Annotated in this window: 110 protein-coding genes, 6 tRNA genes and 3 pseudogenes; 68 read left to right on the forward strand and 51 right to left on the reverse strand. The window is 60.1% G+C overall.

What is annotated here, in order from left to right; all coding sequences use genetic code 11:
- Positions 1–141 precede the first annotated feature (141 nt).
- Positions 142–603 carry a three-Cys-motif partner protein TcmP gene (gene tcmP, locus BKP54_RS25475; protein ID WP_084815085.1) on the reverse strand — a complete coding sequence of 154 codons (462 nt, stop codon included), beginning with the start codon at positions 601–603 and terminating at the stop codon, positions 142–144.
- Between the two features lie 463 nt (positions 604–1,066).
- Positions 1,067–1,519, reverse strand: coding sequence for a helix-turn-helix transcriptional regulator (locus BKP54_RS35365; RefSeq protein WP_128090491.1), 453 nt, complete (start codon positions 1,517–1,519; stop codon positions 1,067–1,069).
- Positions 1,520–1,820: 301 nt separating this feature from the next.
- Between BKP54_RS35365 and BKP54_RS25490 the strand changes: the two genes are divergently transcribed.
- The 3 genes and pseudogenes from BKP54_RS25490 to BKP54_RS25505 all read left to right on the forward strand — a co-directional run bounded on the left by BKP54_RS25490 (position 1,821) and on the right by BKP54_RS25505 (position 3,528).
- On the forward strand, positions 1,821–2,066 hold the full coding sequence (locus BKP54_RS25490; protein ID WP_084815088.1) for a hypothetical protein: 246 nt from the start codon (positions 1,821–1,823) through the stop codon (positions 2,064–2,066).
- 9 nt (positions 2,067–2,075) lie between these two features.
- Positions 2,076–2,315, forward strand: a pseudogene (locus BKP54_RS25495) (DUF2312 domain-containing protein); the annotation flags it as partial.
- 877 nt (positions 2,316–3,192) lie between these two features.
- The gene (locus BKP54_RS25505; RefSeq protein ID WP_084815090.1) at positions 3,193–3,528 is read left to right on the forward strand and encodes a hypothetical protein; all 336 of its coding nucleotides are present in this window, start codon (positions 3,193–3,195) and stop codon (positions 3,526–3,528) included.
- A 141-nt stretch (positions 3,529–3,669) separates the two neighbouring features.
- On the opposite strand, the gene BKP54_RS36750 is transcribed toward BKP54_RS25505, so the two are convergent.
- Positions 3,670–3,921 (reverse strand): hypothetical protein, encoded by a 252-nt coding sequence (locus tag BKP54_RS36750; protein ID WP_084815091.1) that lies wholly within the window; start codon positions 3,919–3,921, stop codon positions 3,670–3,672.
- Between the two features lie 50 nt (positions 3,922–3,971).
- Between BKP54_RS36750 and BKP54_RS25515 the strand changes: the two genes are divergently transcribed.
- From BKP54_RS25515 to BKP54_RS25525, 3 genes are all read left to right on the forward strand, one after another.
- Positions 3,972–4,376: a hypothetical protein gene (locus BKP54_RS25515; protein WP_084815092.1), complete on the forward strand. Its 405-nt coding sequence runs from the start codon at positions 3,972–3,974 to the stop codon at positions 4,374–4,376.
- Between the two features lie 622 nt (positions 4,377–4,998).
- Positions 4,999–5,727, forward strand: a complete 729-nt coding sequence (locus tag BKP54_RS36755; protein ID WP_245317899.1) for a hypothetical protein — start codon at positions 4,999–5,001, stop codon at positions 5,725–5,727.
- Positions 5,728–5,737: 10 nt separating this feature from the next.
- A complete protein-coding gene (locus BKP54_RS25525; RefSeq protein ID WP_084815094.1) occupies positions 5,738–5,938 on the forward strand; it encodes a hypothetical protein in 201 nt (66 codons plus the stop codon).
- Positions 5,939–5,973: 35 nt separating this feature from the next.
- Here the strand turns inward: BKP54_RS25525 and BKP54_RS25530 are convergent, their stop codons facing one another.
- Together BKP54_RS25530 and BKP54_RS37175 are read right to left on the reverse strand one after the other, a co-directional pair.
- The gene (locus BKP54_RS25530; protein ID WP_084815095.1) at positions 5,974–6,207 is read right to left on the reverse strand and encodes a DUF982 domain-containing protein; all 234 of its coding nucleotides are present in this window, start codon (positions 6,205–6,207) and stop codon (positions 5,974–5,976) included.
- 87 nt (positions 6,208–6,294) lie between these two features.
- The gene (locus BKP54_RS37175) at positions 6,295–6,426 is read right to left on the reverse strand and encodes a hypothetical protein (protein ID WP_280951681.1); all 132 of its coding nucleotides are present in this window, start codon (positions 6,424–6,426) and stop codon (positions 6,295–6,297) included.
- Between the two features lie 240 nt (positions 6,427–6,666).
- Between BKP54_RS37175 and BKP54_RS25540 the strand changes: the two genes are divergently transcribed.
- From BKP54_RS25540 to BKP54_RS25560, 4 genes are all read left to right on the forward strand, one after another.
- Positions 6,667–7,341 (forward strand): hypothetical protein, encoded by a 675-nt coding sequence (locus BKP54_RS25540; RefSeq protein ID WP_084815096.1) that lies wholly within the window; start codon positions 6,667–6,669, stop codon positions 7,339–7,341.
- On the forward strand, positions 7,277–7,927 hold the full coding sequence (locus BKP54_RS25545; RefSeq protein ID WP_245317900.1) for a hypothetical protein: 651 nt from the start codon (positions 7,277–7,279) through the stop codon (positions 7,925–7,927). The genes BKP54_RS25540 and BKP54_RS25545 overlap by 65 nt, the downstream gene beginning before the upstream one ends.
- Positions 7,917–8,141 (forward strand): hypothetical protein, encoded by a 225-nt coding sequence (locus BKP54_RS25550; protein ID WP_084815097.1) that lies wholly within the window; start codon positions 7,917–7,919, stop codon positions 8,139–8,141. The genes BKP54_RS25545 and BKP54_RS25550 overlap by 11 nt, the downstream gene beginning before the upstream one ends.
- A 191-nt stretch (positions 8,142–8,332) precedes the next feature.
- Positions 8,333–8,923, forward strand: coding sequence for a transcription termination/antitermination NusG family protein (locus tag BKP54_RS25560; protein WP_084815099.1), 591 nt, complete (start codon positions 8,333–8,335; stop codon positions 8,921–8,923).
- A gap of 573 nt (positions 8,924–9,496) precedes the next feature.
- Here the strand turns inward: BKP54_RS25560 and BKP54_RS25570 are convergent.
- A complete protein-coding gene (locus BKP54_RS25570; RefSeq protein ID WP_084815101.1) occupies positions 9,497–9,736 on the reverse strand; it encodes a hypothetical protein in 240 nt (79 codons plus the stop codon).
- 510 nt (positions 9,737–10,246) lie between these two features.
- On the opposite strand from BKP54_RS25570, the gene BKP54_RS25580 reads away from it, so the two are divergent.
- A tRNA-Met gene (locus BKP54_RS25580) sits at positions 10,247–10,321 on the forward strand.
- A 16-nt stretch (positions 10,322–10,337) separates the two neighbouring features.
- Here BKP54_RS25580 and BKP54_RS25585 read toward each other — a convergent pair.
- Positions 10,338–10,685, reverse strand: a complete 348-nt coding sequence (locus tag BKP54_RS25585) for an Imm8 family immunity protein (RefSeq protein WP_084815103.1) — start codon at positions 10,683–10,685, stop codon at positions 10,338–10,340.
- Positions 10,686–10,879: 194 nt separating this feature from the next.
- A complete protein-coding gene (locus tag BKP54_RS25590) occupies positions 10,880–11,209 on the reverse strand; it encodes a hypothetical protein (protein ID WP_128090493.1) in 330 nt (109 codons plus the stop codon).
- Positions 11,210–11,277: 68 nt separating this feature from the next.
- Here BKP54_RS25590 and BKP54_RS25595 point away from each other — a divergent pair.
- A tRNA-Met gene (locus BKP54_RS25595) sits at positions 11,278–11,355 on the forward strand.
- 232 nt (positions 11,356–11,587) lie between these two features.
- On the forward strand, positions 11,588–11,839 hold the full coding sequence (locus BKP54_RS25600) for a hypothetical protein (RefSeq protein WP_084815105.1): 252 nt from the start codon (positions 11,588–11,590) through the stop codon (positions 11,837–11,839).
- Between the two features lie 52 nt (positions 11,840–11,891).
- On the opposite strand, the gene BKP54_RS25605 is transcribed toward BKP54_RS25600, so the two are convergent.
- Complete coding sequence (locus BKP54_RS25605) at positions 11,892–12,062, reverse strand: DUF2158 domain-containing protein (RefSeq protein WP_084815106.1); 171 nt, start codon at positions 12,060–12,062, stop codon at positions 11,892–11,894.
- Positions 12,063–12,164: 102 nt separating this feature from the next.
- Between BKP54_RS25605 and BKP54_RS25610 the strand changes: the two genes are divergently transcribed.
- From BKP54_RS25610 to BKP54_RS25630, 5 genes and pseudogenes are all read left to right on the forward strand, one after another.
- Positions 12,165–12,785 carry a putative metallopeptidase gene (locus BKP54_RS25610; RefSeq protein ID WP_084815107.1) on the forward strand — a complete coding sequence of 207 codons (621 nt, stop codon included), beginning with the start codon at positions 12,165–12,167 and terminating at the stop codon, positions 12,783–12,785.
- Between the two features lie 218 nt (positions 12,786–13,003).
- Positions 13,004–13,468, forward strand: coding sequence for a DUF2280 domain-containing protein (locus BKP54_RS25615; protein ID WP_084815108.1), 465 nt, complete (start codon positions 13,004–13,006; stop codon positions 13,466–13,468).
- The gene (terL, locus tag BKP54_RS25620; protein ID WP_084815109.1) at positions 13,455–14,840 is read left to right on the forward strand and encodes a phage terminase large subunit; all 1,386 of its coding nucleotides are present in this window, start codon (positions 13,455–13,457) and stop codon (positions 14,838–14,840) included. The genes BKP54_RS25615 and terL overlap by 14 nt, the downstream gene beginning before the upstream one ends.
- An 8-nt stretch (positions 14,841–14,848) precedes the next feature.
- Positions 14,849–16,227 (forward strand): annotated as a pseudogene (locus BKP54_RS25625) (phage portal protein).
- A 64-nt stretch (positions 16,228–16,291) separates the two neighbouring features.
- Positions 16,292–16,993, forward strand: a complete 702-nt coding sequence (locus BKP54_RS25630; RefSeq protein WP_084815110.1) for a hypothetical protein — start codon at positions 16,292–16,294, stop codon at positions 16,991–16,993.
- 28 nt (positions 16,994–17,021) lie between these two features.
- Here BKP54_RS25630 and BKP54_RS25635 read toward each other — a convergent pair whose 3' ends face one another.
- Positions 17,022–17,840: a putative phage abortive infection protein gene (locus BKP54_RS25635; RefSeq protein ID WP_084815111.1), complete on the reverse strand. Its 819-nt coding sequence runs from the start codon at positions 17,838–17,840 to the stop codon at positions 17,022–17,024.
- A gap of 79 nt (positions 17,841–17,919) precedes the next feature.
- Between BKP54_RS25635 and BKP54_RS25640 the strand changes: the two genes are divergently transcribed.
- The 5 genes from BKP54_RS25640 to BKP54_RS25660 are packed head-to-tail and all read left to right on the forward strand — an operon-like array spanning position 17,920 to position 21,381.
- Complete coding sequence (locus BKP54_RS25640) at positions 17,920–19,068, forward strand: DUF2213 domain-containing protein (protein ID WP_084815112.1); 1,149 nt, start codon at positions 17,920–17,922, stop codon at positions 19,066–19,068.
- The gene (locus tag BKP54_RS25645) at positions 19,068–19,532 is read left to right on the forward strand and encodes a DUF2190 family protein (RefSeq protein ID WP_084815113.1); all 465 of its coding nucleotides are present in this window, start codon (positions 19,068–19,070) and stop codon (positions 19,530–19,532) included. Before BKP54_RS25640 ends, BKP54_RS25645 begins: the two co-directional genes overlap by 1 nt.
- A gap of 11 nt (positions 19,533–19,543) precedes the next feature.
- On the forward strand, positions 19,544–20,482 hold the full coding sequence (locus tag BKP54_RS25650) for a DUF2184 domain-containing protein (RefSeq protein WP_077505711.1): 939 nt from the start codon (positions 19,544–19,546) through the stop codon (positions 20,480–20,482).
- A gap of 12 nt (positions 20,483–20,494) precedes the next feature.
- Positions 20,495–20,857, forward strand: coding sequence for a hypothetical protein (locus BKP54_RS25655; protein ID WP_084815114.1), 363 nt, complete (start codon positions 20,495–20,497; stop codon positions 20,855–20,857).
- Positions 20,858–20,886: 29 nt separating this feature from the next.
- The gene (locus BKP54_RS25660) at positions 20,887–21,381 is read left to right on the forward strand and encodes a DnaT-like ssDNA-binding protein (RefSeq protein WP_084815115.1); all 495 of its coding nucleotides are present in this window, start codon (positions 20,887–20,889) and stop codon (positions 21,379–21,381) included.
- A gap of 9 nt (positions 21,382–21,390) precedes the next feature.
- On the opposite strand, the gene BKP54_RS35370 is transcribed toward BKP54_RS25660, so the two are convergent.
- Complete coding sequence (locus BKP54_RS35370; protein WP_128090494.1) at positions 21,391–21,552, reverse strand: Thivi_2564 family membrane protein; 162 nt, start codon at positions 21,550–21,552, stop codon at positions 21,391–21,393.
- A gap of 77 nt (positions 21,553–21,629) precedes the next feature.
- Here BKP54_RS35370 and BKP54_RS25665 point away from each other — a divergent pair, with 77 nt between their 5' ends.
- Positions 21,630–21,995: a hypothetical protein gene (locus BKP54_RS25665; protein WP_084815116.1), complete on the forward strand. Its 366-nt coding sequence runs from the start codon at positions 21,630–21,632 to the stop codon at positions 21,993–21,995.
- Here the strand turns inward: BKP54_RS25665 and BKP54_RS25670 are convergent.
- Entirely contained in the window at positions 21,992–22,234 is a 243-nt protein-coding gene (locus tag BKP54_RS25670) for a hypothetical protein (protein ID WP_128090495.1), read from the reverse strand. The genes BKP54_RS25665 and BKP54_RS25670 overlap by 4 nt on opposite strands.
- A 33-nt stretch (positions 22,235–22,267) precedes the next feature.
- On the opposite strand from BKP54_RS25670, the gene BKP54_RS25675 reads away from it, so the two are divergent.
- On the forward strand, positions 22,268–23,305 hold the full coding sequence (locus BKP54_RS25675; RefSeq protein ID WP_084815118.1) for a phage minor head protein: 1,038 nt from the start codon (positions 22,268–22,270) through the stop codon (positions 23,303–23,305).
- The gene (locus BKP54_RS25680; protein ID WP_084815119.1) at positions 23,305–23,760 is read left to right on the forward strand and encodes a hypothetical protein; all 456 of its coding nucleotides are present in this window, start codon (positions 23,305–23,307) and stop codon (positions 23,758–23,760) included. Before BKP54_RS25675 ends, BKP54_RS25680 begins: the two co-directional genes overlap by 1 nt.
- Here BKP54_RS25680 and BKP54_RS35375 read toward each other — a convergent pair.
- Positions 23,711–23,968 (reverse strand): hypothetical protein, encoded by a 258-nt coding sequence (locus BKP54_RS35375; RefSeq protein ID WP_128090496.1) that lies wholly within the window; start codon positions 23,966–23,968, stop codon positions 23,711–23,713. The genes BKP54_RS25680 and BKP54_RS35375 overlap by 50 nt on opposite strands.
- Here BKP54_RS35375 and BKP54_RS25685 point away from each other — a divergent pair.
- From BKP54_RS25685 to BKP54_RS25695, 3 genes are read left to right on the forward strand one after another with little or no spacing between them, the layout of a single operon-like run.
- Positions 23,967–24,392 carry a phage tail terminator-like protein gene (locus BKP54_RS25685; RefSeq protein ID WP_084815120.1) on the forward strand — a complete coding sequence of 142 codons (426 nt, stop codon included), beginning with the start codon at positions 23,967–23,969 and terminating at the stop codon, positions 24,390–24,392. The two genes, BKP54_RS35375 and BKP54_RS25685, sit on opposite strands and share 2 nt — an antisense overlap.
- Position 24,393: 1 nt before the next feature.
- Positions 24,394–24,879, forward strand: a complete 486-nt coding sequence (locus BKP54_RS25690; RefSeq protein WP_057204848.1) for a hypothetical protein — start codon at positions 24,394–24,396, stop codon at positions 24,877–24,879.
- A gap of 14 nt (positions 24,880–24,893) precedes the next feature.
- A complete protein-coding gene (locus BKP54_RS25695) occupies positions 24,894–25,277 on the forward strand; it encodes a hypothetical protein (protein WP_084815121.1) in 384 nt (127 codons plus the stop codon).
- 444 nt (positions 25,278–25,721) lie between these two features.
- On the opposite strand, the gene BKP54_RS25705 is transcribed toward BKP54_RS25695, so the two are convergent.
- The 4 genes from BKP54_RS25705 to BKP54_RS25720 form a co-directional block, all read right to left on the reverse strand.
- On the reverse strand, positions 25,722–26,156 hold the full coding sequence (locus tag BKP54_RS25705) for a hypothetical protein (RefSeq protein ID WP_084815123.1): 435 nt from the start codon (positions 26,154–26,156) through the stop codon (positions 25,722–25,724).
- A 384-nt stretch (positions 26,157–26,540) separates the two neighbouring features.
- On the reverse strand, positions 26,541–27,056 hold the full coding sequence (locus BKP54_RS35380; RefSeq protein ID WP_128090497.1) for a hypothetical protein: 516 nt from the start codon (positions 27,054–27,056) through the stop codon (positions 26,541–26,543).
- A 350-nt stretch (positions 27,057–27,406) separates the two neighbouring features.
- The gene (locus BKP54_RS25715) at positions 27,407–27,664 is read right to left on the reverse strand and encodes a hypothetical protein (RefSeq protein WP_084815125.1); all 258 of its coding nucleotides are present in this window, start codon (positions 27,662–27,664) and stop codon (positions 27,407–27,409) included.
- A 50-nt stretch (positions 27,665–27,714) separates the two neighbouring features.
- Complete coding sequence (locus BKP54_RS25720) at positions 27,715–28,113, reverse strand: hypothetical protein (RefSeq protein ID WP_084815126.1); 399 nt, start codon at positions 28,111–28,113, stop codon at positions 27,715–27,717.
- Positions 28,114–28,172: 59 nt separating this feature from the next.
- Here BKP54_RS25720 and BKP54_RS25725 point away from each other — a divergent pair, with 59 nt between their 5' ends.
- From BKP54_RS25725 to BKP54_RS25740, 4 genes and pseudogenes are all read left to right on the forward strand, one after another.
- On the forward strand, positions 28,173–30,299 hold the full coding sequence (locus tag BKP54_RS25725) for a phage tail length tape measure family protein (protein ID WP_084815127.1): 2,127 nt from the start codon (positions 28,173–28,175) through the stop codon (positions 30,297–30,299).
- Positions 30,292–30,945: a hypothetical protein gene (locus BKP54_RS25730; RefSeq protein WP_084815128.1), complete on the forward strand. Its 654-nt coding sequence runs from the start codon at positions 30,292–30,294 to the stop codon at positions 30,943–30,945. Before BKP54_RS25725 ends, BKP54_RS25730 begins: the two co-directional genes overlap by 8 nt.
- Positions 30,942–31,539: pseudogene (locus BKP54_RS25735) on the forward strand (DUF2163 domain-containing protein). The gene BKP54_RS25730 and the pseudogene BKP54_RS25735 overlap by 4 nt, the downstream one beginning before the upstream one ends.
- A 2-nt stretch (positions 31,540–31,541) precedes the next feature.
- The gene (locus tag BKP54_RS25740; RefSeq protein ID WP_084815129.1) at positions 31,542–31,946 is read left to right on the forward strand and encodes a hypothetical protein; all 405 of its coding nucleotides are present in this window, start codon (positions 31,542–31,544) and stop codon (positions 31,944–31,946) included.
- Between the two features lie 47 nt (positions 31,947–31,993).
- Here BKP54_RS25740 and BKP54_RS36760 read toward each other — a convergent pair whose 3' ends face one another.
- Positions 31,994–32,527, reverse strand: coding sequence for a hypothetical protein (locus tag BKP54_RS36760; protein ID WP_245317902.1), 534 nt, complete (start codon positions 32,525–32,527; stop codon positions 31,994–31,996).
- A gap of 48 nt (positions 32,528–32,575) precedes the next feature.
- Here BKP54_RS36760 and BKP54_RS36765 point away from each other — a divergent pair, with 48 nt between their 5' ends.
- From BKP54_RS36765 to BKP54_RS25785, 8 genes are all read left to right on the forward strand, one after another.
- Complete coding sequence (locus tag BKP54_RS36765) at positions 32,576–36,583, forward strand: hypothetical protein (RefSeq protein WP_245317903.1); 4,008 nt, start codon at positions 32,576–32,578, stop codon at positions 36,581–36,583.
- A complete protein-coding gene (locus BKP54_RS25750) occupies positions 36,583–38,106 on the forward strand; it encodes a hypothetical protein (RefSeq protein WP_084815130.1) in 1,524 nt (507 codons plus the stop codon). Before BKP54_RS36765 ends, BKP54_RS25750 begins: the two co-directional genes overlap by 1 nt.
- Before the next feature lie 19 nt (positions 38,107–38,125).
- Complete coding sequence (locus BKP54_RS25755) at positions 38,126–38,812, forward strand: hypothetical protein (protein WP_084815131.1); 687 nt, start codon at positions 38,126–38,128, stop codon at positions 38,810–38,812.
- A 2-nt stretch (positions 38,813–38,814) separates the two neighbouring features.
- The gene (locus tag BKP54_RS25760; RefSeq protein ID WP_084815132.1) at positions 38,815–39,069 is read left to right on the forward strand and encodes a hypothetical protein; all 255 of its coding nucleotides are present in this window, start codon (positions 38,815–38,817) and stop codon (positions 39,067–39,069) included.
- Between the two features lie 556 nt (positions 39,070–39,625).
- On the forward strand, positions 39,626–40,279 hold the full coding sequence (locus tag BKP54_RS25770; RefSeq protein ID WP_084815151.1) for a lysozyme: 654 nt from the start codon (positions 39,626–39,628) through the stop codon (positions 40,277–40,279).
- Entirely contained in the window at positions 40,276–40,512 is a 237-nt protein-coding gene (locus BKP54_RS25775) for a hypothetical protein (protein ID WP_128090498.1), read from the forward strand. The genes BKP54_RS25770 and BKP54_RS25775 overlap by 4 nt, the downstream gene beginning before the upstream one ends.
- The gene (locus BKP54_RS36770; RefSeq protein WP_084815152.1) at positions 40,397–40,636 is read left to right on the forward strand and encodes a hypothetical protein; all 240 of its coding nucleotides are present in this window, start codon (positions 40,397–40,399) and stop codon (positions 40,634–40,636) included. Before BKP54_RS25775 ends, BKP54_RS36770 begins: the two co-directional genes overlap by 116 nt.
- Positions 40,636–41,010, forward strand: a complete 375-nt coding sequence (locus BKP54_RS25785) for a DUF1515 family protein (protein ID WP_244496112.1) — start codon at positions 40,636–40,638, stop codon at positions 41,008–41,010. The genes BKP54_RS36770 and BKP54_RS25785 overlap by 1 nt, the downstream gene beginning before the upstream one ends.
- Positions 41,011–41,202: 192 nt before the next feature.
- Here the strand turns inward: BKP54_RS25785 and BKP54_RS25790 are convergent, their stop codons facing one another.
- Positions 41,203–41,373: a hypothetical protein gene (locus BKP54_RS25790; protein ID WP_245317904.1), complete on the reverse strand. Its 171-nt coding sequence runs from the start codon at positions 41,371–41,373 to the stop codon at positions 41,203–41,205.
- 374 nt (positions 41,374–41,747) lie between these two features.
- Positions 41,748–42,017: a hypothetical protein gene (locus tag BKP54_RS25795; protein WP_084815136.1), complete on the reverse strand. Its 270-nt coding sequence runs from the start codon at positions 42,015–42,017 to the stop codon at positions 41,748–41,750.
- Positions 42,018–42,307: 290 nt separating this feature from the next.
- On the opposite strand from BKP54_RS25795, the gene BKP54_RS37180 reads away from it, so the two are divergent.
- Complete coding sequence (locus BKP54_RS37180; protein ID WP_280951682.1) at positions 42,308–42,436, forward strand: hypothetical protein; 129 nt, start codon at positions 42,308–42,310, stop codon at positions 42,434–42,436.
- Between the two features lie 142 nt (positions 42,437–42,578).
- Here the strand turns inward: BKP54_RS37180 and BKP54_RS35385 are convergent, their stop codons facing one another.
- Complete coding sequence (locus tag BKP54_RS35385) at positions 42,579–42,875, reverse strand: hypothetical protein (protein ID WP_128090499.1); 297 nt, start codon at positions 42,873–42,875, stop codon at positions 42,579–42,581.
- A 306-nt stretch (positions 42,876–43,181) separates the two neighbouring features.
- Positions 43,182–43,343, reverse strand: coding sequence for a hypothetical protein (locus BKP54_RS37360; RefSeq protein WP_348626764.1), 162 nt, complete (start codon positions 43,341–43,343; stop codon positions 43,182–43,184).
- On the opposite strand from BKP54_RS37360, the gene ligD reads away from it, so the two are divergent.
- Complete coding sequence (ligD, locus tag BKP54_RS25810) at positions 43,269–44,123, forward strand: non-homologous end-joining DNA ligase (RefSeq protein WP_348626763.1); 855 nt, start codon at positions 43,269–43,271, stop codon at positions 44,121–44,123. The two genes, BKP54_RS37360 and ligD, sit on opposite strands and share 75 nt — an antisense overlap.
- 73 nt (positions 44,124–44,196) lie before the next feature.
- Here ligD and BKP54_RS25815 read toward each other — a convergent pair whose 3' ends face one another.
- The 6 genes from BKP54_RS25815 to BKP54_RS25835 all read right to left on the reverse strand — a co-directional run bounded on the left by BKP54_RS25815 (position 44,197) and on the right by BKP54_RS25835 (position 46,045).
- The gene (locus tag BKP54_RS25815) at positions 44,197–44,532 is read right to left on the reverse strand and encodes a helix-turn-helix transcriptional regulator (protein WP_084815140.1); all 336 of its coding nucleotides are present in this window, start codon (positions 44,530–44,532) and stop codon (positions 44,197–44,199) included.
- A gap of 90 nt (positions 44,533–44,622) precedes the next feature.
- Positions 44,623–44,871 carry a hypothetical protein gene (locus tag BKP54_RS25820; protein WP_084815141.1) on the reverse strand — a complete coding sequence of 83 codons (249 nt, stop codon included), beginning with the start codon at positions 44,869–44,871 and terminating at the stop codon, positions 44,623–44,625.
- Positions 44,872–44,940: 69 nt separating this feature from the next.
- Positions 44,941–45,114, reverse strand: coding sequence for a hypothetical protein (locus BKP54_RS37365; protein ID WP_348626762.1), 174 nt, complete (start codon positions 45,112–45,114; stop codon positions 44,941–44,943).
- 99 nt (positions 45,115–45,213) lie between these two features.
- Entirely contained in the window at positions 45,214–45,447 is a 234-nt protein-coding gene (locus tag BKP54_RS25825; RefSeq protein WP_245317906.1) for a hypothetical protein, read from the reverse strand.
- A 102-nt stretch (positions 45,448–45,549) separates the two neighbouring features.
- The gene (locus BKP54_RS25830) at positions 45,550–45,792 is read right to left on the reverse strand and encodes a hypothetical protein (RefSeq protein WP_025430737.1); all 243 of its coding nucleotides are present in this window, start codon (positions 45,790–45,792) and stop codon (positions 45,550–45,552) included.
- Between the two features lie 55 nt (positions 45,793–45,847).
- Positions 45,848–46,045: a hypothetical protein gene (locus BKP54_RS25835; protein WP_084815143.1), complete on the reverse strand. Its 198-nt coding sequence runs from the start codon at positions 46,043–46,045 to the stop codon at positions 45,848–45,850.
- Positions 46,046–46,343: 298 nt separating this feature from the next.
- Here BKP54_RS25835 and BKP54_RS25840 point away from each other — a divergent pair, with 298 nt between their 5' ends.
- Positions 46,344–46,910: a hypothetical protein gene (locus BKP54_RS25840; protein ID WP_128090500.1), complete on the forward strand. Its 567-nt coding sequence runs from the start codon at positions 46,344–46,346 to the stop codon at positions 46,908–46,910.
- Between the two features lie 211 nt (positions 46,911–47,121).
- On the opposite strand, the gene BKP54_RS25845 is transcribed toward BKP54_RS25840, so the two are convergent.
- The 3 genes from BKP54_RS25845 to BKP54_RS25855 form a co-directional block, all read right to left on the reverse strand.
- Positions 47,122–47,198 (reverse strand) — tRNA-Arg (locus BKP54_RS25845).
- Between the two features lie 34 nt (positions 47,199–47,232).
- On the reverse strand, positions 47,233–47,538 hold the full coding sequence (locus tag BKP54_RS25850; protein ID WP_025426983.1) for an ETC complex I subunit: 306 nt from the start codon (positions 47,536–47,538) through the stop codon (positions 47,233–47,235).
- Between the two features lie 282 nt (positions 47,539–47,820).
- Positions 47,821–47,897 (reverse strand) — tRNA-Pro (locus BKP54_RS25855).
- Between the two features lie 219 nt (positions 47,898–48,116).
- On the opposite strand from BKP54_RS25855, the gene BKP54_RS25860 reads away from it, so the two are divergent.
- Positions 48,117–49,298 (forward strand): GGDEF domain-containing protein, encoded by a 1,182-nt coding sequence (locus tag BKP54_RS25860; protein WP_084815145.1) that lies wholly within the window; start codon positions 48,117–48,119, stop codon positions 49,296–49,298.
- A 278-nt stretch (positions 49,299–49,576) separates the two neighbouring features.
- Entirely contained in the window at positions 49,577–50,581 is a 1,005-nt protein-coding gene (locus tag BKP54_RS25865) for a GlxA family transcriptional regulator (protein ID WP_025426984.1), read from the forward strand.
- Between the two features lie 75 nt (positions 50,582–50,656).
- Here BKP54_RS25865 and BKP54_RS25870 read toward each other — a convergent pair whose 3' ends face one another.
- Both BKP54_RS25870 and BKP54_RS25875 read right to left on the reverse strand, forming a co-directional pair.
- Positions 50,657–50,911 (reverse strand): YMGG-like glycine zipper-containing protein, encoded by a 255-nt coding sequence (locus BKP54_RS25870; protein ID WP_025426985.1) that lies wholly within the window; start codon positions 50,909–50,911, stop codon positions 50,657–50,659.
- Positions 50,912–51,411: 500 nt separating this feature from the next.
- Positions 51,412–51,487: transfer RNA gene (locus BKP54_RS25875), tRNA-Lys, on the reverse strand.
- A gap of 191 nt (positions 51,488–51,678) precedes the next feature.
- On the opposite strand from BKP54_RS25875, the gene BKP54_RS25880 reads away from it, so the two are divergent.
- Together BKP54_RS25880 and BKP54_RS25885 are read left to right on the forward strand one after the other, a co-directional pair.
- On the forward strand, positions 51,679–52,425 hold the full coding sequence (locus tag BKP54_RS25880) for a cytochrome c biogenesis CcdA family protein (protein WP_025426986.1): 747 nt from the start codon (positions 51,679–51,681) through the stop codon (positions 52,423–52,425).
- 213 nt (positions 52,426–52,638) lie between these two features.
- Positions 52,639–53,601 carry an AEC family transporter gene (locus tag BKP54_RS25885; protein WP_025426987.1) on the forward strand — a complete coding sequence of 321 codons (963 nt, stop codon included), beginning with the start codon at positions 52,639–52,641 and terminating at the stop codon, positions 53,599–53,601.
- On the opposite strand, the gene BKP54_RS25890 is transcribed toward BKP54_RS25885, so the two are convergent.
- Entirely contained in the window at positions 53,569–54,780 is a 1,212-nt protein-coding gene (locus BKP54_RS25890) for a UbiH/UbiF family hydroxylase (protein WP_025426988.1), read from the reverse strand. The two genes, BKP54_RS25885 and BKP54_RS25890, sit on opposite strands and share 33 nt — an antisense overlap.
- A gap of 279 nt (positions 54,781–55,059) precedes the next feature.
- On the opposite strand from BKP54_RS25890, the gene pcsA reads away from it, so the two are divergent.
- The 8 genes from pcsA (at position 55,060) to BKP54_RS25930 (ending at position 64,055) form a co-directional block, all read left to right on the forward strand.
- Complete coding sequence (gene pcsA, locus BKP54_RS25895; protein ID WP_025426989.1) at positions 55,060–55,785, forward strand: phosphatidylcholine synthase; 726 nt, start codon at positions 55,060–55,062, stop codon at positions 55,783–55,785.
- Between the two features lie 10 nt (positions 55,786–55,795).
- Positions 55,796–56,773, forward strand: coding sequence for a quinone oxidoreductase (locus BKP54_RS25900; protein ID WP_025426990.1), 978 nt, complete (start codon positions 55,796–55,798; stop codon positions 56,771–56,773).
- Between the two features lie 49 nt (positions 56,774–56,822).
- Positions 56,823–58,397, forward strand: coding sequence for an ABC transporter ATP-binding protein (locus tag BKP54_RS25905; protein ID WP_057209410.1), 1,575 nt, complete (start codon positions 56,823–56,825; stop codon positions 58,395–58,397).
- Positions 58,387–59,481, forward strand: a complete 1,095-nt coding sequence (locus BKP54_RS25910; protein WP_057209407.1) for an ABC transporter permease — start codon at positions 58,387–58,389, stop codon at positions 59,479–59,481. Before BKP54_RS25905 ends, BKP54_RS25910 begins: the two co-directional genes overlap by 11 nt.
- Entirely contained in the window at positions 59,481–60,401 is a 921-nt protein-coding gene (locus tag BKP54_RS25915) for an ABC transporter permease (protein WP_025426993.1), read from the forward strand. Before BKP54_RS25910 ends, BKP54_RS25915 begins: the two co-directional genes overlap by 1 nt.
- 48 nt (positions 60,402–60,449) lie before the next feature.
- The gene (locus tag BKP54_RS25920) at positions 60,450–61,520 is read left to right on the forward strand and encodes a BMP family ABC transporter substrate-binding protein (protein WP_025426994.1); all 1,071 of its coding nucleotides are present in this window, start codon (positions 60,450–60,452) and stop codon (positions 61,518–61,520) included.
- Positions 61,521–61,838: 318 nt separating this feature from the next.
- A complete protein-coding gene (locus tag BKP54_RS25925; RefSeq protein WP_025426995.1) occupies positions 61,839–62,585 on the forward strand; it encodes a FadR/GntR family transcriptional regulator in 747 nt (248 codons plus the stop codon).
- A gap of 177 nt (positions 62,586–62,762) precedes the next feature.
- Positions 62,763–64,055, forward strand: a complete 1,293-nt coding sequence (locus tag BKP54_RS25930; RefSeq protein WP_025426996.1) for a hemolysin family protein — start codon at positions 62,763–62,765, stop codon at positions 64,053–64,055.
- A gap of 428 nt (positions 64,056–64,483) precedes the next feature.
- Here the strand turns inward: BKP54_RS25930 and glp are convergent, their stop codons facing one another.
- Genes glp through BKP54_RS35390 form a run of 6 tightly spaced genes read right to left on the reverse strand, consistent with a single transcriptional unit; the run spans position 64,484 to position 70,312 of the window.
- Positions 64,484–65,695, reverse strand: a complete 1,212-nt coding sequence (gene glp, locus BKP54_RS25935) for a gephyrin-like molybdotransferase Glp (protein ID WP_057209404.1) — start codon at positions 65,693–65,695, stop codon at positions 64,484–64,486.
- A 6-nt stretch (positions 65,696–65,701) separates the two neighbouring features.
- Positions 65,702–66,190, reverse strand: coding sequence for a cyclic pyranopterin monophosphate synthase MoaC (gene moaC / locus BKP54_RS25940; RefSeq protein WP_025426997.1), 489 nt, complete (start codon positions 66,188–66,190; stop codon positions 65,702–65,704).
- A complete protein-coding gene (gene trpC, locus BKP54_RS25945; RefSeq protein WP_025426998.1) occupies positions 66,190–67,005 on the reverse strand; it encodes an indole-3-glycerol phosphate synthase TrpC in 816 nt (271 codons plus the stop codon). The genes moaC and trpC overlap by 1 nt, the downstream gene beginning before the upstream one ends.
- Before the next feature lie 31 nt (positions 67,006–67,036).
- A complete protein-coding gene (gene trpD, locus BKP54_RS25950; RefSeq protein WP_025426999.1) occupies positions 67,037–68,050 on the reverse strand; it encodes an anthranilate phosphoribosyltransferase in 1,014 nt (337 codons plus the stop codon).
- 19 nt (positions 68,051–68,069) lie between these two features.
- Positions 68,070–69,962, reverse strand: a complete 1,893-nt coding sequence (locus BKP54_RS25955) for a peptidylprolyl isomerase (protein WP_025427000.1) — start codon at positions 69,960–69,962, stop codon at positions 68,070–68,072.
- Between the two features lie 53 nt (positions 69,963–70,015).
- The gene (locus BKP54_RS35390; protein ID WP_057209401.1) at positions 70,016–70,312 is read right to left on the reverse strand and encodes a hypothetical protein; all 297 of its coding nucleotides are present in this window, start codon (positions 70,310–70,312) and stop codon (positions 70,016–70,018) included.
- Positions 70,313–70,335: 23 nt separating this feature from the next.
- On the opposite strand from BKP54_RS35390, the gene BKP54_RS25965 reads away from it, so the two are divergent.
- Positions 70,336–71,982, forward strand: a complete 1,647-nt coding sequence (locus BKP54_RS25965) for a Na/Pi cotransporter family protein (protein WP_025427002.1) — start codon at positions 70,336–70,338, stop codon at positions 71,980–71,982.
- A 68-nt stretch (positions 71,983–72,050) separates the two neighbouring features.
- Here BKP54_RS25965 and BKP54_RS25970 read toward each other — a convergent pair whose 3' ends face one another.
- The gene (locus BKP54_RS25970; protein WP_245317907.1) at positions 72,051–73,748 is read right to left on the reverse strand and encodes a hypothetical protein; all 1,698 of its coding nucleotides are present in this window, start codon (positions 73,746–73,748) and stop codon (positions 72,051–72,053) included.
- 205 nt (positions 73,749–73,953) lie between these two features.
- On the opposite strand from BKP54_RS25970, the gene glmU reads away from it, so the two are divergent.
- From glmU to BKP54_RS25990, 4 genes are all read left to right on the forward strand, one after another.
- A complete protein-coding gene (gene glmU, locus BKP54_RS25975) occupies positions 73,954–75,324 on the forward strand; it encodes a bifunctional UDP-N-acetylglucosamine diphosphorylase/glucosamine-1-phosphate N-acetyltransferase GlmU (protein ID WP_025427004.1) in 1,371 nt (456 codons plus the stop codon).
- Positions 75,325–75,470: 146 nt separating this feature from the next.
- Positions 75,471–77,297 carry a glutamine--fructose-6-phosphate transaminase (isomerizing) gene (gene glmS / locus BKP54_RS25980; protein WP_025427005.1) on the forward strand — a complete coding sequence of 609 codons (1,827 nt, stop codon included), beginning with the start codon at positions 75,471–75,473 and terminating at the stop codon, positions 77,295–77,297.
- A complete protein-coding gene (locus BKP54_RS25985) occupies positions 77,297–77,794 on the forward strand; it encodes an N-acetyltransferase (RefSeq protein WP_025427006.1) in 498 nt (165 codons plus the stop codon). The genes glmS and BKP54_RS25985 overlap by 1 nt, the downstream gene beginning before the upstream one ends.
- 18 nt (positions 77,795–77,812) lie before the next feature.
- Positions 77,813–78,505, forward strand: a complete 693-nt coding sequence (locus BKP54_RS25990) for a DUF502 domain-containing protein (RefSeq protein WP_025427007.1) — start codon at positions 77,813–77,815, stop codon at positions 78,503–78,505.
- Positions 78,506–78,509: 4 nt separating this feature from the next.
- Here the strand turns inward: BKP54_RS25990 and recG are convergent, their stop codons facing one another.
- A complete protein-coding gene (gene recG, locus BKP54_RS25995) occupies positions 78,510–80,615 on the reverse strand; it encodes an ATP-dependent DNA helicase RecG (RefSeq protein WP_084815146.1) in 2,106 nt (701 codons plus the stop codon).
- A 117-nt stretch (positions 80,616–80,732) separates the two neighbouring features.
- On the opposite strand from recG, the gene BKP54_RS26000 reads away from it, so the two are divergent.
- Together BKP54_RS26000 and mfd are read left to right on the forward strand one after the other, a co-directional pair.
- Positions 80,733–81,038, forward strand: coding sequence for a succinate dehydrogenase assembly factor 2 (locus BKP54_RS26000; protein ID WP_025427009.1), 306 nt, complete (start codon positions 80,733–80,735; stop codon positions 81,036–81,038).
- A gap of 4 nt (positions 81,039–81,042) precedes the next feature.
- Positions 81,043–84,552 carry a transcription-repair coupling factor gene (gene mfd, locus BKP54_RS26005; RefSeq protein ID WP_057209398.1) on the forward strand — a complete coding sequence of 1,170 codons (3,510 nt, stop codon included), beginning with the start codon at positions 81,043–81,045 and terminating at the stop codon, positions 84,550–84,552.
- Positions 84,553–84,649: 97 nt separating this feature from the next.
- Here mfd and BKP54_RS26010 read toward each other — a convergent pair whose 3' ends face one another.
- Both BKP54_RS26010 and BKP54_RS26015 read right to left on the reverse strand, forming a co-directional pair.
- On the reverse strand, positions 84,650–85,306 hold the full coding sequence (locus BKP54_RS26010) for a DsbA family oxidoreductase (protein ID WP_025427011.1): 657 nt from the start codon (positions 85,304–85,306) through the stop codon (positions 84,650–84,652).
- A gap of 194 nt (positions 85,307–85,500) precedes the next feature.
- Positions 85,501–87,315, reverse strand: a complete 1,815-nt coding sequence (locus BKP54_RS26015) for an extracellular solute-binding protein (protein ID WP_084815147.1) — start codon at positions 87,313–87,315, stop codon at positions 85,501–85,503.
- A 271-nt stretch (positions 87,316–87,586) separates the two neighbouring features.
- On the opposite strand from BKP54_RS26015, the gene BKP54_RS26020 reads away from it, so the two are divergent.
- Complete coding sequence (locus BKP54_RS26020) at positions 87,587–88,216, forward strand: invasion associated locus B family protein (protein WP_057209395.1); 630 nt, start codon at positions 87,587–87,589, stop codon at positions 88,214–88,216.
- Between the two features lie 84 nt (positions 88,217–88,300).
- On the opposite strand, the gene hspQ is transcribed toward BKP54_RS26020, so the two are convergent.
- From hspQ to BKP54_RS26035, 3 genes are all read right to left on the reverse strand, one after another.
- Positions 88,301–88,630, reverse strand: a complete 330-nt coding sequence (gene hspQ / locus BKP54_RS26025; RefSeq protein WP_025427014.1) for a heat shock protein HspQ — start codon at positions 88,628–88,630, stop codon at positions 88,301–88,303.
- Between the two features lie 212 nt (positions 88,631–88,842).
- Positions 88,843–90,252 (reverse strand): type I glutamate--ammonia ligase, encoded by a 1,410-nt coding sequence (glnA, locus tag BKP54_RS26030; RefSeq protein WP_025427015.1) that lies wholly within the window; start codon positions 90,250–90,252, stop codon positions 88,843–88,845.
- A 65-nt stretch (positions 90,253–90,317) separates the two neighbouring features.
- On the reverse strand, positions 90,318–90,656 hold the full coding sequence (locus BKP54_RS26035; RefSeq protein WP_025427016.1) for a P-II family nitrogen regulator: 339 nt from the start codon (positions 90,654–90,656) through the stop codon (positions 90,318–90,320).
- Between the two features lie 343 nt (positions 90,657–90,999).
- On the opposite strand from BKP54_RS26035, the gene BKP54_RS26040 reads away from it, so the two are divergent.
- Positions 91,000–92,478, forward strand: coding sequence for a bifunctional ADP-dependent NAD(P)H-hydrate dehydratase/NAD(P)H-hydrate epimerase (locus BKP54_RS26040; protein ID WP_057209392.1), 1,479 nt, complete (start codon positions 91,000–91,002; stop codon positions 92,476–92,478).
- A 76-nt stretch (positions 92,479–92,554) separates the two neighbouring features.
- On the opposite strand, the gene gpt is transcribed toward BKP54_RS26040, so the two are convergent.
- Together gpt and BKP54_RS26050 are read right to left on the reverse strand one after the other, a co-directional pair.
- Complete coding sequence (gene gpt, locus BKP54_RS26045; RefSeq protein ID WP_084815148.1) at positions 92,555–93,052, reverse strand: xanthine phosphoribosyltransferase; 498 nt, start codon at positions 93,050–93,052, stop codon at positions 92,555–92,557.
- Positions 93,053–93,215: 163 nt separating this feature from the next.
- Entirely contained in the window at positions 93,216–93,971 is a 756-nt protein-coding gene (locus BKP54_RS26050; protein WP_025427019.1) for a competence/damage-inducible protein A, read from the reverse strand.
- Positions 93,972–94,135: 164 nt separating this feature from the next.
- Between BKP54_RS26050 and wrbA the strand changes: the two genes are divergently transcribed.
- The 3 genes from wrbA to BKP54_RS26065 all read left to right on the forward strand — a co-directional run bounded on the left by wrbA (position 94,136) and on the right by BKP54_RS26065 (position 95,519).
- Complete coding sequence (gene wrbA, locus BKP54_RS26055; protein ID WP_025427020.1) at positions 94,136–94,735, forward strand: NAD(P)H:quinone oxidoreductase; 600 nt, start codon at positions 94,136–94,138, stop codon at positions 94,733–94,735.
- 232 nt (positions 94,736–94,967) lie between these two features.
- Positions 94,968–95,210, forward strand: coding sequence for a DUF2188 domain-containing protein (locus tag BKP54_RS26060; protein ID WP_025427021.1), 243 nt, complete (start codon positions 94,968–94,970; stop codon positions 95,208–95,210).
- 90 nt (positions 95,211–95,300) lie between these two features.
- Entirely contained in the window at positions 95,301–95,519 is a 219-nt protein-coding gene (locus BKP54_RS26065) for a hypothetical protein (RefSeq protein WP_025427022.1), read from the forward strand.
- A gap of 95 nt (positions 95,520–95,614) precedes the next feature.
- Here BKP54_RS26065 and BKP54_RS26070 read toward each other — a convergent pair.
- Positions 95,615–95,699 (reverse strand) — tRNA-Leu (locus BKP54_RS26070).
- Between the two features lie 242 nt (positions 95,700–95,941).
- Complete coding sequence (locus tag BKP54_RS26075) at positions 95,942–96,184, reverse strand: hypothetical protein (protein WP_084815149.1); 243 nt, start codon at positions 96,182–96,184, stop codon at positions 95,942–95,944.
- Positions 96,185–96,317 lie beyond the last annotated feature (133 nt).

Raw genomic sequence — 96,317 nt, forward strand, 5'->3', positions numbered from 1 at the left:
GCTCGATTACCTCACCCCGGAGGAATACGAACAGTCCTTATCGTCGTCGCACGCAAGTGCCGTACCTGAACTCACAAGCCGGCAATTGTCCTGCAATTTCTCTGTCTCACTGTAGGGGTGCATTCCAACGGTGTCCGGAGATTACCGGAAACCCTGTCCGGACTTTTCCGAAACCCGCATCCAACTGTAGCGATTACAAATCCGCTGGACCTCAGCGTTCGCATCACCTTCCCGGATGTGGAATCTGCGGCCGGGATATTCTTCTGCGATCGCGCGAAGTGCGATCACCTTCTCGGGATCGTTTTCGATAAGTGCAATCGAGTGAAAAGCTGGCGCCGTATCGATTGCGATACGCGCGGAGCCTGGTGTGGTGATTTCATCAATCGATCCTACGTTGCCGTTAAAGAAGGATGGCAGCGCAGCACGGGTTTCAGTCCTGTCGCCAGTACCAGCGAAGGCATCTATATAAATACGGGCGAAGTTTTGTTTACTCAACGCGACGGAGTAAGCCGCTAGATAGCTGCGAAGGCAGTCTAACTTGCGCTCGGTTTCAGAGCTGCCAAACTCGTGTTTAACGCGCGTCTCTTTCAAGCCTTCCGACAATGCGTCTTCCCCTTGGTGATGTGCTCGCCGTCCGTGTGCTTTGCGCTCATCATTTGACCTTGGTAGCCGGGTGACGAACTACGGATCACGATACCGCGATTCCGCTGCCACACAACAGACAGAGACTCGCAGAACGCGAGTTCTCTACATTTAGTAGCCGTTAACGTGTGTGAATCATTTCCTAAATTGTTCTTGTTTCGTTCTCGTTTTCCCGGCATGTTTGGACAAGTTCAAGCGTACAGCGGAGAATGAACATGACCTTCTCGCACGCCGGCCATCTGCCGGAAGAAACCAACGACACGGAACGGGTGTAGGTTGGCTATGGCGATCATCCATCAAATCAGGCGCGGTTACGCGACGAAAGCCGAAGAGACCGTCGCTGACCTCCTCTATGGGACAGGTGTCAAAACCGAAGAGGAGATGGAGACCGTCATCAAACGAAAAACAGCCGAGATTTCAATCGCTATGGCGATTTTGCATGGGGGAGATTGGGGAGTGCAGATTGATCACGAGAGGGGCTACGTCCTGATTGGTCGCCGTCCTTCGGAAGGTAGAACGTAACGAGGCCCCATAAGGGCTCGATTGCTACCTCAGGCAGCCTGTCTATTCGTCGGAGGAGATCCTTCACCTCAGCTTCTCCGCTCACCTTCGCGGGGAGGCTGTCTTTTTTGACTGGTGATCCGTTGCCCAGGTAAAGCCACTCAAGCGAGACATTGAACATCTCGGCATATTCACGAGCATCAGAAACGGTAAAGCCGTTCCGACCCTGCTCGTGAGCTTTATAGACGTTCTCGTTTATTTTCCCGTCGGACGCATTGACCACGCCCTTCGGCCCCGAAAGCCCGGCGGTCTCACGCGCTGCTTTTAGCCGCTTCGCGCGCTCTTCTCTCTCAAACTTTTCTTGGTCACTGGCCATGGTACAAAAAATACCCGCAGCAAGGGTACAAGTAATATCCTTTGTGCTTGACAGCAAAGGGTATGATTTGTACCCTTTGCTGTATGACCCACACCGATATCATCAACAAGTGGCCCAGCCTTTCTGACTTCGCGGACGACCTCGGCATCCAGTATGGGACCGCTAAGGCCATGCGTCGTCGGGGGGCCATCCCGTCCGAATATTGGATAACGGCAACCACTGCCGCAGATGCTCGAAAACTGGGCGGAGTCACATTGGAAGCGCTCGCTGCGGCCGTCGCGCGCCAGGCGGAGGCTGCCCGATGAGCCAGCCCATCGCGAAATTCTGGATGGTCTACGGGCTCGGGCAGGGCGCTCCGCGATACGAACATCTGAGCAAGGCCGGCGCCCAGATCGAAGCGGCACGCCTCGCTAAGGCGAACCCTGGCGTCACGTTCGTTGTCCTCGCTGCTGTGGACGCCGTCACGGCCAGCATGCCCGCCGTCTCCCGAGTTGAAATCACCAAGCCGGTACCGCTCACGGATACCGATGACCTTATCCCTTTCTGAGGATTGATCATGGCCGACGTTCACATGGTAGCTCGCGACCAGCTCCGCTCTTTCATCGAGCGTATCGAGCGGCTCGAAGCCGAGAAGCAAACAATTGCCGACGACATCAAGGACGTCTACGGCGAAGCCAAATCCACCGGCTTCGATGCCAAGATCCTGCGCAAGGTCATTTCGATCCGCAAGCAGGATGCCGACGAGCGCGCCGAGCAGGAAGCGATCCTCGACACGTACCTCGTAGCCCTTGGCATGCAACCCGATCTGTTCGCAGAACCGGATGAGCCGGAGCAGGAAGGCGGCGCTCACCTCGTTGAGAAGGTTGCTGCTGGCATGCGGACGACCGCCGGTCGCGCAGCGCTGCTTACCGCAGTCGACATCATGATTGAGCGTGAAGAGCGCCAGGAATCGGACGGCGGCGCAATCGCTGCAGTGAAGGGCAATGCCCGACTGGCGAACGCCGATGGCGTTGAACCGTCGCCGTCCGAGCAGTTCGATCCGGAAACGGGCGAAATCACCGAGATCGCAACGAACGAAGGAGGCGCCAACCAAGATAGCGTCGACATGGCTCAAGGGAGCGTTCCCGACCTCGAACCCTCTGGCCCGGAGGCTGAAAGGGCACAGAATTCGCCGGAAACGGCACATGAATCCCCGCGCAAGGCGGCGGAGGCGGTATCCGAGAGGACCGCAACCCAGGTCGATGCTGATGCATCGGCTGAGGCCACGATAGAGGGGCAACCTTCGGTGATCGTGGCTACCAGCGCCGAAAGCGCAACGGCGGTCGAGCGGAATGCTGAAGCTACGGTGGAGCAGCGTTCGACCGCCACCATTCTCACAGCCAAACCGCCATCTCCGCTGCGCCCACACTGCCAGCGTCCAGAGAACTGCGGCGGCTATGGCCGAACTCACTGCGGCGTCTGCTTGCGAGCCAAGGAAAGGGAAATGGCATGAGGAATTCAGCAATCAGATCGTCCTCGGTCGTGTCCGCTGCGCGCTGCATCCAGTCGGAGGCGCTGAACGGACGTTCGGTTCACTGCGATCGGTGCGACCGGGTGTTGTCCATCCCTGAACAGATCGAACGTTTTTGCGAGCGTTGCGAGCGCGCGACGAACCCAATCGAAAGGCCAGCGGCATGAACAAGATGAATGAAAAATCGTCGTGGTGGTCGCGCGCGTCCAGGGAGCAAAAGCTCGCCCAGATCGATGGCGGCATCGAATGCGGCATGAGCGCTCGACACATCGCTGTGAACGTCGGCGTCACGACGAGTGCCATCCACGAATACGGTCGGCGCAACGGTCGGCGGTTTACCGGAAAGAACACCACTGTCCAGCTGCGCCGGGCAGGGGGCATCGCCGGTATCGGTGTTGCTCGTCGCCTCGGCAAGCCTGACTGCGAGATTTCATCGGCCTTTTCCATCTTCGGTGAAGTGCCTTCTGAGCGGTCAATGTTCGACGAGGTTCTGTCGTGATCGCCGTTCAAATCCTCTTCGCCTCGTCGATGGCCTTTGCCTTCCCGTTGCTCGGCGGCGTGGCTCTCTTCTGCGAATTGCAGTTTCGACGGAACGGCTTCACGCCAAACGATTGATCGCGGTTTCCCTCCTCCCTCGCGATCAACGAGAGCCCCAGTCTTCCTCCTCCCGGCTGGGGCTCTCAACTCTCAACCGGATCCGCTTGTTCGCCAGCTTCAAAACAACGGCCTGAACAGCGGAACCCAAGGGAATGGCCGGTGACGACGAGGGATCGTCACCGGCAGTAGAGCCTTCGTGTGCGGCGGCGGCTCTACGGAACGGAATGACTTGGGAGGGACCGGCAGCCGAGCCAACGGCGCCGTCCTCTCCATCGGAAGTAAGGTTTCTGCGCATGTGCAGTGTCTCCTAGCAAATGGACATTGGCATATGCGGAGGCCGAAAAAATGGAAAAGAAATCCGGATTTCTGGAGAAGTTAAAACAGGGAAAATGCAAGGACATGAGCGACGTTGCGACTGCAAATTACCTCATTAGATCGATCGGCGGCGGCGGCCGTGTCGGCGATATCCTGTTCGAGGCGGCTGGCATACTCAAAAAGCTCTTCCCGCACAAAGGCGACCCGAAGAAGCAATGGACGGAGCGCCGCCTCAAAGCCTGGTGGAACAATGAAACCGACGTCGTTCGCCACTGGCAGATGATGGAACTCTACGCGGCTGCGGAAGCCGTGAAGGACGAAAATGAGCTGCTGCGCGCAGCGCGGAGAGAACATGCAGACTTCATCGAAAAGACCTCCCGTATTCGTGCGCTGGCTGAGCTTGCAGAAACGGATGGCCATCGCGGCGGCGCTTAGGGGCATCGGTTCTTCGTTGGCCGAATGGATTTGTCCGGAGCTTAAGGAAAACCCAAAGGACGAGGATCAACCGTGAATGTGGCTCTACGTCCCGAACACCTCAACATCATCTCCCTCTGCACCGGTGGAGCCGGGCTCGATCTCGGCCTCGAGCTGGCAGTTCAAGGCGCTCGAACAGTCTGTATGGTGGAGAGGGAAGCATTCGCAATCTCGTCACTGGTATCAGCGATGGAGCAAGGCCTCCTTCATCCAGCTCCTATTTGGAGCGATGCCAGAACCTTCGACGGCCGCGCATGGCGTGGCGCAGTGGACGGCCTCATTGGCGGCATCCCGTGTCAGCCTCACAGCCTCGCCGGCAAACGCCTTGGCGAAGAAGACGAGCGCGACCTCTGGTCGACAGCCCGTCGCATCATCGTCCAGTCAGGAGCGTGGTTCGTCCTCATCGAAAACGTCCGCGGTATGCTCTCGTCGGGCGGTGCGGAACGTGTCTGGCGAGACCTTCGCCGATTGGGCTTCACGTCTGAGGGAGGATTGTTCACGGCGTCAGAAGTTGGCGCGAGCCATGAACGCGAGCGCGTCTTCATCCTCGCGGTGGCCGACGATGCGGAGCGGAGACGGCGCGTTGCAGCTGCTGCCCGAGAACGTGACCAATCACCGAGGACGGATAGAAGCGGCGGTTGCGATGTTCGCCTCTTCGGCCTGGCCGACGCCGACCGCGAACGATTGGAAGGGAAGCGGGCCGACGCTGGAGCGATCAGACGGCAAGATGCGCGGCGATCGGCTGGACTATGCGACCGAGCAACTTTGGACCACGCCATCGGCCGGAGACGGGCAGAGGGGCGGCACGATCACCGAAGCAATGTCGGGTACGAGCCTGACACAGCAGGTGAACAGCTTGTGGATGACGCCTCGATCGCACGAGGTCGGACAGTATCAGTACAGCCGCGGCGACAAGACGAAGCCAGTTCAGACTCTGACGGGGCAGTCGTTGCAATGGGCAACGCCTACACAGGTTCACAGGAAGTCGGAAAAGGCTATGCGCCCATTCGCTCAAGGGGGGCACAGCAGCCCGCCAGCGATAGAGCAGCAGGCAGAGACACTGGTCTCTTTCCTCCCAGCCCTAACGACCTCGACGGTTGGCGAAGCGCACTCGCGGCCTCGCCGGAGCTTGAACCCGCTTTTCGTCGAGTGGCTGATGGGTTGGCCCCCCGGCTGGACATTGGCCGCGTGGACCGACTTCGCATGCTCGGAAATGGAGTTGTCCCTTTGGAAGCAGCGTATGCGATCCGCACTCTTGTCACTCGGCTTGCCGCGCGAGGCTCCGCCGGCGCAGCTCGCCTTGTTCGGTTGATGGAGGCAGCATGACCGACCCAGCCGAAATGATCGCTTGGCTCGACCGCCGCATCGACAGCGCCAATACCTGGCTCGATGACCACGGCCACGGATCGAAGAAGCCCCGGCCCGAAAACGAAATCGCCACCAAGGAATACGATGTCGCTCGGTTTGAGGAAATCCGTGCGGCCTATGTGAAAGCGCTCGAACGGCGAGGGCAGGCGGCATGATTCAGTTTCTCACCTCGGGCAGCGCGACATCAATTTTATCGCAGGATGCCGGCTTCCTTCGCCGCAGCTTCGAACGCGGCCCTGGCTTCCGCGCTAGGGACTATTCCCTTGGCCGCATCCAGGCAGGCCTTCCTAGCTGTTGCGTAACTCGTACTCTTCGTCTCGGGCCAGGATTTCATCAGGAATGCGACCGCCTCCCGGGCGCTCCTAATGACGTGAAAACGACCGTCAATCTTCAACTCGACGTTTACATCCCAGATGGTGATCATCGCGTCCTCCGTTGGGCAGGCTTCCCACAAACGCATATTAGAGAGATCTGTTCCAAGGGGGCGATCCTGGGTGGCAGCATGGCAAGCTCAATCGTCCATCTTCGCCGGAATTTCCTCGCCCGGCACTGGCGTAATGTCGGGGGCCTCTTCCGGGACATCATCAGGTCCCGGCTCCTCAATCGGGCGATCGGGATCCGGCAGGGAATCGGGGGGGGACACCTGGTGGAACCTCCTCGGGTCTTTTTGGGTCTCTGGGGCCTGGGACCGTAACAACCTCGGGCTCAGGCGGCGGCAGGCCTGCCGGGCCGGGCATCGGGATCGGTTCAGTAGGTTTCGTGCTCATGTTGGTCTCCTCTTTCGGAGGCCAACTGATCCTGCGTCGTGTTTGTTCCGCGAGCACTATCAAAAGCAGCCCATTCGTTTCGCCGGCTTCGACGAGACAGAAAAGTCGTTGTGGTGATGAGTGTTATCGCGACCGCATTGAAGCACATGCTTGCCGCAGGAATGGACCACGACGCCATTGTAGCTGCTGTTGCGGAGATGGAGCGTGAAGCTGTGCCTGCCGTAGACCGCGCGGCTGACAAGCGCCGCGAGTGGGATCGCCAGCGGAAGCGCAATCAACGGAATTCCGCTTTGTCCGGTGGAAGTCAGGTGGAAACAGGTGGACGTCCGGTGGAATCCGTCAGTTCCCCCACCCCTGATAAAGAAAGGTCCCCCACACCCCCTAAAGAAATTAACCCCACCCCATCCTCGCTTCGCTCGGACAACAAACGCGGGACGCGCTTGCCTGCCGACTTCCAGCCCAATCTGGTTTTCGCCGTCGAGCTCGGTTTCGATCGCTCCCAAGCCATGACCGAGTTCGATAAGTTCCGGGACTACTGGAACGCCAAAGCCGGGAAGGACGCCACCAAACTCGATTGGCCGGCGACCTGGCGCAACTGGCTGCGCAACGCGGCCAAACCCCGCAATCGCCCTCATCAGCAAGCCCCACCACGGGAAACCGAGCATGCCCGCCACCAGCGGGAATTCCGAGAAGCCATCCAGCAGAAACTGAACGGGAATCCAGGCCATGACGAATTTACCAGCACCGGCCCAGCTTTCGACCTTGAACCGGGAGATTACAACGCTCACTGAGCGATTGGCCCCGGCACGCACCGACGCCATCGTCAGGAGCCTCGGCGTCATGCAGAGCGCCGGCATGAGCTTGCCACAAGGTGTCGACGCCCAGAAGTTCGACGTGATCTACGGCTACGCCCTCGATGGGGTGCCGAGCTGCGGTCTCACGATCGCCACCCAGAAGCTCATCAGGGGCGATTACGCCGGCAACCCCGATATCTTGCTGGGCATGATCCCGAAGCCGCCGATCCTTGCCGCCCTGGCAAAGCAGGAGGCGAGGGCGGTCCGCGAGGATCTGGCCCGCAAGCGTGAGATTGCTTCGGCGATAAAGGGCGTTCCGCCTGCGGTCGATCGTTCGCCCGAGGTCATGGCCCGAGTGCAAGCCCGCCTCAACCAGTTCCGCCAAGAGCATGAGGAGGCCAAGGCCAAGGAACGCGGCGTCGTCGTCCACGAGCCTATGTCGCCGGAGAAGGCCGACTACTGGGCCAAGATCTCGGAATTGCCCGACTGGTGGCAGGTTGGTGCCGAGCAGATGGCGTTCCGCCGGAAGATCGAAGGCGAGATGGCCGAGGTACAGCCGGAGGAGCAGAGCAATGCTGCTTGAACTCCCGCAACAGGCTGCAATCAGCGAGCCGATCTATCGCGCCGCCGTCCTCGTTCGTCGCCGGAAGCTGATCGGCAAGCCGAAGGCGCCAAAGGTCTATGTTCCGAAGCCGAAGCTTCGCGCGCCGGCTGACGACCACGTCTGGGCCTATCGCGCGTACCGCCTCCAGCAGCGGCCGCGCTTGACGCCAGCGGAACACGTGAAGCTGCGTTGACTCGAGCTCCGCATTCCTTTCGCGGTGATGGTCGGTCCGTCGCGCCTCCGATCGATCACGGAACACCGCCATTTACTCATGTGGGAGCTTCGCCAGCGGAGCATGTCGCTGTCGGCCATCGCGCGGATCTTCAGCCGCGACCACACCACCGTTCTGACTTCCTGCCGCAAGATCGAAATGGAGAAGGCCCAATGAGCTGGTACGCAATCAAGACCCGTCCAGGAACCCAGCGCCCAGCGACACCGCGCGTCGGCGAGACCGAGGACCGCAAGGGCGAATTCATCATCGAGCGCAATGTTCGAGACGCCGACCTCGAAATCTTCATGCCGTCGTTCCGGAAGGACATCAAACACCACCGGACCAAGGAACTGATCGAGCGCCGTTTCGCTATGATTACCGGGTATTCGTTCGTCTATCTGCCCACGCGAGATTTCTACCGGCTTTCCCGCGTTGACGGCGTAACGGCGATCCTCGGCGTTGCGGGCTATCCGCTGCGCATCTCTGACTTCGAGGTCGAGGGCCTGCGAGACGCCGAGGCAATGGCGGGTTCGGCCCTGCAGCGAGAACGCGACGCGCGAAAGAAGCGGAGCCGCAAGCAGTTGCAGGAGGAATTTCCGCGGTCGACCGTCGTTCGGGTCGCGCCTGAGCATCGCCTCGTCGGGGGCATGCTTGCCTGCGTCCTCGATGTGACCGGCCGCAACACCGTCAAAGTTGTGGTCGAGTATCTCGGCGGTCTTGTTCATGTCGATCTACCGCTTGAACTAATCGACAAAGTCGCTTAGAATCACTGCAATCTTTGGTGAATTGCAGGCTGTTCTGATTGCGGACCTCGATTAGAGGGAAAACTCGCCGGGCCTTAGGGAGGATGTCACCGCCTCCCGCCATAGCCTAATATTGCCTGAATTTCGGTGCTGACACCTTGCGAAAAGGGACAGGGACGCCATAGCTGGTCAAATGAGCATCGCCGCAGCCCACTACGAAATCTTCTACAAGGAAGTCGCCGAGAGCGGGGTCGTTTGGACCATACGTGACGACGCGGGCTTTCCAACTTCAACAAACCAATCATACGAAGCCGCCATGCCTTTCTGGTCGTCAGAAACTCGGGCTCGGCGCATTCTTGAGACTGTTCCATCCTATCGCGACTTCACGCCACACCAGCTAACCCTGGAGGTGTTTCGCGATCGTTGGTTGGTAGGGTTGGAAAAGGATGCCCTTAGGGTTGGCATAAACTGGAGCGGTGACCGTGCGACTGGCTTCGATGTCGCGCCTGCCGACGTTCGCAGAAGGCTTACATCCGGCTCGTAGAAGAAATGCATCCAAAAATCAGGCGGCCGAAGCCGCCCTCTCTCGTTTCATTATTTGGCGAACATTGTCTTTCCACCAGTCGGCGCGCCGCCCTTGGCCGAGCCCTTCTTGCCAGGGTCGGTGTTTACGTTCTTGGTTGATGCGGCAAGGCCGCGCGATGATCCGAAGGCTAATTCAATCTGACCGGCTCTTTTGACGGTGGACTGCTTTTCGGCTGGCCCCGACGGGACAGCAGCAATGGCGGAAGTCGCGAATGCGAGCGACGCCAGGGCGGCGATAACGATCTTCATTGGTAGTCTCCTAGGTTCGAACTTCCCGCCAAGGAGTGCGGGAGATTTGGCCTAGGACGATCGAGGAGCCGGCGACATACGGCAGGTGTCGTATTTCGACAGTGCGACATCCCGCGAAGTTGACGCATGGCGTGGCGGTCAACGAAGAGGCGCAACGTTATGAACAAGCCACAATTGCGCTCGACGAGCCTCGCACTTCATGCTCCAAAACTGCGTGCCGGAAGTCGCAGGAGTTTAGTTCAGTGAGAGAGTATCTATTCGTGGGGCTACTGCTTCTAGCTGGCTTCATCGTGATTAAGTGGAACCTCAGGGATGCTAAAACGCATCGCTGGAACGTTTCGGACGACAAAAACCGAATTGGTTTCGCATTGCTCTCGCTCGTATTCATCGCTGGCTCAATCGTGTTGCTTTGGCACTGACGAGGAGCGAAGGCGCCTTCAGATCCAGCGCCATTGGTAGTGGCGACCTTTGCCTCCCGCCGGAGAGGTGGATGAATCCGGCAACAATTTCCGCAGGCAGGGCAATCGGTAAGCCGCGTGGCTCATAACCACGAAGAACCGGGTTCGATTCCCGGGCCTGCAACCAGATTTGCGGGAACGCCTCAAGTGCGGTAGGCAAACTCCCAACGGCCGGCGCCATTGAGCTTTAACGCCAGCGCGTCCCATGTCTTCGCCTCTGTGTTCTCGCACAGGTTTCGAAGGTAGGCATCGAGTTCAGAATGATCGAACGACGGCATGATCAGCACGCCCTGTGCGGAAGTGATAGTGGCCGCATACTTCTTCAAGAAGCGGGCCGGCGAGCAAACGACTGCTGTAAAAGCATCCGCTCCGCTCTCGCTGCCTGCATAAAAATCGACGCTGAACTCGAAGTCCTTAGGATTTTGAGGCCGCCAGCCTTCAGCTTGCTTGTCGTGATCCAGAATCCGGTAGCCGTAATATCGGGCCTTCATGCAGTGTGCTCGATTCGAGGGCGATGTGTGCAAGCTTTACCCGATTGAAGGGTTCAACGGGAGCCCGGAGGCGATCGATAGAAGCGGCCCTAAATTCAGATTGCCCGGTAGTGCTGCTGGAAAATGCAGATAGACCCAGACTGGGCAAGCGCGACCACCCGATGACCGAAGTCTATGCGGTGGGGTGGTCGCCTTCAGTTGAGTGTTTCAACCATTTCTCGGGCATCAGACGCCCAAAGCATTTGGTACCTGGCGTAGGTGATACTGCCAGACGCGATGCCCTCGATCATTCTGGCGCAGGTTTGCTGAATGAAGGGGCGAAACTCTGCCTGCCTCGATGGAAGTGCGCCGGTGCGGCTCTCTGTGCAGCGCTCGATCTGGGCCTGACGTGCCTTCGCCGAAGTGCGTAGCTCGGCAGCGATCGCAGCAAATGCAGGCTCGGCCAACGGCTGCTCTTGCTCTGCGAACGCTGATAGAGGCACCGCGATAAACAATACAATTGCGAGCGCCAAACCGGTTCTCATGCAGCCTCCAGGTCATTGCTTTCGTGCGTCTACCCGTAAAGGTTGGACCAATACAACTCCAGGAAATTTGTCGGCGTATAGCAGCCCGGTAGCTCGCATGGCTCATAGCCACGAGGTCGCAGGTTCGAATCCTGTCGCCGCAACCAGATCATCAGGCCGATGCGGTCAATGTCGAGGTTAAGCTTGCTGCCGCCTTCGGAAGCTACCTTCAGGGTCTGCCGGAAGGAAATGGCGATTGGTCGAAGTACACACCATCGGGTGAGCTTGCGATGACGATCACCAACCCGGCCGCCATCGAACAATTCGAAATCGGCGCCGTCTACAAGCTGACGTTCGAAAAGGCCTGACCAGTTCCCCCCAGCCCCGAAAGGAACCAGCATGCGCATGTTCCACTACGCCCACGCTTTCGCCCGTAGCCTCTACCGCGTGTTCGACATCTGCGCCGCGGTCGCAACCGTCGTCGCCTCGCTCACCCTCGCCATCATCCGCTACGGCGTCGGCCACACCTGGCACTCGCTGCGCAGCCTCGGCATCACCGCCTATCGCAAGATCGCTGATCTCCGGCCGGTATACCGCGAGAGCTATGACAGCCACGGCCTCAGCCTCGAACCGGATCGAATGCGAACCTGATCCCGCATGCCTGAAATGGAGAGCCGGGCTTAATGCTCGGCTCTCCAACCACTTAGACCTTTTTAAGGGTTTCTGTCTTGAAGGAATGTCCCTTCAGTTCCCAATTGCCGGCCTGATGATTGAACCAATGGCACCACCAGCCGCCGTCGTTTTGCTTGCTGGAGATGGTCATTGTCGGTCCACCAGAAATCAGTTCCACTGTGTCCCCGGGCTTAAATTCCATTCATTCATCCTTTCGCTCTGTAGTTGCCGTCCATGTCAGTTCTGGAAAGCGCGCGGCACGAGAAATTCGCGCGAGCCGGCCACAAATGCAAGTGGTGATTTGATGCGACCGCAACCACCGACAGAGTTATTCGAGGATTTCAGCGCAGTCAGCTTCGCGCCCGCCGAGGATATGCCCGACTGGGTGCGAGACACCTTCATTGATGGCGGCTCGCCCGTTCACAACCCAGACCACACCCATCTGCGCTTCGCAGACATCGGGTTCCTCTGGACCATTGTCGGCAACAGCAAGAAGGGCCGTCGTGTCATCGGCCAGTGCGAGACAGGATCTCCGCAGGGCACAATGGGCAAGTGGTCACGCGCCCGAGCAGAGATGCAGGTAAAGCAGTGGTTCGGCCACGTCCCTGATTTCATCATCACGCTGGACGCGGATTACTGCAGGGAATGCGGAGACGCCGAGTTCATGGCGCTGGTCGAGCACGAGCTCTATCACGCCGCCCAGGATGTCGACGCATTCGGTGCGCCGAAGTTCAGCCGATCGACCGGCCGCCCGGTGTTCGTCATCCGTGGTCACGATGTCGAGGAGTTCGTCGGCGTTGTCCGTCGCTATGGTGCAGATGCTGCCGGCGTCCGCGCCATGGTCGACGCAGCCAACCAGAAGCCCGAGATCGCAAGAGTGCAGATCGCACATGCATGTGGCACGTGTCAGCTAAGGGTGGCCTAGTCCATATCGAAAGCGGTCAGCTCTTCCATTGCTGCTCGCCCCTCGGCTTTCGCTCGGATACGAGCCCCAACCATGTGGCCTGATCGGATAGGACTGCCGCCATCTAATAGGACCTGCCACTCCCATTGGTGCTGCCCGCGTCCAATGAGGTGCAGTTTTAGTCTATCGGCGCTGTATCGTTCCAATTGCCGCTCCTTTGACGGGACTTTGACGGATCAATGGCCAAACCAAAACTCTCCGATGAGGTCAAGACCTACATCGTGCAGGCGCTGGCTTGCTTCGATAGCCCGTCGGTCGTTGCCGCGGCAGTCAAGAAGGATTTCGGCCTCGATGTGAGCCGACAGCTCGTCGAGAGCCACGACCCGAACAAGAAGGCTGCCTCGGGCCTGGCGCCCAAGTGGCGTGCTCTGTTCGAGGAGACCCGCAAGACGTTCCTTGAGGATACGGCCACCATCGCCATCAGCCACCGCGCCGTTCGGTTGCGGGCTCTACAGCGCATGGCCGAGAAGGCGGAGAACTCCGGCAACATGGTGCTGGCCTCGTCATTGTTGAAGCAAGCGGCGGAAGAGGTGGGCAATGCCTACACCAACCGGCGCGAACTGACGGGGAAGGACGGAAAGGATCTGCCGGTTCCAGTATCACCGGTCACGATCTTCCAGTTACCCGACAATGGCAGGAGCTGAGCAAGGGCAGGGCGCCCAGACAATCATTCGGCCGCAGGCTGGCCCGCAGACAGCATTCCTTGCTTCCCCGGCTGACATCGCCATCTACGGAGGCTCGGCCGGCGGCGGCAAAACCTGGGCACTGCTCATGGAGCCGCTGCGCCACGTGGCCAATCCACAGTTCGGCGCCGTGTTCTTCCGTCGGTCGACGGTGCAGGTGCGAAACGAGGGCGGTCTATGGGACGAGAGCGAGAAGCTCTATCCCTCGATCGGCGCGGTACCGAAAGAGCATGTGCTGCAGTGGAATTTCCCGGCCGGCGCGTCGGTATCGTTCGCTCACCTTGAGCACGACAAGACGGTCCTGAATTGGCAGGGCTCGCAGATCCCGCTGATCTGCTTCGACGAGCTGACGCATTTCAGCGCCAAGCAGTTCTGGTACATGGTTTCGCGTAACCGCTCGATGTGCGGTGTTCGGCCATATATCCGGGCGACCTGCAACCCGGACGCCGATAGCTGGGTTGCCGAGTTCATTTCGTGGTGGATCAACCCAGATACGGGCCTGCCAATACCGGAGCGGGCTGGCAAGCTTCGTTGGTTCGTCCGTATCGGTGACGCCATCGTCTGGGCCGATGATCCGGCGGAATTGTCGGACTACATCAATCCGCTCGACGGCGAGCCGATCCCGCCGAAGTCGGTGACATTCGTCCCGGCCAAGCTGACCGACAACGCGGCGCTGATGGCGGCCGACCCTGGCTATCTCGCCAACCTCATGGCGCTGCCCACGGTTGAGCGCGAGCGTCTGCTCGGTGGTAACTGGAAGATCCGGCCGGCGGCTGGTCTCTTGTTCCGCCGCGGCTGGTGCGAGGTCGTCGATGCAATTCCCGCCGGCGCGCGCTGGATGCGCGGCTGGGACCTGGGCGCAACGCCGAAGACAGAGAGCAACGATCCAGACTGGACCGCCGGCACCAAGATAGGAAAGCTGCCGGATGGCCGATACATCGTCGCCCATCATTGCCGAGATCGCCTGTCACCCTCGGGTGTCGAACGGCTGATCAAGAACACCGCCGAAGCCGACGGCAAGGATACGCAGATATCGCTGCCGCAGGATCCGGGGCAGGCGGGCAAATCGCAGGTCACCAACCTGACGAAGATGCTCGCCGGCTTCACCGTTCGGGCCACGCCGGAATCCGGCGACAAGATCACGCGCTTCAGTCCGTTCTCGGCTCAGGTGGAAGCGGGCAATGTCCTGGTCCTTCGGGGACCATGGAACGAGGCTTGGTTTTCATCGCTCGAGGGTTTCCCCGAAGCGGCACATGACGATGACGCCGACAGCACGAGCCGTGCTTTCAACGCGCTGTTGAGCGCAAGCACGTTCACGCTGGCGAACGTTTAGGAGCGGACATGGGTAACATAATCGCGTTCGTCCGCGACAGCCTGACGAACATGGTCGCCAACCTCGGCACGAGCCGGGACAAGGCGTCTGCCACGTTCTACTCAATGCCGATGCTTTCGGACGAGGAGCTGCTGAACGCCTACCGTGGCGCTTGGTTGCCACGGAAGATCGTTGACATTCCGGCATTCGACAGCGTGCGTGCCTGGCGGGACTGGCAGGCAACCAAGCCGCAGATTGAGGCGATCGAGGCGGAAGAGAAGCGTCTGAACGTCAAGGGCAAGATCCTTGAGGCGAAGATCAAGGCACGGCTCTGGGGCGGCGCTGCATTGGTCATCGGTACTGGCGAGCAGGATCTCACCACGCCGCTGGATGTCGAGCGTATCGGCAAGGGCGGGTTGAAATACCTGACGGTCATGTCGCGTCGCCAACTGACGGCCGGCGAGGTCGAGCGCGACCCGGCATCGGAATGGTACGGCAAGCCGAAGATCTACCAGGTGAGTTCAGCCAACGGCCGTCAGGTCGAAATTCATCCATCGCGCCTGGTCATCTTCAACGGCAACCCGGCGCCGGACGACGAGATTGTCACAAGCGCCTATCCGGGTTGGGGCGACAGTGTCCTCTTGTCGGTCGTCGAGGCTATCAAACAGGCCGATGGCACGGCGGCGAACATTGCGAGCCTCGTTTTCGAGGCCAAGGTCAACATTATCCGGCTTCCGGACTTTATGCAGAACATCGGCAACGCCGAGTACCGCGCGAAGATCCTGGAGCGCTACACACTCGCCGCCACGGCCAAGGGCATCAACGGCGACCTGCTGCTCGACAAGGAAGAGGAGTTCGAACAGAAGACGGCGAGCTTCGCCACGCTTCCGGAAATCCTCATGTCCTTCCTGCAGATTGTTTCCGGCGCGGCCGACATTCCCGCAACCCGGCTTCTCGGCCAGTCACCGGCCGGCATGAATGCCACAGGCGAAAGCGACCTGCGCAACTACTACGATCGCCTGCAGGCCATGCAGGAAGTCGAGATGAAGCCGGCCATGATGCGGCTCGACGAGTGCATCATCCGCAGCGGTACCGGCTCACGCGACGCCGACATCTACTATGAGTGGGCGCCGCTCTGGGGCATGTCCGAAAAGGAAAAAGCCGACGTCTTCAAGACGAAAGCCGACGCCGCGCGGCAGTTGGTGGGCACTTCACCGGGGCAGGAAATTATTCCTCGCGAGCCGTTTCTGACGCCTTGGTCAATGCGCTTGTGGAAGATGGGTCTTTGCCTGGTCTCGATGCTGCCGTGGAGGAACATGGCAGATTATCCGAACAAGAGGCATCGCCGGAAGAGCTCACTGCAGCAACAGCAGAGTCAGATTCAATGGTTCAAACCTTGGCTACTTGACGTTGTGCTATCCGCTCCCCAAAGTCATGGCAAGAGCGCAACCAGCAACATGAGGCAACCGGCAATGCTAACTGATGAGCAGGCCAAAGCGGCTCAGGAAATCGCCAAGTTAGGTCAAAAAAGTCTCGAAACAGGTGAGAAGGTTGGTGGGTTCTTTCGAACGACGTTTAGAGCGTCAATCGCTAACTTAGCTGAAGCTGCTGCTGATTGGACAACTGGCTTCAAGGTCAGGAATCGTGCCGCCGTTTTCATCACAACGCGCAAAAAGCTCGATGAATTAGGCGTCTCTTGGGCTGACGTTACTCTTGATGATCGTTCTGCGGTGCCGTTGATTGAAGCTTTGGAGCTTGAGGCGGATCCGGCGCTGCAGGAAGTGTGGGCACAATATATCGCTAACTCTTTGGCTCCTGACCAGCCAGTAACAATCAACCGGCTCGTCACGAACATTGTAAGAAACCTAGAACCTCACGATCTGAAAATCATTCAGCGACTGTCCCTGGATGATTTATCCCAGGCCAAGGCCGAAGCGCAGAAAATGACAGCCGACGATTTCGGGATTGATCCACAGGCTTTAGATTTTTCGTTAGCTCGTTTCGTGGCCTTGGGGTTGTTTGCTTTTGATAACGTGGACGGCCTGACGTTCTCAGGTGCAGATGCCTGCAAACCATGTCGGCTGAGCATTGATACGCGGTTTGGAGAGTACCGTGCGCAGCCGCTTTTGATGTTGTTCTTGCAGTCTATCGCCACCCCTCACGAGGGTGGTTAATCGCAACGAGACGGGCAAGACGCCGTTTTTAATCGCCACGCGGCTCGAATGCCGTGGGGGTATAGAATTCCTTGACCGACCTCCGAACCGAGCTGTCCGGTAGATATCGAGGTATACGGAAGCGGTTGAGATACTCTGATAAATCGCGTGAATCCTTGGTTAGGCCGTTTAGTACTAGCAACGCCACCTCCGGACTACCGAGTTGCCCCCGCAAGAGGTTCCCATACTGAACCTTTTCCTCTTCGGTCAGCACAGAGTCTTGATGGATTCTGCGCAAAATTGTGTAGATCAACCTGAAATAAGGACCGAGGCCGTCCTCGCTCCTTATGTGAATGTGCCCCTTATAAAGTTTGGCAATTTCGGTTTTAGAAAGCTTCCTGTCGATTGGCGTTTCGCGAATCAACAAATGCTTGGCGTCTTCGTAGGCGCCTTTCAACGCGCGCCCTCCAACCAAGCGACCGTTTTTTGTCTTGGTTGTGGTTGTGTAAACGATCTCCGCGCGCACCTGCCGCATTAGGTCAAGCAGCTGAAAAAAGGAACTTTCGAAGCGTTGCCGGTGCAAATCAGCTTGCGCTCTACCAATCTCCTTCTGTTGGTTGCGGATTGAGAAGCCCTGAATGATCAGAGTGACCATAACCGCGAGGAAGCCGAATGCAGCAAACAGAGCGTTCAGGGGACCGAAAGAGTCTCCGATTGTTCCAGAAGCGGCGATGAGGTCGAAGTCGTACGCCAAGTACCGAGCAGCTAATGTCGGCCCCAGATAGAACCACCCGGCAAGAATTGCCGTCAAGAGTGTGGCTATAGTCAGCGCCGAGACGGCTACGATCCACGACTGAGTTCTTGTCATACATTCCTCGTGACTAGCGGTTGCACGGCGATCAACGCTTCATCAGTGCACTGGCGATTTCAAAAGATTGGTTAACGGGATGCAATTCACAGACGCTGCACCGATCGCGGGCACGCGACGGACCGCCGACGGCTACCTTGTCGCCGAGGTCCGCACCGCGCGCACCGGCATCCAGGACTATGCCGGCCATGAAGTGGGCAAGTCGGAAATGCCTGTCGTGAAGGTGTACCGGCCTCCCGACCAGGTTTTCTCCCGCGATAGCCTTAGCTCATACGCCCACAAGCCGGTCACGAACGATCACCCGGACGAAGCCGTCAGCGCCACCAACTGGAAAGACCTAGCCGTCGGTCAGATCGGTGACGAGGTCGCACGCGATGGCGAGTTCGTCCGCATCCCGCTCATCGTCATGGATGCTGCCGCCATCAAATCCGTCGACGAGGGCAAGCGGGAGCTATCCGCCGGCTACACCTGCGATCTCGCATGGGAGCCGGGCACCACGCCCGAAGGCGAGAAGTACGACGCCATCCAGAAAGATATCCGGATCAACCACGTTGCCATCGTGCAGCGCGGCCGCGCCGGATCACAAGCTCGCATCGGCGACGGTGTGAGGTCGTGGGGCGCTGCCCCGTTCACCAGTGATCATAAACCGCAAGAGGAAAAGATCATGACCCTGAAGACGGTTACCGTCGATGGCATCCCGGTTGAAGTAACCGACCAGGGTGCCACGGTGATCGGCACGCTGCAGCAGCGCCTTGCCGACGCCGTATCCAAAATGACCGCCACTGAAACGGCACATCAGACGGCACTGGCCGCCAAGGATGCCGACCTGGCGAAGAAGGACGCTAAGATTGACGAGCTCACCGGCAAGATCCTTTCGGATGCCGACCTCGACAAGCGCGTTCAGGCCCGCGGCGATCTCATCGCCACCGCCAAGGCAATCGCCAATGACGTCAAGACCGAGGGCCTGTCCGACGCTGCCATCCGCAAGGCCGTCGTTACCGCCAAGATCGGCGACGCCGCCGTTGCCGGCAAGTCCGACGCCTACATCGACGCCCGCTTCGACACGCTCGTCGAGGACGCGGCGAGGAACCCCAGCGACCCGTTCCGCAATGCCGTGAAGCAGGGGCTCACCTCGGATGCGGACCTCACCGATTCCAACAAGGCTTACGAGGCAATGCTAGCCCGCGATCGTAACGCCTGGATGGGCAATCAGAAGGAGAACGCATAATGGCCTTTCCTCCCATCTCCTATTCGCGCGACACGCCGGCCGGCTATCCCGGTATGATCGCCACCACTGAGCCGCCTTTCATCACGTCGATGATCGTTGCGGCCGCTTCCGGCAATATCCCGTTCGGCGTGGGCGTGATCTACGACACGGTCGAAGACACGGTGAAGCTGCCGGCAGCGATCGGAAAGTTCGCCGGCGTTGCCGTCGTCGATCGCACGCTGCCCTACGCTAACGGCGAGGTCTACAAGCCGTACGACCAGATCAGCGTTATGAAGAACGGTTCGATTTGGGTCACCGCGCTCGTCGCCGTCGCTCAGGGCGACCCGGTCTATATGACCCCGACTGGCGGCTTCACCAACGTTTCCAACTCGGCAGCCAACCAGCTGATCGAAAATGCCGAATGGGCAAGCGTCACGAGCGGTACCAACCAGCTCGCGCGTCTCCGCCTTGGCGTCACCAAGTAAGGAGAACGCACATGTTCACCACTGACGCGCCCGCGCTGGCGCTGAACTTCCTGCGCACGGCTCAGAACTACATCGAGCCGGGCATCTACGCTCGCCAGTATCCGGACTTCCAGTATCGCGAGCTCGTGCCCGTCGATAACTCGGCGCCGGACTGGACCACGGCTATCGACTTCTTTTCGATGGGCGATGACGTCGGCCAGGCCCGCGAGTTCGCGGCGGATGGCGATGACATCCCATTCGTCGACTTCAAGCTGGACAGCGGCAACAGCCGTGTCTGGATGGCGGCGATCGGCTACCGGTACAATCTGCAGGAGCTTGCCCATGCCCAGGCATACGGCATCCGCCTGCAGAACGACCGCGCCGATGCGGCCCGTCGGAAGTACGAGCAATACGTCGACAACGTCGCGTTCCTGGGTCGCTCCAAGCTCGGCATGACCGGCCTGCTCAACACCACGTCCGTCACGGCCATTACCGCGGCGAACGGCGCGGGCGGCACCGCGACTTGGACCACCAAGACGGCCGACGAGATCCTCGCCGACGTCAACAGCGTGCTCGGGGTCATCTTCACCGCGTCCAACGGCATCGAGCAGGCCGACACAATCCTGCTCGACCAGGATCGGTATGCGCTCATCGCGACCAAGCGTCTGGACGCGACGATGACCACGACCATCCTGGAGCATATCCAGCGGGCGAACATCTACACGATCCGGACCGGCCGGCCGCTGACTATTCGGGCAGTCTTCGGTCTGGAAACCGCCGGCGCCGGTAGCACTCACCGCATGGTGGCCTATCGCCGCTCGCCTGACGTCGTGAAGATGCACGTGCCTATGCCGCTCCGCTGGCTGCAGGCCGAACAGCGTCTGCTGAAGTTCGAAGTGCCGGGCATCTTCCGCCTCGGCGGTGTCGAAGTTCGTCGTCCGGGCGCCATGCGCTACCTCGACGGCATCTGAGGAGTACTCGCTATGTCTAAGATTACTATTCAGAATACGCGCCCGGGCGGCTTCGGCATCCCGGGCGGCCCGGTCATTGCAGCCGGCGCTTCACTTGAAGTCGAAGCGGCCGACTGGAAGACGGTGAAGGACCATCCAGTGGTGAAAGCCTGGGTGGATGCGGGCCATCTGAAACTCGACGGCGATGAGGCTGTCGCTGACGAAGGCAGCTCTTCCAAGTCCGTGACGGAAGTCCTCGCCATGGCGAACGATCCGAACGTGCAGTTCATGTCCTTCAAGTCTGCGGCCTCCAAGCTTCTCGGCGATAAGACGCCCGCGAAGAAGGACGAGATCGTCGCCGCTCTCGAAGAACTGGCAACCAACCCCGGCGCATAAGCGCCGGGTTCTACCCATCGGAGAATGACATGGCTGGATATGGAACAGATGCAGAGTTCAAGACCTACGCTGCAGCCGCCGGCTATGTCATTCCTGAGGGGACGACCGATCCTCAGATTGCCGCAGCTCGTCAGCGCGGCGCTCTGGTGATCGATCGGTATGAGCCGAGGTTCAGCGGCCAAAGGGCCGGTGGGTATGCCCAAGAGCGGGCATGGCCGCGCACAGGCGCCACGACCTACTATGGCGAGGCTATCCCCTCGAACGAAATCCCCGTGGCGATCATCAACGCCTCATACGAGGCGGCATTCCTCGAGTTGACGAACCCAGGCAGCCTTTCGCCGGTGGTGACCGGCACGCAAACGGTGAAACGCGAGAAGATCGGACAGCTTGAAGTCGAATATTCAACTTCTTCCTCAACGAACCTCGATGACCTCGTCGCGCTCGCAACACCGGTCGTGACCGCGATCGAAGGGCTGCTCGGGCAATTCCTGACGCCGGTCTGGCCGGGTGCGTTGGTGGTGTAGGTGTGCCGATCAGAACACGCCCAGAGAGCTGAGTAACGAAACCGCGCCGACGATCAGAATGACGATCTGAGCCATCTGCTTCATCCTAGAGTCGATCGGAAGCTTCTGGACGAGATAGAGCACTACGGCGACGAAAAGGACTGTGACGAGGATGCTGATAGCGGCGGTCATGAGCCCAGATCCTTGAGAAAGCGTCGCGGAGATGAAGGCGTAAATATGCCCAGGCTCTCAAAAAGGAAGAGCTAAAGATGTCGAACCCACTTTATGCCCGCCTGCAAGCCACGGCACAGCGGCTCATTGCCAAGTACGGCCAAGCTGGCGTCGTCACGCGCCTCACGCCACCCGACCCAATCTTGGGAGGTGAGCCAGTCCCGACGCCTTACCCGGCAACGCTGGTCCCGATGGCCTACGAGGCACGTTACATCGACGGGACCACTATCCGCAGCGGTGACATGCACATCTACATTTCGTCCGTCGGCCTCGCGATCGAGCCCACTGTCGGCGACATCGTCACTGCCAACGGTACCGACTACGCCATCGTGAATGGCGACCCGAACAAATACGACGGCGTGACGAACGTTGTTTTCATCGTCCAGGGGCGAACGGCCTCCTAGCCTCGGTCAAGCAAGGCGCGGATCGGGTCGGCAACCACATCGAGGGCATTTGCGATCGATTGGGTGACTGGATCCGGTGGGCCGATAAACGCTTGAAACATGATGGCGACGATCAGCAAAACCAAGCCCGCGCGAGCCAAGCCTTGCGTGTAGAAAGCCAGTGGAATGAAAACGAGCAACAAGAGGATCATACGAGCCCTGAGATTGCCAGCTAACGGTCTGTGGTTAGCCACCATCATAGTCCTTCCTGCCGGCCAAAAAACGAGAATCGTATGACATTCGACGAATTGCTCGCCACGTACGAACCACGCCTTGCCGCGGCATTTAGAGAGGCGGTGGACGACATCAAGTCGAATATCATCCTCGCACGTGTCGTCGAACGCCTCGAACGCGGCGATGTGAATGGCGCGATCGAGGCCATGCAGCTTGAGCCAGAGGCATTCTCGGCGCTCGAAATCGCCCTGCAAGAGGCGTTCAACGCCGGCGGCACCAATGCCGTTGGCGAACTACCAAAGGTAATGGACCAGCAGGGCAACCGTGTCATATGGCGCTTTGGTGTCCGCAATCCGGTTGCCGAGGCGATCCTGCGCGATCTGTCTTCGACGATGGTCACGCACATCACCGAGGATCAACGGCAGGGTGTCCGCCAGGCATTGGAACAAGGGCTTGCCCGAGGAGCAAACCCGCGTGCGACAGCTCTTGATGTCGTCGGCCGTCAGAACCGTGTCACCGGCCGCCGTGAGGGTGGCGTCATTGGCCTGACCCGGTACCAGATTGATTTCATCGAGCGGGCCCGAGGCAATCTCGCATCGGGCGATCCAGACCTGATGAAGAAGTATTTCGAGCTCAAGACCCGGGATAAGCGCTTTGACCGCTCAGTGTCGGCCGCCATTCGCGAAGGCAAGCCGGTCGCTGCTGATGCGCTGACCAGGATCATCGGTAGGCTCAACGACAAGAACCTGTTGCTCCGCGGCGAAATGTTGGCGCGCACCGAAACCATGATGGCACTCGGCTCCGCACGTGACGAAGCGATGCGGCAGCAGATCGAGGTTGGCAAGGTGCAGGCGCAGGACGTCACCAAGATTTGGCGATCCGCCGGCGACAGCCGCGTTCGGCACACGCACCGTGTTCTGAACGGCAACGGCGTCGGCATCGACGAGGTGTTTCAGAGCCCATCAGGTGCGCTTCTTCGCTATCCAGGTGACCCGCGCGCGCCGATCATGGAAACGTCAGGTTGCCGTTGCCGATTGGAATACAAGATCGACTACATCGGCGCCGTCGTGCGTCGATACCGAGCCGAGGCGGCTTGATGGCAACGCTTTCATTCAGCGCGGCGGTCGCACAGTGGGCGGACAAGGTCGAGGGCGCAGTCGAGGCTGTGTTCAAAGAGGCTACTCAAGAGGTCGTCGAGGAGATGCAGAAGCCGACCGGGCAGGGCGGGCGCATGCGCGTTGACACCGGCTTTCTCCGGGCGTCGCTCCTCGCTTCTACCTCGGCGATGCCCTCGATTGTTCCGGGCAAGAACCCGGCGGCCGGATCTGGGCCAAACAGCTATGCGACGACGTTCGACCAGGTCGAGGCAGTAATCGCCGGAGCCGATATCGGAGAGACTCTCTATTTTGGCTACACCGCGGCCTATGCCGGCCACCGGGAATATGGATCGAACGGCCAGCCTGCCGATGGCTTCGTTCGCCTCGCCGCTCAGAACTGGCCAATCATCGTGGATCGTAAGGCTGGCGAGTTGAAGGCCCGTCTGGGTCTTTGATCGCTGCGTTGGTATCGATGTTCTTTTCAATCGCTGCCAGCAAACCAAGCTGAAGCATCGTCAGCGCTTTCCGGGCGGCCTTGAGAGAGGTGTCGCCTCGCACTGTTGCGGCGCTATCCCGGCCCAATGCCAGCAGTGCCGCATGGATGCGCTCGTACACTTCATCGTCGCTGAGAGGCGGCTTTTCAGACATAGGCAACCGATACATGGCCGTTGGTTCCGACGCAATCATCTTCAAAGCGCTCACCGATCGACTGCGCGCGATGCCGCAGGTGCTGCCAATCGCCGGGCCGAACGTCGTGTTCCCGGTCGCTGGGCAGCCATCGCCGCCAAAGTACCTGCGCCTTGCCTTCATGCCTAACCAGACGCGCCAGGTGACCATGGGCGACGATCCGCAACAGAAGCGCGGGTTGCTTCAGGTCTCGGTGGTTTGGCCGGTCGGGCAGGGGATCATCGACGCCCTCGAAGTCGTCGACCAGGTCATCGACCACTTCAAGAACCAAACGCTATTCGCCTCTGGCGTGAGGATCACGATCAGCAGCGAGCCATGGGCGGCAGGCCCGCTCCAAGAGAGTGAACGGGTCCAGATCCCGATCACCATCCCCTACCACGCCTTCGAACCGGAGAACTAACATGGCAAACAAGGCAACGAAGAAGGGCAGCAAGGTCTATGTTTGCGCGCTAGCCCAGAATACCGATCTCATCCAGTCCGCCTTTGTAGCGCTGACCTGGGTGCAGGTTGGCAAGGTCGGAAATGTCGGTGATTTCGGAGCCGACAGCACCATGAACAGCTACAACACGCTCGACGAGCCGGTGACCCAGAAACAGAAGGGCACCGCCAACGCCGGCGATCCTCAGATCGAGGTCGCTTCGGTCTTCGACGATGCGGGTCAGATGATCCTGCGCACCTTCGGCGACCCGCTCAATCTCGACAATATGGCCATCAAGATCGAACGCAACGACGGCGGCGCCGGCAAGACGAATACCATTTTTTACAGCCGCGGCGTTGTCTCCGGCCCGCTCTATCCGGGCGGCGGCTCCGACGACTTCGAACTCGAACGCTTCACGATCGGCCTCAACCAGCTGCCGATCCGCGTCAATCCGACCCCCATTCCGTAATCTGAGGTGAAAACATGGACATTTCCAAGCTCGTCAATTCCGAAGACCTTTTCGAACTGAAGCTCACCGGCCCGGACACCGACGAGCTCATCGGCATTCGCTTCATGATCCGCTCGGCCGAGAGCGACGCTGTAAAGCGTGTCGTTCGCCAGCACAGCGATAAGTTCCTTGCCAGCCGCAAGAAGAAGCTCACGTCGAGCAAGGTCGAGGCCGAATATCTCGACAAGGCTGCCGCTTCCGTCGCCTCGTGGGACTGGGGCGACCATGACTGGAAGGGCGACAAGCCGGAATGCACCTTTGAGCAGGTGCGTGAGGTCCTCGAAGAAGCCGGCTGGATCTATGACCAGATCGCGGCGGCTTCGGAGGATCGGGCAAATTTTACGAAGAGCTCGGCGTAGCCCTAGCCGAGGCGGTCGCTGTCGTCGCTCGTTACGACAGCGTCCGCGACAAGGAAGGCGAGACCAGGCGCGAGCGCAATGAAGCCTTCGACACGGAAAGCCCAGAAACGGAGGTGCCGGACCACGGAGCCTTTATCTGGGACTGGTTTTGGGAGCTCCGGCAGTCGCAGGCGCCGGGGTTCTCAGGGCCAGTCCCTGTTTCCAATCTTGAGCTCCTGGCTTGGTGCCAAATCACGGGCAACCTGGTCACACGCGAGGAGGTTTTAATCCTCAAGTCGATGGATGCGCGGTTCTGCAAAGAGATTGAGAAGGAAAGCGAGTCGATTAGAACGCGCGAAGCCAAGTAGCACAAGGCTTGCTCCCTGTGGGATTGTACGGCGCACTGCCCGGAAACAAGACCCGAGGGGAAGTCTCGGGTCTTCATGTATGTCATCGGGCGACCGTCTAATCTCTTGTTTCGGGTTGCCCTTCCTCGGGATCATGCTCGAACAATTTCACGACCAAGCTGGCGACCTCAATCTCATCATCGTCGTCAATGCCGATAAAGAGACGGATCTTTCCCTCTTCTTCCATCCCAAGTTCTAAGCCCATTGGGGTGAGCACCACGGCGATTTGGTCCATATCGTCCTCGCCATGTATCGATGTCGACTGTTTCGCCATCGTTACGAGATCACCGCCGTTCTTTGGTTCGAAGGTGACGTGCAAGCGAACCTTATGCTTGCCAGCGGGAAGATCATTGATCTGGATGAAGTTGTTGACCGTTTTCCCAAGGTCCTTTTCGAGAAAGATGATGCCAGGATAAACGCCAATTAGAATGAAAGTGCCCTCTGCGTCCCGGCGAACATGGTCGCAAAAGAGCGCTTGGATCTTTACTTCCATGACAATGCCGCTCTGGATGAATGCTTAGCTTTTTTCGGGACCTCAGAGACGTAAATGACATCAATGTCGGTTTGGGATCTCGCGAAACATGTGGCGTGCCGCATATTGCCGACTGGTTCATCCAACGGTTGGAAGGAGGATGCGCTCAAGAGGCTCCCGTCAATAGCAAACAGCAGCTCTGCGACCGTATCGATTGTCCAGTTTCCAGGGGCACCCAACAGACGAGTGATCTGGGCAGGATCTTTGTCCAACCTGCGCGCGAGCGTTGCCTTAGTGACACCCGACTCAACGCAGTTCCGCAAAACAAGATCGAACAGTTCCTCCCGAGCGGACTCGCTGGCGTAGCCGATAGCTCTCTTGGAAACTTTTTCGTCCCCAGTGGGTCTAGCCAATATGGAAGTGTTTTGAGACATGATCTTCAATTCTATCTGAACGAATGGGGGGCGTTTTGGGGAACAAGCTGTCCCACTGGGCTCTACATCGTGCGACCTCAGCGGCGAAGTCGCAATTTTCCCTGGGGTACCAAGTCAGAAGAACGAGAACGTCCTTCGTCGCAAAGCCGCCGAAGAGTCGTACGGCTGGGTTTGGATCGTTAATCCGATAGTCAAATATTCCTTCACCCCTTGGATCGACGCGGGCAATCTGGCTTCGAGCTTCTTTATCATGCGGATCCATCCCAACCGTTACATAACTGCCGTTTGAGAAACGCTCCAATACGCCAATAGTTCGACCTGAAACACTTTCGTATTCCTCATCGATCGACCCATCCCAAGTGATGAAGCTTCTCGCTTCCCCGCCAATGAAGATATGGCGCTTTACCAAGAAAGATAGCCTCACTGGTTCCAGAAGGGAGAGGTGACCGGCATTGCAGTGCGCTTCTATCTCATTTTCTATTGACATATAAGTCAACAAATCCGCGTTAGCAATTAGTTAATAGGGTTAACTTTTTGTAAGGTTTGGAGTGCGAATTCACCCGAAAGGAGGGCAAACCGAAGCGACGTCCGTTAGGAATTGCTCTTTGTGGGCTAAAGAATGCAATCCATCACGAATCGCAATGTAGAGTCGAGTCGAATTTTTTACTCTACCCGTTGTCGCTGATGTTGATGTCTAGGTCGTGCTCTGGTCGAGCGGCAGGTAGCCATGCCCGATAAGGCAGTCGCGTAGGCTCCGATGGAGCGCCTCCTCGCGGTCGATGTTCGGGCCATGTAGGAGGCAGGGCGGTTTCGACCCACGATCGTCTTTAGTCTCGCTCATTTCGGCCACACCAGATAAACGTTGACCATCGTGAGAACCAAGACCAAGCCCGTCATCACTGTGATGGCAACCGTCATGTCACGCATCTGCTTCGTAAAATTGAGAATGAGTAGGCTTTGCTCCTCGGCGTCACGTCGAGCTATCTCATCTCGGTAATAGTTCAAACCGGAAACGGTATGGGGCGCGACCACGTCGTACTTTTGGATCAACGTCTCTTTCGACTCTTCCCGCAGCTTCTTATAGCTTTCCACCATCGCCCACTCCCTCGATCCTACCTCAAATACCCAACGCGGCCACGTGCGCCCTACTTGAACTCTTCCTTGGTGCCGTCTTCGTAGACGACGCCGCGAACGCAGGTTGTCACCTTTACGTCGTTGCGCGCCAGTTTTGCTGCCCGGTCCAGCTTGGTTCCGGAGAACGAGCCGTGGGCATCGAATGAGGCACCCACGGCGAGGCTTTCGTCGCTATCAGCAGGAACCTGGCCGATTCTCTGACCCAACGTGTCTTCAAAGACCACGCTGGCGTCGATCATCCTGGTGGGCTTCTTAAAGCTGCTTGCTAAGGTGACGGCCACCTCTGCCTCTTCTTCGGCATTAACGGTCACGGACCAGTCCGAAACCGACAGCAAGTCGGACTTGCATCCCGCATTGGCGTTTCCGGCGGCGAGCAACGCCACTACTGCACCGATTAACATAAAGCGCATGAATCATCCTCCGATTGAAGGGCAGGACGATAGCGCACGTTCTTTGAAAAGGAAAAGCGATGACGGATGTCGCAACTCTCGGTTTGAAGGTGGAAAGCGGCTCAGTTGAAAAGGGAACGCAGGCGCTCAATCAGCTGTCGGGAGCGGCGGCTCGCGCAGAAGCCGCAGCCAATGGACTTTCTGGGGCCAATCGTGGTGCTAGCGGCGCAGCGGCCGCCGCCGCAAAGGCATATGCGACCGAGGGAGCCGCCGCAGCTTCCGCATCGAAGCAAATTGAGATGATGAAGCGGGCAGCGAACCAAAATATGGCTGGCGCGGGCGGTAGAGGCAATCTCGCGAACATTGCAGCCCAATTTCAAGACATTGCCGTCTCTGCCCAAATGGGTATGGGACCGATGCAAATAGCCTTGCAGCAGGGCACTCAGCTCGCGGCCGTGTTGTCGACGATGGAGAGCCCCGTGAAGGGGCTTGGCCAAGCGATTCTGTCAGTCATCTCCCCGGTGAGCCTAGTGACTATCGGTGTGATAGCGCTTGTGGCTGCGTTATTGCAGTTCTTGAATTGGTCTAAACTTGCGCAGTCAGCATTGATCGCCCTTGCCGACGTGCTCGAAGCTATCGCACCATACGCGGTGGCCGCAGCGGCGGCCCTGGCGTTAATTTATGCGCCAGCGATCGTCGGCGGCATCGTCACCTTGATAGCATTTCTGGGTAGACTGGTTGTCCAACTCGGGATCCTTGCTGGCGCGTTCATCCTGGCAAACCCAGTTCTCGCCTTCGTTGCTGGCATAACTGCTGCTGTTGCCGCGGCGAACATCTTTCGCGATGAATTGGCTCAGATATTTGGTCGCGACATCGTCGCGGACGCCAAAGCAGGCGTGAATTTCATAATCGCGGCCTTTGTTGGAGGCTTCAACGGAATTAAATCCGCATGGTCATTGCTCCCTGCAGCTCTGGGAGCTGTGATCTACAGTACCGCTCAGCTGGTATTGAAGGGCACCGAGATGATGGTGAACAAGGTGATCTCGATGATCTCTGACTTCATCAGCGGAACCTACGACGCCCTCAGCGGCCTAGCTGGAAAAGTCGGTCTCGATATCGGAACGTTCGGTGGAATCGATCCCGTAGACTTTGGAACAGTCAGGAACCCTTACAAGGACGAAGCACTAGAAGCCGCCAGCATCATCGCGAAAGAGATGAAAACAGCCCAAGGCACCGACTACGTTGGCAAAGGTATCGAGGCTATTGGCGAGTACGCCTCAACGGCGGCCGGCAAGATCAAGGATCTCGCCAAGGGCCTGACCGACGTCGACGAGAAGTCAAAGAAGCGGGCCGGCGGCAAGAGCGACCTCGAAAAATACGATGACATCGTCAAGGGCGCCGAACGGCAGATTGCTGCGCTCGAGGCGGAGCGGGACGCCTTCGGTCTGACGGAAGAAGCCGCGGCCGCGCTGCGCTACGAAACCCAGTTCCTGAACGAGGCGCAGCAGCGGGGCATCTCGCTCACTGACGCACAGAAGAGCGAACTATCCGCGCTCGCCCAGGTCATGGCTTCGGTCGAGGCCGAAACCATCCGCATGGGCGAGGCTATCGAGTTCTCGAAGATGCTCACCCATAGCTTCTTTGACGACTTCTTTGCCGGGCTTGAGCGTGGCAAGTCGGTTTGGGAGTCGTTCGGCGATGCCGCGTTGGGCGTGCTCGACAGGATCGCCGACAAGCTGCTGACCGACGTCATCGACGCCGTATTTGAAGTTGGCTACGCCGGGAAGGGCGCCGGTGGCGGTGGTCTGCTGGGTCTGCTCGGCGGCTTGTTCGGTGGCGGCAAGACAGCCGTCGATCCGTGGGCCGGTCTTCGCGGTTACGCGAGCGGCACGTCTTCGGCCCGCCCGGGTGTCGCTTGGGTTGGTGAGAAGGGGCCCGAGCTCGTCCGGTTTAGGGGTGGCGAGGAAGTCGTACCGAACCATCGCCTGCATAACGCCGCGAACACCAACATGGCTGCACTTGGCAATGCGTCGGGACCGTCTTCGGGGTCAATGCAATTGAGCCATACCGTCATTGAGGTTCGGATGTCACCGGACGTCGAAGCTCGGATCGTCGAGCAAGCTGGCAATAACACGATCCAGATCGTGCAGCAGAACAACAGCAACAACCGGGAAATCTACACGAACGGGGAGTCACAATTTGGCTGATCCAATCAGTTTACCGGTCTTGCCCTGGAAGGATTGCAGCTTCGATCCGATCAGCCCGAGCGACGTTTCGCTAATGGAGGGTCGCCGCACAGAACAGGTGTCGTCGATGACGGCGTACTGGCGGGCCTCCTACTCGACGAATTGGCTGACGCCGGCACAGTACGGTGTCTTTGATGCATTCGTCATGCTGGCCAGCTCTAGGGGCGCTCCATTCCTCGGCTTCGATCTCTTCCGGCCTCGACCCATTGCCCACAACGCTGGAAAGCCTCTGTCTGGCACAAAAGCCGGCGGCGGTGCCTTTAATGGTCAAGCCGTCCTGCAATCCATCGTCAACAACGGCACCATCATCGTTTCGGGTCTCCCAGCCGGGTTCAAGCTCTCGCCGGGTGACTATGTCGAGCTCAGGCAGTCGGCGTTGGTTCGATCTCTTCACCGCATAGTGGCACCGGCAACAGCCAACAGCAGCGGCGTGGTAACGCTCGCGATCATGTTCGCTCTGGACCTGCAGCACTTCACTACGGCGGCGTCGGTCCATTTCGAAAAACCTTGCTGTGTCATGACCATGGATGCGGGCAGCGTATCCGCCCCCAAGTCCTGGGCGGGGCGCGAGGGTTCATTTTCAGCGACAGAGGTCTTTTTCTCATGACGATCTTAGACCCGGCAGTCGCCGCCGCACTCGAAGGCGGGAACATTTCGCGCCTTGATCTCGTCCGCTTCGATTTACCAGGGCGAGCGCCCGTCGGTTATCATCGAGGTGGGAGGGACTACACCTATAACGGCATCGTCTACCTGCCCAATCGGTTCCTCGAGCACGGCGACATGCGCAGTGCGCTAGGCGTATCGGTCACTAGCCGGATCATCAAATTCTCGAACATCCCCGTCGCCGATCCTGACGACGCCATCGCAATGGTCGAGCAATACGACTACCCGAATGCGCCGGTAATCATTAGTCACCTTGCTGGCCTGCCGAATTCCAGCACCGTGCTCGGCGTTCTGGCTTCGAGCGTCTACGAGATAGACAAGGTGACCTACGATAAGAGCGCTGCCGACGATAAAGGCACGCGGTCACTCACACTAACGATCGAGCTGCAGCCCCCCCGGCCGCTCGGCACGCGGGCAAACGCTGGTCAAGCGCAGCCTTGCCGAGCAGCAGTTTGACAATGACGAAACCGACACGGGCCTCGAATACGTGGCGACGGTCGGCACCATCCCCGAAGAGTGGGGACAGGTTTCGAGGTAATCATGAACCGCTTTCGCATTGTCGAGGCCACGCTGACGCGTGAGCTATCGACCCCCTATGCCTATGGCCCGGCAGATTGCTTTCATCTGGGCTGCGCCATGGCGGACGCCCTGCACGGCGGCTCTCTCGTCGAGAAGTATCGCGGCGCATACCGGACGCTGCCAGGTGCACAACGCGCACTGCGGCGTCGCGGGTTCTCGAACCTTGTCGACTTCTTTGCGGCCGAGCTGGGGCAGGAGCCGGCCGGCGGCGCCTCGGCCCGCTTCGGGGATCTCGTCATCCTTCGCTTGGCTGACGGCGCCGAACATGTCGGCATCTGCCTTGGCCTGCGCTTCATTACCAAAACCGAGAGGGGCCGTTCTGATCACGGCCTTTCCGACGTCATCGCAACGTTTCATCTCGGATAAGTCTTTCCATGGCAATTTTCACTGGTATCGGCGCGGCGGTCGGGACGCTATTCGGCTCTGCCCTGGTTGGCAAAATCGTCGGCGGCGCATTGGCCTTTGGCGCGAAGTTCGCCTTCGCCAAGGTCAAGCAGAGCCAGCAGAACAAGCAGAAGTTCACCGCCGTTCAGGGTCAGGTGCAGATGGGAGGAGACGTGCCGGCGGGCACGCTCTATGGCACCGGAAAAACGAAGGGCCACCGCGTCTTTTATGCCAAGTGGGACAAAGGCAACAAACTGAACGCCCATGTCTTCGTTCTGGCGAGCGGCTGGTGCGACGGTCTGGAGCCCCACGTCTTTATGTACGGCCAGAAACACAATCTTGTCGCCCAGCCAACGATCGGCAACGAGGTCGCGCGCTATGGCGTAGAGGGCTTCATCGACGGTGACGGCAACAGTTCCGTCTCCATCCGCTTCTATGACGGTCGGCCGGGTCAAGGCGTCGACCAGCGCCTCGTCGACGTGACTGCGGGCCTCGGCAACAAATGGAAGGCGACGAGCCGCCTGAGCGGGCTCTGCTATGTCGTCGTCGAGCTTTACTATCATCTGCAGTTCTTCCGCGACGCCGGCAAGGGACGTCCGGACATCGAGTTCGTGCTGCGAGGATTGCGCGAATACGATCCGACGAAGGATTCGACGGTCGCCGGCGGCGTCGGTCCGCAGCGCATCGATGATCCTTCGACGTGGGTGCACACGCTCGTGCCGGCGATCCACAGGCTGAACTACCAGCTCGGCCTGCGTGGCCTTCGTTCCGACCGCACAATCGTTGGCGAGGGCAAGTCGCTCGGCCAGCTCGATCTGCCGTCGTATTTCGCGGCGATCAACTATTGCCGTACGTTGCGCAAGGGCAAGCCGACCTATCAATGCTCGCTCTGGGTCGACAGTGATACCGATCATACGGAAGCGCTGTCCGCATTCGACGACGCCATGGCTGGCTACGCGATCAACCGGCGCGGTCTGTCGGGTGTCATCGTTGGCGCGCCGCAGATCCCGGTGCTGGAAATCACGCAGACCGATATCCCGGTGAAGCGGGCCAAGCAGAAACAGCTGCGCAAATCCGCCTTCGCGCTGTTCAATCACCTCTCCGGCCAGTTCACTTCTCCGGAAGCGATGTGGAATCCAGAGAGCCTGAAGACGATTGTCGTGAATGCCGACGTCGCCGCCGACAAGCGGGCGCGGCAGACGTCGAACGATTTCCTGCAGGTACATGATCCGGACATTGCGCAGTACCTGCTGAACATCCGCTATCGCCAGAACCGCAAGGGCGGCACGGCCACAGTGCCGGTTAGCCGGCGCGTTGGTTTTGCTGTTCAGGAAGGCGAATGGGTCGCCTTCGAAGGCAAGACCTGGATGGTGATGGAGTGGCAGCTCTCGGAAGCGTTCGAGGTCACGTTCGTCCTCGGGGAAGTTGGCGCCGACATTTACGATGATGGCGATATCGCGCCCGGCCCGATCGTCATCCCGCCGACGCCGCCGATCAATCCATCGCTGCTTTCCGTCATTCAAGATTTCAACGTCGAGGCGGGCATCATTGCCGGCGCCAACGGCAGCCAGATGCCATGCCTTAAATTCACGTGGACGCCTCCGAACGATCCGACGATCACTGCTGTCAACATTACCTATGCGATTATTGATGGCAGCCAGACCTTTCAGGACGTCTGCATCGAGCCGGAATCTGGCGAGCTCTTCACGACGAAGAACGTTGTTTCCGGCAAGAGCTACCGCGCGAAAGCGACGATCACGACAGTGCCCGATCGTTTGCGCACCGAGACGCCATGGCGTGCCACGTCGGTTCCGACAGGCAACCTAGACGTCCTCGACAACTCGATCACGGCGGCGAAGATCGCGGAAGCAGCGATCACCGCAAACAAAATCATCAATGAGGCAATCACCAGCCTCAAACTCGCCAATCAGGCCGTGACGACAGCAAAGCTCCAGGTCGCGGCGGTGAGCAGCGACATTCTTGCGTCGCAGGCCGTGATTTCGAGCAAGCTGGCCGATGCAGCTGTAACGGCCCAGAAGCTTGCCAGTGAAGCGGTCGACGCGACCAAGTTCGCCTCGGGCATCAAGCCCGTGGAGGTCGTCAGCGCCCTGCCGACGACGGGTAACGCCGAGGGGCGGCAAGCCTATCTGACGACCGATGGCAAGGTTTACCGCTATCGCAATGGCCAGTGGGTGAAGGATACGGCGGCGGCCGACATTACAGGGCAACTCGTCTCCGGTCAGTTGGCCGACGCCTTGATCACAAACAGCAAGCTCGCCGCACTTGCGGTTGACGCGGCCAAGCTGGCGACGAACGCCGTCACTGAAACCAAGATTGCCGATAACGCGATCACTACGCCGAAGCTGGTCGCGGGCTCGGTCGTGGCCGACAAGATTGCCACGAATGCGATCACTGCGCGGACCCTCTTGCTTGCCGACTTGGAGAACCTGATCCCGAACGGCGGCTTTGAAGACACGGCCGCCATTACTGATTATTGGGGCGCGCCAAACAATGGCGGCACCCTTGGCTATCTGAGCAGGGCCAGCTACCCGACGCTGGTAAGGACCGGCACCCATTCGCTGATACTTCAGAAACCAACAGGCGACCTCACTGTATCGGTTTCTGTTGCTGGGGTTGCCTCGGCGACGTTCCCGGTCAAGGAGGGCGAAACCCTCTATGGCGAAACCTCGATCAGGACGAACCAGACGCCGGCGAGCGCGGGAGCTTTCTTCCGCATTCGTTGGTATGACGCCGCGAAGGTGGCAACGGGCGGGTTCGCTGACATCATGGTCAACGTCCCCATCACAGCGTCATGGGTGACCTATTCCCGTCAGTTCGTTGTGCCTGCCGGCGCGGCTTTTGCGCGGGTTGAACTCTTCAACCACAACACACAGACAACGACGCAGAACTTGATCTTCGACCAGTTGATCTTGCGTCGTGCGAACGCCGCAAACTTGATCGTGGACGGCAGCTTGACGGCAACGATGATCGCAGCGTCGGCGATCACGTCGGACAAGCTTGCAGCATACTCTGTGGTCGCCGGAAAGATTGCGGTCGGAGCTGTTGCTGCCGATCAGATCGCGGCGAATGCCATCACCACCGCAAAACTCGCTGCCGGTGCCATCACTGCCGACAAGTTGGCGATTGGCGTCGGCGCGAACTACATCGAGAACTCCGACTTCGTTGCCGGCCTGACGGCATGGGGGATGCGCCACTCCAGCGCGCCTTCATTCTTCAGCTATCAAATGAGGACAGACACCTACGGCGTAGCGGGCGGGTCGCTTCAAATTCTCCACACCCGTCTGAACTCGGGCGATGTCTTCGACGTCGGGCCATGGGACGTCGTCACAAACGCAATCAAGCAATACCCGGTAGAGGCGGGCGAACGTTACGAGTTCTCGGCCTACACCTATGCCCACCGTGCCGACAGGCGATTGTACATCGGGTGGTTTGATGCATCGGGCGCGAACATAGCCTACCCGGTTACGGCTGCGATCCCTTCAGAAGACGGAAATCCTGTCGGGCTCTTGTCGAACTACCGCCGCCAAACCTTGTTTGCCACCGCGCCTGCAAACGCAGCATCGGCCGTCGTCTTCATTCGTCATGCCGGCACACAGACCGGCGCGACCAGTTACGTTTGGTTTAAGAACGCCTTCTTCGGGAAAGCGTCCTCGAATCAGACCGAGCCGTCGCCGTGGTCGCCGTCCGGAACCACGATGGTCACAGGCGGGCAGATCGTCACCGGCTCCATTGTTGCCGACAACATCGCCACCAACGCCATCACGACAGCGAAGATAGCGGTCGGTGCTGTCACCGCTACCGAGATCGCTACAGGCGCCATTACCGCCGTCAAGATCGCGGCTGCCGCGATTACCGGCGACAAGATTGCGGCGAACACAATCGGCGCAAACCACATTGCCGCGAACGCGATCACCGCCAAACAGCTGGTGTTGACCGACTACACAAATCTTGTCGCGAACGGTTATTTCGATGAGGGCAGCATCAGCAACTACTGGGGCGCGGTCAGCGGCTCCGGCAGTTTCTACCTACTCACCGAGGCGCAGTACGTCCAAACCGGTGCTTACTCGGTCAACCTGCAAAAGGGGACTGGCAACGAGGCGGGGAGCATCAACGTTCAGATGCTGCCCGACTACGACATTCCGGTCAGAGCCGGGGAGGTTCTGTATGGAGAAACTTCCGTCCGAGGGAACCAAGGCGCACAGGCGGCGGGCGCGTACTTCCGCGTCCTTTGGCTGACTTCTGCCAAGGTGCTGATCAGTTCGTCCGACGTCGTAAGCAACGCCCCGATCCCGTCTGCTTTCACGGTGCGTACAGGCAAGGTGACGGCCCCCGCGAACGCCAAGTTCGCCAGGGTTCAGCTTTTCCACCACAACTCCTCTGCCGTTAACAACCTGATCTTTGACCGCCTCGTATTGATGCGGGCAAATGCGGCAGAGCTGATCGTTGATGGCTCCATTACGGCCGATAAGCTGAACGTGAACAACCTCTCGGCCATCTCCGCGAACTTCGGCGACGCCTACTTCTCCGGCGTTGCCCGCAGCGTCAACGGCAAGCTCTTGTTGGACTTCAACAATGGCGGCATCGAGGTGTTTACCTGATGGCGAGGATCCGAATAGGCAACGACTACACCGGCTCCGGTGCCCTCAAGGTCATGAAGAACAATGCAGACAATCCCTATTCGACGCCGGATAGTGAGCGCTGGAAGTTCCTCTATAACAGCAAGTTCGCCATTCAAGCGAGCTTGTGTGACATATGGGTGGTGAACACGTTCCAGGCTGGCAGCGGCCCCAGCTACTATCCTCCGGGAAGCAATTCCGCGACGTTCACTTACATGTCTGTCACCACTGCGCAGGGAACGCTTTGGGGTTTTCGCAACACCGCGTTCCCTACGCTCCGGTATAACGTCCCGTTGTTTGACGTTAAGGCGAAAAAGGGCGGCGGAAGCAACGTCTACAATCAACAGATGGTCGCCTGGACCGATAACGGTGCCTACTACAACGGTCAGGGCGGCTTCTATGCCGTGGGAAATTTCGCTCAAATTGGATGGGCGGAAAACATGGTCCTCAACAACAATCTGGGGAACTTCTCCTACGGGACTCCGATCATTGTCACGCCGAACGACACCATCGATGCATTCAATAAATTCCGATCGCGCGACAAGCGGTTGATCGTCTGGAATTTGCCGGGCAACAACGTCGCGCCGGATGATGCGCCTGTCCTGACGCCGAACGGCACCAAGACCATCAAGATCACGTCAACTGAGACGAAGATTGCCAGGCCGGGCTACAACGTCGACACCGCAACGGCTCAGCAGATGGCTTTCGATCCCTCGAAAATGCCGGTGAAGGTGATCGCTGCGGCAGATATCGCGCTTCCCGCTGGCGTGAGCTACTACAACACCGGAGTTTCCCTCCCGGATACCGTCGTGTTGGACGTTCATTTTTACGACAGCGCGACGATCATGTACCCGTCCAATCCGCAGGTTCTCGATTTCGGCGCCGAGTATTGGTTTGACGGGACGAATATCGGCTTCAGCGCGACGAAGGCGATGCGCGCTCGGTTCATGCTCTATCTTGAGGACACAAGCGCACCGACCGGTGGAAGCAATAAGCCCTTGCGGACGTTCACTGAGGGAGGCGTGGACGTCGTCCAACTCCTTCGCCCAGGTTCCGCCGACCCGCCGTCATGGGCGGATATCGTCATCGATACGCGGCGTCCGCAAGTCCAAATCCTGGCGCAAGGGTATTTCGCCTTCGGTGCGGGTAACGACCTGATTACGGACATTCCATTTGACGGGACCGGCATGTTCCCGATGGTGAAATACCTGACGCATCACGGCGCCGGCAACGGTGCGAGCCTCGGACAAAGCAACCTCCCGATGTCGTGGAGTGCGTTGTGGCGACTGCCGTTCGTGAAGCGGCTGAAATACAGCTACAGCGGCCAAGCCCACGCAGGGGAAAGCACCTATTGCGAGCTGACGGCCAACAACGCCCGGTTCCACACCTTCGCGGGCAATGTCGGCGATTACTACAATCGCGCCGACAGTCCCGGCAACTGGCGCACGTCAGGCGCCTATGCGCCCGTCGGCATCCGTTACTTCATCTTCGGCATCCCCGCCTAATCCCAACGAGAGAACCCCAATGTACAGCATCGAGAACAGCTATAACCCGATGATTGAAGCCCTCCTGAAAGGCGTTCAGGCCGGCCAAGGCGAATACTGGATGGCCTCCATCGCCTGGTGGCTCGGCCGGCAGGATTTCTTCAACTGCCGGGACTTCTGGTTCACCGTCGCCGGCAAACTGACCGCCGAGCTGCCGGCCGCCCAGCGTGCTCGGGTCGTCGAGCAACTCGGTAAGCAGGAAGACGCCTACGTCGACCACCCGCCGATGACGTGGCCCGAGCTTCCTTCGATCGTCCAGAACCTGCAGGCCGAGTGGAACCCGGCTCCAGTCGAACCCGACCTACCGGCCATGCGTCTCGACGCCATCACCAAGATTGATCGCGATGCCGAAAAGTACCGCCTGAATTTCATCACCGCTGGATCGGGCCAGACGATGGCGTACCAGCAGAAGCTGACCGAAGCCCGGGCGGCGCTCGTGGATCCGCCGGCGCTGGAAAGCGACATCCCGCATATCGTTGCCGAAGCCGCACTTGATGGCGTCAGCGTAGCCGATAAGGCGGCGGAGATCATTGCCACGTTCGAGCAGTGGCAGGTTGTCTCCGCCAGTATCGAGGCAAAGCGGCTCGGCGCGAAAAAGGCGGTGGCGGCGGCTGAAACGGCTGCTGCGATTGAGTCTGCAGCCACCGTCAATTGGATGGGGGTATAAGGATGTCCTCGCTCGTCAACTCGCTCAAGCGCCAGAACACGCTACTGCAGGAAGAAAATGAGCGGCACGCTAACGGGCTCGACAGCCTGGCCAGCATGCTCAATGAAGCTCTGTCCGTCTTGGACGGGCACGATGCGAACTATGTGGCCAGTGTCCGCGCTCGCCTCGGCATTGCCCAGCCCTTAGGCGGAGCTGTCTCACAGCCCGTTGCCGATGGGCCCAAAGCGGAGCCCGCAGAAATAGCGCCAACCATCTAAATCTGGGTCGGATCCTCAACGCCATTGTCGGAACGGACGCATTCTCTAACTGCGTCGATGAAGTCCGCCACTAGTTCCCAGCTCGCGTCGAGGCGCTCTTTGTCCGGTAACGAGGCGATAAACGGCATGTGATTTGCCAGCGCCAAAAGCGTGTGCGTGGTTTGGCGTTCCACCTCCTTCCTTGTGGAATAGGGCGCCCGTATTTCGCGCAATAAACGCTGTACCCCCGTTGGGTATAGGGCTAGTCCAGCCGCCATGTATTCGGACAGTTGATCGTCAGAAAATCTCCGTTTCCGCCGTCGCTGTTGATCGGGCGCGTGAGCGTGGTCGGCCCTCTCCGCATTTGGGTGAACTGCAAACACCATCTGAAAAACGTGTTCGTCTCGCCGGCGTTTCCGCACCAGGTAGGAGAAAACGGCGGACGCTATGAGTCTGCGAACAATGGAGCGCCGAATATCAGGCGACCAATTCAATCTCATCTCCGCAACCTATTCGCTCGTCGAACTGCAGCGGACAGTTATCAAAGTAGCACTAAAAAATAGGAAATCAGATGAACATGAACCGACGCATCAACGCGGCGGGCCTTGCGCTCGTCAAACAGTGGGAAGGCCTGAAGACGAAGGCCTATCGAGATGTAGGCGGCATCTGGACCATCGGCTACGGCCACACGAGCGCGGCCGGCGCTCCGACGGTGACACCAACCATGGTGATCACCGAGGCACGCGCCGAAGAGATCCTGCGCGCCGATCTCGCCCAGTTCGAGGAGCGGGTCGCACGGCTGGTGAAGGTGCCGTTGACGGATAACCAGCATGCCGTGCTCGTGTCCTTCGACTTCAACACCGGCAGGCTCGGCAAGTCGTCGCTGCTGAAAAAGCTGAATGCCGGTGACTATGACGCCGTACCGGCCGAGCTGATGAAGTGGGTCAACGCCGGCGGCAAGCGGGTGAAGGGTCTCGTCAATCGTCGCGCGGCCGAAGCCGGGCTTTGGGCCAAGGGCGAGTTCGTCTCGACCAACACGCAGCCGGCCGCACCGAAGGCGCCGGAAGTCGTGACGAAGGAAAATGTCAGCTGGCTTGCCGGCATCGTCTCGACGCTCGGCTTTGCCTTCACCGGCAATGGCCCGCTGCAGTGGGCACTCGCCGGCATCATTGTCGCGTCGTTTGCGGGCGGCGCCTTCCTCTTCATCCGCAATCGGCTCTATCCGGCATGATCCCCTGGCCGAAGATCCTCGGTGGCGTGCTCGTGCTCGCCGCCATCACCTGGACCGTTCTTGAGATCCGCGAGGACGGCGCCCGATCAATCACCAACGCATTCGAGAGGCAGAACAATGCGGCGGCACATTCCGCGGGCGATGCTCGCTCTGACTATGACACTTGCCCTGATGGGCTGTGGGACTTCGGCGCCAGCAAGTGTGGACGGCCTGCGGCGGGTCGTCGGGACTGACCTGGTCGGCGCGCGCGGGGCGACGCCGGCAGATCAGCGGAAGATTGACCGGACTGTCGTCGGGCTTTGCGCCGGTGGCGTCTGGACAAACGCGGAATGCGTGAGGCATGGGGAAGGGCGGTAATGGCATCCACAGAGACCGAAGCGGCTGTCCATCGCCAACTTGGCGAACTGGCGGCAGGAATGCGCGCCCTGCAGGACACCATGCGCCGAATAGAGGAAGGCGCTGACCGAGCGGAAGACAAGGCGGCCGAAAGCCGTGCCGGCGTGCATCGCCGAATGGATGAGCTTGTCGGTCGCGTCGGTCATCTCGAGACGTCTACGGCAACAATTGTTGCTGACGTGGCGGAGATGAAGCCGGTCACCGACGACGTGAAGCGATGGAAGCTGATGGGCATCGGTGCGCTCGGCGTCACCGGAATTGCGGCGATGGCGCTGGGGGTGAGTTTCGCCGAAGCGATACGGCGCATCGTGTTCGTCATCATTGGGAAGGTCTAAAAAAGAAACGCCCGCCCCTTGCTAGGGCGCGAAACTAAAAGGATGACCTCCGAGTGGCGGAGGCCATCCTTGCACACGATCCCGACGGATCATCATCTGAATCGCTTTTGTGCGTGCACTAATATAACCACAAGAGCGGAAAATAGTTCCCACAGCCCTTTGCGAGGCGCGCTGCCAGACGGCGGTCCATGATTAGAGAAACTCGGCCGTCTGCTTCAGCGCCTCGTGATCGTGGATGCCACTTTGAAAAAGGCTGATCAGCCGCGCCGCAAGCATATCGGCTTCCTCGCTGTCCAAGGCGAGATGCCTTTCCCGCACCAATTCCCGGAAGACGGCTTCAATCTTCTCGAAGTCGTCAGGCATTATCATCTCTTTGCGAGATCCAACCGATTTGTTCATAGCGCTAGCCCCCAGCCCGGGCGCAATAGGCCGACCTTAGCCCGCATTGAATTATGCGCTGTCACCGGGGCGATTCAACTCTGAAATTGCGGGGAGATCCAGACGGCCGTTGACGTTTGGAGGGCGATAGGCCGTCCGGATTCCGCGTTGGAGGTTGCCTTCCATAACGCCAACGCAAATCAAAAGCGCGAAGAACGCAACTGCCTTGAAAGAAGGTCTCAGCGGATTTCGGTGCCCGCCGAGACCTTGGAGGTTGTGACGTAATCCACCTTGTCAAAACGCCTAGCATCCGGGTTGGTTCCAGCGCCTGCGGAAGGGATCGATGAAAACGACAGCGCTTAGTGTTGCATCCCGAAGGGTTGCTGTCCGCTCTGAATTCGAGGTGTCGGGGCAACCCGCCTGCAGAACCAGCGGCCGCATTCGGTCAATGTCAATTCATCGGTATTGCCGAACCTAAATTCGTCCATCAGGAATTTTGCGAGGCGAGCGGCACGGGTATCTTGGCGCGGAATTCTTGCTTCGAAGCAAATTCGATCGAATATCCTTTGTAGGGTACCGATCTGTTCGGGTGCGAGTTCAAAGCCTGACTGGTCAACCTGAATAGCCATATAGACCTCCCTCTATGAGCTACCGCTTAAAGATAGCGAAATCTCCAATTGGCTCCAAGTGAGCAAAAGTTGAGATTTACGTGCGTCGACCGCCGTTGGTAGAGAGCTCTGTAGCGCACAAAGAAACGGCCCCTTGCGGAAGGGGCCGAGAGAGTGGGACAGCGGCCGCGGGGGGAGTGGCAGCTGTCACAGGTAGGCGCTAAACGCGGAAGCCAAGGAATTGTTCCAACCTGCTTGGGAGCGTTACCGCGTTATCATCTCTATGCGAGGTCCTGCTGGCTTCGCTGCAAGTGTCGCTCCTCCAAGAGGGCGAGCAGCTCTACCACATCTACCTGCAGGTCACGGCAGACCTCCTCGTATTCGTCTATCAGCGCTTCTCGACGGGGAACTTCACGCAGGAGCTTGTCGAGCGTCGTTGATGCCAATGCATAGCATTCAAAGAGATCGTCCAATCGCTCGTCCTTGATTGCGAGCAACCACCGACGATGGCGCGGTAGCGCCATACCCAGGCGAGCCCGCCCTAGCTTTAACAAGCTCATTTTGCCTCCTGTTGCCGGAAAGCTATTTCGCCTCTACCTGGGGAAGGTACACGGCGACATCCCGACTATTGTCGTTGAGAATTTCGCCGCCAACGATCAGGTAAACGGCTATCGCTGCTACCGAGAGAAGCATCACGCCGATCGGCAACCCGGTTGATGCGGTTTTTTCCGGCTGCTGAAATCTGTGCCTTTCATACATCCCGATAACTCCCATGGTCTCCTCCAATTGGTAACAGCCCCAGAGCTGCAGGGACGGAAACAAACGCTCTGGAGCCGTTACCCACCCATGACTTTTTCTTCTGAGGGTCTTCAGCGACATGGGCTAATTGAGGAATTTAGCGCGACGCGACGGCGCAACAATCGACCTCAGACCTTTGCCAAGGGCTGGTCAGACTGAAGTCCCACGCCGGAACTTTTCGCCGGGTCGCGAGTTTTGGCGCACTCTGCCGACGGCATCCAGGCTATGTTGGACACAGTAGCCCACCCAGTCGACACGCGCGTTATGCGCGCGCTCCTGCAGCGCATCGAGGCGGACAACGCGACGGCAATCAGCTTCTACGATGATGACACATTGCCGCTTCCGTGCATCTAATGCGCCATGGTGAAAGGACCACCAAAACAACAGTCAGTCGCCCCCATGCCAGATCGCGTCGAGCCTTGCCTCGCGCTGCTTGCCAAGAGGGTGCCGGCCGCTGGCGACTGGGCATTCGAAATCAATTGGGATGGCTATCGCCTGGCGGTTCATGTCGAGCCGAGCCGGGTGCGTATCCTGACGCGTGGTGGCCATGACTGGACGCACCGTTTCCCGGCGATCGAGGCGGCAGCGAAGGTTTTTGGGCCAACAACCATGATTCTCGACGGCGAGGCGGTCGTGCTCGACGAGGGCGGGCGTTCGAACTTCGGCCTGCTTCAGGCGGCATTGGGCGGCCGAGGGGGCAAGCGCGAAGCCGATGAGGCGCGGTTCTATGCCTTCGATCTCCTCTACTTTGACGGTCACGACCTGCGGGGCATGGAACAGCGGGAGCGCCGGACGATGCTCGAAGATGCGATCGCCGAGGGCGGCACGGTTATTCGATTGTCAGAAGAGATTGAAGGCGAGGGCGCGGCTATCCTTGCGCATGCCTGCAAGCTCGGCCTTGAAGGTATTATCGCCAAGGACAGGCGGGCGCCGTACCGTTCAGGCCGGCTCGGTGATTGGCTCAAATTGAAGTGCATCCAGAGTGACGGCTTTATCGTCGTGGGATATGAACCTTCAACGAAAGTGACCGGAGCGATTTCGCGACTGCTGCTGGCTGCGAGGCGAGGCGACGAGTTGGTCTATGTTGGCGGCGTCGGCACAGGCTTTACCGACAAGATGGCCCGCGACCTTCGCAAGCAACTGGCAGCCATGCCGGCAAAGGTGCCGCCGGTCGCGCTCAAGCGAAAGAACGCTGTGTTCTGCGAACCGGTATTCGTCGCCGAAATCACCTATACCGAGATCACCAGCGACGGGAAGTTGCGGCATCCATCGTTCAAAGGGCTGCGCGAGCTGGCCGACAATGGCGACGTCTTCGATCTCAAAAAATAGGCCCCGGGGAAGAGGGGCCTAATCAAGGTTCGGGGAACAACTTAAAGAGAGTGCCCGAAAAAAGGTTCCCGCATCAATCCCGCTCGGCGAGGATTTTCTGCACCCGGGCCAGTTTGTTTTCTGCTTTCTCAAGCCGCTGGAGAAGCACGTTCGGTTTCTCGGCCCTGTCGTCCATTGAAAAGTCCCCGATGATTTCCATCGGGTGGGCGTTCAGGACTTCGCAGATCTGAATCAAGGTTGGAACGGAGATGCGGTTCGCCCCGCGCTCATATTTCTGAATCTGCTGGAACGTTATGCCAAGCGATGTCGCCACCTTTTCCTGGGAAAGCCCCCGCATTTGGCGAATCGTTCTGAGACGCTCACCAATTTGCAGGGAAAGCTCCATCGAGGTTTCGTTCATCTTGGCCATGTATACGCACTCCGCTTCTGAAACTCGGGCCTATATGGAACAAGACAATCTGGCATCACAACTCGCAGATCTGCGGGTAGACAGGCGGCGTCATCCCTGAACCGGGCGCACGCCACCAGCCGGCGCCTGTATCCGCACCTCGACGTTCTTGCGGCCGCACTTGGCGCACTTCACGTGCCCCCTGATATAAAGAGAGTGATCGCGCCCGAGCTTCTTCACAAACGGCTCTATCGGGCTGATTCCGCCGCGGCGGCAATCCAGGCACCAGAGATTAAACCGATAGCCGTCATCCAGCAGTCTTCCGAGCGTATCTATAATGACCGGCTGTTTCCCAGACATGCGCTTTCTTCCTCGATCGAGGTTTTGACAAGCCGCATGTCGTGAAAGGCGCCCGCCAGCGCCGGTGAGTTAGGACCTCTTGGCAGGTGGCCATTCGATCCGGTGTTCGAAGCAATACCAGTTTGGCGCTGCTCGTCCGTGGGCATAGCCGAAGCTCCCCCACTTCGTGCAGCCCGGATGCTCGCAAAGGTGCTCGACCAGGCCGCTTTCCGCTCTCTTGGTAGCGCCGACTTCGTCACTCATTCTGCAGGGCCTTCTCAATGCTTATGTTCTACAAATGTTCTCATTGAGGCAGAGAGTCAACACCGAGATTTCGCGAGTAAGCGTCCTGCTGCGGGAGCGTTATGGGGACACGAAGAAAAGAATGGCAGTAAGCAACCACAGCAGGACACCGATCAATCCCGCCATATCAGCGCGGCACATCAGCGAGCCATCGGCGACCCGTTTGAACCCGAGCCAGCTGAAACCTCTATCGGCCGAGGCTATTGGTTGAACGCGCACCTTTCCGAGAGTGATGATTGGCAGTACCAGCCTAGCGGTGGTGTAGCCAAACAACTCAAGAAGAACGTCAATCAAGTCACAACTCCGGTGCAAGGTTACATGGCCGCAGAATGGGATAATCAGCGACATCGGTTAATACCCGGCGAAGATAGGCTTCGACGCCTACTTGGGGAGGGATTAATGCGGTTTCCGCGCGAGCAGCACAACGCCGGCACCAAGCTCGAACATTTCGAGATCGGCATTTTCTAGGAAATAGTTGTCTGCAAGCTCGATCAATGCCGTCGCGACTTCCTCGCGTGACCAACCGGACAGTTGCGCTCGATCGGCAAGTGACAGGAATTCGCCCTCCAAAGCCTCCTGGCAAAGGAGGTCACGATCTGGGTGGTATTTTGGATGCTTCGGCGCAGGAATTTTTCGCATGACGTTTCCTCCTGCCGAAGATGGTAGGGCGCGGGCTTTTGTTCTCAAGGGATGTCTAATTCACTGATGCCTTCTCGAACACGATGTGCATGTCTGTCCAACCGCGCTGGTAGGCCTCCTCGAGCACGTCGCTCCACACGTCGTCGTCGACCCCGTTGACCCAATTTGCATGAGCAAGGTGAAAGATGCCCACTAGGCAAAACTCACGCAAATCGTCGTCGTCAAGCTCGGTGATGAATGAGGTCGGTTCCATGATTGTCTCCTTTGATCGGAGGCTAGGCCATGGTCCGGACGGCGCGATAGTCGCAAAAGTGAGGGGCCTTGGCGATTAAGACGGAAACAAAATCGAGTCGCAGAGTCCCGAAATAATTCCCGAAGCGAGTAGGTGTACAGGCCGCAAACGCCTGAATTAGCCCTCTCTCCTGGGGGGCAAGGGGTCGTGGGCTCGAATCGCGCCGTTAGAAATAATTCTCATCCACCGATTGATGCTCTTGAAGCTACAACCCCCACCATGTCACAGGTGCACTCTGTCGAGAGAACTGCGGGGACGGATGAGCGAACGAGGAAATACGCCAGGTCAATCGCTTGGCAAGACCGGGATCGTAATTGGTATCTGGGCGCTAGCTGGTGCACTGCCTGTATTGGCCAAGATGTTTGGCATTCAGTTCTTGCCGTCGACGGAGTGGCTGAACCGCACATTCCTTGTGGGCGTTGGTGTTGGTCTGATTTCTGCCGGCGGCGCAGTTTGGATCGTCTGCAGAAGGTTGGCCACGGCTCCGGACGGCGGCGAGGTCAGAAAGGCGGTGGCCGTGATCGGTGCTCCGCTTCTTGGTTATTTGTTCGGGAATCACGCTGTCGTCTTCACTGGTCCGATGATCATTGCATTGCTGGCCGGGAGCCAGGTCGAGCTTTCTTTCACCGTTGCCGATGCCAACCGGCACATTTCCAGTCGATGCCCGTCTTCGATCGAGCTGCAAAGTTTTCCAATCGTGTTCGAGCGCCTGTGTGGCGTTCCGGAGGAGGTTAGGCGCAATCTGGTCTCTGGCGGTCACATTATTGTCAGCGGCCGAGGTACCAGCTTGGGCATTTATGCTGACAGGCTCCGCGCAGATAAATAGACGATTGCGCTGCGGCTACGACCGCAGGCTAGGCACAAAAATGCCCCCTTCTTAGTTGGCAGGGCACCGAGAACCGAACAAGAACGCTTTACGGGATTTTTCCGGGACTATTCGGGCTGTTCTCGTGAGTCTAGTGCCAAAACGTTCCGGTTTCGGGTGTTTCGCACAATTCGCCGATTCGCGAAAAATCATTTAAATTCAAGGAGGTAGGTGGCGACCCCTGCAGGATTCGAACCTGCGACAACCTGCTTAGAAGGCAGGTGCTCTATCCAACTGAGCTAAGGGGCCGTTCCGGGCAGGGCCCGTCGAAAACGGCAGGACCTCAATGGGTCCAGGGCTGCATCCGGCTGAAACGGAAATTGTCCGGGTAGGACACAGTCTTGCGCGTCGCCTCTTTCGGCGCGATCACGCGGTATTCGATGCCGTTGCGTTCAGCGTAGGCGATTGCCTGTTCCGCACTTTCGAAAGTCAGTCGCAGTTGCTGCAACGTGTCGCCGGAGCTGGTGTAGCCCATGATCGGATCGATGGTGCGCGGCTTTTCCTGATCGAACTCCAGCAACCACAGATTCGTCTTGGCTTTACCAGACTGCATGGCGGTCTTTGCTGGACGATAGATCTTTGCGGACATTGTCTCGAACGGCTCCGTTATTTCGCTGGTGGAGCATTTTGCGGCCCCAACATGCGTCTTCCCATAGCGCAGAATGATTTAAAACGGAATGACTTTCAGACGGATAAATCTGGCTTTTCGTCCGTATTTTGTCAGTGCAAGGTGAGTGGTCGATTTACCATGAGGTGGCAATGGCATCACCGCATCCTGCGATCCGGGGCACAAAATGCCCGATATGCCCACATATTGGCGGCAACCAACATCGAGGGCAACTAATAACATAAGATTTTCAAGGGATTTCGTTGGTCGGAGTGGAGAGATTCGAACTCCCGACCCTCTGGTCCCAAACCAGATGCGCTACCAGGCTGCGCTACACTCCGTGCCAACGGCGCCGGAGATACACGCTTCACCCACGCCCTGCAACATGAAATTTCACGTTGACCGACACGGGAGGCCAAATGTGATGCGATGAGAGGGCGCCTTGGCGGCCAATATGCCGGAATTTCAGGCTCTGGTGCCGATTTCTCATTTTCATTTAGTACTCCCTAAACTCCATGCGATAGAGGCGCAGCGACAAACAAACACGCCGAGCCGGATCGATGACCGCCCAACTTGACCTCGCAACTGTGCTGCTGCTTCACAAATCGTCGTTTCTGGTCGGTGCGTTGTGTTTTCTTTATCTCCGGTGGCAGTCACCCCGGAACGAGGGGCTCGGCATTCTGGCAGCCGGGTTTCTTTTTCTCGCTCTGGCCTCGACGCTCTCAGGGTATGGCGAGCAGAAGCTGCTACCCGCTATTCTATGGACGCTTTCCAGTTTTACACTTGGTCTTGGCGGCTACGCCCTGTTCTGGATCGGTTTGCGCCGGCTGAGCGGCCAAAGGCGCCACCGGGCGGATTGGTTGGCGCTTGCCATTCCTTTGACCGGCGCGATTGCCGGCCTGATCACGCACTTCCACGTCATCAATTCTATACGCGCAAGTGCATTCAATACCGGTGCCTTCCTGTTTCTCGCCGCGTCCGCCTTTGCAGTCGTCGCAGATCGGAAAAGCGAGCCGCTGCCGGTCAGGACCATCTTCGCGGCTTCACTCGCAATCGGCGCCACGCTCTGCCTTGCCGTCGTGGTTGGCCTGCTCAAGCCGGATATCCTGCCGATCACCACGACCTACGCCTTCTTCCTGCTGATCATCAGCCACTTCGCCATTGCGCTCTTTGCACTGGTGCTGGTCAAGGAGCGGGCGGAGGCGGCATTGCGGCGAACGGCCGACACGGACATGCTGACCGGTGTGGGAAACCGTCGGTGGTTCCTGTCGCAACTGCCGCGTTTCGGCTGGAAGGGCGACGCCCTTGCAGTCATGGATCTCGATTTCTTCAAACGCATCAATGATCGCTACGGCCATCAGGCGGGCGACCAGGTGCTGATCGCCTTTGCCGAACTGGTGCGGGCAAACCTGCGCGCGACCGATTGTTTCGCAAGGCTCGGCGGCGAGGAGTTCGGGCTCTACCTTCCGATAACGAACGAGGTGCAGGCGCGAGCGATCGTCGAGCGGTTGCGGCTTGCCACCGAACAATTGCACATCCATTGCGACGGCCAGCGCATTGCCGTCAGTGTCAGCATCGGGTTTGTCGTCGGACAGGATGCGAAAAGCAGCTGGGAAGAGCTCTTCAGTATGGCAGATGCCGCACTCTATCAGGCCAAGGATGCTGGCCGTAACTGCATAGTCGCCTATGCCCCGCCACCGGCTTCGTTCGCAATTGGCATACCAATCGCACGGACAGGTTGAGTTTGACGCGAGGCAGTCGATGATCCGGCTGTCCGCCCTTGCGCGTCGCTATTTCGGGAGCCGGCACATCGCTGGCCTTTTGTCTCCTTAAGAACCTTGGATAAAAAAACGGGCCGGTCGGATCTAGGTCCGGCCGGCGTTCCGGCAATATCGCGGAAAGGGGAACGTCTCTGCGCGGGGCTGCAGCACCGCGCGAAGGGAGATCGATTGCCACCTGATAATGCCTGAATGCGGTCCGCCCAATTGACATTTTACGCCAGAAATTTGACATTTCTCGCATGTCTGGCACTGAGAAAATACAATCTATGATCGATGTCGTGGTGGTCGTGCTGCCGGAATCGTCGATCATGTCGCTGGCCTCCGTGCTGGATCCGATGCGCGCTGCCAACCGCGTCTCGGGCCGCCAGGTCTTTCGTTGGCGGTTGCTTTCGGCCGACGGTGAGCCGGTCATCCTGACATGCGGTATACCGATCGCGGTCGACGGCACGTTCTCGCTGCCGCTTGAAGGCGATGTCCTGCTGGCGATCGGTGGCTTCAATCTCGATCGGCATGTCGGGCGCCGGTTCATCGCCACGCTTCAGGAATGCGCCCGCCATTTTGGCATCGTGGCCGGCATCGAATCGGGCTGCTGGCTGCTCGGCCGCAGCGGTCTGCTCAACGGCCGCAAGGCAACCGCCCACTGGGAGGAGCTGGAGGATTTCAGCCAGGCATTTCCAGCATTGACGGTGCTGGGGGATCGGTTCGTCACCGATGGAAAGTTCTGGACCTCCGGTGGTGCGTCACCGACCTTCGACATGATGCTGCACCTCATCACCCAGCGCCTCGGCTCGGCGCTGGCGCTCGATGTCGCCAGCATCTTCGTCTACGACCAGACCCACAGCGCGACGGACATCCAGCCCGTGGTGTCTCTCGGGCGGATCGAGACCCGCGATCCCGGTTTGGCTGAGGCGATCCGCCTGATGGAGCGAACGCTCGAACGGCCGCTGACGGTGTCGGCGCTTGCACGCCGGCTGTCCATTTCGCAGCGGAAGCTGGAACTGCTGTTTACAAAGGGATTATCGACCAGCCCCGGCGCCTATTACCTGCGCCTGCGCCTGCAGGTGGCGCATCGACTGGTGCGCGATTCGGGCAGCCCGATCCGCGAGATCGCGCTGCGCTGTGGCTTCGACAGCCTGTCGGCTTTTTCCCGCGCCTATAGCCGCGAATATGGGACGAGCCCGCTGAAGATGCGTAGCAGGCACCGCGGCGCGGGTGCGACGTCGGAAGGTGGCGAGGGGATCTGAAGGTTGTGAGCGCACCGAACCTTTGCCAGCCATTATTATGTTTGGCGGTCGCGCTATCGGACGCCTGGGCTGCTGCTATTGGCAGCGTGCTTCGAAGCGGCGGCCATAGCGATCCCGATAGATACAATAGCCGTCACGCTCCCGGGAACGACCAATCAGGTTGCCCATAATGCCGCCGGCCACAGCGCCGATAGCCGCGCCGCCCCAGCTGTCGCTCACCACGCCTCCGATGATTGCGCCGGTTCCTGCACCGATTGCAGTCCCTCGCTCTGTCTGAGTGCAGGACGCGAGGGTACCAATCATTCCAACCGCAATGACAAGCTTTCTCATGCTTTCATCCCTTTGCTCGATATCAACCCGGGGCCTGGTGCACGTCTTTGCATCCACGGCGTGAGGTTCAGCATCTACGCAATGCTTGCAATTGTCGATAGTGCCGATTCTCAAAGGCGGCCGGCGCGCTGCTTGGCCTCTCATCCGCGCGGCCGCTGGGAAAGCTCCAACTACGCCGGCAAGAAAGTTGCATTTCTGACCAATGCACCGATCCCGCCTGTCGGCGGACGTACAGCCAGTTCAGAAGATCCACGAGGTTGTCGACTTTCCTGCCCGCTACCGAATGCCAATGGCTGGCACGGTCACCACCTGCGTCTGTACAAGCAGCGCCGGCCGGTACGGTGACCTGTGTTTCTGGCGAAGCATTCCCATATCTTAGCAACGCGGAAGGCAAGGGCGTTCCAGTTAGGGCACGGCGATTTTGAGGGATTTCGATGTACGGTGGCGACTCACTAAGGAGCAGCGATCAAGTGATTTTTAGCTAAGCGCTTGAATTTAAGTGGTGAGCGCGCAGGGATTCGAACCCTGGACCTACTGATTAAAAGTCAGTTGCTCTACCGGCTGAGCTACGCGCTCCCTGGCCGCGGCGGTGAAGCCCGGCGGAAGTGGGCGGACATATGCACTTGAGCTTCCCGCCGGTCAACCCAAAAATTACGGCTTTCGTGAAGAAATGGTGCATGGCGCAATGATCGCCAAAAGGTGATTGGTATCGTCACGGTCATGCGGCTAAGGAATGGCCCAAATACCGCATGCCGGAGTTCTTGCCGTTGTCGATTGCCGATATTTCGATCTGGACCGCCATTCTCGCTGGCGCTCTGTCCTTTCTTTCGCCCTGTGTTCTGCCGCTTGTCCCGCCCTATCTCTGCTATATGGCCGGGGTGTCGGTCGACCAGTTCCGCAGCGGCGAGGTGGTTTCTGCCCGCAGCACCCGGCGCGCCGTTCTGCCGGCGGCGCTTCTGTTTACGCTCGGCTTTGCGACCGTGTTCGTGTCGCTCGGTGCCGGCGCATCCTCGATCGGCCTGCTGTTGCGCCAGCACATGGATCTCCTGTCGCGTATCGGCGGCGTGGTGATCATCATCATGGGCCTGCATTTCCTTGGCGTGTTCAAGATCGGCCTGCTTGCCCGCGAGGCGCGGTTTCAAGGCGGCGGCAAGCCGGCGACGCTGTCGGGCGCCTATATCATGGGCCTTGCCTTCGCCTTTGGCTGGACGCCGTGTATTGGTCCGGTGCTCGGCACGATTCTCGGCGTTGCAGCTGCGCGCGATACGGTCACGGACGGCGCCATGCTTCTGGCCGTCTATTCGCTCGGGCTTGCGATCCCGTTCTGGATCGCCGCCGGTTTTTCCGGTGCGTTCATGCGCTTTCTCCTGCGGTTCCGTCGCCATCTCGGTCTCGTCGAAAAGCTGATGGGCGCGCTTCTGGTGCTGGCCGGCCTTGCCTTCCTCTTCGGCTTCATCAGCTCCGTCGCCATCTGGTTCCAGCAGACCTTCCCGATTCTGATGAAAATCGGCTAGGTCATCAGCGGGTCAATGGACGGGGTTGGCCCTAGCCAAGTGCGCCTCAACCTATTGGAATCGATCGGGTTGATGATATTGGGTTGAACAGGCCCGATTGCGTGAGGGGCGTGTGCATCGTGCCCAACGCGTGGGTACCGCGACAGCGACCGGGTTATGAGCGGGGATTACGTGCCCGCTCAATGTGTCGCATGAGCATGGTCGGGGAGAGGCATGACGGAAATTGCTGGCCTGGTATTGCCGTTCTTCGGGTTGATCTTTCTCGGCTATCTCACCGCCCGCTTCGTCGAGCATCCAGGCGAAGCGATGGGGTGGCTGAACACCTTCATCATCTATCTCGCCTTGCCGGCGCTGTTCTTCAAGCTGGTGTCGCGAACGCCGATCGAGCAACTGACACGAGCAGATTTTATCCTGACGAGCGTCGGTGCGACCTATGTGGTCTTTTCGCTGATCTTCATCATCGGGCTCTACGTCCGGCGCAATACCGTTGGCGAAGCGACGATCCAGGGTTTTGCCGCGGCCTATGGCAATATCGGCTATATGGGGCCGGGCCTCGCCTTGCTGGCGCTGGGTGACGCGGCGGCGGTGCCGGTCGCACTGATTTTCTGCTTCGAGAATGCGGCGCACTTTACCGTGGCGCCGGCGATGATGGCGCTTTCCGGTGGGCGAAAGGAAAAGCCTGCGGTTCTGGCCCTTGGCATCGCCCGCAAGATCATCCTGCATCCGTTCATTCTGTCGACCCTTGCCGGCGTCATCGCGGCGTTTTTCGCGGTCCAGCCTCCGCTGCCGGCGCAGCGGTTGATCGACTATCTGGCGCAGGCCGCCGCTCCTTGCGCGTTGTTTGCGATGGGTGTGACGCTGGCGCTCCGGCCGATCAAACGCATCCCGGTCGAGATCGGCTATATCGTGCCGGCCAAGCTTATCCTGCATCCGGTGCTGGTGTTCACGGCGCTCGGCCTGACGGGCAACTATGATCCGGTGTGGGTGCAGACGGCCGTGCTGCTGGCGGCGCTGCCGACAGCGACCAATGTCTTTGTCATCGGCCACCAATATGGCGTCTGGCAGGAGCGGGCCTCTGCGACGATCCTGATCACGACGCTGCTTTCGGTCGCAACCGTGACCGGGCTGCTCTATCTGATCCGCTCAGGCGCTCTTCCGGCCGATCTTTTCCCGTAAGCTGTCCTTCAACGCGTGAAACGCGCTGCCGGGGTGCACGCCTTCGCGCATCAGCAGGCTGCGCAGCGGTCCGGCAGCCGAGAGGATGTGCAGGCCGACGGCGCGCAGCGCCTGAACCGGCAGGAAACTCGACAGCAGCGATCGGTTCAACAGATCGACGCTCGCCGTGCGGCTAACGATATCGAGGCGGCGCCGACTGTCGAACCGGTCGCCGATGTCGCCCGCGAGATTGTCGTCCGTCTTTGCGCCGATCAGATCGACCAGCGTCATCGCGTCGCGAAGGCTCAAGTTGAGACCCTGGGCGCCGATTGGCGGAAAGGCGTGCGCCGCTTCGCCGACGAGCGCGACCCGGCCCTTGCCGAAGCGATGAGCGCTCATGCCCGACAGCGGGAAGGACTGTGGGCTGCCTTCGACCGTGACCTTGCCGAGGATCGACTGCATCCGGTCTTCGACGGCGCGCGAGAGTGCGGCGAGATCGAGCGCCAGCGTGGCTGCGGCATCGTCGGGCTTGCGCACCCAGACGAGGCTCGAGCGGTTGCCGGGCAGGGGCACCTGGGTGAAGGGCCCGCTCTCGGTGTGAAACTCCGTCGAGGTGTCCTGGTGGGAAAGCTCGTGCGAAAAGTTGAGGACGACGGCCGTCTGCGGATAGGACCAGGTGCTGACCGAAATCTTGGCGGCTTCCCGCACCGGCGACCGACGGCCGTCGGCACCGACGACCAGATCGGCGGTGATGTCGCGCCCGTCATCGAGCGAGATCCGCACCTTGTCGCCGGAGAGGTCGAAATCGGACGCTGACATCGTCATGCGATCGAGCGTCTCCGTCTCGGATGCCCGCTCCCGCAGAATGTCGAGGAAGGGGGCGTTCGGAATGTTGTAGCCGAAGGCCGCAAGGCCGACTTCCGACGCGCGGAAGTTCACTGTCGGCGCGCGCAGCAGGCGGTTTGTCCCATCCAGAATGCGCATCGTTGATAGCGGCGCCGTCAGCGGCTGCACCTTCTCCCAGAGGTTCAATTTCTTCAGATAGTCGATCGACTGGTCCATCAACGCGGTCGTCCGTCCGTCTGATGATGCCGGTTCCGGTCCGATCAGCGCGACGCGGTAGCCGCTCTCCGCGAGAGCGATCGCTGCCAGAGAACCCGCGAGGCCAGCGCCGACGACGGCGATGTCGTAATGATCCATGATGGAAAGAACCCTTTCGCTCGCGCCATCAAGCGCCTGCTGCTTTCATCTCATCTTACTTCTAGTCTTGGGCAGAGGCGAAATAAATGGGTTGAATCAGCGCAGAAGCAATTTGAAAGTGTCCACAGAACAATCTTCGCCGGACAAAGGCGTGCTTGAATTTTGCTGGCGATGCGTTGCAAAGGGTGCATATTACGCGCAATGCGCCGCCACAGCGGTTGAGGCAGAGAGTAAAACTCTGTCTGGGGAAATGCAGAAGGGGATAGGCGGCGTCCGCAGATGAAGTTTTTCAACTACAAACGAGTCCCCTACGCCGAGATCCGCGCCTTCTCCGTGCACATATTGACCGCCTCCGGGTCATTCCTCGCTTTTCTTGGCGTCGTCGCCGCGGCCGAACACCGCTTCGTCGATATGTTCTGGTGGCTCGGCCTGGCCTTGCTGGTGGATGGCATCGATGGTCCGATCGCCCGCAAGGTGCGGGTCAAGGAAGTGCTTCCCAATTGGTCGGGCGACACGCTCGACAACGTCATCGACTATGTGACTTACGTGCTCCTGCCGGCGTTTGCGCTCTACCAGAGCGGCATGATCGGCGAGCCATGGTCCTTCGTTGCGGCCGGCGCCATCGTTGTCTCAAGCGCGATCTACTATGCCGACATGGGCATGAAGACCGACGAATACTTTTTCTCGGGCTTTCCCGTCGTCTGGAACATGGTCGTCTTTACGCTGTTCGTCATCCAGGCGAGCGAGCTGACCGCCTCGATCGTCGTCTTCGTATCGGTAGTGTTGACCTTCCTGCCGATCAACTTCCTGCATCCGGTGCGCGTCCAGCGGTTAAGACCGCTCAACCTCGGTGTCTTTTTCCTCTGGTCGGCGCTCAGCATGTACGCCCTGCTTCTGCATTTCGTGACACCGGCCTGGGTGGTGACCGGTGTTCTTGCAACAGGCATCTATCTCTACGTGATTGGTTTCGTCCTGCAGATCCTCCCCAAGCTCGGCCGGACCTAGGAGCTCTTCGATGGCACAGGCAATTGTCGTACGCGAACTCGGTGGACCTGAAGTCCTGAAGCTGGAGGGCGTTACGCTCTCGCCGCCGGGGCCGGGTGAGGTGCAGATCCGCCAGGTGGCTGTCGGGTTGAATTTCATCGACGTCTATTTCCGCACCGGGCTCTACAAGTCCGCCTCGGGCCTGCCCTTTGTCCCGGGCAAGGAAGGTGCGGGGATCGTGACGGCTGTCGGTGATGGCGTCAGCCTCTTCGGTGTTGGCGACCGGGTGGCCTACGCCTCGTCGGATGGCGCCTATGCCAGCGAGCGAAACGTCGAAGCCTCGCAACTGGTCAAGGTGCCGGACGGCATCTCGCTTGAGACGGCGGCGGCGATGATGCTGAAAGGTATGACCGCGCAATATCTGCTCAATCAGACATTCCAGGTTGGGCCTGAAACGACGCTGCTCTTCCATGCTGCTGCCGGCGGCGTCGGCTTGATTGCCGGCCAATGGGCAAAGGCTCTGGGTGCAACCGTCATTGGTACGGCCGGATCGCAGGACAAGATCGATCTGGCGCTTGCCCATGGCTATGACCACGTCATCAACTACCGCACGGACGATTTCGTTGCCCGGGTCAAGGAACTGACCGACGGCAAGGGTGTTGATGTCGTTTATGATTCGGTCGGCAAGGACACCTATCCGGCCTCGCTCGATTGCCTGAAATCGCGCGGCCTCTGGGTGAGCTTCGGCAATTCGTCCGGTCCTGTCGATGCCTTCAGCATCGGCATTCTGGCACAGAAGGGTTCGCTGTTTGCGACGCGTCCGACACTCTTCGGGTATGTGCAGACGCGGCCTGCGCTTGAAGCGTGTGCAAATTCCCTCTTTGATATTGTGCAAAGCAACAAAGTGCGTATCAATATCAATCAGACTTATCCGCTTGCCGACGCCGGTCGCGCGCATACGGATCTTGAGACAAGAAAAACGAGTGGAACAACACTGCTGATTCCTTGATCGAAGCCTTAAGGCGGACGGGGATCGACAGAGGGGAAAAGAGGGCAGCGTGCCTGTTGAGGGAGCAACTGCGAACGGTCCGTTGTTGACTGTGAGCAACCTGACGAAATTGTTTGGCTCGTTTGCGGCCTGCAATGAAATCAACCTGCAGATAGACCAGGGCGAAATCCACGCCCTTCTCGGCGAAAACGGTGCCGGAAAATCGACGCTGGTGAAAATGCTGTTCGGCGTTCTCGCGCCGACGGTAGGCGAGATCGTGTGGCAAGGGCGCAGCGTGCGCATCGCCAGCCCGGCCGCGGCCCGCAAGCTCGGCATCGGCATGGTTTTCCAGCACTTTTCGCTGTTCGAGGCGCTGACGGTAGCGGAAAACATAGCGCTGTCGATGGACGGCAACATTTCGCTGGCCGAGGTCGCGGAGGAAGCTTCACGCCTGTCGCACGCCTATGGCCTGCCGCTCGATCCGAAGGCGCATGTGGCCGACCTTTCCGTCGGCGAACGCCAGCGCATCGAGATCGTCCGCGCCCTCTTGCAGAACCCGCGTCTGATCATTCTTGACGAACCGACATCGGTGCTGACGCCGCAGGAGGCCGATCGACTGTTCGAGACGCTCAACAAGCTCAAGGCGGAGGGACGTTCGGTTCTCTATATCAGCCACCGGCTGGAGGAAGTGCAGCGCATCTGCGACCGCGCCACCGTGCTGCGCCACGGCAAGGTCACGGGCGCCTGTGACCCCAAGGTGGAAACGCCGGCGTCGCTGGCGCGTATGATGGTCGGAAGCGACGTTGCGGCGGTGACCGCCGAGGGCACCAGCACCAAGGGCGAGGTGCAGCTGGAAGCGCGCCACCTTTCCGTTTCCGCACGCACGCCGTTTGCCGTTTCGCTGAAGAACATCTGTCTCAAGGTGCGTGCCGGCGAAGTGCTGGCGATCGCCGGTGTGGCCGGCAACGGCCAGGGCGAACTCTTCGACGCGCTGTCCGGCGAGTATCCGGTTGCAGACGATGCTGCGGTGCAGATCAGGCAAAGGCCGGTCGGCAACAGGAACATCAACGCGCGACGGCTGATGGGCGCCGGCTTCGTTCCGGAAGAGCGCCATGGCCACGCTGCGGTTTCGGCGATGCCGCTCTCGGACAATCTCGTGCTGGCCAGAAGCCGGTCCGACGCCAGGGCCTTCCTCGGCGGCGGCTTTCTCAAGATCATCCGCCGGGACGCGGTGACCACGGCGACCAAGCGCATCTCCGAAGCGATGGACGTGCGCAAGAGCGGGGAAGATCCTCCGGCCGGATCGCTTTCCGGCGGAAATTTGCAGAAATTCATCGTCGGTCGCGAGCTCGACCGCCAGCCCGCCGTCCTGGTCGTCAACCAGCCGACCTGGGGCGTCGACGCGGGCGCTGCGAGCCGGATCCGTCAAGCGCTTGTCGATCTCGCCAAGGCGGGCTCCGCGGTGCTGGTGATCAGCCAGGACCTTGACGAGATCTTCGAGGTGGCGACCGAGATCGCGGTGATCAGTGAAGGACGGCTTTCCGATCCATATCCGGCGCGCGAGCTTTCGCGCGAGAAGATCGGCCTGCTGATGGGTGGCATGTACGGCAAGACGGAAGACACGGGGGCTGTGCATGCGCATTGAACTGGAAAAGCGCGCCAAGATATCGGCGCTGTTCTCGATCCTGTCCCCATTCATCGCCTTTCTACTGACGATCATCTTCGGCGGCATCATGTTTGCACTACTGGGCAAGAACCCGGTCATGGCGCTCTACAGCTTCTTCGTCGAGCCGCTGAGCGAGGTCTGGTCGCTGCACGAACTGGCGATCAAGGCCGCGCCGCTGATCCTGATCGCCGTCGGCCTTTCGGTCTGTTTCCGCTCGAACAACTGGAACATCGGCGCCGAGGGGCAGTTCATCATGGGAGCGATCGCCGGCTCGATCCTGCCGGTGGTGTTTTACGAGTGGCAGTCGCCGCTCGTGCTGCCGCTGATGATGCTGATGGGCATGCTCGGTGGCGCGCTGTTTGCCGCCATTCCCGCCTTCCTCAAGGCGCACATGAACACCAACGAGATCCTGACGAGCTTGATGCTGGTCTACGTCGCCCAGCTCTTTCTCGACTGGATCGTGCGCGGCCCCTGGCGCAATCCGCAGGGCATGAACTTCCCGGAGACGCGCAGCTTTGCGGCTGACGCCATCCTGCCGGAACTGATCGCGTCGGGGCGCACCCACTGGGGTTTTGCCTTCGCCATCATCGCGGCGATCCTCGTCTGGTTCATGATGCGTTATACGCTGAAGGGCTTCGAGATCGCGGTTCTCGGTCAGTCGGAGCGGGCAGGACGCTTTGCCGGTTTCTCGTCGCGGCGGATGATCTGGTTTTCGATGCTGCTCTCGGGTGCGCTTGCCGGTCTGGCCGGGATCTCCGAGGTCAGCGGCGCGATCCAGCAGCTGCGCCCGGTGATTTCGCCCGGCTATGGCTTCACCGCGATCATCGTCGCGTTTCTCGGGCGGCTCAATCCGCTCGGCATCATCGCCGCCGGCCTCGTTCTGGCGCTGACCTATCTCGGCGGCGAAGCGGCGCAGCTCTCGATTGGCGTGTCGGACAAGGTCACGCGCGTCTTCCAGGGCCTGCTGCTGTTCTTCGTGCTCTCCTGCGACACGCTCATTCATTATCGCATCCGGCTGGTCTGGTATCGGTTTGCCGAGACAAACACGGACGGGAGCCGTTGATGGGGATCGTCGAAGCCATACTGTTGAGCGTCATCACCGCCGCAACACCGCTTGTCATTGCCGCCCTCGGCGAACTGGTGACGGAGCGCTCTGGCGTGCTCAATCTCGGTGTTGAGGGCATGCTGGTCATGGGCGCCGTCTGCGCCTTTGCCGCAACCCGGATCACCGGGTCGCCCTACCTCGGGATTCTGGCCGGGGTCGTCTGCGGCGCTGTGTTCTCACAGCTCTTCGCATTCCTGACGTTGACGCTGGTTGCCAACCAGGTGGCGACCGGCCTGGCGTTGACGCTGCTTGGTCTTGGCGTTTCCGGTATGCTCGGAGAGAGCTTTCTCGGCATGCAGGGCATCAAGCTGCAACCCATCGTCATCCCGGTGCTGGCTGATATTCCGGTCCTCGGGCCGCTGTTGTTCCGGCAGGACATCATCTTCTATCTGTCGATTGCCCTGGTCGCGGGCGTTCACTGGTTCCTGTTCAGGAGCCGCGCGGGTTTGAAGCTGCGCGCGGTCGGCGACAGCCATGCCTCCGCCCATGCCCTTGGCGTCAACGTCATCAGGACGCGCTATCTCGCGGTGATGTTCGGCGGTGCCTGCGCGGGCCTTGCCGGCGCGCAGTTGTCGCTGGTCTACACTCCGCAATGGGTGGAAAACATGTCTGCCGGCCGTGGCTGGATCGCGCTTGCGCTGGTGGTGTTTTCGTCCTGGCGTCCGTGGCGTCTCGTTGCCGGCGGCTATCTGTTCGGTGCCGTTTCCATCAGCCAGCTTCATGCGCAGGCCTTCGGCATCGGCATTCCGTCGCAATTCCTGTCGTCGCTTCCCTATCTCGCGACGATCGTCGTGCTCATCCTCATTTCACATAACCGGCGCACGACCCTGATCAATACGCCGGCATCGCTCGGTAAGCCGTTTGTGCCAGATCGGTGACAATAACAACCCAGACGGACGTTTCTCAAACCGACAGAGGTCAAGAAAATGAAAAAACTACTGCTCGCTCTCGCAAGTACCGCTGCCGTCATCGGCTTTGCCAGCGCCGCTGCCGCTCAGGACAAGGCGAAGGTCTGCTTCGTCTATGTCGGTTCCAAGACCGACGGCGGCTGGACCCAGGCACACGATATCGGTCGCCTGGAACTGGAAAAGAAGCTCGGTGACAAGATCGAGACGCAATTCCTCGAAAGTGTGCCGGAAGGCCCGGATGCCGAGCGCGCGATCGAGCGCATGGCACGTTCCGGCTGCGGCCTGATTTTCACGACGTCCTTCGGCTTTATGGATGCGACGATCAAGATCGCCCAGAAGTTCCCGGACGTGAAGTTCGAGCACGCCACCGGCTACAAGACCGCCCCGAATGTGGCGACCTATAACAGCCGCTTCTACGAGGGCCGCTACATCCAGGGCGTGATCGCTGCCAAGATGTCCGAGAAGGGGGTTGCCGGTTACATCGCCTCGTTCCCGATCCCCGAAGTGGTGATGGGCATCAACGCTTTCGTCGTCGGCGCGCGCTCGGTCAACCCGGACTTCAAGATCAAGGTCGTATGGGCCAACACCTGGTTTGACCCGGGCAAGGAAGCCGATGCCGCCAAGGCGCTCGTCGACCAGGGCGTCGATATCCTGACCCAGCACACCGATACGACGGCGCCGATGCAGGTGGCCGCAGAACGCGGCATCAAGGCCTTTGGCCAGGCATCCGACATGATCGCTGCCGGCCCGAAGACCCAGCTGACCGCGATCGTCGACACCTGGGGCGCCTACTACATCAAGCGCACCGAGGCTTTCCTCGACGGCAAATGGGAAACAACGTCGAGCTGGGACGGCCTGAAGGACGGCATCCTGACTATGGCGCCCTACACCAACATGCCTGACGACGTGAAGAAGCTGGCCGAAGAAGCGGAAGCCAAGATCAAGTCGGGCGAGCTGAAGCCGTTCACCGGTCCGCTGAAGAAGCAGGATGGCAGCGAGTGGCTGGCCGCAGGCGCATCGTCGGATGACGGCACACTGCTCGGCATGAACTTCTACGTCGAAGGCGTCGACGACCAGCTGCCGAAGTAAGCACAACGGAAGAACGCAGAAAATGTTCAAACCCCGCCGTTACGGCGGGGTTTGTCGTTATCGATATATTGGGCCGAGGCTTGGTGGCGCATTATTGCGGCATGACCCAATCAGCCGAGATTGATGCAATCAACGGTCGTGCGGGCCGGTTTCAGCCATAGTGCAGCTTGGCTGCATTTCGTGTAATGCTTGAGGAATCGGTTGGCCATTCCTGGGCCTGCTCATCCTGTTCGTGGGGATGGGTGGACCGGCGAGATATGGCATTTTGAGGCGCTGCATTTGGCGCTGTCAGGCAAGGGAGTGCCTGGAGGAGGTGGGTTGAACAGGAGCTTGCTGGAGACTGTCCTTTCCGGGACGCGGAAGCGCACCAGTCATGCGCATGTGGTCGACCAGCTTGGCAAGGCGATCGTTTCAGGCGAGTTCCCGATCGGGTCGATCCTGCCCGGCGATCCGGAGCTTGCAGCGCGCTTTAAGGTGTCGCGCACGGTTCTTCGCGAAGCGATGAAGACGCTTGCCGCAAAGGGTCTGGTCGTGCCACGGGCTCGCATTGGCACGCGCGTCACGCCCAGAAATGATTGGAACCTCTTCGACAACGACATCCTGACCTGGCATTTTGAATGTGGTGTGGACGAGGAGTTCCTCTACCACCTCTCCGAAGTGCGTCTCGCCTTCGAGCCGCACGCTGCGGCTCTTGCTGCGCGCAACGCTTCTGAGGCCGAGATCAGCCGCATGATGCGCCTCGCGGTCGCCATGGGTGAGGCCGGCCATACTGCCGAGAGCCTCGCCTTTGCCGATCTGAAATTCCATCTGTCGATTGCGGAAGCTTCGGGCAACCCGTTCATGCGGACGGTCGGTGGGCTGATCGAGGCGGCGCTGGTCGGCATTTTCAAACTGAGTTCACCCGTCGAAGAAAAGGGCGGCGTCGACGAGGTCGCCCGCAATCACATCCGCATCGTCGAGGAAATCGGCAGGCGCGACGAAGCGGGCGCGCGCGCAGCGATGGAAAATGTCATCAAGATCGGGCGCGAGCGCGTGCGCGGCGCCCTCAGGTCGGGCGAAAACTGAGCCACCTTCGTCGGACGTGTCCGAGTTTCGGTCCGCTCTCGCCTCGCGAAATACGGGCGAAGCGCATTTGGTGACACGGATTTCGAGAACTGCGCTTGCTCGGATCGCCTGCTGGCCTTATCTGGTGAACGGTCGCTCTCGATTGGGCGACTTTTCGTCAACGGTGACTTGGAGACCATGTCCGAATTTTTTGTCATTTTCGTCCTGCTTTTGATCAACGCATTTTTTGCTCTTTCGGAAATGGCAATCGTCTCGGCAAGCAAGCCATTGCTTCGCCAGATGGCAAGACAGGGAAATCTCCGCGCCGAAGCGGCACTGAAGCTGGCGGAAGACCCCGGCAAGTTTCTTTCCACCGTTCAGGTTGGCATCACGCTGGTCGGCACGCTCGCCGGCGCCTATGGTGGCGCGACGATCGCGGCCAAGTTCGCCCCCTTCTTCGACAGCATCGCCTGGATCAGCCCCTACGGTCATCCGGTGGCGGTGGCGATCGTGGTAACGCTCATCACCTTCCTCTCCGTCGTTATCGGCGAGTTGATCCCCAAGCAGCTGGCGTTGAAGAACTCCGAGGGCTTCGCGATGTTCGTGGCGCGGCCGATGACGCTTCTTTCGCGCATCGTGGCGCCGGTCGTCTATCTCTTCGAGACCTCGGCCGCGTTGATGATGCGGCTGCTGGGCATACGTCCGGATGATCCGGACCATGTTACCGAAGAGGAAGTGCACGCGATCATGGCGGAAGGCGTCGAGAGCGGCGCGATCGAAAAGTCGGAGCACGAGATGCTTCGTCGCATCATCCGCCTCGGTGACCGCAACGTGAAATCGATCATGACGCATCGTACCGAAATGAGCTTCATCGATATCAACGACAGCCTGGAGACCATCGGCGAGAAGATCCGCCAATACGGCCACTCCCGTTATCCCGTGGTCGACGGGCCGAGCGGCGATGTGCTTGGCGCGGTTCTGGCGAAGGAAATCCTCAATGCCCCGACGTCCGTTCCGCTCGACGTTCGCAAGTATGTGCGCGAGATCCATACCTTGCCGGAAACCGCGTCCTGCCTGAAGGCGCTCGATGCTTTCAAGTCGTCGAGTATCAACATGGCGATGATCGTCGACGAATACGGCAGCACCGAAGGCATCATCACCATCGCCGATATTCTAGAGGCGATCGTCGGCGTGCTGCCGTCGAACTATGACGATCTCGAGCACGCACTGATCCGCCAGCGCGAGGATGGAACCTACCTGGTCGACGGACGCACGCCGATCGATGAGATCCACCTGACCATCGGTATCGAAGGCATCGATGCCGACGGAAATTTTGAAACGATCGCGGGCTTTCTCGTTCAGCAGTTGCGCAAGACGCCGGAAGAGGGCGACATCGCGATCGCCCACGGTTACCGTTTCGAGGTCATCGATATGGATTCCCGCCGCATCGACAAGATCCTCGTCAGCCGTTGCGAGAACACTGCCGCCTGAAACCTTGCTGGGGACGCGACGCTGCCTACAGGGCCGCGCGTCTTACTAGGCGCGCAAAGGTCGCTGTAGCACTTTGAATTGCGTCATGTTTTATCCTTAAATCGAATACGATTTAGGAAACATGCAGTAGGCGTCGCTGATCGCCCCCTCTGCCACCGTCGCAGCAGCAACGATGATCGTTCCGGAAAGCAAATAACCGTAGAAAAGCAAAAGGTCGGGCAATACCCGACCTTTCCCTCAAATCATCACGGCGCCTGCTAGTACATCCGTAGTCATCCGCCTTGAGCGATGATTGAATGATCCTGTTATTAATGGGTCTCCATGTCGGGCATATGACAATGGAACAGCAAATATTCTTTGTTTCTGCTGACGCCGGGTCCGGTCGACCAAAAGGGGTGCCTGTTTTATCCCGATGATTTCGCCGGAAGCTATCTGAGCCGGACGATTTCGCAGGGTGTACCGGCGGGCGCCTCTTCAGCGTTCGGCGCGCGAACGATCAGACAATCGGACTGCGCGAACACCTTCATCATCGACGAGTCCTGCCGCGGGAAGGGGTGGGCGACGAGCGAACCGTCCGCATCGCTCGAAAGCCGTGCACGCACATAATCCTGGCGCTTGTCGTTGGCAGGCAGCGGCGAGGCGAGGCAGGCCGTCGTCAGCCGATCTCTATCAGGTAGTCTCGCCAGTTTGCGGACCAGCGGCTCAAGGAACAAGAGTGCACAGACGAGGCTCGATACAGGATTGCCAGGCAGGCCGAGCACCGCCATGTCGCCGAGCTGTCCGACCATGAGTGGTTTTCCGGGCCGCATGGCGATCCGCCAGAAATCGAGCGTCATCCCGCTCGCAAGCAATGTCGACTGCACAAGGTCATGATCGCCGACCGAGGCGCCACCGAGCGTCACGAGCACATCGGCTCTCGCTGCCCTTGCACGCTCGACGGCCGCCGAGATCGCCTGGCGGTTGTCCGGGACGATGCCGAGGTCGAGGATGTCGGCACCGTTGTCACGCGCAATGGCAGCAACACCGAATGTGTTGGAGGCAATGATCTGGTCAGCACCGGGTATGCTTCCGGGTGTCAGCAGTTCATCGCCGGTTGCAAGGATCGCGACCGTCGGTTTCTTGAACACTGGCAGCACCGCATGGTTCATGCCGGCGGCGACCGTCAGGCGACCGGCATCCAGAACGTCTCCCGCGCGCAGCACCGTTTCGCCGGCTGCAAAATCCTGGCCGGAAAGTCTGATATGCCGCCCTTTGCCCGGCGCGAACGAGGTGCGGATCTTGTTGTCGGCAAGCCGTTCGGTGTCTTCTTGGATGATGACGGTATCGGCGCCCGCGGGAAGCGGGGCTCCGGTAAAGATGCGGACAGCCTGCCCGGACTTTACCTCGCCATCGAAGCCATGCCCGGCCGCGGACTGGCCGATGACCGTAAGTTCGGCACCGATGGCGTGGACATCCTCATGGCGAACCGCATAGCCATCCATCGCTGAATTGTCGAAGGCGGGATGGGTGACGCGTGCAGTTACATCTTGCGCCAGCACACGGTCGAGGCCTTCATGCAGGCTCACATGTTCGATTGCGTGGCGGGGTCTGGCGCTGCCGAGGATCCTGTTGAGCGCGTCTTCAACGGAAAGCAACGACATCGTCGGTCAGTCTCCCTGGCGCCGATAATCGCCGGAGCGTCCACCGGATTTGCTGACGAGCTGGATGCCGCCGATTTCCATTTCTCGATCCGCAGCCTTCGCCATGTCGTAGATCGTCAGGCAGGCGATGCTGACGGCCGTCAGCGCTTCCATCTCGACGCCGGTCTTGCCGGTCAGTTTGGCAAGCGCTTCGACCCGCAAGCCCGGCAATGCTGGATCGGGTGTGATGTCGACCGACACCTTGGTCAGCATCAACGGATGACAAAGGGGGATCAGATTCGACGTCTGCTTGGCGGCCATGATGCCGGCCAGCCGCGCCGTACCGATAACGTCGCCCTTCTTGGCATCGCCCTCCAGGATCAGCGCAAGTGTCTCCGGACGCATGCGGACATGACCCTCCGCAGTGGCGATGCGGACGGTTTCGGTCTTGGCGCCGACGTCGACCATGTTCGCTTCGCCGCTGTTGTCGAGATGCGTGAGTGTGGTCTTGCCCATCACTCGGCCGCCAGCACGCTTTCGGAGCCGGTGAGGAGCACACGTGTTGCCGTCTCGACATCGCTCTTGCGCATCAGGCTCTCGCCGACCAGGAAAGTGGTGATGCCGCTCCTTTCCAGACGCTGGCAATCGTCATGGGTAAAGATACCGCTCTCGCCGACGAGCAGCCGATCAGACGGAACCATCGACGCCAGTTGCTCGGATACGGCGAGATCGACGTCGAATGTTCTCAGGTTGCGATTGTTGATGCCAACAAGTGGCGAGGCAAGCTTGAGCGCCCGCTCCATCTCTTCAGCGTCATGCACTTCGATCAGTACATCCATTCCGAGAGAAAAGGCAGAATCTTCCAGACGCCGGGCATCGTCGTCGCTGAGCGATGCCATGATCAGCAGGATGCAGTCTGCACCCCAGGCGCGGGCCTCGAACACCTGGTAGGTGTCGAACATGAAGTCCTTGCGCAAAGCCGGAAGCACGCAGGCTGCGCGGGCCGCCTCAAGAAACGCCGGCGCGCCCTGGAAGCTCGGTCCATCCGTCAGCACGGAAAGACAGGCCGCACCGCCGGCCTCGTAGGCCTTGGCCAGCGCCGGTGGATCGAAGTCGGGTCGAATCAGGCCTTTCGACGGGCTCGCCTTCTTGATCTCGGCGATCAGGCCGAAGCGGCCTTGCTGTTGGCGCGCTGCCAACGCCGCATGGAAACCGCGCGGAGCGGATTGATCGGCGATGCGAGCCTTCAGCTCATCGATTGACGTTTGCGATTTGGCCGCAGCGATCTCGTCGCGCTTGTAGGCTTCGATCTTGCGCAGGATATCGGTCATGGCGCGGTTCCTTGTCTCAAGCAGCGTTGTCTCAGGCAGCGTTCGAAACGCTGATCAGGCGCTGCAGTGCCGCCTTGGCGCCACCGCTGGAAAGCGACTGGCGGGCGAGCGTCATGCCCTGACCAAGATCTGCGGCCTTGCCGGCAATCATCAGCGATGCAGCCGCATTGGCAAGCGAAATGTCCCGGTAGGCGTTTTCTGCACCGTCGAGGACGGCCAAGAGCGCAACGGCATTGTGTGCGCCATCGCCGCCCTTCAGGGCGTCGAGGGTGACCGTTGGCAGGCCGAAATCTTCAGGCGTCAAGGTGAAAGCGGTGATCTTGCCGTTATCGAGAGCGGCGACCTGCGTCGTGCCGGTCGTCGTGATCTCGTCGAGGCCTTCGCCATGCACGACCCAGACATTCTCGGAGCCGAGGTCGCGCAATACTTCCGCCAGCGGCTGGACCCACTGCGGTGCGTAGACGCCGACAAGTTGCCGCTTGACGCCGGCAGGATTGGATAGCGGGCCGAGCAGGTTGAAGATCGTGCGTGTGCCGAGCTCGACACGCGTCGGGCCGACGTGGCGCATGGCGGAATGGTGCTGCTGGGCGAACATGAAGCCGACACCGGCTTCCCTGATGCAGCGTGAAATCGCCTCGGGGCCGATATCGAGCTTGACGCCGAGGCAGGACAGGGCATCGGCCGTGCCGGACTTGGAGCTCAGCGCACGGTTGCCATGCTTGGCGACCGGGACACCCGCGCCCGCAACGATCAGCGAGGCGAGTGTCGAGATATTGTAGGTACCGGCGCCATCACCGCCGGTCCCGACGATGTCGACAGCATCGGCCGGCGCGTCGACGGGGAGCATGCGGCCGCGCATGGCGGCAACGGCGCCGACGATCTCGTCGACAGTTTCGCCACGGACGCGCAGGGCCATCAGGAAGCCGCCGATCTGCGATGGCGTGGCCGCACCCGACATGATGATCTCGAAAGCCGCTCGTGCGTCTTCGCGGTTGAGAGCCTCGCCGGCGGCGACTTTGGCGACGAACGGTTTCAGATCACTCATCGGTTGCTTTCCTTGCCGCTTATCTCTGTGCCAAAGCCGTTTCGGCAAGCGTCTGATTGATCGAAACACCGTAGGCCGACTGCAGGGTCGATACCATTTGGTCGAGAATGTCGTCGCCGCTGGCACGGGCCATGGCCTGGATCTGACGGCTGTCGTCTTCCAGGGCATCGGTCGGGCCGTTGTTCTCGATCGAGGTGACCCGCAGCAGGATCTGACCATCGCCACCGATACCGGCGGCATTGGCGACGTGGCCGTCCGGGCCGCTGAAGGCAGCAGCGACGGCGGCCGGGCTCAGCGCCGCATCAGACGTCGACCGGGTCAATCCCGTCTTTGTTTCGACGGCAAGGCCAAGCTCGGTTGCGATATCGGCGAGCGTCGCGCCTTTTTCGATCCGCTGCTTCAGTTCGGTCGCCTTGGTGGCGAGAGCCGTGCGCTGCTGTTCTGCAGTCCAGTCTGCGGCGACTTCGTCACGTGCTTCGTCGAGCGTGCGGTCGCGAGCCGGAACCACTTCGTCGAGGTCGAACCAGACGTAGCCGTCGCGGCCGATGTTAACAGGCAGGGTTTCTCCGCCTACTTCAGCCTTGAAGGCGTCCGGCAGCAGAGCCTTCGGCTCCGGCAGGCCGGCGACTTCATCGCCATTCATGTCCTTGCCGGTCGCATCGATGCCGTCGACGGTCGCGACCTTCAGCTTGAGCAGTTCGGCGATGTCCTTGAGCGAAGCACCGGTCGCGCGCTCGTCCTCGATCTTGTCATGAAGGCCGATGATCTCGTTCTGCGCGTTGGAGAGGGCAATCTCCTTGCGGAGTTCTTCCTTGACCTCGTCGAAGCTGCGAACCGTCTCCGGGCGGATGTTCGTCACGCGCAGGATCACCGGTCCGAAGGCACCATCGATAACGGGCGACGTGCCGCCATCGGCAGCAATCGCAAACGCGGCTTCGCCGATCTTTGCGTCCGGAGCGCTTGCGGTGGTGAAGTCACCCAGCAGAACGTCGGCAGACGTCTTGCCTTCGGCTTTCACGATGTCGTCGTAGGACGTGCCGGCTGCGAGCTTGGCTGCCGCGGCGTCTGCCGCCTCACGCGAGGAGAAGGCGAGCTGTTCGATCGTGCGCGTCGCCTCGGTGCGGAAGCTGTCCTTGCGCTTGTCGTAGTCGGCACGAACGTCCGCATCGACCACCGCCGTCGCATCGGCAAGATCCTCGGGTGCAAGCTTCAGGTAGGTGATCTTGCGGTATTCCGGCGCGCGGTAGTTTGCCTTGCGGCTGTCGTACCAGGGGGCGAGAACGTCGTCGCCCGGTGCCTTTACCGGATCGATGTTGGCGTTCGACAGCAGGACGTAGTCGATCGAGCGCTTTTCGTGGCGATAGGAGCCGATCGCGTCGCTCAGCACCTTTGGCGCGATATAACCGTCAGACAGGGCATCGACGATCTGCGAGCGCACGGCGACCTGGCTGCGGTTGTTGATGTAATCCTGTTCGCGAAGGCCGGCATTGCGCAGCACGCTCGAGAACGTCAGGCGGTCGAACTGACCGTTGACGCTGTGGAAAGCCGGGTCTTCGGCGATGAGCTTGGCCAGCCGGTCTTCCGAAAGGCCAAGGTTCATATCGCCGGCTAGCTGATCGAGGGCAGCACCCGCGACGAGCTGGGAATAAACCTGCTGCTCGATGCCGAATGCCTTGGCCTGCTGCGGCGTCAGGCGCGTGCCGAGCTGGCGGGAAACGAGCGCAAGTTGGCGCTCGTAGGCGAGCCGGAAGTCCGGAGCCTTGACCTTGACGTCACCGACGACGACCACGGCATCCGACTGGTTCGCGATCATCGATGTCGATGCGCCCCACACCATGAAAGACAGCACGAGAATGACGAGCAGGCCTTTGACGACCCAGGTCTGGGCGGCTTTTCTCAGGAATTCGAGCATGGGGCAGAAACCTCGTTGCAGTGCGGTGGCTGTGAGCCAAACGAGTTCGTTCCTTAAAACAAACGAAACAGGAAATGAAGGGCGCAATGCCGCAAATTGCGCGCCAGCCGAAGATCGCGGGCAATCATGTGATTCGCAGGGACTTCGGGCCGCTGACGAATTTGAGAGCCGAGATCGCTGTCTGCGACGTCGATGGCCATCGACGGGAAGACGTTGCTGACAAAACGGATGTCGGATTTATTAGCCGGCAACAGAAATTTGACCGAAAAAACGACGAATTTGCCGGTGTTGGATTGAGATCGAAAACACTTAGGAACTATGGTTGCGCGTATCGGGGCGAGGCGATTCATGCGGCCCTGCGGAAAGACATGCCATGCAATCGACAATCGTGATGGTCAACCTGTTCGGAGCGGTAGCACTGCTGCTGTTCGGCCTTTCCCTGGTCAAGGAAGGGGTCACGCGCGCCTTCGGGGCGAAGCTGCGGGCTGGCCTCGCACAGGGAACGAGCGGCCCGACCCGATCGTTCCTGACCGGTCTCGTCGCCACGATTGCTCTGCAAAGCTCGACTGCGACGGCATTGATGACCTCATCCTTCGTGGAAAAGGGGCTCATTCGCTCGCGCATGGCGCAGATCGTGTTGCTTGGCGCCAATGTCGGCACGGCGATCACCGCCTGGATCGTCGCCACCGGCATCGAATGGCTGTCGCCGATGATCATTCTGGTGGGCGTCGTGCTGCATCGCGTCAGCCGCTCGAACGCCCGGCAGGGTCTTGGTGCGGCCTTTGTCGGGATTGGCCTGATGTTGCTGTCGCTGCATCTGCTTGGCCTGGCGACCGAGCCGATGCGCGAATCCGAGGCGCTGGCCGCGTTTCTCGGCATGCTCGATAGCGCCTGGCCTGTGGCATTGATCATCTCCGCGGGCCTTGCCTTCGCCTCGTCCTCCAGCCTTGCCGTGGTGATGCTGGTGCTTTCCCTTTCTACGGCCGGCATTCTCTCCGTCGGCTTGACGGTTGCGCTGGTGCTCGGCGCCAATCTTGGCGGGGCGATCCCGCCTGTCATGGCGACGCTGTCTTCGGCGCCGTCAGCACGACGGGTCACGCTCGGCAATCTCGTGGTCCGCGCCATCGGATGTCTGATCGCGCTGCCTCTGACCGGTGTCAGCGTCGAGCTCTTGCAAAGCCTGCCTTTGCCGAAGCAGAACCTGCCGGTGGACATCCACCTGGCATTCAATCTAGCCGTGGCGATCCTTGCCTGGCCGTTTGCCGGCCTGCTGTCGCGGCTGATGATCCGCTTCATCCCCGATAACGAAACGGACGAAACCGGGCCGCGCTACCTCGACGAGAACGTGCTCCATACGCCGGTCATGGCGCTTTCAGGCGCGACGCGTGAAGTGCTGCGGGTCGGCGACCTGATCGAGATGATGCTGATCCGCGCCCAGACCGCCTTCAACAACAACGATCTGTCCGAGATCCGCGATGTCGGCAAGTTCGAAAAGCAGGTCGATCTGCTGCAGCAGGAAGTGAAGATTTTCCTATCGCGCCTGGGGCGCGATGGCCTGAGCCCGGAAGATGGCCGCCGCTCGATCGTTATCATCGACTACGCCATCAACCTCGAGCATATGGGCGATATCATCGAGAAGGGGCTCTGTGAGCAAATCGGCAAGAAGGTCAACAACGGCCTGAAATTCTCCGAGGACGGCTATCAGGAGCTGAAGAGCCTCTTCAACCTGACGATCGACAATCTCAGGGTTGCTCAGACCATTTTCGTCACCCGCAACGCCGATCTCGCCCGGCAATTGATCGAGGTAAAGGTCAATGTCCGCCACATGGAGAAGCGGTCGGCCGAACGGCATATCGAGCGGCTGCGGGACGGACTGCTGGAAAGTCTTCAGACCAGCTCGCTGCATCTCGACATGCTGCGTGATTTGAAGCGCATCAACGCCCATATAGCCTCGGTCGCCTATCCCATCCTGGAGGAAAGCGGGCTTCTGACCGAGAGCAGACTGAGGCCGCAGGCGTGATCGTTATGAACCGGCGGCCGTTTCGCCGGGGCGCAGGCCGTTGCGGACGAATGCGTCGTAGCATGGCGTCAGCGTGATGCGCGTGTGGCCAGCCTCGAGGCTCGGCAGGTAGAGCGACAGCAGCGTCCTGTTGACGTTTGTGCTCGGGCAGGTCGGCACGAGTGCGATGTCCACGGCAGCGACTGCGCGCGCACCTCCAAGTCCGGTGGCGGGATTGCGCGGAACGGATCTGCGCCGATGGCGACGCGTTTCGGCGCGTGGCGATCCATCAGCCACGGAAACGGATTGGCGAAATCGATATTGAGGATCGTGTCGAAGCGAACGCCATTGGCGTGCTCATAGGTACGCAATGCATCGATGGCATCATCGACATTCGTCAGCCAGCCGGTCTGGAAGTCGAAATCGCTGTAAAGCAGGAATGACGGCAATTCGCCCATGTCGGCCAGTGCCTCAAAGGCGCCTGGCTCGGCAAGATAGGTGTCTCGCATCCGTTCGGCCCGCAGCGAGAGGATCGGGCGGACATTGACAGCCCCCATGGTTTTCAGATTGCGGCTCTCGATCCGGATATTGTTGACGGCGCCGATCCACGCGCGCGCGCTCTTCTGGACGACAGTTGTCATAGGTGGCAGCGCCGCCGCGATGGCGAGGATAAAAACCGCAATGGTCTGCCGCCTGGATGAGCCATTCGCGACACAATCGAGTGTGATCTTGAGAAGCAGCGGGTAGAGGAAGATGAAGGCCTGGCTGCCGGTGTTCTGGCTCTCAAACAGGATGCCGGCAACGACAAAGGCACCGAGCCACAAGAAATTCTGATCGAAGACTTTGCGAATGGCAGCGATCGAAGGCCGTCGGCAAGCGTCCCGCATTGACATGGAATAGGCCGGCAACGCGGAAAAGAAGAGGGCGAGGCAGAGAATGCCTGCGGGCAGAAGCAGTCCGGCGTTGAGCGATGCAGCCTGAAGCAGGCGCGCCAACAGGATCCCGTCATTGACGTCGACCAAAGCCAGAATGTCGGCGACATAGGCCGATACCGCGCCGAGCGACAGTTCGATAGCGGCAAGAATGCCGAAGAAGATCAGGGCCGCGGTGACCGCCGAGCGCAGGCCGAGCCGTCCGGCCGCGAATGCCATCAAGCACAGGATGACACCGGCGATTGCGCCGGTGATCTTCACGAAAAAAAGTGCGATCATCGCTCCCGCGGCAACAACAGCGAGGGTACGTGGATTGCGGACATAGATCAGCGCCGCTGCGAGCACGTAAAGCAGTTGGCAGACCTGACGGTTGTAGATGCCGAAGCCGTCGGATCCCGGATAGGGGTAGAAGTCGCCGGTGTTGAACGGGAGAATGGAAAAGAGAAGGAACGGCAACAGGATGGTGTAGGCCAGCGCGCGCGAACGCTTTTGGATGTCGAGCACCACCAGGCCGATCAATGGCCCGGTGACGATGAGAAGGCACCAGCTGGCCAGCAGCAAGGGATGGCCGTTCGGGAAAACCGACAGCAAGATTGCAAAGAGATAGTAGCCGAGCGCCCCGACCGGTGCGAAGAAGTCGACCGAGGGGATCTGCGCGTCAGCAAGGCGATTGGCGGCGTCGAGATAAAGATAATGATCCCAGAACATCGGGCCGATCGGCTGCGGGATCGTGACCGTGAGAAGCAGCGACAGGAGGATGAGCGCCAGAACGAGCGCTGCAAGCGGCGACCGGATTGCAGCCCGAGCAATGTTGAACGGCTTTGCCGCTGCGTCGAGATCGGTGCTGGCATGCATTACTGCTTCTCTCCCCGGGGGAGCGAGGCACGCGCATGGGTTGCCGAGGCAGGCTCCGCTTCTCCTTATGCCATCATCGGGTTTTAAGCGGGTTAACGTGACGTGATTGTGTGAATTATGCTTCCCGCAATATGTTGCTGATAGGAAGGGGCCGAATCGGGCGACCGGATCTGGTTCTCAAGAAAAAGACCAAGGAGATCATTGGATGGAACGGAGTTGCCTGGCGATTGTTCTGGCTGCGGGTGAAAGCACGCGGATGAAATCGTCGATGTCGAAGGTGCTGCATCCGGTGGCCGGCCGGCCGATGATCGCCCATGTGGTTGCCGCCCTGTCGAGTGCATCGATCTCCGACGTCGCTCTCGTCGTCGGGCGCGACGCCGAAACTGTTTCAGGTGCTGCCGGCATCGACGGCGTATCGATCGCTTCGTTCCTGCAAAAGGAGCGGCTCGGAACGGGACATGCGGTTTTGGCGGCGCGCGAGGCGATATCAAAGGGGTTTGATGACATCCTGGTGGTTTTTGGCGATACGCCGCTGATCACGCCTGAGCCTCTCAAGGCGGCGCGCGACGGCCTGGCCGCCGGCAACGATGTGGTGGTCATCGGCTTTGAGGCCGCCGATCCTTCGGGCTATGGCCGGCTGATCGTCGAGGACGGCGCGCTGATCGCGATCCGCGAGCACAAGGACGCAACCGAAGAAGAACGCCGCATCACCTATTGCAATGGCGGCCTGATGGCGATCGATGGGCACAAGGCGCTCGATCTGCTCGATCGTATTGGCAATGCCAACGTCAAGGGCGAGTACTACCTGACCGACCTCGTCGAGATCGTGCGGGCGATCGGCGGCCGCGCCATCGCCGTCGAGGCGCCAGAGGAAGAGCTGACCGGCTGCAACACCCGGGCGGAACTCGCCTATATCGAGCGGCTCTGGCAGCAGCGCCGCCGGCATGAGCTGATGCTGTCCGGTGTGTCGATGATCGCGCCGGAGACCGTTTTCCTCGCCTGGGACACGGAACTGCAGCAGGACGTGCTGATCGAGCCGAATGTCGTGTTTGGCCCGGGCGTTCGCGTCGAGAGCGGCGCCATCATCCATGCGTTCTCGCATATCGAGGGAGCGACGGTGCGCGCCGGCGCAACGGTCGGACCCTATGCACGTCTGCGCCCCGGGGCTGATCTCGGCGAAAAGTCGAAGGTCGGCAATTTCTGCGAGGTCAAGAAGGCGGAAATCGGCGCCGGCGCCAAGGTCAACCATCTGACCTATATCGGCGATGCCTTCGTCGGGGCCGGGTCCAACATCGGTGCAGGCACGATCACCTGCAATTATGATGGCGTGAACAAGCACGAGACCCGCATCGGCGAGAATGCCTTCGTCGGCTCGAATTCCTCGCTGGTTGCACCGGTGACGATCGGTGACGGAGCGCTGGTTGCTTCCGGCAGTGTCATCACCGAGGATGTGCCGGCCGATGCCGTGGCCTTCGGCCGCGCACGACAGGAGATCAAGCCGGGCAGGGCGCGTATCCTGCGCGAACGCTACGAGGCACAGAAGGCCGCGAAAAAGGCGGCCAAGGCAGCCGAGTAGGTTCGCGTTAAATACTGAAACCGAAAGTGAAATCGGGGGCGGATTGCCTCGTCCGGCAAATGCGTTACCAAGGCAACGCGCCGGGCGGGACTTCCGCGCTGTCGATTGGGGCGTCGAAACGGCGCGGGACGAATTTGGAGACGACTATGTGCGGAATTGTTGGCATCGTTGGAAACCAGCCGGTCTCGGAGCGACTTGTCGATGCGTTGAAGCGCCTGGAGTACCGTGGCTACGATTCGGCCGGCGTTGCGACCATCAATGCCGGTACGCTTGAGCGCCGCCGGGCGGAAGGCAAGCTGGTCAATCTGGAGGCCCGGCTGCGCGAGGAGCCGCTGGCCGGCATGATCGGCATCGCCCACACCCGCTGGGCGACGCACGGCGCCCCGACCGAGCGCAATGCCCATCCGCATTTCACCGATGGCGTTGCCGTGGTCCACAACGGCATCATCGAGAACTTCTCCGAGCTGAAGGACGAACTGATCGCCGACGGTGCGACATTCGAGACGCAGACCGACACGGAAGTCGTGGCGCATCTTCTGGCAAAGTTCCGTCGCGACGGCCTCGGCCGGCGTGAAGCCATGCATGCGATGCTAAAGCGTGTAACAGGTGCCTATGCGCTTGCCATTCTGTTTCAGGACGACCCGTCTACCATCATGGCGGCCCGCAACGGCCCGCCGCTGGCGATCGGCCACGGCAAGGGCGAGATGTTCCTGGGTTCCGACGCCATCGCGCTCTCGCCGTTTACCAATGAGATCACCTATCTGATCGATGGCGACTGGGCCGTGATCGGCGCCAACGGCGCCCATATCTTCGATCTCGCCGGCAATGCCGTCGACCGCCCGCGGCAGGTCTCGATGGCTGCCGCCTACATGATCGACAAGGGCAACCACCGGCACTTCATGGAAAAGGAAATCTATGAGCAGCCGGAGGTGATCTCGCATGCGCTCGGCCACTATATCGATTTTGCCGCAAACCGGGTGAAGGCCACAACGGCTTCAATCGATTTTGCCGGTGTACCAAGTTTGGCGATCTCCGCCTGTGGCACCGCCTATCTCGCCGGCCTCGTCGGCAAATACTGGTTCGAGCGTTACGCCCGCCTGCCGGTCGAAATCGACGTCGCCTCCGAGTTCCGCTACCGGGAAATCCCGCTGTCGCCGCAGTCGGCCGCGCTGTTCATCTCGCAGTCCGGCGAAACCGCCGATACGTTGGCATCGCTTCGGTACTGCAAGGACCATGGCCTGACGATCGGCGCGGTCGTCAACACCCGCGAATCGACCATTGCGCGCGAATCCGATGCCGTGTTCCCGATCCTGGCCGGTCCTGAGATCGGTGTTGCCTCGACCAAGGCCTTTACCTGCCAGCTGGCGGTGCTCGCCGCCCTTTCGATCGGCGCCGGCCGCGCCCGTGGCACTGTCTCGGCCGATGAAGAACAGACACTCGTTCGCCACCTCGCGGAAATGCCGCGCATCATGGGCCAGGTGCTGAACGCCATCCAGCCAAAGATCGAGATGCTGTCGCGCGAACTGTCGAAGTGCCGCGACGTGCTCTATCTCGGTCGCGGCACCAGCTTCCCGCTGGCGATGGAAGGCGCGCTGAAGCTCAAGGAAATCTCCTATATCCACGCCGAGGGGTATGCCGCCGGTGAATTGAAGCATGGTCCGATCGCGCTCATCGACGAAAACATGCCTGTTATCGTCATCGCCCCGCACGACCGCTTCTATGAAAAGACCGTGTCGAACATGCAGGAGGTGGCAGCCCGCGGTGGACGCATCATCCTGATCACCGACGAAAAGGGGGCGGCCGCCTCGAAGCTCGAGACGATGGCGACGATCGTTCTGCCGAATGTCGACGAGATCATTGCGCCGATGATCTTCTCGCTGCCGATCCAGCTGCTCGCCTATCACACGGCCGTGTTCATGGGCACCGACGTCGACCAGCCGCGCAACCTGGCAAAATCGGTGACGGTCGAATGATCATCATACGGCCGGAGCGAGCGGGCGACGAACAGGCGATCCACGACGTGACGGCCGCCGCATTCGAGGGGCACCCGCACAGCGACCAGAGCGAACCCTTCATCATCGAACGCCTTCGGGGCGAGGGCGCGTTGATGCTCTCGCTCGTCGCCGAAGAGGAAGGTCAGATCGTCGGCCACGTTGCCTTCTCGCCGGTGACCCTTACGCCGCCGGCAGCAGGCTGGTTTGGGCTTGGCCCGGTGGCCGTCATGCGGGAGCGCCAGGCAAACGGGATTGGCAGTCGGCTCATCCGCGAAGGGCTAGCGATGCTTGCCGCTGACGGCGCCTTGGGCTGTGTGGTCGTGGGCGATCCCGACTATTACCAAAAGTTCAGATTCCGACACGAATCTTCACTTGTATTCCCAGGTTGTGCGCCGCAATACTTCATGGCGCTGGCCTTCTCCGGCGCGGTACCGACAGGTACGGTTGCCTATCATCCGGCTTTCGGCACTGAGTGAGGTTTAAACGGAAGAGGCATGGGCGAAAATTCGAAGAGCGGCTATATTGCGACCCGGTTGCGGAACTATTTCCTGACGGGGCTGATTATCTGCGCGCCGCTGGCCATCACCGTCTGGTTGGTGCGCACCTTCATCGAGTGGGCCGATGGATGGGTGAAGCCCTACCTGCCGAATTTCTATAATCCGGATACCTATTCGCCTGTGGCTATTCCCGGATTCGGGCTTCTGGTCGCACTCATCGTCATCACCTTGGTGGGCTTCCTCACAGCCAATCTGGTCGGTCGCTCGATCGTTGCCTTCGGCGAATCGCTCGTCAGCCGGACGCCGCTCGTTCGCACCATCTACAAGTCGTTGAAGCAGATCTTCCAGACGGTGCTGCAGGAGCAGTCGTCCTCGTTCAAGAAGGCGGGCTTGATCGAATATCCGAGCCCCGGCCTCTGGTCGCTGGTCTTCATCGCCACGGATGTCAAAGGCGAAGTCGCCGCCAAATTCTCCGAGCGTGGCATGGATATGGTGACCGTGTTCCTGCCACCGACACCGATCCCGACCGCTGGCTTCCTTTTGTTCGTACCCCGCGACAAGATCATTCCGCTTGAAATGAGCGCCGAGGATGCGGCCAAGCTCTTGATTTCTGGCGGTCTCGTCGCACCGGACTACAAGCCGCTCGCCAACGCTCCACCGCTCCAGATCGCCCAGCAGAAGAGCGCCTGAGGCTTCAGCCGGCGCGCAGGAAGCGGATCGCTTCGTCGCGGCGGTGGAGATAGAGCAGGGTTCGAAGCGCCTCCCCACGGGGCGATGTAAGATCAGGATCCCGCTCGATCAGATAGGCCGCGTCCTTGCGGGCGATTTCGAGCAGATCGCGATGCGCTTCGAGGCTGGCGATACGAAAGCCGGGCGTGCCGGATTGGCGCGTTCCCAGCAGTTCGCCTTCGCCGCGCAGCTTCAGATCTTCCTCGGCGATCAGAAAGCCATCTTCGCTGTCGCGCAGGATCGAAAGCCTTGCCCGGCCGGTTTCACCCAGCGGGCTCTTGTAGAGCAGGATACAGGTCGATGCTTCGTCGCCACGGCCGACGCGGCCGCGCAACTGATGCAATTGCGCCAGGCCGAAGCGTTCCGCATGTTCAATCACCATGATGGTGGCATCCGGCACGTCGACGCCGACTTCAACGACGGTCGTGGCCACGAGCAGGCGGATTTCACCGTTCTTGAAGGCGAGCATGACGGTGTCTTTTTCCGCGCCGTTCATCCGGCCGTGCACGAGACCGACATCCCGGCCGAAGCGCTTGGAGAGACCCTGATAACGTTCATCCGCTGACATGACGTCGATCGCTTCGGATTCTTCGACGAGTGGGCAGATCCAATAGGCTTTCTTGCCCTCCTTGAGGGCTGCAGCGAGGCGGTCGACGATCTCGTCGGTCCGCTCGGTCGGGATGGTAACCGTCTGAATGGGTTTTCGACCCGCCGGCTTCTCCGTCAGCTTGGAGACATCCATGTCGCCGAAGGCCGCTAGCACCAACGTGCGGGGGATCGGCGTGGCCGTCATCACCAGCATATGGGGTGAGATGCCTTTGGCGGTCAGGCGCAGGCGCTGGTGGACGCCGAAGCGGTGCTGTTCGTCGACGACCGCAAGCGTCAGCCGGTCGTAGTTGACCGTATCCTGGAACAGGGCGTGTGTGCCGACCACGATCCGCGTCTCGCCGGAGGCAATGCGCTCCAGGATCGCGTCGCGCTCCTTGCCTTTGGTGCGTCCCGTCAGAACATCCATCGTAATGCCTGCGGGTGCAGCCATTTTCGACAGCGTCGCGAAATGCTGCCGGGCGAGGATTTCCGTCGGAGCCATCAACACGGCCTGGCCGCCCGATTCGACCGCCGCCAGCATCGCCATCAGTGCAACCATGGTCTTGCCGGAGCCGACGTCGCCCTGCAGCAGCCGCAACATCCGGTCGTTTCCGGCCATGTCCTTGAGGATATCGTCAATCGCAGTCGATTGGCTCGTGGTCAGCGAGAAGGGCAGTGCGGCGGTGACAGGGCCTGACAGCTTGCCTGTCGCATGCACCGGCGTCCCGGTAACCTTGCGCAGGCGCTGGCGAACAAGGGCCAGGGAGAGTTGGCCGGCCAGGAATTCGTCATAGGCGAGCCGTCGGCGCGCCGGCGCCTGCGGGTCGATATCGGTGGCGTCGCGAGGTTCATGCAGAGCGCGGAAGCTGTCGGCGGCACTTTGAAAGCCCTGCTTGTCCGCAAGCGCACCGTCGATCCACTCGGGCATGTCAGGCACGCGGGCGACGGCCGCCTCGATCGACTTGCGCAAGATGCGGGCGGAGAGACCGGCCGTCAGGCCATAAACCGGTTCGACCAGCGGCAGGTTGTCCGCCTCGCTGGCCTTTACCATATAGTCCGGGTGAACCATCGACGGCCGCCCATTGAACCAGTCGACCTTGCCGCTGACAATCACGGTTTCGTCGACCGGCAGCGATTTTTCCAGCCAGTTGCCTTTGACGCGGAAAAAGGTGAGCGCCAGTTCACCGGTGTCGTTATGCAGGAAGATACGGTAGGGCAGGTTTTGCTTGCCCGGCGGTGGAGGCTGATGGCGATCGACGCGGCCGGTGATCGTGACGACGACGCCTTGCGGCGCATTGGCGATTCCTGGCTGCTGCCGTCGATCGATCAGCGAATGCGGCGCATGGAAAACCAGGTCGACGACGCGGCAGTCTTCGATGCTTTCGCGGCCGAGAAGTCGGGCATATAGCTCGCCGATCTTCGGGCCGATGCCGGGTAGGGTGTTGAGCGGTGAAAAGAGCGGGTCGAGCAGGGCAGGGCGCATGGCAATGAAATTGCGACGACAATTCGGGGTTTTGCAAGGCTGACAATCATCTATTCAGCGTTTATAGAGCCCAATGACGACAAACCGTACCTCCGCGGACGGCAGGAAGGAATCTCCATGACTGGCATTTCACGCACCAGCGCCGATCTCGATCCGCGTCGCCGCCGGATCCTGTTTCGTGCCTGGCATCGCGGCATACGCGAAATGGACCTGATCCTCGGGCAGTTTGCAGAAGCCGAGCTTTCCGCCTTGTCCGACATTGAACTGGACGAGCTTGAGATCATCATGGGCGAGGAAGACAACGATCTCGTTAGGTGGATCATCGGCGAAAAGCCGGTGCCCGAACGCTACCAGACGCCGATGTTTACGCGCATCGCGGCCTACCGCCCCAATTTCGAGCGGCTCCCCGAAGAGATGAAGTAGATCGATGCTGGCTGGCCTTGACCCGAAGAAGATTGTCGCCGCGACCCGTGAAGTCACGATTGGCCCGGTTCCATCCGGCGCCGAAGCGCTGGTGCTTGCCGATCTGGCCCGCGCCGGTGCGCCGATCGCCTACATTCTTTCCGATGGCCAGCGCATAGCCGACCTGGAGCAGGTCCTCGGGTTCGTTGCCCCCGATATACCGGTCCTGACCCTGCCTGGGTGGGACTGCCTTCCCTATGACCGGGTATCTCCGAGTGCCGATACCTCGGCGCGCAGGCTTGCGGCCCTCAGCGCTCTGATCGCCCACCGCAAGAAGCCGCATGCGGCGATCGTGCTGGTGACGGTCAATGCCGCGCTGCAGAAGATTTCGCCGCAGGATGTGATCGAAAGCCTCGCTTTCTCCGCGCGTCCCGGCAACCAGGTGCGCATGGACGATGTCGCGGCGCGTCTGGAACGCAACGGCTTCGAGCGCGTGGCGACCGTTCGCGAAGTCGGCGAATATGCCGTGCGCGGCGGCATTCTCGACGTCTTCGTTCCCGGCAGTGGCGATCCGCTGCGGCTCGATTTCTTCGGCGACACGCTCGAAACCATCCGCTCCTTCGATCCGGCCAGCCAGCGCACGACCGGCCAGGTCCGCTCCCTCGACCTCAACCCGATGAGCGAGGTGTCGCTGACGCCGGAAACCATCAGCCATTTCCGCAAGCAATATCTGTCGCTCTTCGGTGCCACGACCCGCGATGATGCGCTCTACCAGGCCGTTTCCGAGGGGCGTCGTTACGCCGGCATGGAGCATTGGCTGCCGCTCTTCTACGATCGCCTCGAGACCGTCTTCGATTATCTCGAAGGCTTTCGCATCGTCACCGACCATGTGGCGCGGGAAGCCGCAGCCGAACGGTCGAAGCTCATTCTCGACTACTACGATGCCCGCCACACGGCAGCGTCGCCGGGCAGGTCGCTGGCCACTCAGGGCACGCCCTACAAGCCGGTGCCGCCTGAGTTCCTCTATCTGAACGCGGAAGGATTTACGGCGGCGCTAGTCGAGCGCAGCGCCGTCCGGCTCACGCCCTTCAACGAGCAGGAAGGCGAGGTCCGCCAGGTCGTCACCGTCGATGCGCGGCAAGGTGCGCGCTGGGCAAAGAGCGCCGGCGAAGGCGAGGCGGAGAGCGATCGCGTCAACGTCTTCGACCAGGCGGTGAAATACATCGCTGAGAAGCGCTCCAAAGGCTTCAAGGTCGTCGTATCAGGCTGGAGCGAGGGGTCTCTCGACCGCCTGCTGCAGGTTCTCGTGGAACATGGCCTTGGCAATATTCGCCAGATCAAGGCGCTGGCCGACGTCAACACGCTGAAGTCAGGCGAAGCCGCAGCGGCGGTCCTCAGCCTTGAAGCGGGTTTTGAAACGGGTGATCTCGTTGTTATCGGCGAGCAGGACATTCTCGGCGATCGCATGGTCCGCCGCTCCAAGCGGCGCAAGCGCGGTGCCGACTTCATTGCCGAGGTCGCGGGCCTTGATGAAGGCAGCTACGTGGTGCACGCCGAACACGGTATCGGCCGTTTCGTCGGACTGCGCACGATCGAAGCGGTCGGCGCGCCGCACGATTGCCTCGAACTCGTCTATGCCGACAACGCCAAGCTCTTTCTCCCGGTCGAAAACATCGAGCTCCTGTCCCGCTACGGGTCCGAAGGGACCGATGCGATTCTCGACAAGCTCGGTGGCGTCGCTTGGCAGGCTCGCAAGGCGAAGCTCAAGAAGCGTCTGCTCGATATGGCGGGCGGTCTCATCCGCATCGCCGCCGAGCGCCACACCCGGCATGCGCACGTGCTGGTGGCCCAGGATGGAGCCTATGACGAATTCGTCGCGCGCTTCCCCTATGACGAAACCGAGGACCAGCTGAGTTCGATCGATGCCGTGCGCGAGGATCTTGGCAGCGGGCGGCCGATGGACCGCCTTGTCTGCGGCGACGTCGGCTTTGGCAAGACGGAGGTTGCGCTGCGGGCGGCCTTCATCGCGGCAATGAATGGGGTTCAAGTTGCTGTCGTCGTGCCGACGACGCTGCTTGCGCGGCAGCATTTCAAGACATTCACCGAACGTTTTCGCGGCCTGCCGATCCGCATCCAGCAGGCGTCGCGCCTTGTTGGCTCCAAGGAACTGGCGCTGACCAAGAAGGAAGTAGCTGATGGCAAGACCGATGTCGTGGTCGGCACCCATGCCCTGCTCGGAACGACGGTCAATTTCGCCAACCTTGGCTTGCTGATCATCGACGAGGAGCAGCATTTCGGCGTCAAGCACAAGGAACGGCTGAAGGAGCTGAAGTCGGACGTGCATGTGCTGACGCTGTCGGCGACACCGATCCCGCGCACGCTGCAACTGGCATTGACCGGGGTGCGCGAACTGTCGCTCATTACCACGGCGCCTGTCGACCGCATGGCGGTGCGCACCTTCATTTCGCCGTTCGACGCGCTGGTGATCCGTGAGACCTTGATGCGCGAGCATTATCGCGGCGGCCAGAGCTTCTATGTCTGCCCACGCCTCAGCGATCTCTCGGAGATCCATGACTTCCTGAAATCCGATGTACCGGACCTGAAGGTCGCCGTCGCCCACGGCCAGATGCCGGCAACCGAACTCGAAGACATCATGAACGCCTTCTATGAAGGGCAGTATGACGTTCTGCTGTCGACGACCATCGTCGAATCCGGCCTCGATGTGCCAACGGCCAATACCTTGATCGTGCATCGTGCCGACATGTTCGGCCTGGCGCAGCTCTACCAGCTTCGCGGCCGCGTCGGTCGTTCGAAGGTGCGCGCCTTCGCGCTGTTCACGCTACCGGTCAACAAGACGCTGACGGCAACGGCCGAGCGGCGGTTGAAGGTGTTGCAGTCGCTGGACACGCTCGGCGCCGGCTTCCAGCTGGCAAGCCACGACCTCGACATTCGCGGCGCCGGCAACCTGCTCGGCGAAGAACAGTCCGGCCATATCAAGGAAGTTGGCTTCGAACTCTATCAGCAGATGCTCGAGGAAGCGGTCGCTGAGCTCAAGGGTGAGGAAGAGGTCCACGATACCGGCTGGTCGCCGCAAATCTCTGTTGGCACGCCGGTGATGATCCCGGAACATTATGTGCCGGATCTGCATCTGCGGCTTGGCCTTTACCGCCGCCTTGGCGAGCTGACGGACCTCAAGGAGATCGACGGTTTCGGCGCGGAGATGATCGACCGCTTCGGCCCGCTGCCGATCGAGGTGCAGCACCTCCTGAAGATCGTCTATATCAAGTCGCTCTGCCGCACGGCCAATGTCGAAAAGCTCGATGCCGGCCCGAAGGGCGTCGTCGTGCAGCTCCGCAACAAGGAATTCCCGAACCCGGCAGCGCTGGTCGGCTACATCGCCAAGCAGGGCACGCTGGCGAAGATCAGGCCGGATCACAGCATCTTCTTCCAGCGCGAGCTGGTTACGCCGGAAAAGCGCCTCTCGGGCGCGGCGATGGTGATGACGCAGCTCGCAGGGTTGGCGAAACAGGTTTAATCGCCTTCGCGCCGCTGTTCCTTTGGCGGCGCGAGAGGACTTGCCATTGCTTTAGCTTTTCTGCGTACTTCCTTGAATCGCTTCCGATTTAAGGGAATCAAGCGGTAGCCTTCATCTGCGCGATTTCGCGAAGCGCGTTGCTGAGCACTTCGACCGATTGCGCACCCATGACGGCATATTGCCCGTCGAGGATGAAGCAGGGGACGCCGGTGACGCCCATCTCGCGTGCCATGCCGATCTCTTCTTTGACTGCATCCTTGTCGGCATCCGAGTTGAGGAGCGCTGCGATAACGGGCCGGTCGAGGCCGGCCTCAGCGGCGATATCGAGCAGAACAGCCTGATCGCCGACATTGCGGCCGTCCTCGAAGTTCGCCTTGAAGAGCAGGCTGACGACGGCCGATTGCGCCACTTCGCCATTGGTCGCCGCCCAGCGAATGAGCCGGTGCGCGTCGAGCGTATTGGGGCTGATCTTCACCGCATCGAAATCGAAGGCGATGCCATCGGCATTGCCGAGTGCTTTCAACGTCTCATGCGCCTTGTCGACCGCTGCCTGGCCACCGAGCTTGGCGGCAAGATGCTGCTTGTGATCGACGCCTTCAGGCGGAAGGTCGGGATTGAGCTGATAGGGACGCCACTGCACTGCGACCTGCAACTCCGAGGCGACATCGGCGATCGCCTGGTCGAGCCTAGCCTTGCCGAGATAGCACCACGGGCAGACGACGTCGGAGACGATATCGATGCTGACGGTTTGCATGATGTGAGATGCCTTTCCTCTTGGACAAAGCTGCGAGATAAGCCGGTTCCATCGGGCTTTCAATGCGTTCCTGCTGCATGTTTTATCCTTAAATCGCATTCGATTTAAGGATAAAACATGCAGCAATTCAAAGTGCCGCAGCGACCCTGGCGCGTCTGAGAAGACGCGCGGCGCTGTAGAGGGAAGCGACCCTTTTATTGGGCGTTCGCGTCCCACCAGGCGGGCAACTGGTAGCCATAGAGCGGCACGGTGGCCGGCCGGGCAATATGCTTGCGCCGTGCAACCCACTGGGCATCCAAGTGGTAGAGCGGCACGAGGTAGGAATTGTTGACCAGCAACCTGTCATGGGCACGAACGGCCGCGGTGAAATCTTCTGTCGTTCTGGCCTGCAGGATGTTCTCGACCATCCGGTCGACGTCCTTGTCGGCAACGCCGGCAAAGTTGTCGCTTCCTTGGCGATCGCGCGACTGCGAGGTCCAGCGCCCCACCTGCTCGATGCCCGGCGAGAGCGTGGACGGGAAGGACTTGATAATGACGTCGTAGTCGAACGACTGGCTGCGTTGCTGATACTGCGAATCGTCGACCGTGCGCACGGAGGCCTTGATGCCGAGCGGCGCCAGGAAGCGCTGGTAGGCAAGGGCGATCTTCTCCTGGCCGGCATTCTGGCTCATGATTTCGAAGGCAAGCGGTGCGCCCTTGGCGTCGACCATCTTGCCGTCCTTGATCTGATAGCCGGCCTCGCGCAGCAGCGAGACGGCAACGCGCAGCACATTGCGGTCGCGGCCGGAGGCATCCGTCACCGGCAGGCGGTAGGTGCCGTCGAGGATCGCCGGGTTGATCTGTTCGCGCGCATCGCCGATCAGCCCGAGTTCGCGGTCATCGGCTGCCGCGCCTAGGAACGAAAGCGTCGAGTTCTGCCAGTAGCTCTGGGTGCGGGTGTATGCGCTGTCGAACAGGTTCCTGTTGACCCACTCGAAGTCGAAGACGAGCGCCAAGCCTTGGCGGAGCTTGAGGTTGTCGAACATCGGCTTGCGGGTGTTGAAGACGATGCCCAGCATGCCCGAAGGCGTCTTCGGTGTGAACGTCTCCTTGACGACATCGCCAGAGCGCACGGCCGGAAAATCGTAGCCGCGCGCCCATTTTGTGGCGCTGCCTTCCGGGTAGATGTCGATTTCGCCCTTCTTGAAGGCTTCGAAGAGGGAATTTTCCTGCAGGAAATACTCGACGGAGATCTCGTCGTAATTGTCGAATCCGACCTTGGAAGGAAGGTTCTTGGCCCAATAATCCGGGTTGCGGCGATAGACGATCCGTTCGCCCGGCTTGACTTCAGCAACGCGATAGGGGCCCGAGCCAAGCGGGGCCTTGAGCGTTGTCTGGTCGAAGGTCGCCACATCGGTTGCATGTTTCGGCAGAACCGGAGAAAGCCCGAGCAGCAGCGGCAGCTCGCGGTCAGCATCTTCGGTGAAGGTGAAGCGGACGCTGAGGTCGCCGACCTTCTCTAGTTTCGCCACCTTCGCCATTCGGTTGCTGAAGGGAACGCGGCCCTTGTCGCGCATCAGTTCGAAGGTGAAGATGACATCATCAGCCGTTACGGGCTGCCCGTCCGCCCAGCGGGCATCCGGGTTGATGTTAAATTGAATGAACGTCCGGTCGTCGTCCCATTCCACCGTCTGGGCGAGCAAGCCGTACATCGTGAACGGCTCGTCGCGGGAGCGTTGCATCAGCGATTCGTAGACGAGATTGCCGTATTCTGGATCCCACATGCCGCGCGCTGTCGTGCGCATGCTCTTCAGGATGAAGGGATTGACGCTGTCGAAGGTCCCGACCACGCCGTAGGAAATCTTGCCGCCCTTCTTTACATCGGGGTTGACGTAGGGGAAACTTTTGAAGTCCGCGGGCAGGGCAGGCTCGCCGTGCATTGAGATGGCATGCACGGGAGCGGCCGTCGCGGCGCCACCGAATGCGGTTGCGGCCAGCAGGATGGCCAGACCGGAAAGAATTGTGCGCAACGTTATCTCCAGTGAAGTGGCATTAGGCCGATTCCCGGCACGTTACCAATGCCGGTCGACAATTCCAACCGAAGCTATACGCAAATTCCGGCGGGCAAGAGGTCAAAAAAAAGCAAGAAACACTGGATAAACCGCACGAGCCAATGTAACAGGTGTTTCCGGAAACGGGGTCATGCATTTGCCTTATTTGGCCAACAGGACAACGGCGGCTGACGATACTCACCTGCGGAACGAATTGTTCCGTTACCGGATTTCAGGAGACGGAATCACAATGATCTTCAAGTCGAACTTCACCAAACGTGCGGGACTGGCAACGCTGGCGCTTTCTGTAGCAGCTGCGGGCGTTCCGGGCGTTGCATCTGCCCAGCAGGCAGGTGGCAAGCCCCCGCAGGGTTGGTTCAAGGTCTGCACCAAGCAGGAAGACAACGATGTCTGCATCGTTCAGAATCTGCTGACAGCAAACAACGGTCAGCTCGTCACCGCAGTTGGCCTCATCACCGTAACCGGCAAGGTCAACCGCAAGGTCCTGCAGATTTCGGTGCCGTCAGCGCGACTGATCCCGACCGGCGTCCAGATGCAGATCGACGGCGGCAAGCCGGTGAAGCTCGACTACGCCATCTGCATGCCCGACAAGTGCGTGGCTGAAGCCCCGCTGTCCGACCAGCTGATCGCAAGCCTGAAGAAGGGCAACGAGGTGGTCTTCACCTCCGTCAACTTCCAGCGCGCACCGAACCCGATCAAGATGGGTCTCGAAGGCTTTACCGGCATTTTCGACGGCGAGCCGATCGAACAGTCGCAGCTCGAAGAGCGCCAGCGCCTGCTGCAGGAAGAAATGCAGAAGAAGGCTGAAGACGCGCGCAAGAAGCTTGAAGACGCCCAGAAGGCGGCCAAGCAGAACTAAGCGCTTCGGCCCACGCCAGGAATAAAGAAACGCCCGGACGAAATCCGGGCGTTTTTCATTTGGGCGAGGCGGCAGTATCGGCCGCTAGTGGCGGAACGTCACCTTGGGCTTGTAATGCCCGATGTCATCCTTCTCGAACAGGGCGTCGACCTGAGCGTGGCGTATCGGCCGATCGCTCTCGTCGGAAACCAGGTTCTGTTCGGACACGTAGGCGACATACTCGCTGTCGTCGTTTTCGGCGAACAGGTGGTAGAAGGGTTGATCCTTGCTTGGGCGGATCTCCTGCGGGATGGCATTCCACCATTCCTCGGTGTTTGCGTATTCCGGGTCGACGTCGAAGACGACGCCGCGGAACGGGAAAACCCGATGGCGAACCACCTGTCCGATCTCGAATTTCGCGTTTCTCTGTTTCATGACGCAACACATCCTTTCAAGGGATTATCTGGGTTGCCAAACCCAAAACATCAATAGGGTGCCATGCACGGCTTCGTGTACGTCTTCCCTGCCTTCTTACACCTCCGCGGCAGGTTGCCCCTAAAAAACAAGCCGACGGGGTCCCTTGAACCCCGCCGGCTTGCCACGTCGTTTCGGGCCGGGTGCGGCATCCGCCGTCCGACCCGTCGGTCTTAGACCGAGTAGTACATGTCGTACTCAACCGGGTGCGGGGTCATTTCGTAACGCATGACTTCCTGCATCTTCAGTTCGATGAAGGAATCGATCTGATCGTCGTCGAAGACGCCGCCGGCGGTCAGGTACTTGCGATCCTTGTCGAGGCTTTCGAGCGCTTCGCGCAGCGAGCCGCAAACGGTCGGGATCTTCTTCAGTTCCTTCGGCGGCAGGTCATAGAGGTCCTTGTCCATGGCCTTGCCCGGATGCAGCTTGTTCTTGATGCCGTCGAGGCCGGCCATCAGCATCGCTGCGAAGGCGAGGTAGGGGTTGGCGGTCGGATCCGGGAAGCGGACTTCGACGCGCTTGGCCTTCGGGTTGGTGCCGAACGGAATGCGGCACGATGCCGAGCGGTTGCGGGCGGAATAGGCAAGCAGAACCGGGGCTTCGTAGCCGGGGACGAGACGCTTGTAGGAATTCGTCGACGGGTTGGTGAAGGCGTTCAGCGATTTTGCATGCTTGATGATGCCGCCGATGAAGTAGAGGCAGCTTTCCGACAGGCCGGCATATTCGTCGCCTGCGAAGGTCGGCTTGCCGTCCTTCCAGATCGACAGGTGCACGTGCATGCCCGAGCCGTTGTCGCCGAAGATCGGCTTCGGCATGAAGGTTGCGGTCTTGCCATAGGCGTTTGCGACCTGATGCACGACGTACTTGTAGATCTGCATCTTGTCGGCGTTGCGAACCAGAGCATCGAACTTGACGCCGAGTTCGTGCTGCGCAGCGGCCACCTCATGGTGATGCTTTTCGACGGTGACGCCCATTTCGGACAGAACCGTCAGCATTTCGGAGCGCATGTCCTGGCAGCTGTCGATCGGCGGGACCGGGAAATAGCCGCCCTTGACGCGCGGACGGTGGCCGAGGTTGCCGGTCTCGTAGTCAGTGTCGTCGTTGGACGGCAGTTCCGAGGAGTCGAGCTTGAAGCCGGTGTTATAAGGATCGGCCTTGTACTTGACGTCGTCGAAGACGAAGAATTCGGCTTCCGGGCCAACGAAGACGGTGTCGCCGATACCGGAGGCCTTCAGGTAGGCTTCGGCCTTCTTTGCCGTGCCGCGCGGGTCGCGGTTGTAGGCTTCGCCCGAAACCGGATCGAGAATGTCGCAGATGATGACCATCGTCGACTGCGCGAAGAACGGGTCCATATGCGCTGTTTCCGGATCGGGCATCAGCACCATGTCGGACTCGTTGATGGCCTTCCAGCCGCCAATCGAGGAACCGTCGAACATGACGCCGTCGGCGAACATGTCTTCGTCGACGCAGACGACATCCATCGTTACATGCTGCAGCTTGCCCTTGGGGTCGGTAAAGCGCAGGTCGACGAACTTGACGTCGTTGTCCTTGATTTGCTTCAGAATATCGCTTGCAGTCGTCATTGTCAGTAATTCCCTGTGTGAGATGACGAGGTTTGAAAAGTGCAGGGCCGAGTGGCCCCTGAGGATCAGATGGCGTCGAGGCCGGTTTCGCCGGTACGAATTCGGATGACTTCCTCAATGTTGGAAACGAAAATCTTTCCGTCGCCAATCCGGCCGGTTTGTGCAGCATTGCGGATTGCCTCGATGACAGCCTCCGCGTTTTCGTCCGCCAGCACCACTTCGACCTTTACCTTCGGCAGGAAGTCCACGACGTATTCGGCGCCGCGATACAGCTCCGTGTGACCCTTCTGTCGACCGAAGCCCTTTGCTTCCGTGACGGTAATGCCCTGCAGGCCGACTTCCTGAAGGGCTTCCTTCACTTCGTCGAGCTTGAAGGGTTTTATGATCGCTTCGATCTTTTTCATGAGAAAATGTCTCTCCGCTTCTCCCTTTAAAGCAGGATCATGCCCGCTCGCCGCTCAATATGCACGTTGCATGCCAGTTTTTCTGCAAAATGATTGCCGAGTGGCAAAATTTCTTTTGGGTGACGAGCGGTGGCTGCTTTCCATGCCTTTGCCGCCAGGAGGTCTGCCTATTTTTTATAAGTTTTCCACCGGTGTCCTCGGATTTGCGACGATGGTCTGGTCGTGGAAGGCATCAAAGCACGTTATTTAAGCAATAAATATGTGCAGATGCATCAAAGATGAGCAGATAGCATTTTGTGCGTGCCACTTGCCGTTGGCCGGCGCAGAGCGTTAAGTCTGAGGCATGCACTCTTCGCTTCATGACGTGTTGATTACGCCGGCCGAAATGGCGGCTATAGACCTGGCAGCCGCGCAATCGGGGATCGACAGCTTCCTGCTGATGCGCAGCGCCGGGTTGGCAGTGGCTGCCGCAGTGCTCAGGTTGTTTCCGCAGGCACAACGCTATGTCGTGCTGTGCGGCCCCGGCAACAATGGTGGCGACGGCTATGTCGCGGCATCAGCGCTTGCCGAGTGCGGTGCGAACGTTGCCGTTTTCGCCTTCGGCGACCCGGCCGCCGCCCTTTCTGGCGATGCGGACCGTGCACGGCAACTGTGGGATGGCGCGATAGATCCGCTTGCTTCGCTCGTGCCGCATCTTGGAGATGTTGTCGTCGATGCACTCTTCGGCGCAGGGCTCTCGCGCGATCTGCCGGAACAGGTGGTGCAAGTAATTGAAAGGATCAACGCTAAGGGCGTGCCCGTCATTGCCGTCGACCTGCCGAGCGGCGTTGACGGTCGAACCGGGCAAATCCGGGGGGCGGCATTCGCGGCAAGCCACACGATCACCTTCATGGCGAGGAAGCCGGGTCATCTGCTGCTTCCCGGCCGCTCCCTGTCCGGCGCGCTTGACGTAGTCGATATCGGCATACCGGCTCGCATCGTGCAGGCGCAAGGCGGCGGCTGGCGCCTCAACACGCCGGCGCTCTGGTCAGATCAGGCGTCAAGGCTTGACGCGTCGACCCACAAGTTCCGCCGTGGCCATCTGGTTGTCTTCTCGGGAGGAGCTCAGGCGACTGGTGCCGCGCGGCTGTCGGCAGCGGCCGGTCTTGCCGCCGGGGCCGGTCTGGTGACGGTGGCGTCACCGAAATCGGCTCTTGATATCAATGCGGCACAACTGACGGCGGTGATGCTGAGGGAGATCGATGATCGGCAGGACCTGGAGCATTGGTTGCGGGACACAAGGCTCGGCGCTTTTGTTCTCGGGCCCGGGTTCGGCGTTGGCGACCGAGCGTGCGACTTTGCGCTACAACTTTGCGACCGCGCGCTGGTTCTCGATGCGGACGGCATCACGTCGTTTCAGGAGCGCAGGTCAGAATTGTTCGAGCGGCTGGCGGTTGCGGCCGGCAGGGTGGTGATGACTCCGCATGAGGGCGAGTTTGCCAGGCTCTTCCCCGAGATCGCTCGCGACGAAAAGCTGTCGAAGATCGAGAAGGCCCAGGCGGCGGCGCGGATCAGCCACGCCACAATTGTCTACAAGGGAGCCGATACCGTCATCGCGGGGGCGGATGGGAAGGTTGCCGTGAACGCCAACGCCCCGCCGTCACTGGCAACGGCGGGATCCGGCGATGTTCTCGCAGGCATTGTCGGTGCGCATCTGGCGCAGGGCATGCCGGCCTTCGAGGCTGCCGCGGCCGGTGTCTGGCGCCATGGTGCTGCCGGTGCGCGTGCCGGACCGGGGTTGACGGCCGAAACCTTGGTGACGTCGATCCCGCCGCTTGGCTGAAGCGTTCGGCGTTGTAAAAAAAGCCCTCGGTTCGCTGGCGCGAGCCGAGGGCGTACATGTTGGCATTAGCTGATTATTAGCCGCGCGTTCCCTTGGCGATCGGCTCCTGATAGGTGAAGCCCAGATCCCACGGAAAGTAGATCCAGGTGTCCTGGCTCACTTCGGTCACGAACGTGTCAACCATCGGCCGGCCCTTGGGCTTGGCGTAAACGGCGGCAAAATGTGCCTTCGGCAGCATGGCTCGAACTTCGGCTGCCGTCTTGCCGGTATCGGTCAGGTCGTCGATGATCAGCACGCCTTCGCCGCCATCCTTGGCAGTCTCAGGCGCGATGCCCTTCAGCACCTTCATCTGTCCCTGCGTGTCGTAGTCGTGGTAGGAAGCGATGCACACCGTCTCGATCATGCGGATATTGAGCTCACGGCAGATAATGGCCGCCGGCACGAGTCCGCCGCGCGTGATGCAGACCATGGCACGCCATTCCTGCCCCTGGTCGGCCAGCCGCCAGGCAAGCGCGCGCGCGTCGCGGTGGAACTGATCCCAGGAAACGGGGAAGGCTTTATCGGGCAGGGACATTTCTGGGCTCCGGCTTGTCTGGACGAGGTAAAGGCGAAGCATCCGGCAGATCGGGCAGGCGCTGACGCTTCATCCTGATTTGCCGACATGCAATAGCGGCAATGACGGCCGGTGCGCAAGAGCTTCGCATCCTTCCACATCTGCCGGCTCCTCCCGCCGGCCGTCAGACTTTGGCGCGGGAGGCGGTGATCGTATCGATCATTGCCTGCACATCGGCAGCGGCCGCCGACAAAGCCTGCGGATCGCGCGCCCGCACGACGATGTCGGTGGAGAAGACCTTGCCGTCGAATTTGGGGTAGGAGCCGATGCTCGTCTCCGGATGGTTCTTCTGCACTTCGGTCAGCGGCGTGCCGATGTCGCCTTCCCCATAGGGCGAGCGGACCGATTGCGAGAGCAACGGCGTACCGGTCTGCAGATCCGGCATGATCGCGTCGAGCATCGCCTGGAACACCTGTGGCACGCCGGCCATCACGTGCACGTTGCCAATGGCAAAGCCCGGTGCGGTGGAGACCGGGTTGGGGATCAATCGGGAACCCTCCGGCATGCGCGCCATGCGCTTGCGCGCGTCCGAGAATTCCATGCCGCGGCGTTCGTACATCGCGCCGAGCAGTGTCATGGCTCGTTCGTCATAGATGCAGTCTACAGCGAAAGCCTTCGAGACCGCGTCGGCCGTGATGTCGTCATGGGTCGGCCCGATCCCACCAGACGTAAAGACGTAGTCATAGCGCTCGCGCACGGCGTTGATGGCGTCGACGATCGAGGCTTCCTCGTCGGGAACGATGCGGACCTCGCGCAGATCGATCCCGACCATCGTCATCATGTCGGCGAGATGGCCGATGTTCTTGTCCTTGGTCCTGCCGGACAGCAGCTCGTCGCCAATGGCGACCATGGCGGCAGTAACGATCTTAGGGCTGCTCATTGGCGATCCTGCTTATGTGAGATGATTGTTCAGTAGCATCAGGTGATTGTTCGAGAATTGAGGACGCTCTGTTGACCGTACGGCTCCTGGCAACCGGACGCATTTTGATAAATCCTGCAGACGACGGTAATCAAGCGGAATTGCCTGAATCCAAAGGAGCATTTATGGCCAAGGTTCTCGTTCTCTACTATTCGGCATATGGACACATCGAAACGATGGCCAACGCGGTTGCGGAAGGCGCCAAATCGGCAGGTGCCGACGTCGTCGTCAAGCGCGTTCCCGAACTGGTCTCGGAAGACGTTGCCAAGGCATCGTACTACAAGGTGGATCAGGCCGCACCGATCGCAACTATCGACGAACTGGCGGACTATGACGCCATCATCTTTGGCGCCGGCACACGCTACGGCACCGTTGCCTCGCAGATGCGCAACTTCATCGACCAGACCGGGTCTCTCTGGGCGCAGGGCAAGCTGGTCGGCAAGGTAGGCTCGGCCTTCACGTCATCGGCAACGCAGCATGGCGGCCAGGAAACAACCATTCTCGGCTTCATTCCGACCCTGATGCACCACGGCATGGTCGTCGTCGGCCTTCCCTATGCCTTCCAGGGACAGATGGGTCTTGAAGAGATCAAGGGCGGTTCGCCCTACGGCGCTTCGACCATCACCGGCGCTGACGGCGCGCGCCAGCCTTCGGCGGTCGAGCTCGATGCCGCTCGCTATCAGGGTGCGCATGTCGCCAAGATTGCGACGAAGCTGTCAGCCTAAGCCACGGAAAAGACTTGAAAGATCACAAGGAAAGCGGCCCCCGCAAAGGGCCGCTTTTTCGTTGTTGCACGGCCTGTCACATTCTGATTCGCGAAAGTGGCCTATCGGCCTATTCCTGTGTTAATATCCGCCCCGTTCGGCATGAGAATGCCATTGACGAGGAGGAATATTGGGCCGGGCGGTAACGGCCCGCGAAAGGCGGGATTGCCTTTCGGAGTGCAGGGAGAGAAGCATGGCGCGCATCACGTACTCCATCGTTCCCCACGACGGCGGTTGGGCCTACAAGGCAGCCGACGCTTTTTCGGAACCCTTTCCCAGCCGAGAAATGGCGCTGGCGGCCGCCAAGGCCGCAGCGGCTGAACAGCAGGTCGGCGGCGACGACGAGGATATCAGTTTCCAGGACGAAAAAGGCGACTGGCACTTCGAGCATACCGATGGCGGTGACCGACCCGAGGCAACCGTCGAAGACGGTTGACAGACTTTTCGGACAATTTGATCGGTCCGTTCCACGTAAGCTTCTGCAAGAGTATTGCGTCCACTGCATCTGCATAGCGGAGGATTTTCAATGCAACACTACAGCGTTCAGATCTTCACCTGGACCGCCCGCAATGGCGTGCAACAGGTAGGGTCGGCAATTGAAGTCGATGCACTCAACCCTAAGGCGGCAGCGGTTTCCCTGCTTGGCCTGCGGTTAGAGGACAAGGGAGCCTGCACGAAACTGGCGGTCAGGGTCTGGCACGATGATGCTCAGCGGGCCGAATGCGATTGCTTCTACTACCACTAAGCGGCACACCAACTAAAGGCGGACTTACGTAGGGCCATCCGGTGAGCGGGTAGGCGCGCTGTGTTGCGCGTGAAGCACTTTCCGCAACAGCCATCTGGTGCGGGCGGCGGGGATCGAACCCGCACAGCCGAGGCCGAGAGATTTTAAGTCTCTTGCGTCTACCAGTTTCGCCACGCCCGCACTGGGCGTTTTCAGTACCTTGGGCGTTATCGTTTTGGAAGGGCTAACAGCGGATTTTTCGTTGCCCAGTTCATGTGCCCGTGTTGCCCTCACTGGTTTGAAACAACGCCCGCGGAACGCGCGCCGGTGTTCGATGCGCTACATAGGGTTTCGGGCCAGGGCAAATACGCCAAGGGCGTGCGCCCGACCATGGGTGAAAATATCCGGAAATCAGGGCGACCGAGGCCGCCCTTTCCTAAAATTCAGTTGCCGTTGTAAAAAGACTTACCGTTACTCGATGCAGCCCCACGTTTATCCTGTGCCTTTTTTTCCGAGGCTGGAGCTCCATCACGACTTATAGCGTTCATGCGATTCCGGCCATAGGCCAGTTCAAGACCGATGTGGGTCTTGACGGCTGTCTGCTTTTCGTCAGGCGCGGACGACACAGCGGCGAAGGCCGAGCCGGCAAACGCGAGCGATGCCACTGCGGCAATGATGATCTTCATTGATAGTCTCCAATGAAAGAACACAAGGGGCGAAACGCCTTCGATTGGCGGCTTTTCCTTGGGTTCGGTTGGTTATTGATCGGCATTTTCGCCGATCGGCTAAATCTCTTCCTTCCGCGCGACAGGCATCTGC

Source organism: Ensifer sp. 1H6, assembly GCF_001976035.1.
In the GTDB taxonomy this organism is placed as follows: domain Bacteria; phylum Pseudomonadota; class Alphaproteobacteria; order Rhizobiales; family Rhizobiaceae; genus Ensifer; species Ensifer canadensis.

Coding starts and splice junctions, on each gene's coding strand:
- BKP54_RS25550 (WP_084815097.1), top strand. CDS start 7,917: ATGCTGCTTGAACTCCCGCAACAGGCTGCAATCAGCGAGCCGATCTAT.
- BKP54_RS25560 (WP_084815099.1), top strand. CDS start 8,333: ATGAGCTGGTACGCAATCAAGACCCGTCCAGGAACCCAGCGCCCAGCG.
- BKP54_RS25615 (WP_084815108.1), top strand. CDS start 13,004: ATGGCCAAACCAAAACTCTCCGATGAGGTCAAGACCTACATCGTGCAG.
- BKP54_RS25715 (WP_084815125.1), bottom strand. CDS start 27,664: ATGGTGGAAAGCTATAAGAAGCTGCGGGAAGAGTCGAAAGAGACGTTG.
- recG (WP_084815146.1), bottom strand. CDS start 80,615: ATGCGCCCTGCCCTGCTCGACCCGCTCTTTTCACCGCTCAACACCCTA.
- BKP54_RS25665 (WP_084815116.1), top strand. CDS start 21,630: ATGTCGAACCCACTTTATGCCCGCCTGCAAGCCACGGCACAGCGGCTC.
- BKP54_RS36760 (WP_245317902.1), bottom strand. CDS start 32,527: ATGATAGTAAAGCTCGACGACGACATAGCAGAGCCCGCTCAGGCGGCT.
- BKP54_RS36770 (WP_084815152.1), top strand. CDS start 40,397: ATGCGGCGGCACATTCCGCGGGCGATGCTCGCTCTGACTATGACACTT.
- glmU (WP_025427004.1), top strand. CDS start 73,954: ATGGAACGGAGTTGCCTGGCGATTGTTCTGGCTGCGGGTGAAAGCACG.
- BKP54_RS25540 (WP_084815096.1), top strand. CDS start 6,667: ATGAGTGTTATCGCGACCGCATTGAAGCACATGCTTGCCGCAGGAATG.
- BKP54_RS25760 (WP_084815132.1), top strand. CDS start 38,815: ATGTCCTCGCTCGTCAACTCGCTCAAGCGCCAGAACACGCTACTGCAG.
- BKP54_RS25910 (WP_057209407.1), top strand. CDS start 58,387: ATGCGCATTGAACTGGAAAAGCGCGCCAAGATATCGGCGCTGTTCTCG.
- BKP54_RS25890 (WP_025426988.1), bottom strand. CDS start 54,780: ATGGATCATTACGACATCGCCGTCGTCGGCGCTGGCCTCGCGGGTTCT.
- BKP54_RS25835 (WP_084815143.1), bottom strand. CDS start 46,045: ATGGAACCGACCTCATTCATCACCGAGCTTGACGACGACGATTTGCGT.
- BKP54_RS25990 (WP_025427007.1), top strand. CDS start 77,813: ATGGGCGAAAATTCGAAGAGCGGCTATATTGCGACCCGGTTGCGGAAC.
- BKP54_RS25840 (WP_128090500.1), top strand. CDS start 46,344: ATGAGCGAACGAGGAAATACGCCAGGTCAATCGCTTGGCAAGACCGGG.
- pcsA (WP_025426989.1), top strand. CDS start 55,060: ATGAAGTTTTTCAACTACAAACGAGTCCCCTACGCCGAGATCCGCGCC.
- BKP54_RS25790 (WP_245317904.1), bottom strand. CDS start 41,373: ATGCCTGACGACTTCGAGAAGATTGAAGCCGTCTTCCGGGAATTGGTG.
- BKP54_RS25610 (WP_084815107.1), top strand. CDS start 12,165: ATGCGACCGCAACCACCGACAGAGTTATTCGAGGATTTCAGCGCAGTC.
- BKP54_RS26050 (WP_025427019.1), bottom strand. CDS start 93,971: ATGAGCAGCCCTAAGATCGTTACTGCCGCCATGGTCGCCATTGGCGAC.
- BKP54_RS25885 (WP_025426987.1), top strand. CDS start 52,639: ATGACGGAAATTGCTGGCCTGGTATTGCCGTTCTTCGGGTTGATCTTT.
- BKP54_RS25705 (WP_084815123.1), bottom strand. CDS start 26,156: ATGGAAGTAAAGATCCAAGCGCTCTTTTGCGACCATGTTCGCCGGGAC.
- BKP54_RS25605 (WP_084815106.1), bottom strand. CDS start 12,062: ATGGAATTTAAGCCCGGGGACACAGTGGAACTGATTTCTGGTGGACCG.
- BKP54_RS25515 (WP_084815092.1), top strand. CDS start 3,972: ATGGAAAAGAAATCCGGATTTCTGGAGAAGTTAAAACAGGGAAAATGC.
- BKP54_RS25695 (WP_084815121.1), top strand. CDS start 24,894: ATGGACATTTCCAAGCTCGTCAATTCCGAAGACCTTTTCGAACTGAAG.
- BKP54_RS25640 (WP_084815112.1), top strand. CDS start 17,920: ATGCAATTCACAGACGCTGCACCGATCGCGGGCACGCGACGGACCGCC.
- BKP54_RS25750 (WP_084815130.1), top strand. CDS start 36,583: ATGGCGAGGATCCGAATAGGCAACGACTACACCGGCTCCGGTGCCCTC.
- BKP54_RS35370 (WP_128090494.1), bottom strand. CDS start 21,552: ATGACCGCCGCTATCAGCATCCTCGTCACAGTCCTTTTCGTCGCCGTA.
- BKP54_RS35385 (WP_128090499.1), bottom strand. CDS start 42,875: ATGTCGCTGAAGACCCTCAGAAGAAAAAGTCATGGGTGGGTAACGGCT.
- BKP54_RS25525 (WP_084815094.1), top strand. CDS start 5,738: ATGACCGACCCAGCCGAAATGATCGCTTGGCTCGACCGCCGCATCGAC.
- BKP54_RS25830 (WP_025430737.1), bottom strand. CDS start 45,792: ATGCGAAAAATTCCTGCGCCGAAGCATCCAAAATACCACCCAGATCGT.
- BKP54_RS25965 (WP_025427002.1), top strand. CDS start 70,336: ATGCAATCGACAATCGTGATGGTCAACCTGTTCGGAGCGGTAGCACTG.
- BKP54_RS37360 (WP_348626764.1), bottom strand. CDS start 43,343: ATGGCCACCACGCGTCAGGATACGCACCCGGCTCGGCTCGACATGAAC.
- BKP54_RS25815 (WP_084815140.1), bottom strand. CDS start 44,532: ATGGCCAAGATGAACGAAACCTCGATGGAGCTTTCCCTGCAAATTGGT.
- BKP54_RS35380 (WP_128090497.1), bottom strand. CDS start 27,056: ATGTCAATAGAAAATGAGATAGAAGCGCACTGCAATGCCGGTCACCTC.
- BKP54_RS35365 (WP_128090491.1), bottom strand. CDS start 1,519: ATGGCCAGTGACCAAGAAAAGTTTGAGAGAGAAGAGCGCGCGAAGCGG.
- BKP54_RS25690 (WP_057204848.1), top strand. CDS start 24,394: ATGGCAAACAAGGCAACGAAGAAGGGCAGCAAGGTCTATGTTTGCGCG.
- trpD (WP_025426999.1), bottom strand. CDS start 68,050: ATGAGTGATCTGAAACCGTTCGTCGCCAAAGTCGCCGCCGGCGAGGCT.
- BKP54_RS25920 (WP_025426994.1), top strand. CDS start 60,450: ATGAAAAAACTACTGCTCGCTCTCGCAAGTACCGCTGCCGTCATCGGC.
- BKP54_RS37365 (WP_348626762.1), bottom strand. CDS start 45,114: ATGAGTGACGAAGTCGGCGCTACCAAGAGAGCGGAAAGCGGCCTGGTC.
- BKP54_RS26075 (WP_084815149.1), bottom strand. CDS start 96,184: ATGAAGATCATCATTGCCGCAGTGGCATCGCTCGCGTTTGCCGGCTCG.
- glmS (WP_025427005.1), top strand. CDS start 75,471: ATGTGCGGAATTGTTGGCATCGTTGGAAACCAGCCGGTCTCGGAGCGA.
- BKP54_RS25635 (WP_084815111.1), bottom strand. CDS start 17,840: ATGACAAGAACTCAGTCGTGGATCGTAGCCGTCTCGGCGCTGACTATA.
- BKP54_RS26020 (WP_057209395.1), top strand. CDS start 87,587: ATGATCTTCAAGTCGAACTTCACCAAACGTGCGGGACTGGCAACGCTG.
- BKP54_RS25820 (WP_084815141.1), bottom strand. CDS start 44,871: ATGTCTGGGAAACAGCCGGTCATTATAGATACGCTCGGAAGACTGCTG.
- BKP54_RS26040 (WP_057209392.1), top strand. CDS start 91,000: ATGCACTCTTCGCTTCATGACGTGTTGATTACGCCGGCCGAAATGGCG.
- trpC (WP_025426998.1), bottom strand. CDS start 67,005: ATGACCGATATCCTGCGCAAGATCGAAGCCTACAAGCGCGACGAGATC.
- BKP54_RS35375 (WP_128090496.1), bottom strand. CDS start 23,968: ATGTATCGGTTGCCTATGTCTGAAAAGCCGCCTCTCAGCGACGATGAA.
- BKP54_RS25970 (WP_245317907.1), bottom strand. CDS start 73,748: ATGCATGCCAGCACCGATCTCGACGCAGCGGCAAAGCCGTTCAACATT.
- BKP54_RS25645 (WP_084815113.1), top strand. CDS start 19,068: ATGGCCTTTCCTCCCATCTCCTATTCGCGCGACACGCCGGCCGGCTAT.
- BKP54_RS25930 (WP_025426996.1), top strand. CDS start 62,763: ATGTCCGAATTTTTTGTCATTTTCGTCCTGCTTTTGATCAACGCATTT.
- BKP54_RS25660 (WP_084815115.1), top strand. CDS start 20,887: ATGGCTGGATATGGAACAGATGCAGAGTTCAAGACCTACGCTGCAGCC.
- BKP54_RS25600 (WP_084815105.1), top strand. CDS start 11,588: ATGCGCATGTTCCACTACGCCCACGCTTTCGCCCGTAGCCTCTACCGC.
- BKP54_RS25590 (WP_128090493.1), bottom strand. CDS start 11,209: ATGAGAACCGGTTTGGCGCTCGCAATTGTATTGTTTATCGCGGTGCCT.
- BKP54_RS25650 (WP_077505711.1), top strand. CDS start 19,544: ATGTTCACCACTGACGCGCCCGCGCTGGCGCTGAACTTCCTGCGCACG.
- BKP54_RS25585 (WP_084815103.1), bottom strand. CDS start 10,685: ATGAAGGCCCGATATTACGGCTACCGGATTCTGGATCACGACAAGCAA.
- BKP54_RS25740 (WP_084815129.1), top strand. CDS start 31,542: ATGAACCGCTTTCGCATTGTCGAGGCCACGCTGACGCGTGAGCTATCG.
- BKP54_RS26000 (WP_025427009.1), top strand. CDS start 80,733: ATGACTGGCATTTCACGCACCAGCGCCGATCTCGATCCGCGTCGCCGC.
- BKP54_RS25785 (WP_244496112.1), top strand. CDS start 40,636: ATGGCATCCACAGAGACCGAAGCGGCTGTCCATCGCCAACTTGGCGAA.
- BKP54_RS25865 (WP_025426984.1), top strand. CDS start 49,577: ATGTCTGGCACTGAGAAAATACAATCTATGATCGATGTCGTGGTGGTC.
- BKP54_RS35390 (WP_057209401.1), bottom strand. CDS start 70,312: ATGAATCGCCTCGCCCCGATACGCGCAACCATAGTTCCTAAGTGTTTT.
- BKP54_RS25545 (WP_245317900.1), top strand. CDS start 7,277: ATGACGAATTTACCAGCACCGGCCCAGCTTTCGACCTTGAACCGGGAG.
- BKP54_RS25530 (WP_084815095.1), bottom strand. CDS start 6,207: ATGATCACCATCTGGGATGTAAACGTCGAGTTGAAGATTGACGGTCGT.
- BKP54_RS25655 (WP_084815114.1), top strand. CDS start 20,495: ATGTCTAAGATTACTATTCAGAATACGCGCCCGGGCGGCTTCGGCATC.
- glp (WP_057209404.1), bottom strand. CDS start 65,695: ATGTCGTTGCTTTCCGTTGAAGACGCGCTCAACAGGATCCTCGGCAGC.
- hspQ (WP_025427014.1), bottom strand. CDS start 88,630: ATGAAACAGAGAAACGCGAAATTCGAGATCGGACAGGTGGTTCGCCAT.
- BKP54_RS25670 (WP_128090495.1), bottom strand. CDS start 22,234: ATGATGGTGGCTAACCACAGACCGTTAGCTGGCAATCTCAGGGCTCGT.
- BKP54_RS25675 (WP_084815118.1), top strand. CDS start 22,268: ATGACATTCGACGAATTGCTCGCCACGTACGAACCACGCCTTGCCGCG.
- BKP54_RS25630 (WP_084815110.1), top strand. CDS start 16,292: ATGCTAACTGATGAGCAGGCCAAAGCGGCTCAGGAAATCGCCAAGTTA.
- BKP54_RS25685 (WP_084815120.1), top strand. CDS start 23,967: ATGGCCGTTGGTTCCGACGCAATCATCTTCAAAGCGCTCACCGATCGA.
- gpt (WP_084815148.1), bottom strand. CDS start 93,052: ATGTCCCTGCCCGATAAAGCCTTCCCCGTTTCCTGGGATCAGTTCCAC.
- BKP54_RS25755 (WP_084815131.1), top strand. CDS start 38,126: ATGTACAGCATCGAGAACAGCTATAACCCGATGATTGAAGCCCTCCTG.
- BKP54_RS25900 (WP_025426990.1), top strand. CDS start 55,796: ATGGCACAGGCAATTGTCGTACGCGAACTCGGTGGACCTGAAGTCCTG.
- terL (WP_084815109.1), top strand. CDS start 13,455: ATGGCAGGAGCTGAGCAAGGGCAGGGCGCCCAGACAATCATTCGGCCG.
- BKP54_RS25795 (WP_084815136.1), bottom strand. CDS start 42,017: ATGGCTATTCAGGTTGACCAGTCAGGCTTTGAACTCGCACCCGAACAG.
- wrbA (WP_025427020.1), top strand. CDS start 94,136: ATGGCCAAGGTTCTCGTTCTCTACTATTCGGCATATGGACACATCGAA.
- BKP54_RS25955 (WP_025427000.1), bottom strand. CDS start 69,962: ATGCTCGAATTCCTGAGAAAAGCCGCCCAGACCTGGGTCGTCAAAGGC.
- BKP54_RS36750 (WP_084815091.1), bottom strand. CDS start 3,921: ATGCGCAGAAACCTTACTTCCGATGGAGAGGACGGCGCCGTTGGCTCG.
- BKP54_RS26060 (WP_025427021.1), top strand. CDS start 94,968: ATGGCGCGCATCACGTACTCCATCGTTCCCCACGACGGCGGTTGGGCC.
- mfd (WP_057209398.1), top strand. CDS start 81,043: ATGCTGGCTGGCCTTGACCCGAAGAAGATTGTCGCCGCGACCCGTGAA.
- glnA (WP_025427015.1), bottom strand. CDS start 90,252: ATGACGACTGCAAGCGATATTCTGAAGCAAATCAAGGACAACGACGTC.
- BKP54_RS25860 (WP_084815145.1), top strand. CDS start 48,117: ATGACCGCCCAACTTGACCTCGCAACTGTGCTGCTGCTTCACAAATCG.
- BKP54_RS26010 (WP_025427011.1), bottom strand. CDS start 85,306: ATGCAAACCGTCAGCATCGATATCGTCTCCGACGTCGTCTGCCCGTGG.
- BKP54_RS25680 (WP_084815119.1), top strand. CDS start 23,305: ATGGCAACGCTTTCATTCAGCGCGGCGGTCGCACAGTGGGCGGACAAG.
- BKP54_RS26035 (WP_025427016.1), bottom strand. CDS start 90,656: ATGAAAAAGATCGAAGCGATCATAAAACCCTTCAAGCTCGACGAAGTG.
- BKP54_RS25490 (WP_084815088.1), top strand. CDS start 1,821: ATGAGCCAGCCCATCGCGAAATTCTGGATGGTCTACGGGCTCGGGCAG.
- BKP54_RS25505 (WP_084815090.1), top strand. CDS start 3,193: ATGAACAAGATGAATGAAAAATCGTCGTGGTGGTCGCGCGCGTCCAGG.
- BKP54_RS25850 (WP_025426983.1), bottom strand. CDS start 47,538: ATGTCCGCAAAGATCTATCGTCCAGCAAAGACCGCCATGCAGTCTGGT.
- BKP54_RS25775 (WP_128090498.1), top strand. CDS start 40,276: ATGATCCCCTGGCCGAAGATCCTCGGTGGCGTGCTCGTGCTCGCCGCC.
- BKP54_RS26065 (WP_025427022.1), top strand. CDS start 95,301: ATGCAACACTACAGCGTTCAGATCTTCACCTGGACCGCCCGCAATGGC.
- BKP54_RS25570 (WP_084815101.1), bottom strand. CDS start 9,736: ATGAAGATCGTTATCGCCGCCCTGGCGTCGCTCGCATTCGCGACTTCC.
- BKP54_RS25870 (WP_025426985.1), bottom strand. CDS start 50,911: ATGAGAAAGCTTGTCATTGCGGTTGGAATGATTGGTACCCTCGCGTCC.
- BKP54_RS25725 (WP_084815127.1), top strand. CDS start 28,173: ATGACGGATGTCGCAACTCTCGGTTTGAAGGTGGAAAGCGGCTCAGTT.
- BKP54_RS25720 (WP_084815126.1), bottom strand. CDS start 28,113: ATGCGCTTTATGTTAATCGGTGCAGTAGTGGCGTTGCTCGCCGCCGGA.
- BKP54_RS25915 (WP_025426993.1), top strand. CDS start 59,481: ATGGGGATCGTCGAAGCCATACTGTTGAGCGTCATCACCGCCGCAACA.
- moaC (WP_025426997.1), bottom strand. CDS start 66,190: ATGGGCAAGACCACACTCACGCATCTCGACAACAGCGGCGAAGCGAAC.
- BKP54_RS25770 (WP_084815151.1), top strand. CDS start 39,626: ATGAACCGACGCATCAACGCGGCGGGCCTTGCGCTCGTCAAACAGTGG.